The organism is Tabrizicola sp. (assembly GCF_041919135.1).
Taxonomy (GTDB): domain Bacteria; phylum Pseudomonadota; class Alphaproteobacteria; order Rhodobacterales; family Rhodobacteraceae; genus Tabrizicola.
Genome location: NZ_JAYRUJ010000013.1, coordinates 1 through 106867, shown reverse-complemented (window position 1 = coordinate 106867; position 106867 = coordinate 1). Strand labels below are relative to the sequence as shown.

109 protein-coding genes, 1 tRNA gene, 2 pseudogenes and 3 riboswitches are annotated in these 106867 nt (G+C 69.1%); of the genes and pseudogenes, 43 read left to right on the top strand and 69 right to left on the bottom strand.

Going from position 1 to position 106867, the window contains the following annotated elements; all coding sequences use genetic code 11:
- Positions 1–101, top strand: a pseudogene (locus tag ACE3UA_RS11740) (IS5/IS1182 family transposase); the annotation flags it as partial.
- 231 nt (positions 102–332) lie between these two features.
- Here ACE3UA_RS11740 and ACE3UA_RS11735 read toward each other — a convergent pair.
- Together ACE3UA_RS11735 and dnaE are read right to left on the bottom strand one after the other, a co-directional pair.
- The gene (locus ACE3UA_RS11735) at positions 333–1049 is read right to left on the bottom strand and encodes a ParB/RepB/Spo0J family partition protein (protein WP_374645299.1); all 717 of its coding nucleotides are present in this window, start codon (positions 1047–1049) and stop codon (positions 333–335) included.
- Between the two features lie 122 nt (positions 1050–1171).
- Positions 1172–4618: a DNA polymerase III subunit alpha gene (dnaE, locus tag ACE3UA_RS11730; protein WP_374645297.1), complete on the bottom strand. Its 3447-nt coding sequence runs from the start codon at positions 4616–4618 to the stop codon at positions 1172–1174.
- A 414-nt stretch (positions 4619–5032) separates the two neighbouring features.
- Here dnaE and xdhA point away from each other — a divergent pair, with 414 nt between their 5' ends.
- From xdhA to ACE3UA_RS11680, 10 genes are all read left to right on the top strand, one after another.
- Complete coding sequence (xdhA, locus tag ACE3UA_RS11725) at positions 5033–6409, top strand: xanthine dehydrogenase small subunit (RefSeq protein WP_374645295.1); 1377 nt, start codon at positions 5033–5035, stop codon at positions 6407–6409.
- A complete protein-coding gene (gene xdhB, locus ACE3UA_RS11720) occupies positions 6406–8826 on the top strand; it encodes a xanthine dehydrogenase molybdopterin binding subunit (RefSeq protein ID WP_374645293.1) in 2421 nt (806 codons plus the stop codon). Before xdhA ends, xdhB begins: the two co-directional genes overlap by 4 nt.
- Positions 8827–8883: 57 nt before the next feature.
- Positions 8884–9819: a xanthine dehydrogenase accessory protein XdhC gene (gene xdhC, locus ACE3UA_RS11715; RefSeq protein WP_374645291.1), complete on the top strand. Its 936-nt coding sequence runs from the start codon at positions 8884–8886 to the stop codon at positions 9817–9819.
- A complete protein-coding gene (locus tag ACE3UA_RS11710) occupies positions 9816–11357 on the top strand; it encodes an ABC transporter ATP-binding protein (protein WP_374645289.1) in 1542 nt (513 codons plus the stop codon). The genes xdhC and ACE3UA_RS11710 overlap by 4 nt, the downstream gene beginning before the upstream one ends.
- Positions 11358–11522: 165 nt before the next feature.
- Positions 11523–12602 carry an ABC transporter permease gene (locus tag ACE3UA_RS11705; protein WP_374645287.1) on the top strand — a complete coding sequence of 360 codons (1080 nt, stop codon included), beginning with the start codon at positions 11523–11525 and terminating at the stop codon, positions 12600–12602.
- On the top strand, positions 12602–13534 hold the full coding sequence (locus ACE3UA_RS11700) for an ABC transporter permease (protein ID WP_374645285.1): 933 nt from the start codon (positions 12602–12604) through the stop codon (positions 13532–13534). Before ACE3UA_RS11705 ends, ACE3UA_RS11700 begins: the two co-directional genes overlap by 1 nt.
- Before the next feature lie 48 nt (positions 13535–13582).
- On the top strand, positions 13583–14674 hold the full coding sequence (locus tag ACE3UA_RS11695) for a BMP family ABC transporter substrate-binding protein (RefSeq protein ID WP_374645283.1): 1092 nt from the start codon (positions 13583–13585) through the stop codon (positions 14672–14674).
- A 99-nt stretch (positions 14675–14773) separates the two neighbouring features.
- Positions 14774–15850, top strand: a complete 1077-nt coding sequence (locus ACE3UA_RS11690) for an NAD(P)/FAD-dependent oxidoreductase (RefSeq protein ID WP_374645281.1) — start codon at positions 14774–14776, stop codon at positions 15848–15850.
- A 59-nt stretch (positions 15851–15909) separates the two neighbouring features.
- Entirely contained in the window at positions 15910–16263 is a 354-nt protein-coding gene (locus ACE3UA_RS11685; protein WP_374645279.1) for a carboxymuconolactone decarboxylase family protein, read from the top strand.
- A gap of 66 nt (positions 16264–16329) precedes the next feature.
- Positions 16330–17106, top strand: coding sequence for a GH25 family lysozyme (locus tag ACE3UA_RS11680; RefSeq protein WP_374645277.1), 777 nt, complete (start codon positions 16330–16332; stop codon positions 17104–17106).
- Here the strand turns inward: ACE3UA_RS11680 and ACE3UA_RS11675 are convergent.
- Both ACE3UA_RS11675 and ACE3UA_RS11670 read right to left on the bottom strand, forming a co-directional pair.
- Positions 17103–17408 carry a hypothetical protein gene (locus tag ACE3UA_RS11675; RefSeq protein WP_374645275.1) on the bottom strand — a complete coding sequence of 102 codons (306 nt, stop codon included), beginning with the start codon at positions 17406–17408 and terminating at the stop codon, positions 17103–17105. The two genes, ACE3UA_RS11680 and ACE3UA_RS11675, sit on opposite strands and share 4 nt — an antisense overlap.
- A 144-nt stretch (positions 17409–17552) precedes the next feature.
- Entirely contained in the window at positions 17553–20051 is a 2499-nt protein-coding gene (locus ACE3UA_RS11670) for an FAD-dependent oxidoreductase (RefSeq protein WP_374645273.1), read from the bottom strand.
- 303 nt (positions 20052–20354) lie between these two features.
- Here ACE3UA_RS11670 and ACE3UA_RS11665 point away from each other — a divergent pair, with 303 nt between their 5' ends.
- Positions 20355–21023 carry a phosphoribosyltransferase gene (locus tag ACE3UA_RS11665; RefSeq protein ID WP_374645271.1) on the top strand — a complete coding sequence of 223 codons (669 nt, stop codon included), beginning with the start codon at positions 20355–20357 and terminating at the stop codon, positions 21021–21023.
- Entirely contained in the window at positions 21020–21994 is a 975-nt protein-coding gene (speB, locus tag ACE3UA_RS11660) for an agmatinase (protein ID WP_374645269.1), read from the top strand. The genes ACE3UA_RS11665 and speB overlap by 4 nt, the downstream gene beginning before the upstream one ends.
- A 29-nt stretch (positions 21995–22023) precedes the next feature.
- Here the strand turns inward: speB and ACE3UA_RS11655 are convergent, their stop codons facing one another.
- The 4 genes from ACE3UA_RS11655 to ACE3UA_RS11640 all read right to left on the bottom strand — a co-directional run bounded on the left by ACE3UA_RS11655 (position 22024) and on the right by ACE3UA_RS11640 (position 25005).
- Complete coding sequence (locus ACE3UA_RS11655; protein WP_374645267.1) at positions 22024–22854, bottom strand: hypothetical protein; 831 nt, start codon at positions 22852–22854, stop codon at positions 22024–22026.
- A gap of 114 nt (positions 22855–22968) precedes the next feature.
- Positions 22969–23751, bottom strand: coding sequence for a metal ABC transporter permease (locus tag ACE3UA_RS11650; RefSeq protein ID WP_374645311.1), 783 nt, complete (start codon positions 23749–23751; stop codon positions 22969–22971).
- The gene (locus tag ACE3UA_RS11645; protein ID WP_374645265.1) at positions 23744–24493 is read right to left on the bottom strand and encodes an ATP-binding cassette domain-containing protein; all 750 of its coding nucleotides are present in this window, start codon (positions 24491–24493) and stop codon (positions 23744–23746) included. Before ACE3UA_RS11645 ends, ACE3UA_RS11650 begins: the two co-directional genes overlap by 8 nt.
- Complete coding sequence (locus tag ACE3UA_RS11640) at positions 24490–25005, bottom strand: Fur family transcriptional regulator (protein ID WP_374645263.1); 516 nt, start codon at positions 25003–25005, stop codon at positions 24490–24492. The genes ACE3UA_RS11645 and ACE3UA_RS11640 overlap by 4 nt, the downstream gene beginning before the upstream one ends.
- A 65-nt stretch (positions 25006–25070) precedes the next feature.
- On the opposite strand from ACE3UA_RS11640, the gene ACE3UA_RS11635 reads away from it, so the two are divergent.
- Positions 25071–25964, top strand: coding sequence for a zinc ABC transporter substrate-binding protein (locus tag ACE3UA_RS11635; RefSeq protein ID WP_374645261.1), 894 nt, complete (start codon positions 25071–25073; stop codon positions 25962–25964).
- Between the two features lie 45 nt (positions 25965–26009).
- Here the strand turns inward: ACE3UA_RS11635 and ACE3UA_RS11630 are convergent, their stop codons facing one another.
- Together ACE3UA_RS11630 and nth are read right to left on the bottom strand one after the other, a co-directional pair.
- On the bottom strand, positions 26010–26993 hold the full coding sequence (locus tag ACE3UA_RS11630; protein WP_374645259.1) for an adenosine kinase: 984 nt from the start codon (positions 26991–26993) through the stop codon (positions 26010–26012).
- Positions 26990–27634 (bottom strand): endonuclease III, encoded by a 645-nt coding sequence (nth, locus tag ACE3UA_RS11625; RefSeq protein WP_374645257.1) that lies wholly within the window; start codon positions 27632–27634, stop codon positions 26990–26992. Before nth ends, ACE3UA_RS11630 begins: the two co-directional genes overlap by 4 nt.
- A gap of 177 nt (positions 27635–27811) precedes the next feature.
- Between nth and ACE3UA_RS11620 the strand changes: the two genes are divergently transcribed.
- The 3 genes from ACE3UA_RS11620 (at position 27812) to ACE3UA_RS11610 (ending at position 30283) form a co-directional block, all read left to right on the top strand.
- The gene (locus ACE3UA_RS11620) at positions 27812–28642 is read left to right on the top strand and encodes a methylated-DNA--[protein]-cysteine S-methyltransferase (RefSeq protein WP_374645255.1); all 831 of its coding nucleotides are present in this window, start codon (positions 27812–27814) and stop codon (positions 28640–28642) included.
- A gap of 114 nt (positions 28643–28756) precedes the next feature.
- Positions 28757–29413, top strand: coding sequence for an OmpA family protein (locus ACE3UA_RS11615; protein WP_374645253.1), 657 nt, complete (start codon positions 28757–28759; stop codon positions 29411–29413).
- 102 nt (positions 29414–29515) lie between these two features.
- Positions 29516–30283, top strand: coding sequence for a FadR/GntR family transcriptional regulator (locus ACE3UA_RS11610; protein ID WP_374645251.1), 768 nt, complete (start codon positions 29516–29518; stop codon positions 30281–30283).
- A gap of 116 nt (positions 30284–30399) precedes the next feature.
- On the opposite strand, the gene ACE3UA_RS11605 is transcribed toward ACE3UA_RS11610, so the two are convergent.
- The 5 genes from ACE3UA_RS11605 to ACE3UA_RS11585 form a co-directional block, all read right to left on the bottom strand.
- Positions 30400–30954, bottom strand: coding sequence for a F0F1 ATP synthase subunit B (locus ACE3UA_RS11605; protein WP_374645249.1), 555 nt, complete (start codon positions 30952–30954; stop codon positions 30400–30402).
- Positions 30955–30958: 4 nt separating this feature from the next.
- Positions 30959–31483, bottom strand: coding sequence for a F0F1 ATP synthase subunit B' (locus tag ACE3UA_RS11600; RefSeq protein WP_197642369.1), 525 nt, complete (start codon positions 31481–31483; stop codon positions 30959–30961).
- A gap of 68 nt (positions 31484–31551) precedes the next feature.
- Positions 31552–31788, bottom strand: coding sequence for a F0F1 ATP synthase subunit C (locus tag ACE3UA_RS11595; protein WP_197642370.1), 237 nt, complete (start codon positions 31786–31788; stop codon positions 31552–31554).
- A 46-nt stretch (positions 31789–31834) separates the two neighbouring features.
- Complete coding sequence (locus ACE3UA_RS11590; RefSeq protein WP_374645247.1) at positions 31835–32590, bottom strand: F0F1 ATP synthase subunit A; 756 nt, start codon at positions 32588–32590, stop codon at positions 31835–31837.
- A gap of 2 nt (positions 32591–32592) precedes the next feature.
- Positions 32593–32919, bottom strand: coding sequence for an AtpZ/AtpI family protein (locus ACE3UA_RS11585; RefSeq protein WP_374645244.1), 327 nt, complete (start codon positions 32917–32919; stop codon positions 32593–32595).
- Positions 32920–33099: 180 nt separating this feature from the next.
- Here ACE3UA_RS11585 and ACE3UA_RS11580 point away from each other — a divergent pair, with 180 nt between their 5' ends.
- On the top strand, positions 33100–33441 hold the full coding sequence (locus ACE3UA_RS11580; protein WP_374645242.1) for an ArsR/SmtB family transcription factor: 342 nt from the start codon (positions 33100–33102) through the stop codon (positions 33439–33441).
- A 119-nt stretch (positions 33442–33560) separates the two neighbouring features.
- On the top strand, positions 33561–33734 hold the full coding sequence (locus tag ACE3UA_RS11575) for a hypothetical protein (RefSeq protein WP_374645240.1): 174 nt from the start codon (positions 33561–33563) through the stop codon (positions 33732–33734).
- Here ACE3UA_RS11575 and ACE3UA_RS11570 read toward each other — a convergent pair.
- The 12 genes from ACE3UA_RS11570 to ffh all read right to left on the bottom strand — a co-directional run bounded on the left by ACE3UA_RS11570 (position 33703) and on the right by ffh (position 41626).
- The gene (locus ACE3UA_RS11570) at positions 33703–34485 is read right to left on the bottom strand and encodes a division plane positioning ATPase MipZ (protein ID WP_374645238.1); all 783 of its coding nucleotides are present in this window, start codon (positions 34483–34485) and stop codon (positions 33703–33705) included. The two genes, ACE3UA_RS11575 and ACE3UA_RS11570, sit on opposite strands and share 32 nt — an antisense overlap.
- A gap of 108 nt (positions 34486–34593) precedes the next feature.
- The gene (locus tag ACE3UA_RS11565) at positions 34594–34875 is read right to left on the bottom strand and encodes a hypothetical protein (RefSeq protein WP_374645236.1); all 282 of its coding nucleotides are present in this window, start codon (positions 34873–34875) and stop codon (positions 34594–34596) included.
- A gap of 146 nt (positions 34876–35021) precedes the next feature.
- Positions 35022–35243: a 50S ribosomal protein L31 gene (rpmE, locus tag ACE3UA_RS11560; RefSeq protein WP_197642375.1), complete on the bottom strand. Its 222-nt coding sequence runs from the start codon at positions 35241–35243 to the stop codon at positions 35022–35024.
- 11 nt (positions 35244–35254) lie between these two features.
- Positions 35255–35629, bottom strand: a complete 375-nt coding sequence (rplS, locus tag ACE3UA_RS11555; RefSeq protein ID WP_197642376.1) for a 50S ribosomal protein L19 — start codon at positions 35627–35629, stop codon at positions 35255–35257.
- Between the two features lie 258 nt (positions 35630–35887).
- Positions 35888–36688, bottom strand: a complete 801-nt coding sequence (gene trmD, locus ACE3UA_RS11550; protein WP_374645233.1) for a tRNA (guanosine(37)-N1)-methyltransferase TrmD — start codon at positions 36686–36688, stop codon at positions 35888–35890.
- A gap of 39 nt (positions 36689–36727) precedes the next feature.
- The gene (locus ACE3UA_RS11545) at positions 36728–37696 is read right to left on the bottom strand and encodes a hypothetical protein (protein WP_374645231.1); all 969 of its coding nucleotides are present in this window, start codon (positions 37694–37696) and stop codon (positions 36728–36730) included.
- A gap of 41 nt (positions 37697–37737) precedes the next feature.
- Positions 37738–38241, bottom strand: coding sequence for a ribosome maturation factor RimM (rimM, locus tag ACE3UA_RS11540; RefSeq protein WP_374645229.1), 504 nt, complete (start codon positions 38239–38241; stop codon positions 37738–37740).
- On the bottom strand, positions 38241–38825 hold the full coding sequence (gene bluB, locus ACE3UA_RS11535) for a 5,6-dimethylbenzimidazole synthase (protein ID WP_374645309.1): 585 nt from the start codon (positions 38823–38825) through the stop codon (positions 38241–38243). The genes rimM and bluB overlap by 1 nt, the downstream gene beginning before the upstream one ends.
- Positions 38826–38877: 52 nt before the next feature.
- Positions 38878–39231, bottom strand: a complete 354-nt coding sequence (gene rpsP / locus ACE3UA_RS11530) for a 30S ribosomal protein S16 (protein ID WP_374645227.1) — start codon at positions 39229–39231, stop codon at positions 38878–38880.
- A gap of 42 nt (positions 39232–39273) precedes the next feature.
- A complete protein-coding gene (locus tag ACE3UA_RS11525; protein ID WP_374645225.1) occupies positions 39274–39570 on the bottom strand; it encodes a chorismate mutase in 297 nt (98 codons plus the stop codon).
- Positions 39567–40118 carry a GNAT family N-acetyltransferase gene (locus ACE3UA_RS11520; protein ID WP_374645223.1) on the bottom strand — a complete coding sequence of 184 codons (552 nt, stop codon included), beginning with the start codon at positions 40116–40118 and terminating at the stop codon, positions 39567–39569. The genes ACE3UA_RS11525 and ACE3UA_RS11520 overlap by 4 nt, the downstream gene beginning before the upstream one ends.
- Positions 40118–41626, bottom strand: a complete 1509-nt coding sequence (gene ffh / locus ACE3UA_RS11515; RefSeq protein WP_374645221.1) for a signal recognition particle protein — start codon at positions 41624–41626, stop codon at positions 40118–40120. The genes ACE3UA_RS11520 and ffh overlap by 1 nt, the downstream gene beginning before the upstream one ends.
- Before the next feature lie 278 nt (positions 41627–41904).
- On the opposite strand from ffh, the gene ACE3UA_RS11510 reads away from it, so the two are divergent.
- Positions 41905–42789 carry a LysR family transcriptional regulator gene (locus tag ACE3UA_RS11510; RefSeq protein WP_374645219.1) on the top strand — a complete coding sequence of 295 codons (885 nt, stop codon included), beginning with the start codon at positions 41905–41907 and terminating at the stop codon, positions 42787–42789.
- 4 nt (positions 42790–42793) lie between these two features.
- Positions 42794–43675 carry a DMT family transporter gene (locus tag ACE3UA_RS11505; protein ID WP_374645217.1) on the top strand — a complete coding sequence of 294 codons (882 nt, stop codon included), beginning with the start codon at positions 42794–42796 and terminating at the stop codon, positions 43673–43675.
- A gap of 77 nt (positions 43676–43752) precedes the next feature.
- On the opposite strand, the gene ACE3UA_RS11500 is transcribed toward ACE3UA_RS11505, so the two are convergent.
- From ACE3UA_RS11500 to cbiE, 8 genes are all read right to left on the bottom strand, one after another.
- Complete coding sequence (locus ACE3UA_RS11500) at positions 43753–44697, bottom strand: phosphotransferase enzyme family protein (RefSeq protein ID WP_374645215.1); 945 nt, start codon at positions 44695–44697, stop codon at positions 43753–43755.
- Entirely contained in the window at positions 44690–45433 is a 744-nt protein-coding gene (cobF, locus tag ACE3UA_RS11495; RefSeq protein WP_374645213.1) for a precorrin-6A synthase (deacetylating), read from the bottom strand. Before cobF ends, ACE3UA_RS11500 begins: the two co-directional genes overlap by 8 nt.
- 54 nt (positions 45434–45487) lie before the next feature.
- Positions 45488–46156 (bottom strand): energy-coupling factor ABC transporter permease, encoded by a 669-nt coding sequence (locus ACE3UA_RS11490; RefSeq protein WP_374645211.1) that lies wholly within the window; start codon positions 46154–46156, stop codon positions 45488–45490.
- A gap of 29 nt (positions 46157–46185) precedes the next feature.
- Positions 46186–46385, bottom strand: a riboswitch (cobalamin riboswitch).
- A 63-nt stretch (positions 46386–46448) separates the two neighbouring features.
- Entirely contained in the window at positions 46449–47192 is a 744-nt protein-coding gene (gene cobA / locus ACE3UA_RS11485; protein ID WP_374645209.1) for a uroporphyrinogen-III C-methyltransferase, read from the bottom strand.
- Positions 47189–48508: a cobyrinate a,c-diamide synthase gene (locus tag ACE3UA_RS11480; RefSeq protein WP_374645207.1), complete on the bottom strand. Its 1320-nt coding sequence runs from the start codon at positions 48506–48508 to the stop codon at positions 47189–47191. Before ACE3UA_RS11480 ends, cobA begins: the two co-directional genes overlap by 4 nt.
- The gene (gene cobM / locus ACE3UA_RS11475; RefSeq protein ID WP_374645205.1) at positions 48505–49290 is read right to left on the bottom strand and encodes a precorrin-4 C(11)-methyltransferase; all 786 of its coding nucleotides are present in this window, start codon (positions 49288–49290) and stop codon (positions 48505–48507) included. Before cobM ends, ACE3UA_RS11480 begins: the two co-directional genes overlap by 4 nt.
- A gap of 199 nt (positions 49291–49489) precedes the next feature.
- Positions 49490–49852 carry a cobalamin biosynthesis protein gene (locus tag ACE3UA_RS11470; protein WP_374645203.1) on the bottom strand — a complete coding sequence of 121 codons (363 nt, stop codon included), beginning with the start codon at positions 49850–49852 and terminating at the stop codon, positions 49490–49492.
- A complete protein-coding gene (gene cbiE, locus ACE3UA_RS11465) occupies positions 49849–51024 on the bottom strand; it encodes a precorrin-6y C5,15-methyltransferase (decarboxylating) subunit CbiE (RefSeq protein ID WP_374645201.1) in 1176 nt (391 codons plus the stop codon). Before cbiE ends, ACE3UA_RS11470 begins: the two co-directional genes overlap by 4 nt.
- On the opposite strand from cbiE, the gene ACE3UA_RS11460 reads away from it, so the two are divergent.
- Positions 51023–51754 (top strand): cobalt-precorrin-6A reductase, encoded by a 732-nt coding sequence (locus ACE3UA_RS11460; protein WP_374645199.1) that lies wholly within the window; start codon positions 51023–51025, stop codon positions 51752–51754. The genes cbiE and ACE3UA_RS11460 overlap by 2 nt on opposite strands.
- An 83-nt stretch (positions 51755–51837) precedes the next feature.
- On the opposite strand, the gene cobJ is transcribed toward ACE3UA_RS11460, so the two are convergent.
- The 7 genes from cobJ to ACE3UA_RS11425 all read right to left on the bottom strand — a co-directional run bounded on the left by cobJ (position 51838) and on the right by ACE3UA_RS11425 (position 60078).
- Entirely contained in the window at positions 51838–52572 is a 735-nt protein-coding gene (gene cobJ, locus ACE3UA_RS11455; RefSeq protein ID WP_374645197.1) for a precorrin-3B C(17)-methyltransferase, read from the bottom strand.
- Positions 52569–53303, bottom strand: coding sequence for a precorrin-2 C(20)-methyltransferase (locus tag ACE3UA_RS11450; protein ID WP_374645195.1), 735 nt, complete (start codon positions 53301–53303; stop codon positions 52569–52571). Before ACE3UA_RS11450 ends, cobJ begins: the two co-directional genes overlap by 4 nt.
- A gap of 2 nt (positions 53304–53305) precedes the next feature.
- A complete protein-coding gene (locus ACE3UA_RS11445) occupies positions 53306–53935 on the bottom strand; it encodes a precorrin-8X methylmutase (RefSeq protein WP_374645193.1) in 630 nt (209 codons plus the stop codon).
- Positions 53919–55109: a precorrin-3B synthase gene (gene cobG / locus ACE3UA_RS11440; protein ID WP_374645191.1), complete on the bottom strand. Its 1191-nt coding sequence runs from the start codon at positions 55107–55109 to the stop codon at positions 53919–53921. The genes ACE3UA_RS11445 and cobG overlap by 17 nt, the downstream gene beginning before the upstream one ends.
- A 49-nt stretch (positions 55110–55158) precedes the next feature.
- Positions 55159–58581 carry a cobaltochelatase subunit CobN gene (gene cobN, locus ACE3UA_RS11435; protein ID WP_374645189.1) on the bottom strand — a complete coding sequence of 1141 codons (3423 nt, stop codon included), beginning with the start codon at positions 58579–58581 and terminating at the stop codon, positions 55159–55161.
- 106 nt (positions 58582–58687) lie between these two features.
- Positions 58688–59722: a cobalamin biosynthesis protein CobW gene (gene cobW / locus ACE3UA_RS11430; protein WP_374645187.1), complete on the bottom strand. Its 1035-nt coding sequence runs from the start codon at positions 59720–59722 to the stop codon at positions 58688–58690.
- Positions 59719–60078 (bottom strand): DUF1636 family protein, encoded by a 360-nt coding sequence (locus ACE3UA_RS11425; RefSeq protein ID WP_374645185.1) that lies wholly within the window; start codon positions 60076–60078, stop codon positions 59719–59721. The genes cobW and ACE3UA_RS11425 overlap by 4 nt, the downstream gene beginning before the upstream one ends.
- An 82-nt stretch (positions 60079–60160) precedes the next feature.
- Positions 60161–60363, bottom strand: a riboswitch (cobalamin riboswitch).
- 37 nt (positions 60364–60400) lie between these two features.
- Between ACE3UA_RS11425 and cobO the strand changes: the two genes are divergently transcribed.
- Positions 60401–61036, top strand: a complete 636-nt coding sequence (gene cobO / locus ACE3UA_RS11420; RefSeq protein ID WP_374645183.1) for a cob(I)yrinic acid a,c-diamide adenosyltransferase — start codon at positions 60401–60403, stop codon at positions 61034–61036.
- 97 nt (positions 61037–61133) lie between these two features.
- Positions 61134–61277, top strand: coding sequence for a hypothetical protein (locus ACE3UA_RS11415; RefSeq protein WP_374645181.1), 144 nt, complete (start codon positions 61134–61136; stop codon positions 61275–61277).
- 52 nt (positions 61278–61329) lie between these two features.
- Here ACE3UA_RS11415 and ACE3UA_RS11410 read toward each other — a convergent pair whose 3' ends face one another.
- From ACE3UA_RS11410 to leuC, 8 genes are all read right to left on the bottom strand, one after another.
- Positions 61330–62769, bottom strand: a complete 1440-nt coding sequence (locus tag ACE3UA_RS11410) for a cobyric acid synthase (RefSeq protein ID WP_374645179.1) — start codon at positions 62767–62769, stop codon at positions 61330–61332.
- The gene (locus ACE3UA_RS11405) at positions 62766–63821 is read right to left on the bottom strand and encodes a FecCD family ABC transporter permease (protein WP_374645177.1); all 1056 of its coding nucleotides are present in this window, start codon (positions 63819–63821) and stop codon (positions 62766–62768) included. The genes ACE3UA_RS11410 and ACE3UA_RS11405 overlap by 4 nt, the downstream gene beginning before the upstream one ends.
- Positions 63822–63914: 93 nt before the next feature.
- The gene (locus ACE3UA_RS11400) at positions 63915–64844 is read right to left on the bottom strand and encodes an ABC transporter substrate-binding protein (RefSeq protein ID WP_374645175.1); all 930 of its coding nucleotides are present in this window, start codon (positions 64842–64844) and stop codon (positions 63915–63917) included.
- Entirely contained in the window at positions 64845–65600 is a 756-nt protein-coding gene (locus ACE3UA_RS11395) for an ABC transporter ATP-binding protein (protein WP_374645307.1), read from the bottom strand.
- 16 nt (positions 65601–65616) lie between these two features.
- Entirely contained in the window at positions 65617–66060 is a 444-nt protein-coding gene (locus ACE3UA_RS11390) for a DUF1636 family protein (protein ID WP_374645173.1), read from the bottom strand.
- 32 nt (positions 66061–66092) lie between these two features.
- Positions 66093–66308, bottom strand: a riboswitch (cobalamin riboswitch).
- Positions 66309–66505: 197 nt separating this feature from the next.
- Positions 66506–67039 (bottom strand): gluconokinase, encoded by a 534-nt coding sequence (locus ACE3UA_RS11385; RefSeq protein WP_374645171.1) that lies wholly within the window; start codon positions 67037–67039, stop codon positions 66506–66508.
- A gap of 4 nt (positions 67040–67043) precedes the next feature.
- Positions 67044–67649, bottom strand: coding sequence for a 3-isopropylmalate dehydratase small subunit (gene leuD / locus ACE3UA_RS11380; RefSeq protein ID WP_374645169.1), 606 nt, complete (start codon positions 67647–67649; stop codon positions 67044–67046).
- A 2-nt stretch (positions 67650–67651) separates the two neighbouring features.
- Positions 67652–69070, bottom strand: a complete 1419-nt coding sequence (gene leuC, locus ACE3UA_RS11375; RefSeq protein ID WP_374645167.1) for a 3-isopropylmalate dehydratase large subunit — start codon at positions 69068–69070, stop codon at positions 67652–67654.
- Positions 69071–69445: 375 nt separating this feature from the next.
- Between leuC and rsfS the strand changes: the two genes are divergently transcribed.
- Both rsfS and rlmH read left to right on the top strand, forming a co-directional pair.
- Positions 69446–69934 (top strand): ribosome silencing factor, encoded by a 489-nt coding sequence (gene rsfS / locus ACE3UA_RS11370; RefSeq protein WP_374645165.1) that lies wholly within the window; start codon positions 69446–69448, stop codon positions 69932–69934.
- Positions 69934–70404 carry a 23S rRNA (pseudouridine(1915)-N(3))-methyltransferase RlmH gene (gene rlmH, locus ACE3UA_RS11365; RefSeq protein WP_374645305.1) on the top strand — a complete coding sequence of 157 codons (471 nt, stop codon included), beginning with the start codon at positions 69934–69936 and terminating at the stop codon, positions 70402–70404. Before rsfS ends, rlmH begins: the two co-directional genes overlap by 1 nt.
- A 40-nt stretch (positions 70405–70444) precedes the next feature.
- Here the strand turns inward: rlmH and ACE3UA_RS11360 are convergent, their stop codons facing one another.
- The 3 genes from ACE3UA_RS11360 to dapA all read right to left on the bottom strand — a co-directional run bounded on the left by ACE3UA_RS11360 (position 70445) and on the right by dapA (position 73312).
- A complete protein-coding gene (locus ACE3UA_RS11360; RefSeq protein ID WP_374645163.1) occupies positions 70445–71290 on the bottom strand; it encodes a DMT family transporter in 846 nt (281 codons plus the stop codon).
- Positions 71287–72315 (bottom strand): proline racemase family protein, encoded by a 1029-nt coding sequence (locus ACE3UA_RS11355; RefSeq protein ID WP_374645161.1) that lies wholly within the window; start codon positions 72313–72315, stop codon positions 71287–71289. Before ACE3UA_RS11355 ends, ACE3UA_RS11360 begins: the two co-directional genes overlap by 4 nt.
- Positions 72316–72439: 124 nt before the next feature.
- Positions 72440–73312: a 4-hydroxy-tetrahydrodipicolinate synthase gene (gene dapA / locus ACE3UA_RS11350; RefSeq protein WP_374645159.1), complete on the bottom strand. Its 873-nt coding sequence runs from the start codon at positions 73310–73312 to the stop codon at positions 72440–72442.
- Positions 73313–73448: 136 nt separating this feature from the next.
- On the opposite strand from dapA, the gene ACE3UA_RS11345 reads away from it, so the two are divergent.
- A complete protein-coding gene (locus ACE3UA_RS11345) occupies positions 73449–75374 on the top strand; it encodes a transglycosylase SLT domain-containing protein (RefSeq protein ID WP_374645157.1) in 1926 nt (641 codons plus the stop codon).
- Here ACE3UA_RS11345 and ACE3UA_RS11340 read toward each other — a convergent pair.
- Positions 75371–76447: a serine/threonine-protein kinase gene (locus ACE3UA_RS11340; protein ID WP_374645155.1), complete on the bottom strand. Its 1077-nt coding sequence runs from the start codon at positions 76445–76447 to the stop codon at positions 75371–75373. The two genes, ACE3UA_RS11345 and ACE3UA_RS11340, sit on opposite strands and share 4 nt — an antisense overlap.
- Positions 76448–76743: 296 nt before the next feature.
- Here ACE3UA_RS11340 and smpB point away from each other — a divergent pair, with 296 nt between their 5' ends.
- The 5 genes from smpB (at position 76744) to ACE3UA_RS11315 (ending at position 80678) form a co-directional block, all read left to right on the top strand.
- Positions 76744–77223: an SsrA-binding protein SmpB gene (gene smpB, locus ACE3UA_RS11335; protein WP_197642414.1), complete on the top strand. Its 480-nt coding sequence runs from the start codon at positions 76744–76746 to the stop codon at positions 77221–77223.
- A gap of 132 nt (positions 77224–77355) precedes the next feature.
- Positions 77356–77640, top strand: a complete 285-nt coding sequence (locus tag ACE3UA_RS11330) for a hypothetical protein (protein WP_374645153.1) — start codon at positions 77356–77358, stop codon at positions 77638–77640.
- Between the two features lie 106 nt (positions 77641–77746).
- Positions 77747–78610: a 3-mercaptopyruvate sulfurtransferase gene (gene sseA, locus ACE3UA_RS11325; protein ID WP_374645151.1), complete on the top strand. Its 864-nt coding sequence runs from the start codon at positions 77747–77749 to the stop codon at positions 78608–78610.
- Between the two features lie 15 nt (positions 78611–78625).
- On the top strand, positions 78626–79801 hold the full coding sequence (locus tag ACE3UA_RS11320) for an aromatic amino acid transaminase (RefSeq protein ID WP_374645149.1): 1176 nt from the start codon (positions 78626–78628) through the stop codon (positions 79799–79801).
- Between the two features lie 4 nt (positions 79802–79805).
- Positions 79806–80678, top strand: coding sequence for an EamA family transporter (locus tag ACE3UA_RS11315; RefSeq protein ID WP_374645147.1), 873 nt, complete (start codon positions 79806–79808; stop codon positions 80676–80678).
- Here the strand turns inward: ACE3UA_RS11315 and ACE3UA_RS11310 are convergent.
- Both ACE3UA_RS11310 and ACE3UA_RS11305 read right to left on the bottom strand, forming a co-directional pair.
- Entirely contained in the window at positions 80675–81538 is an 864-nt protein-coding gene (locus tag ACE3UA_RS11310; protein ID WP_374645145.1) for a DMT family transporter, read from the bottom strand. The two genes, ACE3UA_RS11315 and ACE3UA_RS11310, sit on opposite strands and share 4 nt — an antisense overlap.
- A gap of 129 nt (positions 81539–81667) precedes the next feature.
- Positions 81668–82939 carry an ammonium transporter gene (locus tag ACE3UA_RS11305; protein ID WP_374645303.1) on the bottom strand — a complete coding sequence of 424 codons (1272 nt, stop codon included), beginning with the start codon at positions 82937–82939 and terminating at the stop codon, positions 81668–81670.
- A gap of 297 nt (positions 82940–83236) precedes the next feature.
- Between ACE3UA_RS11305 and ACE3UA_RS11300 the strand changes: the two genes are divergently transcribed.
- Positions 83237–85588, top strand: coding sequence for a transglycosylase domain-containing protein (locus ACE3UA_RS11300; RefSeq protein ID WP_374645143.1), 2352 nt, complete (start codon positions 83237–83239; stop codon positions 85586–85588).
- A gap of 67 nt (positions 85589–85655) precedes the next feature.
- Here the strand turns inward: ACE3UA_RS11300 and ACE3UA_RS11295 are convergent, their stop codons facing one another.
- Positions 85656–86264, bottom strand: coding sequence for a phospholipid-binding protein MlaC (locus ACE3UA_RS11295; protein ID WP_374645141.1), 609 nt, complete (start codon positions 86262–86264; stop codon positions 85656–85658).
- Entirely contained in the window at positions 86254–87039 is a 786-nt protein-coding gene (locus ACE3UA_RS11290) for a VacJ family lipoprotein (protein ID WP_374645139.1), read from the bottom strand. The genes ACE3UA_RS11295 and ACE3UA_RS11290 overlap by 11 nt, the downstream gene beginning before the upstream one ends.
- A gap of 139 nt (positions 87040–87178) precedes the next feature.
- Between ACE3UA_RS11290 and ACE3UA_RS11285 the strand changes: the two genes are divergently transcribed.
- The 7 genes from ACE3UA_RS11285 to ACE3UA_RS11255 all read left to right on the top strand — a co-directional run bounded on the left by ACE3UA_RS11285 (position 87179) and on the right by ACE3UA_RS11255 (position 94604).
- Positions 87179–88918, top strand: coding sequence for a type I secretion system permease/ATPase (locus ACE3UA_RS11285; protein ID WP_374645137.1), 1740 nt, complete (start codon positions 87179–87181; stop codon positions 88916–88918).
- Positions 88915–90156, top strand: coding sequence for an HlyD family type I secretion periplasmic adaptor subunit (locus ACE3UA_RS11280; protein ID WP_374645135.1), 1242 nt, complete (start codon positions 88915–88917; stop codon positions 90154–90156). The genes ACE3UA_RS11285 and ACE3UA_RS11280 overlap by 4 nt, the downstream gene beginning before the upstream one ends.
- 106 nt (positions 90157–90262) lie before the next feature.
- Positions 90263–91189, top strand: coding sequence for a hypothetical protein (locus tag ACE3UA_RS11275; RefSeq protein WP_374645133.1), 927 nt, complete (start codon positions 90263–90265; stop codon positions 91187–91189).
- 26 nt (positions 91190–91215) lie between these two features.
- The gene (locus tag ACE3UA_RS11270) at positions 91216–92244 is read left to right on the top strand and encodes an endonuclease/exonuclease/phosphatase family protein (protein WP_374645301.1); all 1029 of its coding nucleotides are present in this window, start codon (positions 91216–91218) and stop codon (positions 92242–92244) included.
- Positions 92245–92303: 59 nt separating this feature from the next.
- Positions 92304–93410 (top strand): 3-isopropylmalate dehydrogenase, encoded by a 1107-nt coding sequence (gene leuB, locus ACE3UA_RS11265; RefSeq protein WP_374645131.1) that lies wholly within the window; start codon positions 92304–92306, stop codon positions 93408–93410.
- A gap of 110 nt (positions 93411–93520) precedes the next feature.
- Positions 93521–94480, top strand: coding sequence for a DMT family transporter (locus tag ACE3UA_RS11260; protein ID WP_374645129.1), 960 nt, complete (start codon positions 93521–93523; stop codon positions 94478–94480).
- A 47-nt stretch (positions 94481–94527) separates the two neighbouring features.
- Positions 94528–94604, top strand: a tRNA-Pro gene (locus tag ACE3UA_RS11255).
- Positions 94605–94660: 56 nt separating this feature from the next.
- Here the strand turns inward: ACE3UA_RS11255 and ACE3UA_RS11250 are convergent.
- The 11 genes from ACE3UA_RS11250 to ACE3UA_RS11200 form a co-directional block, all read right to left on the bottom strand.
- Positions 94661–96193 (bottom strand): DHA2 family efflux MFS transporter permease subunit, encoded by a 1533-nt coding sequence (locus ACE3UA_RS11250; RefSeq protein ID WP_374645127.1) that lies wholly within the window; start codon positions 96191–96193, stop codon positions 94661–94663.
- A gap of 7 nt (positions 96194–96200) precedes the next feature.
- Positions 96201–97307: an efflux RND transporter periplasmic adaptor subunit gene (locus ACE3UA_RS11245; RefSeq protein WP_374645125.1), complete on the bottom strand. Its 1107-nt coding sequence runs from the start codon at positions 97305–97307 to the stop codon at positions 96201–96203.
- Positions 97304–97783, bottom strand: coding sequence for a MarR family winged helix-turn-helix transcriptional regulator (locus tag ACE3UA_RS11240; RefSeq protein WP_374645123.1), 480 nt, complete (start codon positions 97781–97783; stop codon positions 97304–97306). The genes ACE3UA_RS11245 and ACE3UA_RS11240 overlap by 4 nt, the downstream gene beginning before the upstream one ends.
- Positions 97784–97942: 159 nt before the next feature.
- Positions 97943–98839, bottom strand: coding sequence for an ornithine cyclodeaminase family protein (locus ACE3UA_RS11235; protein ID WP_374645121.1), 897 nt, complete (start codon positions 98837–98839; stop codon positions 97943–97945).
- The gene (locus ACE3UA_RS11230) at positions 98836–99459 is read right to left on the bottom strand and encodes an HAD family hydrolase (protein WP_374645119.1); all 624 of its coding nucleotides are present in this window, start codon (positions 99457–99459) and stop codon (positions 98836–98838) included. Before ACE3UA_RS11230 ends, ACE3UA_RS11235 begins: the two co-directional genes overlap by 4 nt.
- On the bottom strand, positions 99449–100381 hold the full coding sequence (locus ACE3UA_RS11225) for a DMT family transporter (protein ID WP_374645117.1): 933 nt from the start codon (positions 100379–100381) through the stop codon (positions 99449–99451). The genes ACE3UA_RS11230 and ACE3UA_RS11225 overlap by 11 nt, the downstream gene beginning before the upstream one ends.
- Before the next feature lie 76 nt (positions 100382–100457).
- Positions 100458–100979, bottom strand: a complete 522-nt coding sequence (locus ACE3UA_RS11220) for a hypothetical protein (RefSeq protein WP_374645115.1) — start codon at positions 100977–100979, stop codon at positions 100458–100460.
- Positions 100980–101115: 136 nt separating this feature from the next.
- Positions 101116–101577, bottom strand: a complete 462-nt coding sequence (locus tag ACE3UA_RS11215) for a YaiI/YqxD family protein (protein ID WP_374645113.1) — start codon at positions 101575–101577, stop codon at positions 101116–101118.
- Positions 101574–102077 (bottom strand): CAP domain-containing protein, encoded by a 504-nt coding sequence (locus tag ACE3UA_RS11210; RefSeq protein ID WP_374645111.1) that lies wholly within the window; start codon positions 102075–102077, stop codon positions 101574–101576. Before ACE3UA_RS11210 ends, ACE3UA_RS11215 begins: the two co-directional genes overlap by 4 nt.
- Positions 102043–102873 (bottom strand): S-formylglutathione hydrolase, encoded by an 831-nt coding sequence (gene fghA / locus ACE3UA_RS11205; protein ID WP_287865329.1) that lies wholly within the window; start codon positions 102871–102873, stop codon positions 102043–102045. The genes ACE3UA_RS11210 and fghA overlap by 35 nt, the downstream gene beginning before the upstream one ends.
- 2 nt (positions 102874–102875) lie before the next feature.
- The gene (locus ACE3UA_RS11200; RefSeq protein ID WP_374645108.1) at positions 102876–103805 is read right to left on the bottom strand and encodes an AEC family transporter; all 930 of its coding nucleotides are present in this window, start codon (positions 103803–103805) and stop codon (positions 102876–102878) included.
- 190 nt (positions 103806–103995) lie between these two features.
- On the opposite strand from ACE3UA_RS11200, the gene ACE3UA_RS11195 reads away from it, so the two are divergent.
- The 3 genes and pseudogenes from ACE3UA_RS11195 to ACE3UA_RS11185 form a co-directional block, all read left to right on the top strand.
- Positions 103996–105762 (top strand): serine/threonine protein kinase, encoded by a 1767-nt coding sequence (locus tag ACE3UA_RS11195; RefSeq protein ID WP_374645106.1) that lies wholly within the window; start codon positions 103996–103998, stop codon positions 105760–105762.
- A 130-nt stretch (positions 105763–105892) separates the two neighbouring features.
- Positions 105893–106657, top strand: coding sequence for an FHA domain-containing protein (locus ACE3UA_RS11190; protein WP_374645104.1), 765 nt, complete (start codon positions 105893–105895; stop codon positions 106655–106657).
- Positions 106641–106867 (top strand): annotated as a pseudogene (locus ACE3UA_RS11185) (serine/threonine-protein phosphatase); the annotation flags it as partial. The gene ACE3UA_RS11190 and the pseudogene ACE3UA_RS11185, both read left to right, overlap by 17 nt.

Genomic DNA, 106867 nt, shown 5'->3' with positions numbered 1-106867 from the left:
GTCTGAAGGACTGGCGCAGGGTCGCGACCCGCTACGATAGATGCCCAAAAGTCTTCCTCTCCGCCGTCGCACTCGCCGCAACCGTCATGTTCTGGCTATGATCCGAGAACGAGTCCTGACCCTAAATAAATCCAGTCCCCAGTGAACGATACTTTCCAGAGTATTGCGTTATGCGGGTACGAATGCAACCGAAGATAGAACGCGGTTTCAGTCTGGATGGAACCCAAACCACTCCTCCACCTTGTCCAGCACATCGTCGATCAACCCTGACCGTGCCTGAGGCCCGCTGAACCGCAGAATCCAGCCGGAGGGCGTCGGCTCCCGCGTGATGGTCAGGCCCTCCGCAGCTTCAACAGCCTCCGGGGGCGGCGGGTGGTGGGGTTGGTGGGTTCGCGCAGCACATCCTGCAGGACGGGGCGGAGGGTGGACCATTGGGTCTCGGCCGACTGGCGGGCGACGGGCTGGAGGGTGGCGATGAGGAGATCCTCATGCCCGGACTGGAGCGCGGCGGCCAGGGTGTCGAGTTGGCGGGTGGTGAGGGTCGCGGGCTCGGCAAGGAGCAGGGCGAGGGATTCGGCGACGCCGACATGGTTGCGGATGCGGGTGCGGCTGGTGCGGGGAGAGCTCGGGAAAAGGGCGGCGATGGCGGTGTCGGGGGTGTCGAAGTGGCCCTCCTCGATGGCGTTGAGGATGAGGGTCGCCTTCTCCCAGGGGGTGACGGGTTCGCGGATCTCGTTTTCCGTGACCATGCTGGCGAGGGCCTGGGCGATGCTCTGGGGCGCGCGGAGGAAGGCGGGGATGGCCTTGAGGCCGAGAGCGCGGGCGGCGGTGAGGCGGCGGAGGCCGGAGATGAGGCCGTATCTGTAGGTCTCGCCGCCCTCGGAAGGGCGCGGGGTGGAGAGGGTCCAGACCTCGATCGGGGTGCGCAGGCCCTCGGTTGCGATGGAGTGCTGGAGTTGGTGCAGGGTGGCGGGGTCGAGGGCGCCGCGGTCGCGCAGGAGGGCGTGGGGGTCGATCTCGGTCAGGGGGAGGTGGTGGAGGGGGTCCATGGCGTGCTCCTTTGGCGGGAGGGAACGCGAAGGGGGTTAAGGCGGGGTGAGGGGGGCGTGCGGGGGAGAGGGGGAGTCGGGCTGAAGCCCGACCTGCGGGGGCGGGACCGCGGGGGGCGTTGTCAGATTTCCTCGACGGCGAGGACGCCGTGCATGGCCTTGATCGCGCCCTTGATCTGGGGGGTGACGGGGTATTCGCCGGGGAGGGTGATGTCGACCTCGCGGCCTTGCGGGTCGGTGACGCAGAGGGTGATGGCGGCGCGGGTGCGGGCGGAGGCGTTGGCGAGGAGGGTGGCGAGGGATTGGGCGGCCTCGGGACGGACGAGGTGGATGCGCAGGTCTTGCGCGCCGGCGGTGGCGGTGGCGGCGTCGACAGGGGTGATGGACTGGGCGAGGAGCTTGAGGGTTTCGCCTTCAAGCTCGGCCTTGACGGTGAGGACGACGTTGGAGCCGGCGTCGAGGTGGTCGCGGGAAGCCTCCAGCACGTCGGAGAAGCAGGTGACTTCGTAGAGGCCGGTGGGGTCGGAGAGCTGGACGAAGGCGAAGCGGTTGCCCTTGGCGGACTTGCGTTCCTGTCGTGAGGACACGCTACCTGCCAGTTTGGCGATGCAGGGGCCGCGTTCGGCTTTGGCGGTGACCTGGGCGAGGGTTTCGACGCCCTTCTTGCGCAGCGCCGACATGTAGTCGTCGAGCGGGTGGCCGGAGAGGTAGAAGCCGATGGCCTGGTGTTCCTGGGCGAGGCGCTCGGTCGGGAGCCAGTCGTCGCGGAAGGGGAGGCGGGGTTCGGGGATGTCGGCCCCGGCGCTGCCGAAGAGGGAGTTCTGGGCGGAGGCGGCGGCCTCGTGGATGGCGGCGGAATAGGCGGAAAGGGCGTCGAGCGCCTCGAACACGCGGGCGCGGTTGGGGTCGAGGGCGTCGAAGCAGCCGGCGCGGGCGAGCATTTCGAGCGGGCGCTTGCCGATGCGTTTCAGGTCCACGCGGCGGGCGAAGTCGAAGATCGTGGCGAAGGGTTTGTCGGCGCGGGCCTCGGTGATGAGGCGCATGGCCTCGACGCCGACGTTCTTCAGCGCGCCGAGGCCGTAGACGATGGCGCCGTCGCGGACGGTGAAGGTGGCGAGGGAGGCGTTGACGGACGGCGCGATGGTCTTGAGGCCGAGCTTGTCGACCTCGCGCTTGTAGACGGCGAGCTTGTCGGTGAGGTGGATATCGCAGTTCATCACCGCCGCCATGAATTCGGCGGGGTAGTTGGCTTTCAGGTAGGCGGTCTGGTAGCTGACCACGGCATAGGCGGCGGCGTGGGATTTGTTGAAGCCGTAGTTGGCGAATTTTTCCAGGAGGTCGAAGACCTCGCCCGCCTTCTTCGCGTCGATCCCGTGCGTCGCCTTGCAGCCTTCGATGAACTTCGGGCGTTCCTTGGCCATTTCCTCGGCGATCTTCTTGCCCATCGCGCGGCGGAGGAGGTCGGCGCCGCCGAGGGAGTAGCCGCCCATGACCTGGGCGATCTGCATCACCTGCTCCTGGTAGACGATGATGCCCTGCGTCTCCGCCAGAATGTGGTCGATGGTGGGGTGGATCGATTCCAGCTCGCGCAGGCCGTTTTTCACCTCGCAATAGGTCGGGATGTTCTCCATCGGGCCGGGGCGGTAGAGGGCCACCAGCGCCACGATATCCTCGATGCAGGTGGGCTTCATCCGCCGTAGCGCGTCCATCATTCCGGAGCTTTCGACCTGAAAGACGGCGACGGTTTTCGCGCTGGCGTAGAGGTCGTAGGACGGCTTGTCGTCGAGCGGGATGAGGTTGATGTCGAACTCGATGCCGCGCAGCTTCAGCAGGTCCATCGCGTTCTGGATCACGGTCAGGGTCTTCAGGCCGAGGAAGTCGAACTTCACCAGACCGGCGGCTTCGACCCATTTCATGTTGAACTGGGTCGCGGGCATGGTCGAGCGCGGGTCGCGGTAAAGGGGGACCAGCTGGTCGAGCGGGCGGTCACCGATCACCACCCCGGCGGCGTGGGTGGAGGCGTTGCGGTAGAGGCCCTCGATCTTGGCGGCGTAGTCGAGGAGGCGGCCGACGACCTCTTCTTTCGCGGCCTCGCGCAGGCGGGGTTCGTCGGCAAGGGCCTTGGTGATCGAAACCGGCTTCACGCCTTCGAGTGGGATCATCTTCGACAGCTTGTCGACGTGGCCGTAAGAGAGTTGCAGCACCCGGCCCACGTCGCGGACGGCGGCCTTGGACAGGAGCGCGCCGAAGGTGATGATCTGGGCGACCTTGTCGCTGCCGTATTTCTGCTGGACGTAGGTGATCACCTCCTCGCGCCGGTCCATGCAGAAGTCGATGTCGAAGTCGGGCATCGAGACCCGCTCGGGGTTCAGGAAGCGTTCGAACAGAAGCGCATAGCGCAGGGGGTCGAGGTCGGTGATCGTCAGGGCATAGGCGACGAGGCTGCCCGCGCCGGAGCCCCGGCCCGGACCGACCGGAATGTTGTGGTCCTTGGCCCATTTGATGAAGTCGGCCACGATCAGGAAATAGCCGGGGAAGCCCATCTTCTCGATGATCCCAAGCTCGAAATCCAGCCGTTCCTGGTATTCCTCGGGCGTGGCGGAATGGGGGATGACCTTGAGGCGGGCCTGTAGCCCTTCGTTGGCCTGGCGGCGGAGTTCCTGCACCTCGTCATCGGCGAATTTCGGCAGGATCGGCTTGCGCTTGGACGCCGCATAGGCGCAGCGTTTCGCGATCTCGACAGTGTTTTCCAGCGCCTCGGGCAGGTCGGCGAAGAGGGTCGCCATTTCCGCCTCGGACTTGAAATAGTGCTGCGGGGTCAGGCGGCGGCGGGGTTGCTGCTGGTCGACATAGGCGCCCTCGGCGATGCAGATCAGGGCATCGTGGGCCTCATACATCTCGGTCTTGGGGAAGTAGACGTCATTGGTCGCGACGATGGGCAGGCCCAGTTCATAGGCGAGGTCGATGGCGCCGCGCTCGGCCAGCGCCTCATGTTCCGGCAAGGCGCCGCCGGGGCCGGGGTGGCGTTGCAACTCGACATAAAGGCGGTTCGGGTAGATCGCGGCCAGGCGTTCGAGGATCGCGCGGGCCTTGGCCTGCTGGCCGGTGGCGTGGAAGCGACCAAGCGGGCCTTCGGGGCCGCCGGTCAGGCAGATCAGGCCCTCGGCGTTCTGCGCAAGTTCGTCCAGTGTCACCTGCGGCAGGTTGGCCGACCCGGTCATCGCGCCGTCGATGTAAAGCCGCGTGTTGAGCCGCATCAGGTTCATGTAGCCCTGTTCGGTCTGGGCCAGAAGGACGATGGGCGCAGGGGAGCGGGGCTTCTCGCCCGGCTGGGCGGGATCATGGGCGATGCTGATCTGGCAGCCGAGGATGGGCTGGACCCCTGCCCCCATGGCGGTGACGGAAAACTCCAGCGCCGCGAACATGTTGTTGGTGTCGGTCACGGCGACGGCGGGCATGTTCTGCGCGGTGCAGAGGCCGACAAGCTTTTTCACCGGCACCGCGCCTTCGAGCAGCGAATGTTCGGTATGGGTGCGGAGGTGGATGAATCGGGGATGTGCGCCGGGCATGGCCGAAGGGTTACCCGGCGCGGCCCCTGCTGTGAAGGGTGGTCGGGCCGGTCGGGAACAGGGAGGCCGGAAAAACCGCCGCCGACCCGGAGGCCGACGGCGTCTGTTCTGGGAAATATCCGAATGAAGGGTTTCCTGGGGAGAAACCGTCGCATCAATGGAGCGCATCCTATAGGGGTGGATGAATATCCGCGCGAGTAAGGTATGCCTTACCCCTGCGTCATCCGGCGCGATCACGCGGACTTTCGACAAAAGCGGATAGCAGCTTCGTCTTTTGGCAGATAGTTTGAGCTTGCCTTGACTCGGGCCGGGTTGCTTGATGGGGGCAAGAACAATGGGCGCGTGGCCTGCTTTACGCCGCATCGGGCGGCCACGCAGAATGCCCGGAACGGGGAGAAGGCGGCGGACAGACGGATGAGCGTAGCGTTTCTGTTGAACGGAACGCCGGTTCGTGTCGCGGGGGAAGCCCCGACGCGGACCCTGCTGGAGTTCCTGCGCGAGGACCGGGGCCTGAGCGGCACGAAGGAAGGCTGCAACGAGGGCGATTGCGGCGCCTGCACGGTGATGGTGACCGATGCAGAGGGGTCGCGGGCGCTGAACGCCTGCATCCTGTTCCTGCCGCAGCTGCACGGCAAGGCGGTGCGGACGGTCGAGGGGATTTCCGGGCCTGCGGGCCAGATGCATCCGGTGCAGGCGGCGATGGTGTCGCAGCATGGGTCGCAATGCGGATTCTGCACGCCGGGCTTTGTCGTGAGCATGGCGGTGGCGCATCTGAACGGCGACCGGGCGCATGACGATGCGCTGGCGGGGAACCTGTGCCGCTGCACCGGCTATGCGCCGATCGTGCGGGCGGCGGAAGTGGCGGCCGGAGAGCCGGTGCCCGAATGGATGCGGACGGACCGGGCGGCGGTGGCGGCTTTCGCGGCCGGGGAGGCGGGCGTGTTCCGGCCCGAGGGCTCGGACGAGCTGGCGGAATGGTATCTGGCGCATCCCGAGGCCGTGCTGGTGGCCGGGGCGACGGATGTGGGGCTTTGGGTGACCAAGCAGCTGCGCGAGCTGGCGCCGGTGGCGTTCCTGGGCGGCGTGAAGGACCTGCAGGCGATCGAGGTGCAGGGCGGGCAGCTGCATGTGGGGGCAGGCGTGACCATTGCCGCCCTGCGCGAGGCGGTGAAGGAGCGCATCCCCTCGTTCGGCGAGATGTTGCGGCGCTTTGCCTCGGCGCAGGTGCGCAACGCGGCGACGATCGGGGGGAACATCGCCAATGGCTCTCCGATCGGGGACGGGCCGCCGGCGCTGATCGCTTTGGGCGCGACGCTGCATCTGCGGCGGGGCGACGAGATGCGGTCGATCCCGCTGGAGGACTTCTTCCTGGAGTATCGCAAGCAGGACCGGCGGACGGGTGAGTTCGTGGCGGGGGTGTCCTTCCCGGAACAGGCCACTGCCCTGCGGTGTTACAAGGTGTCGAAGCGGTTCGACCAGGATATCTCGGCGGTCTGCGGCTGTTTCAACGTGACGGTCGAGGGGGGCGTGGTGACGGCGGCCCGGATCGCGTTCGGGGGCATGGCGGCGGTGCCGAAGCGGGCCCTTGCGGCCGAGGCGGCTTTGCTCGGCATGGCCTGGTCCGAGGCGACGGTCGAGGCGGCGGCGGCGGCGATGGCGGGGGATTTCACGCCCCTGTCGGACATGCGGGCGAGTGCGGGCTACCGGATGCTGACGGCGCAGAACCTGCTGCGGCGGTATTTCCATGAGTTGAACGGAGTGCCGGTCTCGGTGCTGGAGGTGACGCCATGAGCATCGGCAAAGCCCTGCCGCATGATGCGGCGCCGCTGCATGTGACCGGGCAGGCGCGGTATATCGACGATCTGTCCATGGCCGGGGCGCTGCATCTGGCCTTTGGCCTTTCGGCCGTGGCGCATGGCGAGATCACGGCGCTGGACCTGTCGGCGGTGCGGGCCGCGCCGGGCGTGGTGGCGGTGCTGTCGGCCGAGGACCTGCCGGAGATGCCCGATTGCTCGCCCTCGGCCGGGGATGAGCCTTTGCTGGCGGTGAAGAGGGTGCATTACGTCGGCCAGCCGGTGTTCCTGGTCATCGCCGACAGCCACCTCGCGGCGCGCAAGGCGGCGCGGCTGGGGAAGATCAGCTATCGCGAGTTGCCGGCGCTTTTGACAGTGGATCAGGCGCTGGCGGCGGACAGCCGGTTCGAGGGCGGGCCGGTGATCTGGCAGAAGGGCGATGCGGCGACGGCGATCGCCGGGGCTGCGCGCGTGGTCGAGGGGTCGTTCGAGGTCGGCGGGCAGGAGCATTTCTACCTGGAAGGCCAGGTCGCGGCGGCGATCCCGCAGGAGGGCGGCGACATGATCGTCCATTCCTCGACCCAGCATCCGACCGAGGTGCAACACAAGGTGGCCCATGCGCTGCACCTGCCGATGAGCGGAGTCCGGGTGGAAGTCCGGCGGATGGGCGGCGGCTTTGGCGGCAAGGAGTCCCAGGGGAACGCCTTGGCGATTGCCTGCGCGGTGGCGGCGCGCCTGACGGGGCGGCCCTGCCGGATGCGCTATGACCGGGACGACGACATGGTCATCACCGGCAAGCGGCATGACCTGCGGATCCTCTATCGTGCGGGCGTCGACGACGAGGGGCGCATCCTGGGGCTGGAGTTCACCCATCTGTTCCGCTGCGGCTGGTCACAGGACCTGTCGCTGCCGGTGGCGGACCGGGCGATGCTGCATGCCGACAACTGCTATCACCTGCCGCATATCCGCATCAAAAGCCACCGGCTGAAGACCAACACCTGCAGCGCCACGGCCTATCGCGGCTTCGGCGGGCCGCAGGGCATGATCGGGATCGAGCGGGTGCTGGATCACGTCGCCTTTGCCTTGGGCCGGGAGCCGGTGGAGGTGCGCAAGGCCAATTTCTATCGCGGGATGGAAAGTGCGGATGCCTCCGGCGGGGATATTTCGGCCAGTATGAAAGCGCAGGGCGGTTCCAAGGGCGGCGAGATCGACCTGACCTCGCGCGGGGCGGCGCGGCCGGTGGGGTCGCATGACCTGGCCCCGGACGGGGCGGTGCAGACGACGCCCTATCTGATGCCGGTGGAGGATTTCATCGGGCATGAGCTGGTGGCGGAGCTGGAGCGGACCAGCGATTACCGGGCGCGGAAGGCGGAGATTGCCCGCTGGAACGCAGGGTCGCCGGTCCTGAAACGGGGGATCGCGCTGACGCCGGTGAAGTTCGGGATTTCATTTACGCTGACCTGGCTGAACCAGGCCGGCGCGCTGGTGCATGTCTATCAGGACGGCTCCATCGCGCTGAACCATGGCGGGACCGAGATGGGACAGGGGCTGTTCCAGAAGGTCGCGCAGGTGACGGCCCATGTCTTCGGCCTTGACGTCGGCATGGTGAAGATCACGGCGACCGATACCGGAAAGGTGCCGAACACCAGTGCCACCGCGGCCTCGTCCGGGTCGGACCTGAACGGGATGGCGGCGAAGGCGGCGGCGGAGACCATTCGCGGACGGCTGGCCGAGTTCATCGCCGGGCGGCATCAGGCGAAGCCGGCGGCGGTGGAATTCGCGGAGGGCGAGGTGCGGGTCGCGGGCGCGGCCTATCCCTGGGCCGAGGTGGTGGCGCTGGCCTATCAGGCGCGGGTCGGCCTGTCGTCGACGGGCTATTACGCGACACCGAAGATTACCTGGGACCGGGTGAAGGGGGTCGGGCGACCGTTCTTCTATTTCGCCTATGGCGCGGCGGTGACCGAGGTGGTGATCGACCGGCTGACCGGCGAGAACCGGATCCTGCGGGCCGATCTGTTGCACGACACGGGAACCAGCCTGAACCCGGCGATCGACATCGGCCAGATCGAGGGCGCCTATGTGCAGGGCGTGGGTTGGCTGACGACCGAGGAGCTGGTCTGGGACGGCAAGGGGCGGCTTTCGACCCATGCGCCCAGCACCTACAAGATCCCGGCCTGTTCGGACCGGCCGCCGGTGTTCAACGTCGCCTTGTGGGGGCGCCCGAACCGCGAGGATGCGGTCGGCAAGTCGAAGGCGGTGGGGGAACCCCCGTTCATGCTGGGGATCTCGGCGTTGATGGCGCTGTCGGATGCGGTGGCGGCTTGTGGCGACGGATCGCTCTATCCCGCGCTGGACGCCCCGGCGACGGCGGAGCGGGTGCTGATGGCGGTGCGTCGTGTGGAGGGCCAGGCATGACGTGCTGCGCGACGGTGGGGGGCCAAAAATTTTCGACGAAAATTTTTGGAGATGCGGATGTTTGATCTGGCCGCTCTTGGAGCCGCGTTGGCCGCCCACGGCCGGGTTGCGCGGGTGGTGATCGCCGCGCATGACGGGTCGTCGCCGCGCGAGGTGGGCGCGTCGATGCTGGTCTGGGACGGCGGGCAGGCGGGGACCATCGGCGGCGGCGCGCTGGAATATGCGGCGGCGGCGAAGGCGCGGGAATGGCTTTCGGCCAGCGAGGGCGAGCGGCCGATGGCTCGCGTCGAGCGGGTCGCGCTGGGACCGAGCCTTGGCCAGTGCTGCGGCGGGGCGGTGGTGCTTTGGACCGAGGTGTTCGACTCGGTGCCGGAGGCCGTGGCGGGCGTCGTCGCGCGCGGGCCGGGGCAGATGCCGCTGGCCGTGAAGCGCATCCTGGTCGCGGCGCGGGGGCAAGGTTTGCGGCCAGAGCCGGGGCTGGTGCAGGGCTGGCTGGTCGAGCCGGTGACGGAGGCGGAGCGGCAGGTTTGGGTCTGGGGCGCGGGGCATGTGGGGCGGGCTTTGGTCAATGTGCTGGCGCCCCTGCCGGGGATTGCGGTGACCTGGGTCGATGTCTCGGCGGACAGGTTTCCGGATATGCTGCCGGAGGGGGTGACCGTGGTCCCGGCCGGTGATCCGGCGGTGGTGGCGGATCACGCGCCGCTGGACGCGGAGCATCTGGTGCTGACGTATTCCCATGCGCTGGATCTGGAGCTGTGCCATCGGTTGCTGAACCGGGGATTCCGGGGGCTGGGGCTGATCGGCTCGGCGACGAAATGGGCGCGGTTCCGGGCGCGGCTGAAGGCGCTGGGGCATGAGGCGCAGGCGGTGGGGCGGATCCGCTGTCCGATCGGCGATCCGTCGCTGGGCAAGCATCCGCAGGCGATTGCGATTGGCGTGGTGGCGGAGATGCTTCGCGCGCCCAAGGTGGCGGTGGGGGAGAAGCGGGCATGACGCGGGCAGAGCTGTTGCGGCCAGAATTGCTGAAAGTCACGGGGATCACCAAGGCCTATCCGGGGGTGGTGGCGAATTCGGATGTGTCGTTCTCGATCGGCGAGGGGGAAATCCATGCCCTCCTTGGCGAGAACGGGGCGGGCAAGTCGACCATGGTCAAGATGATCTATGGTCTGATCCGGCCGGATTCCGGGCAGATGGTGCTGCGGGGGGCGGGGTATGCCCCCGCGAAGCCGGCCGAGGCGCGGCGGCTGGGCGTGGCGATGGTGTTCCAGCACTTCAGCCTGTTCGAGGCGCTGAACGTGGCCGAGAACGTGGCGCTGGGGATGGAGAAGCCGCCGCCGATGCGCGAACTGGCGGCGCAGATCCGGGCGGTCAGCGAGGAATACGGGTTGCCGCTGGACCCGTCGCGGATGGTCGGCGACCTCAGCGCGGGGGAGCGGCAGCGGGTGGAGATCATCCGCTGCCTGTTGCAGGATCCGAAGCTTCTGATCATGGACGAGCCGACATCGGTGCTGACCCCGCAGGAGGTGGAGATCCTGTTCAAGACGCTGCGGCAGCTGTCCAGCGAGGGGACGGCGATCCTGTATATCAGCCACAAGCTGGAGGAGATCCGGTCCTTGTGCGACGAGGCGACGATCCTGCGGCGGGGGAAGGTGGTGGCGACCTGCACGCCTCGGGACCGGACGGCGCGCGAGATGGCGGAGCTGATGGTCGGCCAGGCGCTGAAGACGCCGGAGCGGCGGGTGGCGGAAAAGGGCGAGGTGGCGCTGGGGGTGAGCGACCTGTCGGTGGACTCTCCGATTGCCTTCGGGACCAGCCTGAAAGGGGTGTCCTTCACGGTGGCGAAGGGCGAGGTGCTGGGGATCGCGGGCGTTGCGGGCAACGGGCAGGACGAGCTATTGCTGGCGCTTTCGGGCGAGCTGAAGGCGGCAGCGGACAAGGTGCGGGTCGCGGGGCGGCCGGTGGGCGACCTGGGGCCGGTGGAGCGGCGGCGGGCGGGCCTCGTGGCGGCGCCGGAGGATCGCTATGGCCATGCGGCGGCGCCGGACATGTCCCTGGTGGAGAACGCATTCCTGACGGCGGGGGTGCGCAAGCGGTTGACGCGGAACGGCTTTGTCGACTGGGCCGCGACGCGGGCCTTTGCCGAGGAGATCATCGCGGGCTATGACGTGCGCACGCCGGGGCCGGATGTGGCGGCGCGGGCGCTGTCGGGGGGGAATCTGCAGAAGTTCCTGATGGGGCGCGAGCTGATGCAGGGCGCGGGCGTGATCGTGATCAACCAGCCGACCTGGGGGGTGGACGCGGCGGCGGCGGCGCAGATTCGGCAGTCGATCCTGGATCGGGCGGGAGAAGGCGCGGCGGTGGTGGTGATCAGCCAGGATCTGGATGAATTGCTGGAAGTGTCGGACAGCTTTGCGGTGCTGAACGAAGGGCGGCTGACGAAGCCCCGGCCGACCGAGGGGCTGACGATGGACGAGATCGGGCTGATGATGGGCGGGGCGCATGGCATGGAGGTCGCGCATCATGTGGGGTGAGCGGGATCAAAACTCTTCGAAGAGTTTTGCAAATTCCTTCGAAGGAATTTGGCGCGGGTTGGAAGGTCGCGTTGCCGCTGATGGGGTGTCCTTGGTGGAACAGTCGGATTGGGGGCCAGCCCCCACACCCCCGGGATATTTGCGCCAGTATGAAAGGGGCTTGTCGTGTTGAGGCTTGAGAAGCGCCCGACGCCGAGCCGGTTCTGGCTTTATGCGACGCCTCCGGTGGCGGTGATCCTGACCATGGTCGTGGGCGGCATCCTGTTCGCCGCGATGGGGAAGAACCCGTTCGAGGTGATCCGCACGATCTTCTGGGATCCGGTCTTCGGCGAGTTCGCCTTTTACCTGCGCGGGCAGTTGCTGGTGAAGGCGGGGCCGCTGATCCTGATTGCCATCGGGCTGGCGCTGGGGTTTCGGGCGGGAATCTGGAACATCGGGGCGGAAGGCCAGTACATCATGGGCGCGATCTTCGGCGCCTCGGTCGGGCTGGCGGTGTTCCCGACCGAGAGCCGCTGGATATTCCCGGCGATGGTGGTGGCCGGGGCCTTCGGCGGCTGGGTCTGGGCGATGATCCCGGCGATCCTGAAGACGCGGTTCAACACCAACGAAATCCTCGTCAGCCTGATGCTGGTCTATGTCGCCGAGACGATCCTGGCCAAGGCCTCGACCGGGTTCCTGAAGAACCCCGAGGGGATGGGATTTCCCGGCAGCCGCAACTTCTCCAGCTATCCGGCGGCGGCGAACCCGGAACTGATCGCCGGGTCGGGCCTGCACTGGGGCGGCGTCGCGGCGCTGGTGACGGGGGTTCTGGCCTATATCCTGCTGACGCGACACCAGGCCGGGTTCCAGATCCGGCTGGCGGGGCAGGCCCCGCGCGCGGCGCGGTTCCATGGCGTCAGCCCGGCGCGGCTGGTGGTCCTGTGCATGGGGATCTCGGGCGCGCTGGCGGGGCTGGCAGGGATGTTCGAGGTGACGGGGCCGGCGGGGCAGATCAGCATCGACTTCAACACCGGCTATGGCTTCACCGCGATCATCGTCGCTTTCCTGGGTCGGCTGAACCCGCTGGGGATCGTGCTGGCCGGATTCCTGATGGCCTTGACCTATGTGGGCGGCGAGATGGCGTCGACCAACCTTGGCCTGCCGGATGCGGCGATCCAGGTGTTCCAGGGGATGCTCCTGTTCTTCCTGCTGGCGGTGGATGTGTTGACGAACTATCGGTTCCGGCTGGCTGTGGGGGCGCTGTGATGGATCTTGGCGGCATCAATCCGGTCATCCTGGTCGCGACGCTGATGGCAAGCGCGGTGCCGATCCTGCTGGCGGCGCTGGGCGAGACGGTGGTGGAGCGCGCGGGCGTCCTGAACCTGGGCGTCGAGGGCATGATGATCATCGGCGCGCTGGGCGGCTTCGTCGTGGCGGTGCATACCGGAAGCCCGGTGCTGGGCTTTATCGGGGGCGCGGCGGCGGGCGCGGCGCTGAGCCTGATCTTCGCCGCGCTGACGCAGGTCTTCCTGGCGAACCAGGTGGCAACCGGGCTGGCGCTGACGCTGTTCGGGCTGGGCGTCTCCAGCCTGGGCGGGCAGGGCTATAACGGGATCAAGCCGCCGGCCACGGGGCAGTTGCTGCCGGATGCGCTGGCGGACCTGCCGGTCATCGGGCCGATCCTGTTCGGGCATGACTGGGTGGTCTATTTCAGCATCGCGATGACGGCGGTGCTGTGGTGGGTGCTGAAGGCGACCCGCGTGGGCCTGATCATCCGCGCGGTCGGCGAAAGCCACGAGGCGGCGCATGCGCTGGGCTACAAGGTCAACCGCATCCGGCTGATGTGCATCGCCTTTGGCGGGGCGATGGCGGGAATCGGCGGGGCCTATGTCTCTCTCGCCCGGGTGCCGCAATGGGTGGACGGGATCACCTCGGGGGCGGGCTGGATCGCATTGGCGATCGTGGTCTTCGCCAGCTGGCGGCCCTGGCGCGTGCTGCTGGGGGCCTGGCTTTTCGGCGGGATCACCGTGTTGCAGCTGAACCTGCAGGTGGCAGGCTCCGGCATCCCGGTCGAGTACTTGTCCATGGCCCCCTATCTGATAACCATCCTTGTGCTGGTCATCATGTCGGCGGGGCGGCGGGGCAAGGCCAATGGCGCGCCCGCCGCGCTGGGACAGAATTTTCACGCCTCGCGCTGAGGCAAATGACGCGGGGCCGGAGGGTTCCGCCACCAAGGGGAGAAGAAGATGAAACGGAGAACTCTGCTGGCAAGCGCGGCGATGGGGCTGATGCTGGCCTCGGGCGCCTTCGCGCAGGGCATGGACAAGGTGAAGGCCTGCTTCGTCTATGTCGGCCCGATCGGCGATGGCGGCTGGACCTACCAGCACCATCAGGGCGCGCTGGCGGTGCAGGAGAAGTTCGGCGACAAGGTCGAGATCCAGTATCAGGAGAACGTGCCCGAGGGCGCCGATGCCGAGCGGGTGCTGACCCAGATGGCGCTGGGCGGCTGCAACATCATCTTCACCACCTCGTTCGGCTACATGGATGCGACCAACGCCGTCGCCGCCAAGTTCCCCGACGTGAAGTTCGAGCATGCGACCGGCTTCAAGCGCGACCATGCCAACGTCTCGACCTACAACGCGCGCTTCTACGAGGGCCGCGCGGTGGAGGGCCTGATCGCGGGGCGGATGACCAAGTCGAACAAGATCGGCTATATCGGGTCCTTCCCGATCCCCGAGGTGATCATGGGGATCAACAGCTATTACCTGGCCGCCAAGAAGGTGAACCCGGAGGTCCAGCTGTCGGTGGTCTGGGCCTTCACCTGGTTCGACCCGGCCAAGGAGGCCGATTCCGCCAAGGCGCTGATCGACCAGGGCGTCGACGTGATCGCCAGCCACACCGATTCGACCGCGCCCCTGGCCGAGGCCGCCAAGACCGGCGGCAAGGTGATCGGCTTCGGCCAGGCCTCGGACATGGCGGTGCCGGAATACATGCCGACGCCGCGCGTCACCTCGATCATCGACAACTGGGCGCCCTATTACGTCGAGCGGGTCGGCGCGCTGCTGGACGGGACCTACGAGCAGAAGGACACCTGGGCCGGCATCGGCGGCGGCGAGGTTCAGATCGGCGAGATCACCGAGGCGATCCCGGCCGAGGTCAAGGCCGAGGCGGAAGCCCTGCGCGATGCGATCGGGGCGGGCACCTTCCACCCGTTCACCGGGCCGATCAACAAGCAGGACGGCTCGCCCTGGCTGGCCGAGGGCGCGACCGCGCCGGATGGCGACCTTCTGGGGATGGGGTTCTACGTCGAAGGCATCACCGGCGACATTCCTCAATGATCCGGGCGGGGGTTCCGGCCCCCGGCGGTTTTGAGTATTTGGACCAAGAGGAAGGGGCATGGGGGTTCTCATGCCCCTTTCCGTCAGGGGAGGACGGGAATGGACGCGGATTTTCTGATCATCGGGGGCGGGATCGCCGGGGTTTCGGCAGCGGCGCGGATGTCGGAGCTGGGCTCGGTCGTGGTGCTGGAGGCCGAGGAGGCGCTGGCGCATCATGCGAGCGGCCGGTCGGCGGCGCTGTTCGAGCCGCGCTATGGCGCGCCGGCGGTGGTGGGGCTGTCGATGGCCTCGGAGGCCTATTTCCGCTCGGTGCCGGGGGTGCTGTCGCCGCGTGGCCTGCTGCTGGTCGGCAAGGCCGAGGGCGCCGAGGCCTTCGAGCATGATCTGGAGGTGATGGCTTTCGACCGGATCAGCGTGGCGGAGGCGCGGGGGATCGTGCCGATCCTGAACCCGGATAAGGTGGCGATGGCGGGCTATGCCGCCCATGCCGAGGATGTGGATACCGACCTGCTGGTCCAGGGCTTTGCGCGCGAGGCGAAGGGGCGCGGGGCGAGGATCGTGACGAAGGCAAAGGTCACGGCGATCGCGAAGGACGGCGCGGGCTGGCGGGTGACGTCGACGGCGGGCGAGTTCATCGCGCGGATGCTGGTGAACGCGGCGGGGGCCTGGGTGGACCAGGTGGCCGCGCTGGCGGGGGTGCAGCCGCTTGGGTTCACTCCCTACCGCCGGTCGATGGCGCGGATTCCGGCGCCGGGCGGACATGACGTCAGCCGCTGGCCGATGATGTTCGGGCCGGGCGAGGACTGGTATGCCAAGCCCGACGCGGGGGCGCTGATCGTCAGCCCGGCCGAGGAAGACCTGATGGAGCCGCATGACGCCTGGGCCGACGACATGGTGCTGGCCGAGGGGCTGGCGCGCTATGAGGAGATGGTGACCGAGCCGGTGACACGGCTGATTTCCAACTGGGCGGGCCTGCGGACCTTTGCGCCGGACCGGGTGCTGGTGATCGGCCCGGATATGCGGGAGCCCACGTTCTTCTGGCTGGCGGGACAGGGCGGATACGGGTTCCAGACCAGCGCGGCGGCAAGCCGTCTGGCGGCGGACCTGATCGGCGGCCGCGCGCCCGAGCTGGAGGCGGGGCTGGTCGCGCAGCTGTCGCCGTCCCGCTTCGGTTGAGGCAGGTCAAGGCGGGCCTCTGCCCCCCGTGCCTATTGGGCGCGACAAAGGAGGCCGCGATGAGCGATGCGAGCTATCAGGAAAAGATCAGCGGGATGCGCAAGGAGTTGCGCGCCCTGAACGCACTGGTGCCCGAGACGGCGAAGGGCTTTGCTCAGCTCTCGAAGGCGGTCAAGGACAACGGGCCGCTGGGCGTGAAGGAGAAGGAATATGTGGCGCTTGGCATGTCGGTGGTGCTGCGCTGCGAGCCTTGCATCAACTTTCACGTCGAGGCGCTGATGAAGGCGGGGGCCACGCGCGAGGAACTGGGCGACGTGCTGGCGATGGCGGTGCAGATGGGCGGCGGGCCGGGGCTGATGTATGCCGGGCACGCGCTGGCCTGCTGGGACGAACTGGCGGCCAAGGCGGCGTGACGGGGTTTCCGCCGAGGGGTGAAAATCCCGCGTGACAGGCGACGCATGGCGCGGCAGCATCCGGCCATGCGCACCCTTCCCCTGCTTCTCGCCCTGTTTCTGGCCGCCTGCGGCGGCACCTCACGCCAGGCGCAGGAGGAGACGATCACCGTCACCTCCTCGAACTTCAGCGATGCCGATCCGACCGACTGGACGGGCCGCTCGCCTGACCGCTATCCGGTGCATGGCGTGGACTTGTCGCGGTTCCAGACCCAGGTGGACTGGACCACGGCGCGGGCCAACGGGGTGAACTTCGCCTTCATCAAGGCCACGGAAGGCGGGGACATGGTGGACCCGATGTTCGAATCGCACTGGCGCGCGGCCGGGCGGGCGGGGGTGAAGCGCGGGGCCTACCACTTCTTCTACCACTGCCGCCCGGCGGCCGAGCAGGCGCGCTGGTTCATCCGGCATGTGCCCAAGGTTCCGGGCGCCCTGCCCCCGGTCCTGGACATGGAATGGACGCCCACCAGCCCGACCTGCACCATCCGCCGCGACGGGGCCACGATCCGCGACGAGGCGCGGATCTTCATGGAGATCGTGGCGCGGCATTACGGCCAGCGGCCGATCATCTATACCACGGTGGATTTCTACGAGGATACCGAACTGTGGCGGCTGGGCGGGGCCGAGTTCTGGCTGCGCTCGGTCGCGGGACATCCGGGCGAGGTCTATGGCGGCAAGGACTGGAGCTTCTGGCAGTATACCTCGACCGGGGTGGTGCCGGGGATCGCGGGCAAGGTGGACATCAACGTCTTCGCCGGGTCCAAGGCGAACTGGGTGCGCTGGCTGGGCGCGCGCGCGCTTTAGCGGTTGCGCCAGCGGCGGAGGAGCGCCCTGCCCCGGCGGCGGCAGCGGATCATCAGGACCGAGATCGGGCCGCGCAGGATCGGCAGGTCCACGGCCAGAAGCAGAAGGCCGAGGGGCAGCATCCAGACGCCGAGCACGGGCATGAAGGCGAAGAAGCCGCCGGCGATGAGGATCAGCGCAAGGGGGAATCGGACCGGGAACCAGCTGTCGCGGCGCAATGTGGACATCGGGCCGCGCAGGGCGGGGACCATCCGTTCCAGCGCGTCGAACTGCCGTTGAAACCTGCGCTCGCGTGGCCCCATGTTACCCCCTCGTGGGGAAGATGGAGGCCCGGGCGGCGCGGTTCAAGGTGTGGCAGGTCCGACGGGGGTAAGCTCGTCGAGCACTTCGTGCACTCCTCGCGGGGGTCCGCCGACGAGTGCACGAAGTGCTCGAGGAGGTTTCACTCAGCCGTCCACGCGGATCCGCGCGTTCGACGGATCGAAGGGGCTGTCCTCGGTCACGACGGCATCCCATTCCTTGAGCTGGATCTTGACCTTCAGCTTCTGTCCCGGTTCCGCCAGTGCGGCGGGGACATAGCCCATGCCGATCTGCTTGCCGAAGGCGACCGAGTAACCGCCCGAGGTCAGGCGGCCAACCTTGATGCCGTCATGGATGATGGCCTCTTTCCCCCACGGGTCGGTATCGCTCGGCCCGTCGATCAGCAGGGTCACGCATTTGGCGCGGATTCCGGTGTCGAGCATCTTCTGCTTGCCGCGGAAGTCTTTCGAGAGGTCCACGAAGCGGTCGAGCGCGGCTTCCAAGGGCGTCGCGTCGCGGCCAAGCTCGTTGCCGAAGGCGCGGTAGGATTTCTCTTGCCGGAGCCAGTTCTGCGCCCGGGCGCCGACGCCTTTCAACCCGTGCTTCTCACCGACCGACCAGATCAGGTCCCAGAGGTAGCGGCCGAATTCGATCGGGTAGTGCAGTTCCCAGCCAAGCTCGCCCGTATAGGCCACGCGGACGGCGCGGACCGGGCACATGCCAAGCTCGATGTCGCGGTAGGAGAGCCAGGGGAAACGCTTGTTGCCCAGAACGGTGTCGGGGTCGGCGTCCTTGACGATGTCCTTCAGCAGCGCACGCGCGTTCGGACCGGCAAGGGCATAGACGCCCCATTGGGTCGTGACGTCGTGGATGTCGATGTGGCCCTTGCCTTCCGCCATCCAGTCGTCGGCGCATTTCTGCAGGAAGTCGTAGTCATAGGCCGTCCAGGCGCCCGCGGAGATCAGGTAGTATTCGTCCTGTTTCAGCCGGACGATGGTATATTCGGTCCGGGTGGTGCCGTGGTCGGTCAGGGCATAGGTCAGGTTGATCCGGCCGACGTTCGGCAGCTTGTTGCAGGTGAAATGGTCGAGGAAGGCGGTCGCGCCGGGGCCACGCAGCAGGTGCTTGGTGAAGGCCGAGGCGTCAATGATGCCGACGGTGTTACGGACGGCCTCGGCTTCGGCCTTGGCATAGGGCCACCAGGCGCCGCGACGGAAGCTGCGGGAGTTGTGGTCGAAATCGGCGGGCGCGTCCTTCGGGCCGTAGTAGTTCGGGCGTTCCCAGCCGTTCACCTGGCCGAACTGCGCGCCCATTTCCTTTTGCCGATCATAGGCGGGGGCGGTGCGCAGGGGGCGGCAGGCTTCGCGTTCCTCGTCCGGGTGGTGCAGGATGAAGACGTGGTCGTAGCATTCCTCGTTCTTGCGGGAGGCGTATTCGGTGGTCATCCAGCCGCCGAACCGCTTGGGGTCGAGTGAGGCCATGTCGATTTCCGCCTCGCCTTCGGTCATCAGCTGGGCAAGGTAATAGCCGGTGCCGCCCGCGGCGGTGATGCCGAAGGAGAAGCCTTCCGCCAGCCACATGTTGCGCAGGCCCGGCGCCGGGCCGACCAGCGGGTTGCCGTCGGGGGTATAGCAGATCGGGCCGTTGTAGTCGTCCTTGAGGCCCACGGTTTCCGAGGAGGGAATCCGGTGGATGAAGGACATGTACTCCTGCTCGATCCGTTCGAGGTCCAAGGGGAACAGGTCGGCGCGGAAGCTGTCGGGGACGCCGTACTGGAAGCGGGCCGGGGCGCCCTTTTCGTAAGGGCCGAGGATCCAGCCGCCGCGTTCCTCACGCACATACCACTTGGCGTCGGCGTCGCGCAGGACCGGGTGCTGCGGGTTGGTCTTGCGCCATTCCACGAGGGCGGGGTCGGGTTCGGTGACGATATACTGGTGTTCCACCACGACGGCGGGGGTCTTGATGCCGAGGAGCTTGGCGGTCCGCTGCGCGTGGTTGCCGGTGGCGGTGACGACATGTTCGGCGGTGATCTCGAACTTGTCGTCGGTGGCGACGAGCATGCCGCCGCGTTCTTCAAGCCGGGTGCAGGAGACGATCCATTCGCTGCCGGTCCAGCGATAGCCGTCGACCTGCACCTTGCGCTCGATGGTCGCGCCCAGTTGCCGCGCGCCCTTGGCCATGGCTTGCGTCACGTCGGCCGGGTTGATGTAGCCGTCCTGCGGATGGTAGAGCGCGCCGATCAGGTCTTCGGTCCGGACCAGCGGCCAGCGGTCCTTGATTTCCTTGGGGCTAAGGAATTCGTGGTAGACCCCGGCGGTTTCGGCGACCGACGAATACAGCATGTACTCGTCCATCCGCTGCTGGTGTTGCGCCATCCGCAGGTTGCCGACGATGTAGAAGCCGGGGTTCAGGCCGGTCTCCGCCTCCAGCCCCTTGTAGAAGTCGACCGAATATTTGTGGATATGGGTGGTCGCATAGCCCATGTTGAAAAGCGGCAGGAGACCGGCGGCGTGCCAGGTGGAGCCTGCGGTAAGCTCGTCCCGCTCGACCAGCATGGTGTCCCAGCCCGCCTTGGCCAGGTGATAGGCGATCCCGGTGCCGACCGCGCCGCCACCGACGACAAGGGCTTTCACGTGGGTTTTCATTCTGGGACTCCCCGCAATGGTTTGCCCCTATCTGACAGAGGCGCGGCAAACCGGGCAAGTCTGCCCGACATTTGGCGTCAGAAAACGACATGCCTTTCCGCGAAGGGCGGGCTTGGCCGACTTGAGAGGCCGGAGCGGGAGGGTAACCTGATTCCAGCGCAAGAGCCGTGCTGGCCGGCGTTGTCCTGATCGGGCTGGCAGCCGGCGGGCGCCGGGATACGCTCGTCGATGACTTCGTCACTCCTCGCTGGCGGCCGACGAGGAGACGAAGTCGAACGAGGAGGGGACCGGAAGGAGGAGGAGATGGAGCCATTTGCCGACCGCCGCGCCGCCGGGCGCGCGCTTGCCGGGCGTCTGGGTGCCTTCGGGGGGGCGGAGACGATCGTGCTGGGCCTGCCGCGTGGCGGGCTGCCGGTCGCCGACGAGGTGGCGCGGGCGCTGGAGGCGGAACTGGACATCGTGCTGGTGCGCAAGATCGGGATGCCGGGAAATCCTGAGCTGGCGCTGGGGGCCATCGCGGGGCCGGAGGGCGGGACCATGGTCCTGAACGAGGAGCTGGTCCGCCTCTGCGGCATCGACCGGGCCGGGATCGAGGCGCAGGCGGGGCCGCAGCGGGCGGAGTTGCGGCGCCGCCGCGCGCTCTGGGGGTCGCGCCTGCAACCGGGGGCGCTGCGGGCCAGGCAGGTGATCCTGGTGGACGACGGGATCGCCACCGGGGCCACGATGCGGGCGGCGATCGGGGCGGTGCGGGCCGAGGACCCGGCCGAGGTGATCGTGGCGGCTCCGGTCGCGGCCCCCGACGCGCTGGAGGCGCTGGAGCGGCTGGCGGATCGGGTGATCTGCCTGCGGGCGCCGGCGGGGTTCACGGCGGTCGGGCGGCATTACACCAGCTTTCCGCAGCTTGAGGATGCCGATGTGCAGGCTATCCTCGCCGCCGGGCCGCGGCCCGGATCGACAGGGGGAGAAACATGAGCCAGTTCAACCAGCCGCTTGGCGGCAACGAGATGCCGCGCTTTGGCGGGCCCGCGACGATGATGCGACTGCCCGCGGTCACCAGCGCCGAGGGGCTGGACGTGGCTTTCATCGGGATTCCGATGGACCATGGCACCAGCAACCGGCCGGGCACGCGGCTGGGGCCACGGCAGATCAGGGACGAGTCCCGGATGCTGCGGCCCTACAACATGGCGACCGGCGCGGCGCCCTTCGAGCATTTGCAGGTGGCGGATCTGGGCGATGTGGCGATCAATACCTTCGATCTGAAGAAATCGGTCGAGATCATCGCCGCGCATTACCGCGAGGTGCTGGCCCATGGCGCGATCCCGCTGACGCTGGGCGGCGACCATACGCTGACCTGGCCGATCCTGCGCGCGATGAAGGAACGGCACGGGCCGGTCGCGCTGATCCATGTCGATGCCCATGCCGATATCAACGAGACCATGTTCGGCGAGACGGCCGCGCATGGCTGCCCCTTCCGCCGCGCCTGGGAGGAGGGCTGCCTGATCAACGACAAGGTGTTCCAGATCGGGCTGCGCGGCACCGGCTATGCGGCGGATGACTTCGACTGGGCCAGGGGCCAGGGCTGGACGGTGGTGCAGGCCGAGGAATGCTGGTGGAAGTCGCTGACCCCGCTGATGGAGATCGTCCGGCAAAGGATCGGGGATGCGCCGGTCTATCTCAGCTATGACATCGACAGCCTGGATTCGGCCTTTGCGCCGGGCACGGGCACGGTGGAGCCGGGCGGGCTGACCACCTGGCAGGCGCTGGAGATCATCCGGGGCTGCGCCGGGCTGAACCTCGTCGGCGGCGATCTGGTCGAGGTCTCGCCGCCCTGGGATCCGTCGGGCAATACGGCGCTGATCGGGGCGAACCTCTTGTACGAGATGCTCTGCGTCCTGCCGGGCGTGCCGCAGGCGCCGTCGCGCTTTTCGGGGCTGCGTTTCTAGGGCGCGCCCGCGGGCGGGAGCTGCCGGGTCTACCTCGCGGCGGCCTCGGCCTTGTCCCAGCCGAAGATCGCGCCGAAGATGCTGCCGCCCCGGTCCTGCGGGACGGCGGCTGTCGCGGGCTCTGCCGTCGCGCTTGCGGCGGCGCGTGCGGCGACGTCGGCCTCGAAGGCGGCGCGGGCCTCCTTGCCGAGGGCGGAGGCGAGGACGATCATCGGCACCTGGCCCAGGCCCGGCTGCCGGTCGACGACACTGTCATTCAGCGCCGCCACATCGAGCGTCTGGAGGAAGGGAACCAGATCGCGGTCCTTCATCCGCGCGGAGGCCAGGACGCCAAGCCGGATCTGCCCTCCGACATCGGCCAGGAACAGCCGCGCGCGGGCGGATCTGGGCAAGGCGGCCTCGGCCAGGTCAAGGCCGCGGACGGTCATGGCGGGCGTCAGGGGGATGGCATCGGAAAGGGGCAACGGGGCGAGGGTCCGGTCGGGATGGCGGATGGCCTGGACGATCACCTGCCGCCCTCCCCGCTTGTAGGTGACGATCGCGGTCTGGGTGCCGCTGCCGGGACTCGGGGCGGCGAGGGACCCGAGAAGCGCCAGCATCCCGTCCGGCAAAGAGCTGCGGTCCTCGGGCAGGAAGGCGTCGAGGTCGGCCGGTTCGGTCGGGCGGGCGGTCCAGCCCTCGGGCGGCTTCGGCAGCATCGCCTGAAGGCCCTGCGGGCGGTCCGCCCCGCGCGGCACCGGATTCATGGCGCGCAGGTATTCGGCGAAGGTCAGCCCCTCGACCGCGCGGCCGGTCCAGCGGCCGGCCATGGAGTAGTCGAGGGCGAGAAAGCCGCTCGCCCCCAGGACAAGGAAAACCACGATACGGATCAGGCGCAACAAGGGCGGTACTTTCCTGGGCTGTCTTTCAAAGGCTTGGCGGCGAATTCTGGCAAGCTTCGGGCAGAGGGCGGGCAATTTGCCGCCCTGGCCGCCTTATCCCTTCTGGCGCAGCGCGGTCAGGGCGAAGATACCCGAGGCCACGACGATGATCGAGGGCCCGGCCGGCGTGTCCTGCCAGAGCGAGAGGCCGAGACCGCCCAGTCCGGCGAGCATGCCGATCCCCACCGCGCCAAGCGCCATCGCCTCGGGCGTGCGGGCAAGGCCGCGCGCGGCGGCGGCGGGAATGATCAGCATCGCCGCGATCAGCAGCGCACCGACGATCTTGAGCGCCAGCGCGACGACCAGTGCCAGCGCGATCACCAGCACCAGACGCTCGCGATCCGGGCGGATGCCGGCGGCATGGGCGAGATCCTCGCTCAGCGTCGCGGTGAGGAGCGCCTGCCAGCGCCAGGCCAGAAGGGCCAGGACCAGCAGCGCGCCGCCCCAGATCACGGCAAGATCGGTGCGGCTGACGGCGAGGATGTCGCCGAAAAGCCAGGCGGACAGGTCGGTGCGGACGCTGGGGAAGAAGCTGACCGCCACCAGGCCGAAGGCCAGCGCGGAATGGGCAAGGACGCCAAGCGTGGTGTCCATCGCCCAGCCCCGCGACGAAAGCCCGGCGACGGTGAGGGCCATGGCCAGCGCCACGACAAGGGTGCCAAGGCCGATGGGCAGGTCGGTGGCCAGCGCCAGCGCGACGCCCAGGATGGCGGCATGGGCGGTGGCATCGCCGAAATAGGCCATCCGCCGCCACACGACGAAGGAGCCGAGCGGCCCGGTCGCAAGGCTGAGGCCGGTCGCGGCGAGCGCGGCGCGGGTCAGGAAATCGTCAAGCATGATGGTGATCGTGGTGATGATGCGGCTGGTCGGCCGGGTGGTCGTGGTCATGCTCGTGCCGGTAGAGCGCCAGCGCGCCCTGGGTGCCGAGGCCGAAGAGCGCGCGGTATTCCGGCGCGGTCGAGACGACGCGGGGCGTGCCCTCGCAGCAGATATGGCGGTTCAGGCAGATCACCCGGTCCGATGCCGCCATGACGACGTGCAGGTCATGGCTGACCATCAGGATCGCGGCGCCGGTGTCGCGGCGGACCTCCTCGATCAGGCGGTAGAAGGCGGCCTCGCCGGGCTGGTCGAGGCCCTGGGTCGGTTCGTCCAGCATCAGGACCTGCGGCGCGCCCAGAAGGGCCCGGGCGAGAAGGACACGCTGAAGCTGGCCGCCGGACAGTTGCGTCATCTGGTCGGCCTCGCGCCCTGCCATGCCGACGCGGGCCAGCGCCTCGCTGGCTGCGGTGTCGGGGGTGCGGACGGGAAGCGAGAGGAAGCGGCGCACGGTGATCGGCATGGTCCGGTCGATCATCAGGCGCTGCGGCACATAGGCAAGCCGCAGCCCCGGCGCGCGGGTCACGCTGCCCTCGGCCACCGGGACGATGCCCAGAAGCGCGCGCAAAAGCGTGGACTTGCCAGAGCCGTTCGGGCCGAGGATGGTCACGATCTCGCCCCGGTCGAGGGTCAGGCTGACGTCGTGCAGCACCTCCTCGGCGCCGAAGCGGACGCAGATATGGCTGGCGGCGATCAGGCTCATGCGGCGGCCTTGCAGCCGGGGCAAAGGCCCAGGGCCTCGATCGTGGTGCGTTCGATGGCAAAGCCCATGCGCCCGGCCTCGCGGTCAAGGGCGGCGCGGGCGGGGGCGGCCTCGGCCTCGGCGACGGAGTGGCAGGCGCGGCAGATCAGGAAGGCGGGGGCATGGGCCTCGCCAGGATGGGCGCAGGCGGTAAAGGCGTTCAGGCGCTGGATGCGGTGGGCAAGCCCCTGATCGACAAGGAACTCCAGCGCGCGATAGGCGACGGGGGGCTGGTTGCCGAAGCCGTCGGCGGCAAGGCGGGCAAGCACGTCATAGGCCCCGAGCGCGCGGTGATCCTCCAGCAGGATCTCCAGCACGCGGCGGCGGACGGGGGTGAGGCGGCTGTTGTTCGCGGAAGTGACGGCCTCGGCCCGGGCCAGCGCATCGGCGGCGCAATGGGCATGGTCATGCGCCGCGAAGGCGAGGTCCGGCGCAGCGCAGCCGGGGCAGTCGGGGGGATGGGTCTGGGGCATCGGGGCTTGACCTGTTATGATATTACATACATAGACCTTCCCCGAACCAGATGGAAGGCGTTGTCATGCGTTATATCATAACCCTGCTCTTGACCAGCGTCCCGGCCCTGGCCGAGGTTCCCCGCGTGGTGACCGACATTCCGCCGGTGCATGCCCTGGTGGCGCAGGTGATGGGAGACCTGGGACAACCGGAACTCTTGCTGGCCAGGGGCGCGGACGAGCACGATTTCCAGCTGCGGCCCAGCCAGGCGGGGGCGGTGGCGGATGCGGATCTGGTGGTCTGGATCGGGCCGGAGCTGACGCCCTGGCTGGCCAGCGCGCTGGAGACACGGCCCGAAGGCGCGGCGGCGCTGGGGCTGCTGGACGCGACGGGGACGGTCCTGCGGGACTATGGTGCCAACGAGGCGCATGGGGGGGACCACGAAGGCCATGACCATGCCGGAGTGGACCCGCATGCCTGGCTGGATCCGGGGAACGGGCAGGTCTGGCTGGGGCTGATCGCGGCGGAACTGGCGCGGCTGGACCCGGAGAATGCCGGAGCCTATGCGGCCAATGCGGCGCAGGCGGCGGGGCGGCTGAAGGAGTTGGACGCCGGGATCGCGGCGCGGCTGGCAGCGGTCAAGGGCCAGCCGCTGGTGACCTTCCACGACGCCTATGGCTATTTCGCCGCGCATTACGGCCTGGATGTCGCGGGCAGCCTGGCGCTTGGCGATGCGGCCGCGCCCGGCGCGGCAAGGTTGCAGGACCTGCGGGCGGTGCTGGAGGCGGGCGAGATCCCCTGCATCTTCCCCGAGACGCAACACGATCCGGCGCTGATCGAGCGGATGGTCGAGGGGACGCGGGTCAGGATCGGCGGGGCGCTGGATCCGGTCGGCTCGTCGCTGGAGCCGGGACCGGGGGCCTATGCCGCGCTGCTGGAGGGGATGGCCGGGACTATCGCGTCCTGTCTTGGCCAGTAAGCTGGGCGGAACTGCAGGGTGGGCGCATCGCCCGCCCCCGGATCGTCAGATCAGCCCTTCCTTGCGGAACAGCGCCTTCAGGTCGGTCTCGGGCCTTGCGCCGAAATGGCTGATCACCTCGGCCGCCGCGACGCAGCCCATCCGGCCAGCCGTGGCCAGCGGCTGGCCGGTCGCCAGGCCATAGAGGAAGCCGGCCGCGAACTGGTCCCCTGCCCCGGTAGCATCCACCGGCACCACGCGGCGGACCGGAACCACCGCCTCTTCCGCACCGCGCACGACGATCACGTCATGGCCGGAGCGGGTGCAGACCACGAGGCCCGAGTCGCGCGCCGCCTGCTCCAGCGCGGCGGAAAGGTCGGTCTGGTAGAGCGAGGACCATTCGTGTTCGTTGCCGATGACATAGTCCAGCGACTTGACCAGGCGGCGGAAGTCGTCGCGGTGGCGGTCGACGCAGAACGGGTCGGAGAGCGCGATCCCGGCCTTGCCACCGGCGCGGTGGCACAGTTCGACCGCGCGTTCGAAGGCCTGTTTGCCCTTGGGCTTGTCGTAGAGGTAACCTTCGAGGAACAGGATCTCGGCCTTGCCCGCCACCGAATCCGACACGTCGTCGGGGCCAAGCTCGGACGAAATCCCGAGGTAGGTGTTCATCGACCGCTCGCCATCGGGTGCGACGAAGATCATGCTGCGCGAGGTGGGAAGCTCGCCTCCCGGAACCGGCGGGTTGACGAAATCGGTGCCTTCCTGCGCCATGGTCTGCGCGTAGAAGCGGCCGAGCGCGTCGTCGTGGACCCGGCCGATGAAGGCGGTGGTCAGGCCAAGGTTGCCAAGCCCCGCCAGCGTGTTCGCCACCGACCCGCCGGGCGCCTGCTGGCGGTTGGTCATCGCGCCATACAGAAGCTCGCCCCGCTCGCGCTCGACCAGCTGCATGATGCCTTTCTGGATGCCCATCAGGTCGAGGAAGCTGTCATCGGCCGAGCAGAACACGTCGACGATGGCATTGCCGATGCCGACGACCTGGTAGGATTTCATGCGGTCTTCTCCGGGTAAAGGCACCAGTCCCGGATCGGGCAGATGCCGCATTTGGGGTTGCGCGCGGTGCAGATATACCGGCCGTGCAGGATAAGCCAGTGATGCGCATGGCCCTGGTATTCGGCCGGGACATTGTCCTCGATCGCGCGTTCGACAGCGGCCTCGTCCTTGCCCGGCGCGATACCGGTGCGGTTGCCGACGCGGAAGATATGGGTATCGACCGCCTGGGCCGGGTGGTGGAACCACATGTTCAGCACGACGTTCGCGGTCTTGCGGCCTACCCCCGGCAGGGTGACCAGCGCGGCGCGGGAGCTTGGCACCTCGCCGTCGAAATTCTCGATCAGCAGGCGCGAGAGCCGGATCACGTTCTTCGCCTTGTTGCGGTAAAGGCCGATGGTGCGGATATGCTCGATCAGGCCTTCCTCGCCAAGCGCCAGCATCTTCTGCGGCGTGTCGGCGATCTGGAAGAGCTTGCGCGTGGCCTTGTTCACGCCGGCGTCGGTGGCCTGGGCCGAAAGCGCCACGGCGACCAGCAGGGTGAAGGCGTTGGTGTGCTCCAACTCGCCCTTCGGATGCGGCTCGGCCTCGGCGAAGCGGGCGAAGATCTGTTTCAGCGTGGCATAGGGGAGTTGCGGGGTCATGCGACCCTTGCAGCATGAAACGCGGCCCCGGACAAGCCGCAGGAAACGGGTCGCGGCTGAGAGGGCGAGGGACTAGATTGCAGAAGGCTCGTCGAGCACTTCGTGCACTCCTCGCAAGGCGTCGCGCGCGAGGAGGAGACGAAGTCGAACGAGGAGCAGCCCCAACCGGACAAAGCCATGAACGACCTTTCCCCCTCCTACCACTACCAGGTGATCGGCCGCGCCCTGCAGGTGATCGACGCCGAAGGGCCGTCGCTCGGCCTGGAGGACCTGGCCGCGAGAATGCAGATGAGTCCCGCGCATTTCCAGCGGCTGTTCAGCCAGTGGGTCGGGGTCAGCCCGAAGCGGTATCAGCAGTATCTGGTGCTGGGCCATGCCCGCCGCCTGCTGGCGGAGCGCCATACGACGCTGGGAACGGCGCTGGCGGCCGGGCTTTCCGGGCCGGGGCGGCTGCATGACCTGTTCCTGACCTGGGAGGCGATGTCGCCGGGCGATTACGCGCGGGGTGGCGCCGGGCTGGCGATCCGCCGGGGCTGGTTCGAGAGCCCCTTCGGCCCGGCCCTCGCCATGGCGACCGACCGGGGCATCTGCGGCCTGGGCTTTGCCGAGGCCATCGGCGATCCGGCCGCGCTGGAGGACATGCTGCGGCGCTGGCCCAAGGCGGAATTCGTGGAGGACCCCGACACAATCCGGCCGATGGTGGAGGCGGCCTTCCGGGGCGAGGCGACGCGGCTGCATCTTCTGGGCGGGCCGTTCCAGATCAAGGTCTGGGAGGCGCTGCTGGCGATCCCCTCGGGCCATGTGACGACCTATGCCGACATCGCGGGCGCGATCGGTCATCCGCAGGCGCACCGGGCGGTGGGGACTGCCGTGGGGCGAAACCCGATCAGCTTCCTGATTCCCTGCCACCGGGCGCTGCGCCGCGACGGAGGGCTTGGCGGCTATCACTGGGGCCTGCCGCGCAAGCGCGCCATGCTGGCCTGGGAGGCGGCGCGCACGGGTTTGTGATGCGCGGAACCCTGCCGAATCGCAGGGAACCGGCTTCGTCCGCCGGGCGTTCATGTAATATGGCGCGGGACCGGCGAAGCCGGCCCGACGACAAACATCGAGGCGAGAGCGAGAATGATGATGAAGACCCCCCTGATCCTGGCTGCGGCCGGAACCCTGTTCCTGACCGCCTGCGTCGATCCGAATGCCTATCCCGACGATCCGAACGCCCGCCAGCGCAGCGGTGCGGTCATCGGCGGGATCGTGGGTGCGGTCTCCGGGGCCGCGGTCTCGAGCGATGACGACAGGCTGAAGGGCGCGATCATCGGCGGGGCGCTTGGCGCGGGGACCGGGGCGCTGATCGGCGCGGACCTGGACCGCCAGGCGGCGGAACTGCGCGGCTCGCTCAACTCGAACATCGGGGTGATCAACCACGGGGATTATCTGGTCGTGCAGATGCCGCAGGACCTGCTGTTCGCGGTGGACAGCGCCTCGGTCCGGCCTGACCTGCGCTCGGACCTCTACACCGTGGCGTCGAGCCTGATGAAATATCCCAACAGCCGGATCGAGGTGATCGGCCATACCGACAATACCGGGTCGGCCGCCTATAACCAGGACCTGTCGCAACGCCGCGCCGTGTCGGTGGCGGCCGTGCTGCGCGAAAGCGGCGTGCCGGGCGCGCGGATCGCGGCCTATGGCCGGGGCGAAGACCAGCCGATCGCGTCGAACCTGACGCCGGACGGCCGCGCCAAGAACCGCCGGGTCGAGATCATCATCCGCCCGACCCGCTGATCGGCGGCTTTCACCGAAGGGGTCGACCGGCTGGTCGGCCCCTTTTTCGTTGTGCATCCGGCGCTTTGGTCATATTTTCAAACCAATCAGCCGGATTGCGCCATGCCCTTCGTAAAAGTGACCCCCGAGAAACTGTCGCAGACCGTCGTGCGGCAGATCGAGCAACTGATCCTGCGCGGCATATTGCGGCCGGGGGAGCGTCTGCCCTCGGAACGCGACCTGGCCGAGGAGTTGGGCGTCTCCCGCCCCTCGCTGCGCGATGCGCTGGCGGATCTGTCGGAGCGGGGGTTGCTGGTCAGCCGGGCAGGCTCGGGCGTGTTCGTCGCGGATGTGCTGGGCTCGGCCTTCTCGCCGGCGCTGATCCAGCTCTTCGCCTCTCATGACGAGGCGGTGTCGGATTACATCGCCTTCCGCCGCGATATCGAGGGGCTGGCGGCCGAGCGCGCGGCCCGGCTGGGATCGCAGACCGACCTGCGGGTGATCGACACGATCTTCCGCAAGATGGAGGCCGCGCACCAGAAGCGCGATCCTTCGGACGAGGCGCAGCTGGACGCCGAGTTCCACATGGCGATCATCGAGGCGAGCCACAATGTCATCATGCTGCACATGCTGCGGTCGATGTTCGACCTTCTGCGCCAGGGCGTGTTCTACAACCGGCAGATGCTGTTCCGCAACCGGATGACGCGCGACCAGCTTCTGGACCAGCACCGGGCGATGAACATCGCGCTGCAGGCGCGCGATCCGGAGGCGGCGCGGGCGGCGGTCGAGGCGCATCTTGCCTATGTCGAACAGGCCTTCGCCGAACAGCTGCGCGCCGAAAAACACGAGGCTATCGCACGGCAGCGGCTGGAGCATGAGGCGCGGCGCTAGGGCCGGAGCCAAAATCCTTCGAAGGATTTTGCAAATCTTTTCGAAAAGATTTGCCGCTCCAAATGAATACGGCGGCCCCGTGGGAGCCGCCGTTTCAAGGATGCTGTCTTCTGCCGTCAGTGCAGGCGGGCTTCGACCTGGGCGATGGCCGCGTCGATCGAGGCCGAGGCCGCATCGGCGGTCATCTGCTTGGCCAGCACATCCCCGGCCGCCGCGACGGCAACCGAAACTGCCTGTTCGCGGACCTGGCGGATGGCGCCGGCCTCGGCCGAGGCGATCTGTTCGGTCGCCGCGGCCAGTCGACGGGCGATCGAGGCCTTGAGGTCGGCCTTGGCCTGTTCGGCCGCGGTCAGCGCCTCGTCCCGGGCCTGGGCGACGATGCGCTCGGCCTGTTCCTGCACCTCTTTCTGGCGACGCTCATAGGTCGCGAGGATCGTCTTGGCCTCTTCCCGCAGGCTGCGTGCCTCGTCCAGCTCGGACTTGATCACCGCCGCGCGGGCGTCGAGCATTCCGGTCAGCCGCGAGGGGACCTTGACGTAGACCAGCAGCGCCACGAAGGCGATGAAGGCCACCAGAACCACGAAGTTCGAGTTCTGCAGCGAGAAGAACGGGCCCGAGGCCGCCAGCGCGGGGCTGGCGAGCAGGGCGAAGAGGATGGAAAGCCGTTTCATCGTCCTACCCTTTCAGCCGTTCGGTGACCGCCGCGCCAACGGCTGCCGCATCGGCCGAGCCGCCAAGCGCCGCCACCAGCTCCGCCGCCGTGTCGCGGGCCACTTCGGCGACCGCAGCAGCGGCGCCATCGCGGATCGCGGCGATGGATTTCTCGGACTCGGCGGCCTTGGCCGAAATCTCGGCATCCGCCTTCGCGGTTGCGGCGTCGAGGTCCTTCTGGATCTCGGCCTTGGCGGCCGCGATGATCTTGGCCGCTTCGGTGCGGGCATTGGCCAGCGCGTCGTTATAGGCCTTCTCGGCCGCGACCGCCTTCTGCTTCAGCTCTTCCGCCGCAGCAAGATCGTTGGTGATCGTGCTTTTCCGATCTGCCAGCACCGCGCCGATGCGCGGCAGGGCGACCTTGGACAGCACGAGGTAGATCACGACCAGCGTGACCAGAAGCCAGAAGATCTGGTTCGGCCAGGTCGAGAAATCCAGCTGGGGCATGCCCACTGCCTTTCCCGCCTCGGCAGTTGCTTCGGTTGCCATCTCGTCTCTCCTGAACCCTTGGAACCAGGGCCAGCCCGCGGACTGGCCCGGAAATCAGGCGGGAAAGATCAGACGGCGAACATCAGCAGCAGAGCGATCAGGAACGAGAAGATCCCGAGGGCTTCCGCGAAGGCGATGCCGACGAAGAGGGTCGCGGTCTGACCGGCAGCGGCCGAGGGGTTGCGCAGGGCGCCGGCCAGGAAGTTGCCGGCGACATGGCCCACGCCGATGCCGGCGCCGCCGAGACCGATGGTGGCCAGGCCGGCACCGATGTATTTGCCGAGGAGCGCGAGTTCGCCTTCCATGATGTATCTCCTATGGAATGGAATGTTGATGGTTGGGGTTCGGGCCTTAGTGGTGCGCGTCGCCGACGGCGTCACGCAGATACACGCAGGTCAGAATGGTGAAGACATAGGCCTGGACAGCCGCGACGAGGATTTCCAGCCCGTAGATCGCGGCGATCCCGGCGATCGGGACGACCGAGGCCACGCCCATCACGCCGGCGAAACCCGCGAAGACCTTGATCACGGCGTGACCGGCCATCAGGTTGCCGCCAAGACGGATGGAATGCGAGACCGGACGCACGAAGTAGGAGATCAGCTCGATCAGCGCGAGGACGGGACGCAGCGCCAGGGGCGCCGAGGAGACCCAGAACATCGCCAGGAAGCCGATGCCCTTGCGGTAGAAGCCGACCAGGGTGACGGTGAAGAACACCAGCAGCGCCAGCACCGCGGTCACCGCGATATGCGAGGTGGTGGTGAAGGACATCGGGATCAGGCCCAGCATGTTCGACAGGAAGACGAACATGAAGAGGGTCATGACATAGGGGAAGTACTTCAGCCCCTCATGGCCGGTGACGTCTTCCACCATCTTGTGGATGAAGCCGTAGAACAGTTCGGCCACCGACTGCCCGCGCGAGGGGATGATCGCGCGGCGACGGGTGGCGAGGACGAGGAGCGCGACCACGGCAAGGATGGCGATGCCCATCCAGAGGGTGACGTTGGTCGGGGTATACCACTCGACCGGGCCGTCACCGAACAGCGGCTTGACCACGAACTGATCCATCGGGTGGATCTGCAGCCCGCTGCCGTGTTCTTCCGTCGCCATCGTCAGTTCCCTTCGTCGTTCCCGGCCTTTTCGGCCTTTCGTCCCAGTTCCCTCGCCGTGCCCAGCATCGTCTTGATGCCCGCCGCGAAGCCGAAGAGCGTGAAGATGATCAGGAAGATGGGAAGCGTGCCCACAAGGGCGTCAATCCCGTAACCGATGGCGGCGCCCAGCATGATGCCTGTCGCCAGCTCGATCACCATCCTCCAGGCCACCTCGCCCTGCGAGAAACCCTTGCCCGTGGCGGACCTTTCCGCCCGGGGCTTTCCCTTCGCCTGTTCCAGCCGCGCCTCAAGCGCGCGCAGCCGGTCGGGATCGGGTTCGGACTCCATGGGCAGGCCCTTTACGGTCGCGGCGGAAACTAGGGGCCGGAGGGCGCAGAGTCAAGCAGGCAGATCGCGGGGCAAGCCATTGAAAAATATTTGCCTTTTCTGGCGGCAATCCGGCCGTTAGGCCCCGGCATATTCAACCGTGCGGTTGACGATCCGCTGCGGGTGGCGGATAGTCGCGTGATGAGCGACCGTCTGGATGCCGTCTTCTCTGCCCTGGCCGACCCGACCCGGCGGGCGATCCTGGCCATGCTGCTGGAGGACGACATGGCCGTCACCGACGTGGCCGAGCCGTTCCGGGTCAGCCTGGCCGCGATCTCGAAACACCTGGCGGTGCTGGCCGAAGCGGGGCTGATCAGCCGCGAGAAACGGGGCCGGGTGATCTGGTGCAAGCTGGAGCCGGACGCGCTGCGGGCGGCCTCGGTCTGGATGCGCGGCTTCGGCCAGTTCGAGCCGCTGGACCTGGACGCCTTCGAACGCTTCCTCGCGGTGGAGTTGCAGCCGGAGCCGGACGACGCGGGCTGAGCGCGGGGCGAAACAATCCGTTTCTCTCGACCGCAGACAAGTCCCAGAAGCATCCACGGCTTGCCACAGTCCTGCCCTGCTTGCACAGGATATGGGGGCAACGGCAAGAGGATGCGACGATGGAAAAGGCCCTGGCCCTGCTGCGGAAGATCGGACTGAAGAAGGACAAGCCCGAGGAGGAGCCGAGCATCTTCGACAAGCGCCTGAAGAAGGTGAGCCGGGCGCGGGTGGTGAACCAGGCGGGCCTTGGCGGCCCGGTGTTCAAAAGCCGCCAGTCGGAACCGGAAGCCTGAGCCCGGCCATCAGGTCGCGCAGCTCCTGCCGGGCGGCGATGTTCGACAGGCTGAGCTGGTCGACCCCCGTATCCTTCAGATCCAGCAGCGTCAGGCCGCGCGGGAACAGTTCGCGGAAGATCACGCGCTCGGAAAAGCCGGGCAGGACGCGAAAGCCGATGCGGCGGGAAAGTTCCTCGAGCGCGGCGCCGACCTTCTTCTTGTTGTGCATAGCCTGGGTGCCCAGACGGTTGCGGACCACGATCCAGTCGATCGGCTTCAGCCCCGCTTCGGCGCGCATCTGCCGCGCGCCCCAGACCATCTCGGCATAGATCGAGGGGCCCTTGACCCGGCCGGTGGTGGGATCGACGCGGGCGAGCAGATCGAAATCCACGAAACTGTCGTTCAGCGGCGTGATCAGCGTGTCGGCCATCGTATGCGCCAGCTGCGACAGCCGGGTATGGCTGCCGGGGCAGTCGATCACGATGAAATCGCAGCGCGCGTCCAGTTCCTCGACCGCCTGGGTCAGGCGGGCGTCCTGGACCTCGCCCTCGGGCAGGTCGCGGTATTCCGGGCTGGGCAGGTCGAGACCGGCCCGGTCCAGACAGGCGCGGCGGTTCTCGAGGTAGCGGGCGAAGGAACGCTGCCGCAGGTCAAGGTCGACCGCGCCGACGCGCTGCCCCAGCCGCGCCAGCGCAGTGGCGACATGCATGCAGGTGGTGGACTTGCCCGAACCGCCCTTCTCGTTCCCGACGACAATGATATGCGCCATTCCGCTTCCCCAGTTCCCGACAGTTGTCATAAGCGCAAGGGATGGTGGACGGAAGCGGGAAGCTGTGGATAGGTGGGGTCGAAGCCGCAGAAACGGACAAGCTGGGCGTCAGCTGGTCAGGCCCTCGCAGCGGTCGAAGCGGCTGCCTTCGTTGGGGCCTTCCTCATGATAGCTGAAGGACTTTCCATCGGGCGCCACGGTGATGCTGGACTTCACCCCGTCACGATCCCGGCGCAGCGTGAGAGTCAGCCCGTCGACCCTCAGGATGGTGAAGGTTACGCCGTCCGATTCCGTGCCATCCGAGTAGGTGACCGATCGCGGCCAGGAGAAGACCAGTTGCCCGGAGGCGGCCTTGTGGTCGATCCGCACCGGGTTTTCGGCACAGGTCATGTCGGGAAAAAGTTCCAGACCCCAAAGGCCCTGGACAGCCCGACGCCCGTCACCGGCCGTTTCCGCCTGGACCGGAGGAACGAGCGCGAAAAGCAAGAGGGCGCACGATGCCGCACGCCCCCATTTTCTTGCAAGAACCGGCAGGATCAGAACCCGAGGCCGGCGTATTTGTTCTTGAACTTCGACACGCGGCCGCCGGTGTCCATCAGCTTGGCCTGCTGGCCGGTCCAGGCCGGATGCGCCAGCGGGTCGATGTCGAGCGACATGGTGTCGCCGTCCTTGCCCCAGGTCGAACGGGTCTGGTAGGTCGAGCCGTCGGTCATCTTGACGGTGATCGTGTGGTAATCGGGGTGAATCTCGGCTTTCATCGTCCCGCTCCTTATTCGGCTTTGGCTTTGTAGGTCGCGTCTTCGGCGATCCGGGCGGATTTGCCGCGGCGCGAGCGCAGGTAATACAGCTTGGCGCGGCGGACCTTGCCGCGGCGGACCACCTCGATCGAGTCGATGTTGGTCGAGTAGAGCGGGAACACACGCTCCACGCCTTCACCGAAGGAGATCTTGCGGACGGTGAACGAGGCGGACAGGGTCGCGCCGCCCTTGCGGCCGATGCAGACGCCTTCATAGGCCTGCACGCGGCTGCGCGAGCCTTCGGTCACCTTGTAGCCGACGCGGACGGTGTCGCCGGCCTTGAAATCGGGGATGGTCTTGCCGAGGGCGGCGATCTGCTCCGCCTCGATCTGCGCGATGAGGTTCATGCGCTGTCTCTCCATTTGCCTGCGGTGTGCCGCAGAGGTGATGCCGCGCCAGAGCTTCCGGTCTTCGTCCGGGTCCCCCCTGAAGGCCAGGGAGCCCGCCGCAGGTGGCGCCTGCTTGGTATGGTCCGCGCCCCCTGCGACGACCCTGCGGAAGAAGGCAGGCAGGCAAGGGGAATCGGGTCCGACGGGCATTCCGCCCCGGACCGGCCGCGTATAGGAGGAAGGCGGGGTCCGGTCAAGGAGGCCGGAAGCTGCGCTTCAGCGCACCCTGCGCTTGTCCCACAGGTCCGGCCTGCGGGCCCGCGTCAGTTCCTCGGCCTGGGCACGGCGCCATTTCGCGATCTCGGCATGGTTGCCCGATTGCAGGACGGCGGGAATCTCCTGCCCTTCCCAGACCGCGGGGCGGGTGTATTGCGGATGTTCCAGAAGGCCGTCGGAAAAGCTTTCCTCCTCGGTCGAGGCGGCATTGCCGAGGACGCCGGGAAGAAGGCGGACGGTCGCGTCCAGGAGCGCCTGGGCCGCAATCTCGCCGCCGGTGAGGACGAAATCGCCGAGGCTGATCTCCTCGACCTGGTGATGGTCGAGAACGCGCTGGTCCACCCCCTCGAACCGGCCGCAGAGGAGGGTCACGCCGTCGCAGGCGGCAAGGCGGCGGGCGGTGGCCTGGTCGAACGGGCGGCCGCGCGGCGACAGGTAGACGACCGGCCAGCGGGCGCGGTCGCCGGGCGTGCCCTCGCGCGCGGCGCGGAAGGCCGCGTCCACCACATCGGCACGCAGCACCATGCCGGCGCCGCCGCCGGCGGGCGTGTCGTCCACGTTGCGGTGCCGGCCCTCGCCGAAGGGGCGCAGGTCGATCGTCTCCAGCCGCCAGCGGCCCATGTCCAGCGCCTTGCCGGTCAGCGACAGGCCCAGCGTGCCGGGGAAAGCCTCGGGGAACAGGGTGATGACCCTGGCGACCCAGGCACCTTTCACCAGCCGCGGTTCCTCCATCAGGTCGCGGGGTTGCAGGCTGGGGCGGATCTGTAGGCGGCCGTGGCTTTTGGGCGGATCGTCGGACATGGCCCGGCTTTAGCGCGAAACCTTGCGCCGGGAAAGGGATCAGGCGTGCCGGGCGGCGGAGGCGCGGACGGGTTCGGCGGCAGGGGTCTCGGGCGTTTCCTGAAGGGCGGCCTCGACCGCACGGGCCAGCGCGCGCAACCCGTCGCACAGGTCGTCGCGCAGATGCGCCGGAAGGTCGGCGTTCGGATCGGTGCTCATCCCGGCGGCGGCGGCCTGGCGCAGGCGGGCCGCGGTGGGGAAGCCCTGGGCGCGGAAGGGGAAGGCCGCGACCAGCGCCAGCGCACGCGGCACGAAGAGGCGCAGGAGGTCGGGATTGCCCTCGGCGATGGCGAAGGCGGAAGCGGCGGCATGGGGGACGCGGCCGGGGGCGATGATCTCGGGCTCGGTCGCCCACATCACCAGCGCGCGGCGCAAGGCCGCGTGGCTGCGGGCGGGATTGGACAGCGCGGCGGTCAGCGCCTTGAGCCGGACATCGCCGCCCGTCCCGCCCAGGATGCGCGCGACGGCCTCGGATACCCGGGAGTCCGGGGCATCGTCGGGCAGGTTCAGCAGCGGGGTGACGGCATTGCCGGCCTCGGCCGCGACGCGGGGAAGATGGGCGGCGGCGGCCTCGTCATCCAGGAAGATGCCCTGGTCGGCGGCCGCGCGCGCGTCCCAGAGCATGCGGCAGATCGGGATGGCGAGGAAGGAGACCGAGAGCGGCAGCACCGGGTTCACCACCGGCAGGACCCCGGCGACGGCGCCGATGCCCCGGCCGACGCCGAAAAGGACGGCGACCAGCGCCACCTGCGACAGCACCTGCGCCAGCGCGGCAAGCCAGGCGCGGCCCGTCAGCCATTCCTCGGGTGAGGCAGGCCATTGTTCGGGGCGCAGGATCATCAGCCAGACCACGAAGATCGCCGTAAAGGGCAGCACGAGGCCCCAGCCGAAGCCGCATATCCCCGCGAACAGCGGGCCGATATAGAGCAGCGCCGTTGCCCCTTTCAGAAGCCGCATGCGATTGGGCATCCTGGTCCCCCTTGCCCGCAATCTGGCCGTAGCGGGCCGCGCTATTCAACATCCTCGGGCAGATCGACGATCAATCGACCGGCCGAAAGATCGACATTAGGCACGATTGCCTTGGTAAAGGGCAAAAGCAGGGCCGATTTGTGACCGGGCGGGGATATTTCGACGATATCCCCCGCGCCGTGGTTATGCACCGCCGTGACCTTGCCCAGAAGCACCCCGCCGGTGTCGAAGGCGGAAAGGCCGATCAGGTCGGCATGATAGAACTCGTCATCCGGCAGGCCCGGCAGGCGGTCGCGGGTGACGTAAAGACTGGTGCCGCGCAGGGCCTCGGCCTCCTCGCGGGTGGCGATGCCCTGGATCCGGGCGCCGAAACCGCCCGCGACGGGGCGGGTCAGGGCGATCTGGAAGATGCGGCTGCCGTCCTCGGAGGTCAGCGGGCCATAGGTGGCGATGTCGGAAGGCTCGGCGCAGAAGCTTTTCAGCCGCACCTCGCCGCCGACGCCGAAGGCCCCGGCGATGGCACCGATGCAGATAAGGTCGGACATCAGCGCGTCTCCATATGCAGGGAGGGCGAGCGGCTTTCCCAGCCGGCGCGTTCCAGTTCGGGCACGATGTCGTCCTCCTCGGGCCAACCGATGCAGAGATAGCCGATGAAACGCCAGCCGTCGGGAACGTCAAGCTCCGCCGCCAGCCGGAGGGGATCGAGGATCGAGATCCAGCCAAGGCCAAGTCCCTCGGCCCTGAGCGCGAGCCAGAGGTGGATGATCGCCCCGACCACCGAATAGGCGCGGGTTTCCGGCATGGTCGCGGCGCCAAGGCCCGCGCCCTTGGTCGTGGTGTCGTCGCAGAAGACGGCAAGCTGGACCGGGGCCTCGGCCATGCCCGATAGCTTGAGGCGGCTGTAGGTCGCGGCGCGGTCACCGTCGAAGCCGTCCAGGGCCCGGGCGTTGCAGTCGCGGAAATTGGCAAGGCAGGCGGCGCGGCGGGCGGGGCTTTCGACCCGCAGGAGACGCCAGGGTTCGGAAAGGCCCACCGAGGGGGCCAGCGCGAAGGCCTGCAGCGCGCGCGCCAGGCTGTCCTCGGGCACGGGATCGGTGCGGAAGCGGCGCACGTCGCGCCGCCACCGCATGAGAGCGGCCAGCTCTTCCCGGAAGGCGGGGCTGAACTGGCCGGTCACCGGGTCACTCGGCAGCCGGTTCGGCAGCGCGGGCGGCCTTCTTGGCGGCGCGCTCGGCCATGGCCTTGCCGGGCTGGGCGGATTTCGGGTTGTTGCGAACGGATTTGGGGCGCGCGCCGGCGGCTTCCAGGAAGCGGGCGACGCGGTCGGTCGGCTGGGCGCCCTGGCTCAGCCAGTGCTGCACGCGCTCCATGTTCATGACGACGCGCTTTTCGTCGTCCTTGGCGAGCAGCGGGTTGTAGGTCCCCAGCTTCTCCAGGAAGCGGCCGTCGCGCGGCATGCGCGAGTCGGAGGCGACGATGGAATAGAACGGGCGCTTCTTGGAACCACCGCGCGCAAGACGGATCTTCATAGCCATGATGTTACTCCTTTGGATGGCTGGGTGCCGGGGGGATCCCGGTCATTTCTGAAAGGTTTCGTGGTGCCTGATGACTTCGGAGATGATGAAGTTCAGGAATTTCCGGGCAAATTCCGGGTCGAGGTCAGCTTCCTCGGACAGACGTTGCAGCCGGTCGATCTGCCGTGCCTCGCGCGCCGGGTCCGAGGGCGGCAGCGCGTGTTCGGCCTTGAGCCGCCCGACGGCCTGGGTGTGCTTGAAGCGTTCGGCCAGGGTAAAGACCAGGATCGCGTCCAGCCGGTCGATGGACTCGCGGTGGTCCTTCAAAAGCGCGGCGGCGCGGGCGGCGGCGTCGGTCATGCGGGGGTCTCGGCGGCTGGAGGGCATGGCGTCGGGTGGCGATAGACGTAGTGGCTGCCACGGTCGTCGTTGAGGGCGCGTTCCAGCACCGCGCCAAGGCGCAGCGCCAGCGCCTCGGACCGGGTGTTGGCCGGGTCGATATAGCTGATCGGCGGGCGCGGGCTGATCCGGGCGTGATAATCCGCGCGGGCGGCACGGGCGGCCTCGGCGGCATAGCCCTGGCCCTCGAACCCGTCGTAGAGGTGCCAGGCAAGCTCGGGCTCGTCCCAGCCGTCATGGAAGATCACGCCGACGCGGCCGATGAACTCGCCCTGAAGCGTATCCACCGAGAAGAAGCCATAGCCCCGCAGCACCCAGTGGCCGATATTGGCCAGAAGCCCGCGCCAGACCTGCTGGCGCTGCATCCCGCCGCCGATGAAGGAGGAGCGGGGACCGGAATTGAAGGCGAGCATGGCGGGAAGGTCGGCCTCGCGCGGTTCGCGCAGCACCAGGCGCTCGGTCTCGAGGACCGGGATCGCAAGGCTGATCTGGTGCGCGGGGCGGGGCATCACTTCTTCCGCATCAGGCCCGAGAGGCCCGCCGGCAGGGTGATGCCGCGCGGCAGGCCAAGGCCCGGCGGCAGCGCGCCGCCCATCCCGCCCGCGCCCTGCTGGACGCCCTTGGCAAGTTCGGAAAGCTGCTCGGGCGACATTTTCGACGGGTCGGGCATGCCGCCCTTGCCCATGAACTGGCGGATCATCTGCTTCATCATCCCGCCCTTGCCCATCTTCTTCATCATGTCCGCCATCTGCTTGTGCTGCTTCAGGAGGCGGTTGAGATCGGCCACGTCGAGGCCCGCACCGGCGGCGATGCGTTTCTTGCGGCTGGCGGCGAGGAGATCGGGGTTGGCGCGTTCCTTCTTGGTCATCGAGTTGATCAGCGCGATCTGGTGGTGCAGCATCTTGTCGTTCAGGCCCGCGGCCTCGGCCTGACCGGCCATCTTGCCCATGCCGGGCATCATGCCCATCAGGCCCTGCATGCCGCCCATCTTCAGCATCTGGTCAAGCTGCATCTTCAGGTCGTTCATGTTGAACAGGCCCTTGGCGAAACGCTTGGCCATGCGTTCGGCCTGTTCGGCCTCGAACGTCTCCTGCGCCTTTTCGACGAGGGCCACGATGTCGCCCATGCCAAGGATGCGGCCCGCGACACGTTCGGCGTCGAAGACCTCGATCGCGTCCATCTTCTCGCCGAGGCCGACGAAGCGGATCGGCTTGCCGGTGACGGCGCGCATCGACAGGGCGGCACCACCGCGACCGTCGCCGTCCATCCGGGTGAGAACGACGCCGGAGATGCCGACCTTGCCGTCGAATTCGGTGGCGACGTTGACCGCGTCCTGCCCGGTCAGGCCGTCGACGACCAGCAGGGTTTCACGCGGCTGGGCGATGTCGCGGACGGACTGGACCTCGTCCATCAGCACTTCGTCGATGTGGAGCCGCCCGGCGGTGTCGAGGAAGACGACGTCATAGCCGCCGAGGTTGGCCTGGGTCTTGGCCCGCTTGGCGATCTGGACGGCGGTTTCGCCCTTGACGATGGGGAGAGAGTCGACGCCGATCTGGGTGCCCAGGATCGCCAGCTGCTCCATCGCCGCCGGGCGGTTGGTGTCGAGCGAGGCGAGGAGGACCTTCTTGCCGTTCTTTTCCTTCAGCCGCTTGGCCAGCTTCGCGGTGGTGGTGGTCTTGCCCGAGCCCTGCAGGCCGACCATCAGGATCGTCGCGGGCGGGTTGTCGATCTTCAGCGCCTCGGCCGGGCCTTCGCCCGACAGGACGCGGATCAGTTCGTCATGGACGATCTTCACGACCATCTGGCCGGGGGTGATCGACTTGGTCACCGCCGCGCCGGTCGCCTTTTCCGTCACGCGCCTGATGAAGTCGCGGGCGACCGGCAGCGAGACGTCGGCTTCCAAGAGGGCGGTGCGAACCTCGCGCAGGGCGGTGACGACATCGGCCTCGGTCAGGGCGCCGGCCTTGGTGAGACGGTCGAACACGCCGCCAAGGCGTTCTGACAGGCTTTCGAACATCGCGTCACCCTTTCGTTGGTCTGCCCCGATATGGGGCGGCCGGAGTCTTGCGGCAATCCGGCCCCGGCGACAAAGCGGAATGGCACCCGTGGGCGCAAACGCGCTGACGGATGGCGATCCCGGGCAATGCCCAAGGGACCGGAAGCATTGCGGCCTCCGGGAATTCCCGTCGCGGATACGCCTTCGGCGCGGCAGAGTCAACAAGCGCCGTGAGGGCTTGCACCCGGCGGCGGCTTGGCGTTCCCTGTGCATGGATGCACAACGGATGTGGCCGAGAGATGGAAGACTGGGACGAGATCCGCACCGCCTATCAGGTGGCCCGGCTGGGCACCGTCTCGGGCGCGGCCGAGGTGCTGGGGGTGCATCATGCCACGGTGATCCGCCATATCGACGCGCTGGAAAAGCGGCTGGGGGTCAAGCTCTTCCAGCGTCATGCCCGGGGCTACACGCCGACGGAATCGGGGCGCGACCTTCTCGCGGTGGCGCAGACCACCGAAGAGCAGTTCGCCCATCTCGCCAGCCGGATCAAGGGCCAGGGCGAAACCGTCTCGGGCGAGCTGGTGGTGACCTCGATCGCGGGGATGGCGGACCTGCTGACCCCGGTGATGGTCTCGTTCCAGCAGCTCTGGCCCGAGGTGAGGGTGCGCTTCCTGACCGACATGCGGGTGTTCCGGCTGGACTACGGCGAGGCCCATGTCGCGATCCGCGCCGGGGCCGCGCCCGAGGAGCCGGACAATGTGGTGCAGCCGCTGGTGCGGATGATGACCGGGCTTTACGCGTCGCATGCCTATATCGCGCGCTTCGGCCAGCCCGAAAGCGAGGCGGATTTCGGCGCGCACCGCTTTGTCTGTTCGGACAGCGAGACCACCCGGGCGCCGTTCCACAAATGGCTGCGCACCACGGTTCGGCCCCACCAGATCGTCTATACCGCCACCGAACCCGCCGCACTGGAGCAGGCCGTGCGCGAGGGTGCGGGGCTGGGCTTCGTCTCCTCCTTCCGGGCGGCGGGCGACCCCGATCTGGTCGAGATCCTGCCCTCGCGCCCCGAATGGGAGGCACCGCTGCGGATCGTGACGCATGTGGACCTGCACCGCACGCGGAAGGTGCAGGCCTTCCTTGCGCATCTGAAAGAGGCCGCGAAGGGCTGGAAATGCTGCGGGTGACGGCGTGGCGCTAAGTCAGGGCCAGCGCGGCCATCTGGCGATGCTGGCCTTTTCGGCGCTGGTTGCGGGGTCCTTCTCGCTCGGGGCGCTGGCCGCGCCGCATGTCGATCCGGCGGCGCTGACGGTGCTGCGCTTCCTTCTGGCCGGGGCGCTGGTCGGTGTGGCGGCTCTGGCGACGACGGGCATCCCGCGCAGCGCCTGGCGGGCGCCCTGGCGCTATCTGGTGCTGGGCGCGCTGATGGCGGCCTATTTCGTCCTGATGTTCGAGGGGCTGCGCACCGCCGCCCCGGTCCCGACCGCCGCGGTCTTCACCCTGACGCCGGTGATGGCGGCGGGCTTCGGCTGGCTGTTCCTGCGCCAGCACCTCGGCATTCGCATGGCCGTCGCGCTGGCGATCGGGGCGGCGGGGGCGCTGTGGGTGATCTTCCGGGGAAACCTTGCCGCGCTGATGACGCTGGAGATCGGGCGCGGCGAGGCGATCTACTTCGCGGGCTGCGTCGCCCATGCCGCCTATACCCCGCTGGTGCGCAAGCTGAACCGGGGCGAGCCGGCGGTGGTCTTCAGCTTCGGGATGATGCTGGCCGGGACGGGGTTGCTGCTGCTGTACGCCTGGCCTGCGGTCATGGCGACGGACTGGGCCGCCCTGCCCCGGATCGTCTGGGTCGCGCTGGTCTATGTCGCGGTGGCGGCCAGCGCGATGACCTTCGTCCTGCTGCAATATGCGACGCTGCGGCTGCCCTCGGCGAAGGTGATGGCCTATACCTATCTGGTGCCCAGCTGGGTGATCCTGTGGGAAATCGCGCTGCATGGCGCGGTGCCGCCGGGACTGGTGCTGGCCGGGGTGGCCCTGACCGCGCTGGCGCTGGGGATGCTCCTGAAGGAGTGACGGGGGACGCTCGTCGGTGACTTCGTCCCTCCTCGCCACAGCTCTCCGACGAGGAGACGAAGTCGAACGAGGAGGGGTCAGGGGCGGAACCGCGCCAGCCCGTCGAGAAGGAAGCCCTCGGCGAGGTCCAGTGTGCCCCCGGTATAGCCCGCCCCGCCCAGCGCCTGCGCGGTGTCGCTGTCGGCACGGGTCGCCAGCCAGGCGGTCAGCAGCACCCGGCGCAGGAAGATCAGCGCCGGGGTCATCGCCCGGTCTTCGGCGCGCAGGGGGGCGATCCGCGCATAGCCGTCGCACCAGCGGGCGATAAGGTCGGGGAGCCTGGGGTCCGTCTCGATGAAGGACAGCGCCGCGGCCAGGTCATAGGCCCACCAGCCGAAGCCGCAATCGTCGAAGTCGATGGCGGTCAGGCTCTCGCCATCGGTCATCAGGTTCGCCAGCCGCAGGTCGGCATGGATCAGGCCGAAGCTCTCGGGCCCGGTGCCATGGCTGGACAGCTTCGTCGCCAGCGCGTCGGTGGCGCGGGCCAGCAGGGCCTCGCCGTCGCGGTCCAGCCCCTGCGCCTGCCGCCAGTGGCCCCAGTGTGGCGCGGGGCCGAGGATCGTCTCCACATCCCACCGCTTGCGGGTGAACCCCGGCGGCGGCGTCCATTGCCGGGAATGCAGGTGCAGGCGGGCGGTGATCTCGCCCAGGGGCGCGAACCAGCGGGCAAGATCGTCGCCGGGCTGCAACTCCTGCCCGGGGATCGGGGCGAAGGCGACGATGAAGCGGCCGTCGCGCTCTGTCACCAGGCCCTCGGCGCCTGGGATCGGGCGGACGGCGTTCAGGCCGGGGAGGTCTTGCAAGGCGGTCAGCCAGGCGAGTTCCGAGGCAATCTCCTCACGCCGGTGATAGCCCTGGCGATGCAGGCGCAGGACCAGCGGCCCGGCGCGCCAGGTCTCGTTCTCGGATCGGTTGAGGAGGGTGAGCGGCGTTTCCTCGGGCAGGCCGTAAACCGGAAGCGCGCGGCGCAAAAGGTCAGACATCGCCCCCGCGCCGCAACAGGTAGATGTCCATGATCCAGCCATGTTCCTTGCGCAGCCGGGCGCGGGTGGCAAGGATCTGGTCGGAAACTTCGGCGAGCGGGCCGTGGATCAGGCATTCCTCGGGCATCCCGACATAGGCGCCCCACCAGATTTCCGTTCCCTCGGGGTCGATGCTGGTGAAGGCCCCGCCCTTGTCCAGCATGACGGCCAGCGTCGTGGCACCCTCGGGCCAGCCATGGTCGCGCAGGTTGCGGCCGGTGGTGACGGTCACGGGTGCGGCGAGCGTGTTGAGCGGGATGGCATGGGCTGCGGTCAACGCTTGCAGGCTGGTGATGCCGGGCACGACCTTGACGGTGAGACCGGGAAGACGCGCCGCGATGCGAAGCGTGCTGTCGTAAAGCGAGGGGTCGCCCCAGACCATCAGCGCGACGTTCCGCGCGCCGGGTCGGGCGGCGATGGTTTCGGCCCAGGTCCGCGCGATGGCGTCGTGCCAGTCGTTCACCGCGCCGAGGTAGTCGTCCTGGTCGGCGCGCTGCGGCACGTCGTAATCGGCCACCGGGACGGGGGAGGTCAGGACCGCAGAGAGGATCTGGCGACGCAGATCGGCAAGGTCGGACTTCGCCTCGCCCTTGCGGGGGATCAGGATCAGGTCGGCCGCGTTCAGCGCCCGGATGGCCTGGCCGGTCACATGGTCGGGGTTGCCGGTGCCGATGCCGATGAGGGAAAGCGTGGTCATGCCTTGGGCTTTAGGGCAGAGGCGCGGCCCTGTGCAAGGCCGCGCCCCTTGGGTTCAGGCGTAAAGCCGCGGGGTGACGAGGGCCGAGCCCTGCCCCTTCAGCGATTTGGCGAGGCCGAGGATGGCAAGATCGGCCAGCGGCTCGAACAGGACGACGGCCATGTAGGCCAGGCCGAAAGTGCCGATCGAGACCAGGTTCGCCGCGCCGAAGCCCGCGCCGTACATGGCCCAGAAGGCGACCCAGGCGACGATCCCGCCCTGATAGACGGTGGAAAGCGCCAGCACCTGCTTGTACTGCAGATCGACATAGGCCGTGCCCGGCGCGATGATGCGCCGCGCCACCTCATGCAGCGCGAAGAGCGGCACGAGGAGCGTCGTCAGGTTCATCCCGTATTGCGGCAGGTCGAAGGGCGCGAAGAACATCCCCTGGATCAGAAGGCCCAGCGCCAGCCCGATGGCGGCCGGGCCTGCGCCCAGGATCAGGAACAGCGTCGAGCCGAGGATGAAGTGAACCTCCGACACGCCGGCCGGGAAATGCGGCAGGATCTCGAAGAAGGTGAAGACGCCCGCCGTCGCGATCAGCGAGCGGAGCGCGACCGAGGCGATGCCGCTTTGCCGGCCGGCCTGGGCGATGTGGTAAAGCGCGGTGCCGCCCGCGGCGGTGACCGTGGCGTAGCTGAGCGCGATCTTGGCCCCGTCGACGAGGCCCGGTTCGATATGCATGTTGTCCTCCTGTCCGTCACACCCGACGGCGGTTCATGTTCATGCAGGGCCGGTCTCCTGGCTGGCGGATCGCGGCGGGCCCCTGCCTTCCCGCCCTTCCGGGCAGTGGCGTTCGGGGGCCCGCTCACCGCTGACAGTCGCGGGGGCGGCTGATGTCACGGGCTCCCGTTCGGGTAAGCCCGCTCCTCATTCCCGTTTCAGTCCCGACGCTTTGCGTCTTGGTGGGACACCTTGCCCGCCCTGTCTGCGCCTTCAGCGCCCCCCGGTCAACGCGGAAGACGACGCGGGGCGATCAATCCGCGACGCCCTCGGCCAGACGGCCGACCAGGATCAGGCCCGGCAGGGGCGAGCGATCTTCGGCCAGGGTCCGGGCAAGTTCGGCCACGGTGGAGCGGTGCAGCATCTGCTCGGGCGTGCTGACGCCCTCGGCAAGAAGGGCCGGGGTATCCGGCGGCAGGCCATGGGCGACCAGCGCGGCGGCCAGCGCCGGGAAGGTGCGCTTGCCCATGTAGATCACCGTGGTCACGCCGGGATCGGCCAGCGCCGCCATGTTCAGGCCGGGCGGCAATTCTCCGGTCACGTCGGCGGCGGTGATGAACTGGACGCGCTGCGCGTGGCTCCGGCGGGTCAGCGGGATCCCGGCGGCGGCGGCGGCGGCCGAGGCGGCGGTGACGCCGGGGATGATCTCGCAGGCGATCCCGGCGGCGCGGATGGCGGTCAGCTCCTCCTCCAGCCGGCCGAAGATGCCGGAATCGCCGGATTTCAGGCGGACGACATGGGCGCCGGTGAGGGCATAGTCGACCAGCAGGCGGCTGACGTGGTCCTGCTTCGGCGAGGCGCGACCGGCGCGCTTGCCGACGCCCACCATGTCCGCCCCCGGCCGCGCCAGCGCCAGGATCGGGCCGGAGGAGAGGTCGTCGAACAGGACGGCATCGGCGGCGGCAAGGGCCTTCACCGCCTTGACGGTCAAGAGGTCCGGGTCGCCGGGCCCGGCGGAAACGAAGGTGACGAAGCCCGTCTTGGTGGTGCCGGTCATGACGCGCCTGCGATCAGGTGAAAGAAGGTGCCGGTCGATAGCCCGCCGCCGGGCTGGAGTCGATAGCTGCCGGTCTCGGGGACGGTGGCCCCGGTCGCGTCGATGACCTCGGCCAGGGGCGCGTCGGGCTGGTCGAGGATGGTGGAATAGTGGAACTCATGCCCGCGCGGCGCGCTGCCTGCGGCATGACCGGGGATCGCCTGCTTCAGCCGCGCAAGGCGGTAGCCCAGGTGCATCCTGCGCTTTTCGAAACTGGTCACCAGGCCCAGGAGGCCCGCCATCGGGTGCCGCTCGCCCTGCTTGTCCACGATCGCGGTGCCCATCGCCATGTAGCCCCCGCACTCGCCGTGAACGGGCCGGGTCTCGCCGAAGGACCGCAGTCCGGCGCGGAAACGGTCGGCCCGCGCCAGCGCCGCGCCGTGCAGCTCGGGGTAGCCGCCCGGCAGCCAGCAGACATCGGCGGTCGGATCGGGGGCCTCGTCCGCCAGCGGCGAGAAGGGCAGCACCTCGGCCCCCGCCGCGCGCCAGCCGTGCAGCTGGTGCGGATAGACGAAGCTGAACGCCGCGTCGCGGGCCAGCGCGATCCGCTGGCCGGGGGGCCTGGTCCCTTGCGCAGACGCAGGCCGGGCGTGCGAGGCGGCGGCGGCGACCAGCGCGTCAAGGTCGACACCCTCGCGCATCAGGGCCGCCGCCTCGGCGATCAAGGTCTGGAGCGCGGGTTGTTCCTCGGCCTGCACCAGCCCGAGATGCCGCTCGGGCATCGCGATGGCCGCGCGTTTCGGCAGGATTCCCAGCACCGGCAGGCCCGCCTCCGCCATCCCGGCGCGGACCAGCGCCTCGTGCCGGGGGCTGGCGATGCGGTTCACGATCATCCCCGCGACCCGCACACCCGGCCGGAACCGCGCCAGCCCCTGCGCCACGGCCGCCGCCGTCTGCGCCTGGCCGGAAGCGTCGATCACCAGCACCACCGGCCAGCCCATCCGCTGCGCCAGGTCAGCCGCTGCCCCGTTGCCCGTGGCCCCCGGCGCCGACACCCCGTCGAACAGGCCCATCGAGCCTTCCGCCAGCACCAGATCGGTGCCCTCGGCTGCGGCCAGCATCCCGTCGAGCATCGCCCCCGGCATGGCCCAGGTATCCAGATTGAAGGACTCCCGCCCCGAGGCGGCGCGATGGAAGGCCGGGTCGATGTAGTCCGGCCCGTTCTTGAAGGGCTGCACCCGCAGTCCCTTCTCGCGCAGCGCGGCGAGGAGCCCCAGCATGACCGTCGTCTTGCCGGTGCCAGAGGCCGGAGCCGCGATGATCAGGCCGGGAGTCACCTGCCCGTCCCCGGAAAGCGGGGATGGGTCCCGACGGGCCGGTAGCGGCGGTCGTAGTCCCCGGCGTAGAGGCGGCTGTCCTCGAAGCCCTCCTGCGCCAGCGCGGGGCCGACGAGGATGAGGGCGGTGCGCTCCACCTCCTCCGGGACGGCCTCCTTGAGGGTGGCGAGGGTCGCCCGGATGATCCGCTGATCGGGCCAGCTTGCCCGCCAGACGACGGCGACGGGGCAGTCGGGGCCGTAGTGGGGGATGAGGTCTGCGGTCAGCTTGTCGATCAGGTGGATCGAGAGGTGCAGGGCCAGCGTCGCGCCGGTGGCGGCGAAGGCGGCCAGGGTCTCGCGTTCCGGCATCTGGGTCGCGCGGCCTTCGGTGCGGGTCAGGACGACGGACTGGGCGAGGCCGGGCAGGGTCAGCTCCACCCCCAACGCGGCGGCGGCGGCGGCGAAGGAGGGGACGCCGGGGGTCACGTCGTAGGGGATGGAACGGTCACGCAGGCGGCGGAGCTGTTCGCCCATCGCCGACCAGACCGAGAGGTCGCCGGAATGGAGGCGGGCGATGTCGTGTCCGGCTGCGTGGGCGGTCTGGATTTCGGCGATGATCTCGTCCAGCGAGAGGGGGGCGGTGTTCACGATCCGGCAGCCGGGGGGGCAGTGGGAGAGGACGCCCTCGGGGACCAGGGAGCCGGCATAGAGGCAGACCGGGGAGGCAGCGATCAGGTCGCGGCCGCGCAGGGTCAGGAGGTCGGGCGCGCCGGGGCCGGCGCCGATGAAATGGACGGTCATGCGGGGATGTCCTTGGCGATGGGAAGGGTGTCCACGGTGGACAGATTCTGATTACCACATGAAATCAGTCTGTTGGACGTGGGCGTATACGGATTGTTAACCTCTGGGAGTGGGGCTTTGCACGGGCGCCCCCCTCCCCCAACCCCTCCCCACGCGGGGGAGGGGAGGCGCCGGATTTCACAGGTCAGGTCGGTGGCGGTCATGGGCTGGTGCTTTCGGCAATCGCGGCGGTTGCGGTTCCATCGGACGACACGGCACGCGGGCCGCGCAGCCGTGACCCCGGCCCGGCGGCGGCGAGGGCGGCGGCTTCGGCGACAGAGCCGGTGCCGTGCAGGGCCTGAACCCGGGCGGATCGGGTGAGGGTCGGTTGATCCCGCAGCTGATCGGGCGGCAGGGCGAGGGTGGGCAGGCCGAGCGCGCGTCCCAGCGGCTCAAGTCCCGGCGCCTTTGCGGCGAGGCTGGCCAGATGGGTCACGCCTTCCGGCCCCCCAGCCTTCGCCAGCGCATCCTGAAGCGCGGCCAGCGTCGCCCCCAACCGGAAGCCGAAGCCCGCGACGATCATCGGGTGGTGCTCCATTGCAGGATCGGAAGTGCCGTTTTCCAGCCGCGCTTGCTGCCGATGGGAGCGGTTTCCGAGAGGTCGATCTTGAGGAGATGGCCGCCGTGGCGGGCGGACCAGTCGAGGACCAGCGCCTCGGTCTCCAGCGTGACGGCGTTCATCACGAGGCGGGTGCCGGGGGGGATCAGGTCCCAGAGGCAGGTGAGGAGCGCATCGGAGGCGCCGCCGCCGATGAAGACGGCATCGGGAACGGGGAGGGTGGACAGGCCCGCGGGCGCGCGGGCTTCGGTCAGGCGGTGGCGGTGGCTGAGGCCGAAGCTTTCGACGTTGCCACGGGCGCGGGCGGCGCGGGTGGGGTCGGCTTCCAGCGCTTCCACCCGGGCACCCCCGGCCAGCAGCCATTCGATGCCGATGGAGCCGGAGCCGGCGCCGATGTCCCAGAGCGTCTCGCCGGGGCGGGGGGCGAGGGCGGAGAGCGTGAGGGCACGGACCGGGCGCTTGGTCAGCTGGCCGTCGTGCCGGAACAGGTCGTCCGGCAGGCCGGAGGCTTGCGGCAGGCCGGGGTCGTGCGCCTCGATGGCGACGGCGACGGGGGCGGCGATGTCCTGCGGGGGTTCGCCGGCGATCGGGCGGATGCGTTCCTGCGGACCGCCGAGGCGTTCAAGGGCGGTGAGGCGGGCGTTGGGGTGGCCGTTGTCGCTCAGCCAGCGGGCTAGCTCGCCGACGGCGGCCCCGTCGCGAACAGTGCAGATCGCGCGGGTGCCCTTGCCAAGGACAGGGCGGAGGCGCGCGAAGGGGGCGGCGTGGAGGCCGAGGGTCAGCGTGTCTTCCAGGCGCCAGCCGAGCCGGTTCGCGGCAAGCTGGAACGTCGAGGGCGCGGGGTGCGAGGTCCATTCGCCGGGGGCAAGATGGGCCATGAGGCTGCCGCCCGCGCCGAACCAGAACGGATCGCCGGAGGCGAGGACGACGGTGGGCTGGCCGCGGTGGGCGAGGACGGGCGTGGGGTCGAAGGGGATGGGCCAGGGCTGGCCCTTTTCTCCGGCGCCGGTCAGGGTCAGGTGACGAGGGCCGCCGAAGATGCTGCGCGCGGCGGCGAGTGCTTCGCGGCTTGCGAGGGACAGGGCCTCCGGTCCATCTTCGCCCAGACCGATGATCGTCAGCCAGGGATCAGCCATGACCCGCGTCCTGCTTCTGGGCGGAACCACCGAGGCCGCCCGCATGGCCCGCACCCTCGCCGAGGCGGGGGTGGATGCGGTCTATTCCTATGCGGGCCGGACCGATGCGCCGGTGGCTCCGCCCCTGCCCGTCCGCGTCGGCGGGTTCGGCGGGGTGGCGGGACTGGCGGCCTATCTGAAGGCCGAGGGCATCAGTCATGTGATCGACGCCACCCACCCTTTCGCCGCACAGATGCGCCGCAACGCGGTGGACGCCTGCGCCGATGCGGGCGTGCCCCTGATCGCGCTGGAGCGAGAGCCGTGGCAGGCTGGCGCGGGCGACCGCTGGACCCATGTGCCCGACCTTGCCGCAGCGGTGACGGCCCTGGGCGAGGCCCCGCGCCGGGTTTTCCTTGCCATCGGACGCCAGAACCTTGGCGCTTTCGCAGGCGCGCCGCAGCATCACTACCTTCTGCGCCTCGTCGATCCGCCGACCGACCCGCTGCCCCTGCCCCGCGCCGAAGCCGTTATCGCACGCGGGCCCTTCGACGTGGCGGGCGATCTGGCGTTGCTCAAGGACCACCGGATCGAGGTGATCGTCGCCAAGAACGCCGGTGGCGCGGGGGCCGAGGCGAAGCTCATTGCCGCGCGGGAACTGAAGCTGCCGGTGGTGCTGATCGACCGGCCGCAGGCGCCGATGCGCCGGGTGGCGAGGACCGTGGCCGAGGTCATGGCATGGCTGGTTCCATAGACGAAAGCTCGTCGAGCACTTCGTGCACTCCTCGCGCGGCGCCTCCGAGGAGGACACGAAGTGAACGACGAGGGGTCGCAGGCTCATTTCGCGCTCCGGGGGGAGTAGACCCAGGGGCCGACGCGACGGGTGGCGGAGTTGCCGACGATGACGACAGTGCGCATGTCCGCCATCTCGGGCGTGGCTTCGCCGAGGGAGACGGTGCTCAGGCGCTGGTCCGGCGTCGAAACCGCGCGGGCGAAGGTGATCAGGCGCTCCGGCCCGCATTCCTGCAGCAGCACGGCCAACGCCTTGGCGAACCCTTCCGGGCGGCTGGCCGAGCGGGGGTTGTAGAAGGCCATCGCGAAATCGGCGCGGGCGGCGTGGCGCAGGCGGGTCTCGATCACCTCCCAGGGCTTCAGGTTGTCGCTCAGGTTGATGCAGCAGAAGTCATGGCCCAGGGGCGCCCCGGCAGCGGCGGCGGCAGCGAGCATCGCGGTGATGCCGGGCAGGACGCGGATGTCCAGCGCCTGCCAGTCCGGGCGGGTCTCCAGCGCCTCGAACACGGCCGAGGCCATCGCGAAGACGCCGGGATCGCCGGAGGAGACGACGACGACGCGCTTGCCCTCGGCGGCCATCTGCAACGCGGCCCGCGCGCGGTCCAGTTCGACACGGTTGTCGGAAGGGTGCAGCACCAGCCCCTCGCGCGGGGCGACGCGGGCGACATAGGGGATGTAGCCGACCACGTCGGTCGCCTGCGCGAGCGCCGCCGAAACCTCGGGCGTCACCAGCCGGTCGTCGCCCGGCCCGAGGCCCGCGATGGCAAGCCAGCCGCTCATTCCGCGATCTCCGGGCGGCGGCCGTGGCCGTGGACCAGGACGATGGCGAAATAGGGCACGTCATGCGGCTCGACCTCGACCAGGCGGGCGACGCGCTGGTTCGGCATGGTGCCGCGTTCCACCAGCCAGGCGCTTTGCAGCCGACCAGCCCGCTCCAGCGCGCGGCGGACGCGGGGCAGGTTGCGCCCGGTCTTCATCACGACCAGCGCATCCGACTGCTGCATGTGGCGGACCAGGTCCTCCTCGGGGAGGGTGCCCATCAGGACGGTCAGCACATCGTCGCCCCAGGTGATCGGCGTATCGGTCGCGGTCCAGCAGCCGGTCATGCCGGTGATGCCGGGGATCACCTCGACCGGGACGCGGCCCTGCAGGCGCGAGTGCAGGTGCATGAAGCTGCCGTAGAAGAAGGGGTCGCCCTCGCAGAGGACCAGCACCTCTTCAGTCGCGGCCAAGGTCGCCAGCCGGTCGGCCCAGTCGTCGTAGAAGCGGGCGAGGGCGTCGGTGTATTCCGGGCTGTCGAAGGGGAGTTCCGTCGTGACCGGATATTCCATCGGATATTCGACGGCCGAGGGCGAAAGCATTCCCTCGACGATCCGCCGTGCCTGGCCGGCGCGGCCCGCCTTGCGGAAATAGGCGACATGGTGCGCGCCGGATATGGCGCGGGCGGCGCGCAAACTCATCAGGTCGGGGTCGCCGGGGCCAAGGCCCGCACAGATCACCTTTCCGGTCATGGTCATTCCTTCCGGCTGGCGAGGGCGTTGACGGCGGCGACGGTGATCGCGCTGCCGCCGAGGCGGCCCTTGACGATCAGGCTGGGCACGGGCGGAGCCTCCATCAGCGCGTCCTTCGACTCGGCCGCGCCGACGAAGCCGACCGGGCAGCCGATGATCGCGGCGGGGCGGGGGCAGGCGGGGTCTTCCAGCATGTTGAGGAGGTGGAACAGCGCGGTGGGCGCGTTGCCGATGGCGACGATGGCCCCGGCGAGATGCGGGCGCCAAAGCTCCAGCGCGGCGGCGGAGCGGGTGTTGGCCATCTCTTTCGCCAGAGCGGGAACCTGCGGGTCATGCAGGGTGCAGATGACGGCGTTGTCCTTCGGCAGGCGGGCGCGGGTGATGCCCTCGCTGACCATGCGGGCGTCGCAGAGGATGGGCGCGCCATCTTCCAGCGCGGCCCGGGCGGCGATGGCCATGCCGGGGGTGAAGCGGATATGCGGCGCAAGCTCGACCATCCCGGCGGCGTGGATCATCCGGACGGCGACGATCTCTTCCTCGGGGGTGAAGCGGGTGAGGTCGGCCTCGGCCCGGATCATGGCGAAGCTTTGCAGATAGATCGCGGCGCCGTCGGTTTCATAGCTGTGGGGCATCGGGGGCTTTCAGGTGGTCAAGGATCGCCTGCGGGGTCAGGCCCGTCAGGCTGGGAGCATCATGGGCGGTGCCATTGCGGATCAGGTCATGGCCCTGGCCGGTGGCGGTGAGGGTAAGGTCCGCCGGGCCGGGATGGGCGCAGCCTTTGGCGCAGCCGGAAAGGTGGAGGGTCCGGCCTGCGGGCAGGTGCGGGGCGAGTTGCCGGGCGAGGTTGCGCGTGTCGCCCAGCGCCTGCGGACAACCCGGCGCGCCGGTGCAGGCGGTGATGCGCAGGATCGGGTCGGTCGGGTCGGTGATCAGGCCGGGGATGGCGGGCATTTCCGTGGCACCGACGATCAGCAGCATCCGCCAGGGGGTCGGGCGGATCTCGTGGCCCAGCGCGGCAAGGGCATGCAGGGTTTCGGCGCGCATCTGGCCGAAGGCGAGGGCGACGAGCGCGCCGTCGGGGTGGAGGCCGGGGGCTGGCGTCGGCAGGGGAGCGGCGGGGGCGGTGGTGCAGCCCGGCGGGATGATGCCCCTGGCGATGAGGGCGGCCATGCGTCCCCTGCCATTGGTGACGCCGCCATTGGCGACGAACCAGCTGGCCATGGCGATGGCGTCGCGGCCGAGGTCGGTCAGGAGTTGGCCGAGCGGGTGGCCTTCGGGACGCAGGATGAGGGTGCCATCGGCGGCGCGTTCAACGCGGATGTCGGCGGAGGCTTGCGTCAGGACCGGGCGCGGGCCGGTGTCGAGCGCGAAGCCGAACTTGCCGGGCAGGCGGGGCATCCGGGAAAGCGCGGCGGTGAGGGCGGCGGCGAGGGTGTCGGTGTCGGCCAAAATTTTTCGTCCGAAAAATTTTCGCTCCCCGGCCTCGGTTTCGCCGTCCCGGAAGGGCGTGACGATCAGGTTGCGCAGCGACTCGGTTGCGATGTCGGGATCGATCAGGCCCTGGGCGTGGAGGTCGTCGATCAGCGGGCCGTGGCTGGCCTCGGTCACGCCGCGCAGTTGCAGGTTGGCGCGGGCGGAGAGGTCGATGATGCCGTTGCCGTGGCTCTGGGCGGCTTGCGCGATGGCCCCGGCCTGCGCGGGGGTGAGGCGCCCCATTGGCGGGCGGATGCGGGTGACGAGGCCATCGCCCGACAGCATCGGGCGCAGGGCGCCGGGGCACCAGCCCTTGATGTCCCAGGCAGTCATGCGACGGTTCCCCGAAGATGAGTATTTGGGCCAAGAGGAAGGTGCAGGGTCATGCCACACCGTCCAGCGTCGCGGCGATGGAATTGCGGCGGGTAAGCCAGAGGCCCGCGTCGCGGAGGCGGCGGAACAGGTCTTCCATCGCGGCGAGGGCGGCGGGGTTCTCGCGGGCGAGGAAATCGCGGACTTCCTCGCGGCCCAAGGTAGCCTCGTGGTAAAGGTCGAAGAGGTGCGGCGGCACCACCTGGGCGAGATGGGCGAAGGCGGCCATGTGGTCGAGGGTGGCGGCGATCTCCGCCCCTCCGCGGAAGCCGTGGTTCATCATGCCCGTGGCCCAGTCGGGGTTGGCGGCGCGGGCGCGGGTGACGCGGGCGATTTCCTCGGTCAGGGTGCGGGCATGGGGGCTGTCGGGGCGGGTGGCGTCGAGGTGGTAGAGCGTGGGTTTCGTGCCGCCGAGTTTCGCCACGGCGGCGGCAAAGCCTGCCTCGTGCGCAGCATAGTCGGCGGCGATGAGGACGTCGGTTTCGGGCAGATCCTGGGCATGGACGAAGGCTTCGGCGGCGAGGACGCGGCTTTCCAGTTCTGCCCGGGCTTCGTTCGATTGGCCATCCGCGCCGATCGCCCAGCTTGAGGCGTTCAGCCAGGCCTCCCCTGCGGCGGCGCGGGCCTCGTCGGTGAAAGTATCGGCGGCGGTGCCCATGCCAAGGCCGTAGAGGCCGGGCCTGGGGCCGAAGACCCGTGCGGCCCTGGTCGTGTAGGGGTTGTCCTCGGGGCTTTCCTCGCGGCTGGCAAGCGCCTCGGCCCCGGCTTCGAAAAGTTGCGCAAGACCGGGGAACACGTCGCGGAAAAGGCCGGAGACGCGGAGGGTGACGTCGATCCTGGGCCGTCCAAGGAGGGCGAGGGGCAGGATCTCGAAACCGGAGACGCGGGCGGAGCCGTCGTCCCATTTCGGCGAAAGGCCCGCGAGGTGGAGGGCCATTGCGAATTCCTCGCCTGCCGTGCGCATGGTGGCGCTGCCCCAGAGGTCGACCACCAGCCCGCGGGGATAGTCGCCGTGGTCCTGCAGATGGCGGCGGATCAGCTCCTCGGCCAGTTTCACGCCCTGGGCATGGGCGTTGCGCGAGGGGACGGCACGGGGATCGACGGAGAAGAGGTTCCGGCCGGTGGGAAGCACGTCGCTGCGGCCCCGGTTGGGCGAGCCTGCGGGGCCGGGGGCGACCTTCAGGCCGTTCAGGGCGATGAGGAGGCCGTCACGTTCCCCTGCCCCGTTGCCGAAGATGTGCAGGCCTTGGCCGAACTGGCTTTCCTTCAGGTCGCAGACGAAGCGGTCGATCCGCGTGATCGCTTCGGCGGGGGTGGCATTGGCCGAAAGCCCGAGGTCGGCCGCGACGCCGGAGGCAGAGGCCTCGTCGCGGATGCTGGAGATGAGACGGGCGCGGCGGGCGGGGTCGAGGCCGTCGGCGGTGGAATATTCGTCGAGCAGGCGTTCGAGGCGGAGAAGCTCGGGCGGCACGGCGCTGGCCTGCATCGGCGGGGGCAAATGGCCCAGGGTGACCGCGCCGATGCGGCGCTTGGCCTGGGCGGCCTCGCCGGGGTCGTTGACGATGAAGGGGTAGATGACCGGCAGGGGGCCGATCAGCGCCTCGGGCCAGCAGGTTTCCGACAGGGCGACGGATTTGCCGGGCAGCCATTCCAGCGTGCCGTGCGCGCCCATGTGGATCAGGGCGTGGAGGCCTTGGGCGCGGAGCCAGAGATAAAAGGCGACATAGGCATGGCGCGGGGTGCGGGAGAGGTCGTGGTAGTCGCTGTCGCGGGTCTGGACCTCGCCGCGTTCGGGTTGCAGGGCGACCAGCACGTTGCCGCGCCGGGTGGCCGGCAAGTGGAAGGCGCCGTCCTTCACCGAAGGGTCGGAGGCGGGGCTGCCCCAGGCTTGGGCAAGGTCGTCGCGAAGGGCTTCGGGCAGGCTTGCGAGGGCGGCCTGATAGGCGGCAAGTGGCCAGGTGAGGGTTTCGGTCAGCGCCTGCGGCAGGGGCGTGCCTTCAGTGGTGCCATAGCCCTCGGCGGCAAGGGTGCTGAGCAGCGCCTCGGTCGAGGCCAGCGCGTCGAGGCCGACGGCATGGGCCATCTGGTGCGCCCGGCCAGGATAGGTGGAGAGGATGACGGCCAACTGCCGCTCGGCCGCCGGGGTGGCGGCGAGGCGGTGCCAGTGCTTCACGCGATCGACCACGGCCTTGACGCGGCCCGGATCGGCGCGGTGAGCGAAACGGGAAAACTGCAGTTCGGGGTGGCGCCTGCCCGGGGACTTGTGGCTGATCAGGCCGGCGAGGATGCGGCCGTCGACCTCGGGCAGGACGACATGCATGGCAAGATCGGCGGGCGAAAGGCCCCGGTCGGAGGCCAGCCAGTCGCGGCGGCGGGCGGTGGAGAGGGCGACCTGGAACACCGGGCAGGCGGCGGCGTCGAAGGGGGTGGAGCCGTCGTCGGCGCGGGCCGAGAAGGCGGTGGCGTTGATGATGGCCACCGGCGGATTCTGCACCAGCTGGGCCGAGAGCCAATCGGCGACGCCGGGGGCCTTGAGGCTGGGGGCGAAGGCGCCATGGGCCGCGAAACCCTCGGCGCGCAGGGCGTGGATCAGCGCGTCGACCGGGTCGGTGTCGCCCGAGGTGAGGTAGCTGCGGTAGAAGGTGACGAGGACCGGGCCCTTGGGCTGCGTCCCCCCCTTCCCATCCCTTCCCCACGTTGGGGGTAGGGAGGCACGGGTGGAGGTGTCGGAATGATTCTCAGGCGCCGCCGTGGAGAAACCCCGTCCCGGACTTGATCCGGGACCTCCATATGCGAGGGGTGCGCCGGTGGCTGGCAGAGGTCCCGGATCAAGTCCGGGACGGGTAGTCTCTGGGGCCGGGATCACGCCAAGCTCGGGGTCGTAGAATCCCATCTGCGGCACGGTCTTGTCGCCGGTGACGGGCGCCACGTAGATGCCGGCCGCCAGCGCCAGTTGCGCCAGTGCGGCATGGGCGGCGACCGCGCCCCCCTCGTCGCACAGCGCCTGCAAGCGGCGCAGGGTGGAAACAGGCAGCGTGGAAAGCTGGTCGAGGCGTGGATCGGGGCGGCCGTCGGCGGGTAGGATCGCCAGCGCAGTGCCCTGGCGGCGGGCGAGGTCCTGCAACGTGGCGAGACCGTAGGGCCAGTAGGCCTCGCCCCCGATCAGGCGGACGAGGATGGCCTTCGCGCCGGAGAGGGTGCGTTCGACATAGGTGTCGATAGAGATCGGGTGCTTCAGCGCGACGATATTGGCAAGACGCAAGGCAGGATGGGCGATACCACCCGCCTTGCGCAGGCGCTCATATCCCGCCGCAAAGGCGCCGAGGTCGCTGTCGGACAGGGAAAGCACCACCAGATCGGCCGGGTCCTGGGCCAGGTCGAACGGGGTTTCGGTTTCCTCGAGCCCGTGGCTCTCGCGGAAGACGACGTGCATGGGTCACATCCTCCGGAAGAAGGCATCCCCCCACCCCCGCCCTCCCCCACGGCGGGGGGAGGGTGGCGCCAGGCGGCCAGGGGTGGGGAAAAGGCGGATCACGGCGTCAGGCCCCCAGGACCTTGCGGATCGCGGAATCGTCGATGTCGTCATGCTCGGCGATCACCACCAGTTGCGATCGGCGCGGCGCGGTGCCCCAGGGCTTGTCGAACTGCATCCGCACCCGGTCGCCGACCGCCTGGACCAGCAGGCGCAGGGGCTTGCCCGCGACCGCGACATGGCCCTTGACGCGCAGGACCCGCTGCTCGCGCGCAAGGCGCTGGATGGCGGCGGCCAGGGTCTCGGGGTCGGCGATCTCGGGCAGGTCGATGACCACGCTGTCGAAATCGTCATGCTCGTGATCGTCGGCCCCGTCATGATGCGAGGGGCGCGCGGCAAGGTCGTCCTCGGCGGCGGCGGCAAGGCCCAGGACGACGCGGGGGTCGATGACGCCTTCGGTCATCGGCAGCATCGGGACCGGCCGGTTCAGCTCGGCCGCGATGACTTCCCTGGCGGCGGCGAGGCCCGCGTCCCCGGCGAGGTCGGCTTTCGACAGCAGGATCAGGTCGGCGCAGAGGATCTGGTCCTCGAAGACCTCGGATAGCGGGGTTTCGTGGTCCAGGCTGGGGTCGGCGGCGCGTTGGGCCTCGACCGCCTCGACATCGGGGGCGAAGCGGCCCGCCGCCACCGCCTCGGCATCGGCCAAAGCGATCACGCCGTCCACGGTGATGCGCGACCGGATCGCGGGCCAGTCGAAGGCTTTCAGCAGGGGCTTCGGCAGGGCCAGGCCCGAGGTCTCGATCAGGATATGGTCCGGGCGCTGCGGCATGGCCATCAGGCTTTCGATCGTCGGGATGAAGTCATCGGCGACGGTGCAGCAGATGCAGCCGTTGGCAAGTTCGACGATGTTCTCGACCGGGCAATTCTCGTCGGCGCAGGACTTCAGGATGTCGCCGTCGACGCCCACGGTGCCGAACTCGTTCACCAGGATCGCCAGGCGCTTGCCCTGCGGGTTCTGCATCAGGTGGCGGATCAGCGTGGTCTTGCCCGATCCGAGGAAGCCGGTGATCACGGTCACGGGGATTTTGGTCAGGTCGGTCATGGGGCCTCCAGGGGCGGGATGCGCGCGATGCTTTGCTTGCGGAAGACAGTCGGACGATCGCGCCAGGGGACGATTCCGTCCGGGCTGGCCGCGTATTTCCCTGCGCCATCCAGGATCGCGGAGACGTCGTCAAGGGTGAGGCGGCCGTAGACATAGGCCCAGGCGCCGGGCTTGGACAGCGAGACGGCGCAGCCGGTGTTGCAGGCGGACAGGCACTCGACCCCGACGATGCGGACGCCCTCGGGCAGCGCGGCGGCCGTCAGCGCGGCATGCAGCCTCGCGCCGGGGGGCACATCGCCCTCGGGCACCGGCTCGCCGGCCTTGCAGGTGGTGCAGACATGTAGGGTCGCGCCCATTGCAGCCTTCCAGTGGCGTCGGGGGGCATGGGCCAGCAAAGGCGTCGGTCGCCTTTACCCGGTCGCGGTCCACCCCGTCCGCCGGTTCATCCTTTGCGCTGGCAGGTCTCCCGGCTTGCGGATACGGGGCTTGCCCCACGGCCCCCGCCTTCCCGACCCCGGCGGGTCAGTGGCCATGGAACCTCTCCGGTCACGGTCGCGGGGGCGGCTGCTTGGGGTCGTTTCCGACCTGTCACATTCCCTCTTCGCCTGTCATAAACAGGAACCAGCGCAAGGTTCACCTGAGCCATGCACCCCCCTCTTGTCAAGGACGCGACCGACCATGACCGAAGCTGATGCGACACAGGACACCGAAGCCGAGCTGGCCCGGCATGCGCAGAAGATGGCCAAGAAGAAGGCCGCGCGGGACAAGATCATGGCCGGGAAGGAAGGCGAGAAGGGGCTGATCATCGTCCATACCGGCGCGGGAAAGGGCAAATCCTCGTCCGGATTCGGGATGATCCTGCGCTGCATCGCGCATGAGATGCCCTGCGCGGTGGTGCAGTTCATCAAGGGGGCCTGGGATACGGGCGAGCGGCGGCTGATCACCACCCATTTCAGCGATCTTTGCGAGTTCCACGCGATGGGCGAGGGCTTCACCTGGGAGACGCAGGACAAGACCCGCGACATCGCCGCCGCAAGGGCGGGATGGGAGAAGGCGAAGGAACTGATCCGGAACCCGGAGATCAGGATGGTGTTGTTGGACGAGATCAACATCGCCCTGCGGTATGACTACCTGGATATCGGCGAGGTGCTGGACTTCCTGAAGACCGAGAAGCCGCCCCTGACCCATGTGGTCCTGACCGGGCGGAATGCGAAGGAGGAACTGATCGAGGCGGCGGATCTGGTGACCGAGATGACGCTGGTCAAACATCCGTTCCGCTCGGGGGTCAAGGGGCAACCGGGGGTGGAGTTCTGAGGCTGTCCAGTGTGGACAGAAATTCAGCCTTAGCGAAATCAATGGGTTGGGCGCGGGCATTAACCTTTTGGCAAGATCTGGTCGAGGAGGGATCGCAATGCGGAAGACGGGTCTGGGGGTGGTCATGGCGCTGGTGACGCTGGCGACGGCGGCCTGTGCGCCGCTGGTCGTGGGCGGGGCGGCCGCAGTGGTCGCGGATGAGGCGATCGAGCAGGAAAAGGGCGGCGACGGGCTGTTCTGAGCATTGGAGCAGGGTGGGCGATATTGCCCACCCTACGCCTGCGCCGGGCGATCTAGGCCAGGGCCAGCAGGCGCCGGCTGTCGACATGACCTGCCAGGTGGTCGGCCAGGGCGTCCAGCGTTTCCTCGACCGTCCGGTCGTAGCTCTCGGTCCCCGGCCGGGCACCAAGACCGGCGAGGAAGGCGCGGCGGAAGGCGTCCTCGGTGAACATGCCGTGCAGGTAGCTGCCCATCACCCGGCCATCGGCGCGGATCGCGCCTTCGGGCTGGCCCGCGACGGTGAACATCGGGAGGGCGCGATCGGGGCCGGAGGTCGCGCCGAGGTGGATCTCGTAGCCGCGGACGCGGGTGCCTGAGGCAGGGTGCAGCGCCTCGGTCTCGGTCACGCGCTTGTCGGGGGTCATGGTGGTGGCGAGGTCGAGAAGGCCAAGACCGGGGACGGAGCCCGGCTTGCCCTCGATTCCCAGGGGGTCGGCGATCTCGCGCCCCAGCATCTGGTAGCCGCCGCAGAGGCCGAGAACCCGCGCGCCCCGGCGCAGGGCGGCGGCAAGGTCGATGTCCCAGCCTTCCGCGCGGAAATGCGCGAGGTCGGCGATGGTGGCCTTGGACCCCGGCAGGATGATCAGGTCGGCCTCGACCGGCAGGGGCTGGCCGGGCTTGACGATCCGCAGCGTCACACCGGGTTCCTGCGCCAGGGGATCGAGGTCGTCGAAATTGGCGATGCGGTTCAGGTGCGGGACGGCGATCAGGAACTCCCCTGTCCCGCGCGTGCCGCCCAGATCGGCGGCATCCTCGGCGGGCAGGCGGTGGGCGTGGGGGAACCAGGGGACGGTGCCGAGGCCGGGCCAGCCGGTGCGGTCCTCGATCAGGCGATAGCCGTCGTCGAAGAGGCGCGGATCGCCACGGAACTTGTTGATCAGGAAACCGCGGATCATGGCCGCATCGGCGGGGTCAAGGACGGCCTGGGTGCCGACAAGCTGCGCGATCACCCCGCCGCGGTCGATGTCCCCCGTCAGGATCACCGGCACGTCGGCGGCGCGGGCGAAACCCATGTTGGCGATGTCGCCCTGGCGCAGGTTGACCTCGGCCGGGCTGCCGGCGCCCTCGACGATGACGAGGTCGGCCTGCGTTTGCAGCCGGCGGAAGCTGTCGAGGACCGGGGCCATCAGTTGCGGCTTCAGCGCGGCATAGTCGCGGGCCTTGACGGTGGTCAGGCGCTGGCCCTGCACGATGACCTGCGCCCCGGTTTCGGATTCGGGCTTGAGCAGCACGGGGTTCATGTCGACATGCGGCGCGACCCCGCAGGCGCGGGCCTGCAGGGCCTGGGCGCGGCCGATCTCGCCCCCGGTGGCGACGGCGGCGTTGTTCGACATGTTCTGCGGCTTGAAGGGCCGGACCGTCAGGCCCTGACGGGTGTAGAGGCGGCAGAGGCCGGCCACCAGCATCGACTTGCCGACATTCGAGCCGGCCCCCTGGATCATGATGCGTTTCACGGCTTGCGCGCCATCAGCACGAGGAAGAACACCCCGCCGACAAGGCCGGTGACGACGCCGATCGGCATGTCCTCGGGCGCCATGACGATGCGGGCGACGGTATCGGCGGCGACGAGGAAGATCGCCCCGGTCAGGGCCGCGAGCGGCAGGACGCGGGTGTTGTCGCCGCCCACGGCGAAGCGGACGAGATGCGGCATCATCAGCCCGACAAAGCCGATGAGGCCGGAGAAGGCGACCATGACGCCGGTGATCAGCGCGCCCACGACGAAGACCGACAGGCGGAAGCGGGCGACGGGAATGCCGAGCGAGGCGGCGGTCTCGTCGCCGAGGCTCATGGCGTTGAGGGCGGGGCCCTGGCTCCAGAGCCAGAGGCCGGCGGGGAGAAGGACGGCGAGGGGGTAGACGAGATGCGACCACTGGGCCAGGCCGAGGCCGCCGAGCATCCAGAAGACGACGGTATGGGTGGCCTTGGGATCGCCGAGGAAGATCAGGATGTTGGCCCCGGCCATGATGATGAAGCTGACCGCGACGCCCGCCAGGACCAGGCGGTCGGCCGAGGTGGCCCCGGTGACGCGGGCGACCATCAGGACGAGGACCGTCGCGGCCAGGGCTCCGCCGAAGGCCATGAGCGGGACGGTGAGAAGGCCGAGGAACAGGCCGGTGTGCAGGAGTGCGGCGATGGCGCCGAAGGCCCCGCCGGAGGAGATGCCGAGCAGATGCGGGTCGGCCAGCGGGTTGCGGGTGACGGATTGCAGCGCGGCCCCGGTGATGCCGAGGCCCGCGCCGACCAGCGCCGCGAGAAGGGCGCGGGGAAAGCGGATGTCCCAGACGATGGCCTCGCGCCCCTGCGCCCAGTCGGGGGTGACGAGACCGGGGCTGAGGTGGTTGGCCAGCACGCCCCAGACGGTCGCAAGGGGGATGGGCACCGCGCCGACCGTGACGGCAAGAAGGATGGCAAGCAGAAGGATCCCGCCGCCGCCCAGCACGATACCGGCGCCGCGCGTGAGGCGCAGGGCGGAACGGGCGGGGGTGGCGAGCGGGGTTTCGGTCATGTCAATGCTCGTCGATGCACTTCGTGCACTCCTCGCGGGCGTCCCTGCGCCAGCGAGGAGCGGCGAAGCCATGCGATGGGCTTTGCTGCGGCATCATTTCCCCCGGAAGCCCGCCACCAGCTTTTTCACCGCGCGGATGTTGCGCGGGCCGGGCGTGGCCTCGACATATTCCAGCACCACATAGCGGTCATTCTTCACCGCGTCGACAGCGGCGAAGGCGGGGTTGCCCTCCAGGAAGGCGATCTTCTGCTCGGCCGTCACGTCGCCGTAGTTGACGATGACGATGACCTCGGGGTTCCTCTCCACCACGGCCTCCCAGGTGACGGTGGCCCAGCTTTTCTGCAGGTCGTCCATGACGTTCACGCCGCCCGCCGCCTCGATCAGGGCGGTCGGCATGGCATAGGCGCCGGCGGTGAAGGGGCTTTCCTCGCCCGAGTCATAGACGAAGACCCGCGGGGGCGTGGCCCGGTCGATGCCTGCGGTGGCTTCGGCCAGCTCGGCCTCGTAGGCGGCGACCAGCGCCTTGGCCTGCTCCTCGACGCCGAAGATCGCGCCGAGGTTCAGAAGGTCGGCATACATGTCCTGCATCGAGCTGCGCGGCTTGTCGCCGACATGGATGCAGCTTTCGGTCAGCTCGTAGGTCTTGATGCCCAGGGGTTCCAGCGTCTCGGGCGTGACCTCGCCGCCGACCTTCATGCCATAGTTCCAGCCGGCGAAGAAGAAATCGGGCTCGGCCCCCAGCAGCACCTCGCGGGTGGGATATTGCGCCGAAAGCTCCGGCAGTTCCTCGATCCCGGCGCGAAGCTCCTCGTCCAGGGTCTTCCAGCCCGAGACGCCGGTATAGCCGACCATCCGGTCGCGCAGGCCGAGCGCCAGCATCATCTCGACCAGGTTCACGTCATTGGCGATGGCGCGGGCCGGGGGGGCGTCGAAGGTCACCTCGCGGTTGCAGCTTTGCACCGTGACCGGGAAGGCCAGGGCGGGCCCGGCGGAGAGCAGGAGAGCGAGAAGGGCGAGTTTCATTTACAGATCCAGTTGGAAGGAAAAACGCGGGCTGCCGCCCGAGCGGTCGATTCGGGTGGCGACGCGGAAGGCCTGGGCGATGGTGGCCTCGGTCAGGGCCTCCTCGGGGGGCGCGTCGGCGATCACGCGGCCCTGGTCCAGGATCAGCACCCGGTCGGCGAAGTCCGCCGCCAGGGTCAGGTCGTGCAAGGTGCAGACCACGGCCAGGCCGAGACCGCGAAGGAGGCGCAGGAGTTCCAGCTGATGCCGGATGTCCAGGTGGTTCGTCGGCTCGTCCAGCACCAGGATGCGGGGTTCCTGCGCCAGGGCGCGGGCGACCATGACGCGCTGGCGCTCGCCGCCCGAAAGCGTGCCGAAGCGGCGGTCGGCCAGGTGGCCAAGGTCCATCCGGACCAGCGCGGCGTCGGTGACCGCCTTGTCGCGCGCGCCCGGCCCCATGCCCTGGCGGTGCGGCAGGCGGCCCAGCGCCACGATCTCGCGGCAGGTCAGGGCGAAATCGGTCGGCTGTTCCTGCAACACGGCGGCGACGATCCGGGCCGCCTCGCGCGCGGGGCGGAGCCAGAGGTCGCGGCCCTCGACGATCACCGACCCCGAGAGGGGCGCCTGATGGCGGTAAAGCAGCCGGAGAAGCGAGGATTTCCCCGCGCCGTTCGCACCGCAGACGGCCAGGACCTCGCCTTCGGAAAGGGTGAAGGAAATGTCGTGCAGGATCGCGGGCGCCCGCTTCGGCCCCCAGCTTACCCCCCGCACCTCCATCACATGGGTCACTGGATCACCCCTCGCGGGTCACGATCATCGCGGCGGGAATGCGGGCCAGCGTGGCGTCGCAGAGATGCCGGGGCAGCGCCTTGCCGGACATCCAGCCATCCTCGCGCGCGGCGTAGAGCCGGGCGAATTCGATCAGCTCATCCAGCGGCTGGTCGGGGTCGATGTCGCCGAACAGCCAGGTCGCCTTGCCGGTCGCGCGCCAGCCCACCACGCAGGGTTCGCCATGCGCGGGCACGCAGCCCGCAAGGCAGGCGGTGCCCGAGACCTCGAACGCATCGCCGAGACCCGCCGAGGCGATCGCTGCCCGCAACTTCTTCAGCAGGGCGAAACCCGGCTTGCAGTCCTGGCCCTTGTGCTTGCAGGCCTTGCAGACCAGGATCTGATGCGGCGCGGTCTGCGCCACGGAATAGGGGGGTGAGGCCAGGGGCCCCGTCGACTTGCCGTCCATCGAAATCTCCATCCCGGGACACCCCGCCCGGCTGCGGTCACCTCTTCGATGGCAGGTCTCCTGACTTCGCGGGTCGCCGCTTCCCCCACCTTCCCGGCCGGTCGGCCAGTGGCATGAGGGGGGTCGCTCGCCGCTTACAGTTGCGGGGGCAGTCGGGGATTTGGCGGCTGTTGCCTACACCTCACCCCATTCCCTTTTCACCCGGCCGCACTTCTGACTGGCCGGGAACCATCCGGGACAGGAGTGCGCCCAATCGCCCGCCGGTTCAAGACCGAAAGCGACGCCCTGACTACAAGAGACGGCAGGGGGTTCGTCCTGGCGGAATACTCTCGGGGTATGCCAGCGGTTTCGCCATCGGTCCGAGGAACCGCTGGCATGGGGGACGAAAGCGCGACAGGAAAGGCCGCGCGCAGCACCCGTTCCGGCAGTCGTCCCGACCCGGACGTCAGGACAGGCGGGACAGGATGGTTTCGACCAGCTCCGGCAGGCCGAGGGCGATATCCACCGTGATCGCCTCTTCCGGCCCCGGCGGCTCCAGCGCCGCGAACTGGCTTTCGAGAAGCGCAAGCGGCATGTAATGCCCGGACCGCGCCGCCATCCGCGCGGCGATCAGCGCCCGGCTGCCCGAAAGATGGACAAAGGTCACCGGCCCCCCTGCCCCGGCCCGGATCCGGTCGCGGTAGGCCCGTTTCAGCGCCGAGCAGCCGAGGATCACCGGAGCCCGGTCGCGCAGCACCTGCGCCACCCGGTCCAGCCAGGGCCAGCGGTCGTCGTCCGTCAGCGGCACGCCGGCGCGCATCTTCGCCACCGCTTGTCGGGAATGCAGCGCGTCGCCCTCGACATAGGGGATGCCCAGCCGGGCCGACAGGGCCGCCCCGACCGAGGACTTGCCGCAGCCGGAAACGCCCATGACGACCAGCCGCCTCGTCCCGCCGCCCGCCGTGGCGGAAGGGTCGGGCAGAGGCGGCGGCGCCGTCACCGGGTCAGGCCCAGGGATGCAGGCTCGCGTTCTTCGCCTCGAAGGCGTCGATGGCGGCGGCCTTTTCCAGCGTCAGGCCGATGTCGTCCAGCCCGTTCAGCAGGCAGTGCTTCTTGAAGGCATCGACCTCGAAGGCGAAGACCTTGCCGTCGGAGGCGGCGACGGTCTGCGCTTCCAGATCCACGGTAATCCGCGCGTTGGCGCCCTTCCTTGCGTCATCCATCAGATGCGCCACGGCCTCGGGCGGCAACACCACCGGCAGGATGCCGTTCTTGAAGCAGTTGTTGTAGAAGATGTCCGCGAAGCTGGTCGAGATCACGCAGCGGATCCCGAAATCCAACAGCGCCCAGGGCGCGTGCTCGCGGCTTGAGCCGCAGCCGAAGTTGTCGCCGGCGACGATGATCTGCGACTGCCGGTAGGCGGGCTGGTTAAGGACGAAATCGGGGATCTCCTGGCCACCTTCGGTGTAACGCATCTCGTCGAACAGGTTCTTGCCCAAGCCCGACCGCTGGATGGTCTTCAGGAACTGCTTGGGGATGATCATGTCGGTGTCGATGTTGACCAGCGGCATCGGGGCCGCGATTCCGGTCAGGGTGGTGAACTTGTCCATGCTCAGGCCTCCACGCCCATCATTTCGCGCACATCGGTCAGATGCCCGGTGATCGCCGCCGCCGCCGCCATCGCGGGGGACATCAGGTGCGTGCGGCCGCCGCGGCCCTGACGGCCTTCGAAGTTGCGGTTCGAGGTCGCGGCGCAGCGTTCGCCGGGGGCGAGTTGGTCGGGGTTCATCGCAAGGCACATCGAGCAGCCGGCGAGCCGCCATTCAAAGCCCGCGTCGATGAAGATCTGCGCCAGGCCCTCTTCCTCGGCCTGCGCCCGGACAAGGCCGGAGCCGGGGACGACCATCGCGCGCTTCACCTTGATCTTCCTGCCCTTCAGGATCTCGGCCGCGGCGCGCAGGTCCTCGATCCGGCCGTTGGTGCAAGAGCCGATGAAGACCGTGTCGATGGCGATGTCGGTAAGCTTCTGCCCCGCCGTCAGGCCCATGTAGTCGATGGAGCGCCGCGCCGCGTCGACCTTGCCGCCGGAGAACGACTCCGGCGCGGGGACGGCGCCGGTGATCGGCAGCACGTCCTCGGGCGAGGTGCCCCAGGTGACGACCGGGGCGATGTCCTCGCCCTTGATGGTGATGACCTTGTCGAAATGCGCGCCCTCGTCGGTGAAGAGGGTTTTCCAGTAGGCCAGCGCCGCCTCCCACTTCGCGCCCTTCGGTGCGTGCGGGCGGCCCATGACATAGGCGAAGGTCTTTTCGTCCGGCGCGATCAGGCCGGCGCGGGCGCCGCCCTCGATCGCCATGTTGCAGACGGTCATGCGGCCTTCCATCGACAGCTCGCGGATCGCCTGGCCGCAGTATTCGATGACATAGCCGGTGCCGCCCGCCGTGCCGGTGGCGCCGATCACCGACAGGGTGATGTCCTTGGCCGTGACGCCGGGGCGGAGCGACCCGGTGATCTCGACCTTCATGTTCTTCGACTTCTTCTGGATCAGCGTCTGGGTGGCCAGTACATGCTCCACCTCCGAGGTGCCGATACCATGCGCCAGCGAACCGAAGGCCCCGTGGGTCGCGGTATGGCTGTCACCGCAGACCACGGTCATGCCCGGCAGGGTCCAGCCCTGCTCGGGGCCGACGATGTGGACGATGCCCTGGCGGATGTCGGTCACGGGATAGTAGTTGATCCCGAAGTCGCGCGCGTTCTTGTCCAGCGCCGCCACCTGGATGCGGCTTTCCTCGGGCATCTGGTCGGGGTTCTCGCGGCCCTGGGTCGTCGGCACGTTGTGGTCCGGCACGGCGATGGTCTTTTCCGGCGCGCGCACCTTGCGGCCGGTCATCCGCAGGCCTTCGAACGCCTGCGGGCTGGTCACTTCGTGCACCAGATGGCGGTCGATGTAGAGGAGGCAGGTGCCGTCCTCGGCCTGGTGGACGACGTGGTCGTCCCAGATCTTGTCATAAAGCGTGCGCGGAGCGGTCATGGCTCTCACCTTCAGGTTCGGGATGGCTTGGGAAGGACGAAGGGGCGGCGATCCGCGTCAGGCGCGGGCGAGGATCGTGCGGGTCATGCCGAAGAACCGGGCCGGAAGCCGCGCATGATCGGTGATGTCGAAATAGATGAACCCGGACATGCCGCCGATATAATCCCGAAACGCCCGCCAGGCAAGCTGGCAACACCGCTTGCGGACCCGCCCCTCCTGGCCCGCCGCGAATGCGCCCGCTCTTGCTCTTTTCGACAAATACTCCCGCCGGAGGCTCCGCCGCGCGCCACCCCCGCCCCCCTCGGGGCAAGGGCGCTTGCCTTGGCGCGGAATAAGGCGTACCCGCCCGCCCTTGGTTGAGATCGGCCCTTTCCGGTGCTAATCTTGATCCATGGCCCGGCGCGGGGGCCCGTTGCCGCGCTTTTCCAGGAGGACCAGGTCCTGTCGCATTCCGATCCCGCCACCGGCCTGCCGGTCGGCCCGCGCCCGACGCCCGCCGCCCCCGTCAGCGAAGGGCACAGTTCCCAGGACGTGCTGGCGCTGGTGCTGAAATCCGTCGATGACGACAAGGCCGAGGACATCGTGCAGATCGACCTGCGCGGCCGCTCGGACGTGGCGGATTACATGGTCATCTGCTCGGGCCGGTCGTCGCGCCAGGTCGCCTCGATCTCCGAGAAACTGGCGGACCGGCTGAAGCAGGAGTTGCGGATTTCCGTCCGGATGGAGGGGAAAGAGACCGGCGACTGGGTGCTGATCGATGCGGGCGACGTGATCGTCCACGTCTTCCGCCCCGAGGTGCGCGAGTTCTACCAGCTGGAGAAGATGTGGCTGCCGGCGGGATCGACCCGCTCTGCCCAGGGCTGATGCGGCTGCACCTCTGCGCCGTGGGCCGGTTGCGCGCCGGGCCCGAGCGCGCGCTGGTCGACGAATACCTTGCCCGGCTGGAGCGGACCGGGCGGCCCCTTGGCCTTGGCCCGGCGACCGAGCATGAGGTCGAGGACAGGAAGGGCGGCGGCATGGCGGCGGAGGCGGCGCTCTTGTCCCGCGCGATCCCCGAGGGCGCGGCGCTCTGCGTGCTGGACGAAAGGGGAAAGACGCTCTCCAGCCCGGAATTCGCGCAGGCGCTGGCGCAATGGCGCGATGCCGGGCGGCAGGATGCGGCGCTGGTGATCGGCGGGGCCGACGGGGTGGACCCCGGCCTGCGGGCAAGGGCGGATCTGGTGCTCAGCTTCGGGCGGATGGTCTGGCCGCACATGCTGGTCCGGGTGATGGCGGCCGAGCAGCTGTATCGCGCGGCGACGATCCTTGCGGGCGGGCCCTATCACCGGCTGTGACGCCCGGTAAGATTGGTGCTTCGCCCATCCAAAGACTGCGCTATGCCCGCCGCAGCGCGACCACGCCCGAGCCCACGACCATCGCGGCGCCGATCCAGGTGGCAAGGTCCGGCCGTTCGCCGAACAGCGCCATCGCCAGCACCATGGCGAAGACCAGCCGCGTATAGCGGAAGGGCGTGACCGCCGAGACCTCCCCGGTCCGCATGGCGAAGGTCAGGCCGTGGTAGCCCAGCACGGCGAACAGCGTCCCCCCGGCCAGAAGCGCCAGGCCATGGATGCCCGGCACCACCGCCCTGGCCTCGACCGCCATCAGGATCGCCCCGGCAAGCGCCAGCATGGCGAAGCCCAATGCGCCAAGCTGGCGGTTCGACAGGCCCTTCGGGGCCGCCCGCGTCGCCAGGTCGCGCCCGGCAAAGCCGAGGAAGCCGACCACCGCCAGAAGCGACAGGGGCGAGAAATCCGCCCCCGGCCGCAGGATCACCAGCACCCCGGCAAAACCCAGAAGCACCGCAAGCCAGCGCGCCGGGCCGACCTTCTCGCCAAAGATCAGCGCCGCCCCGGCCACCACCACCAGCGGCGTCGCCTGCAACAGCGCCGAGGTGGTGGAAAGCGCGGTCAGCGTGATCGCGAGGCCATAGAAAAGCCGCCCCGTCACCTCGAAGGCGGACCGGACCAGCATGGCGCGCGACAGGAAGGCGGCGGGGAAAAGCGCCTCGCCCCTGCGGGCCGCCATCGCGGCAAAGACCAGCATTCCCGCCAGCCCGATCACCAGCAGGACCTGGGCCAGCGGCATCTCGCGCGCGGCGGCCTTCACCAGCACGTCCTCGACCGCGAATCCCGCCATCGAGGCCGACATGAACAGCGCGCCGCGCTGGTTCTGACTCACCGAGCGCCCCAGGTGTCGGACAGACGATAGCCCTCGGGCCAGGGGTCGGCGGGGTCGAGCATGTGCTGATGCGTGCCGGTGATCCAGGCCCGGCCGGAGATTTCCGGCAGGATCGCGTCCAGCCCGCCGACCTTGGCCGCACCGACGATCCGTCCCTCGAACTGGCCACCGATCAGCGAGCGGGCGCGCAGCACCTCGCCCGGGCCGATCTGGCCACGCGCCGCAAGGATCGCCAGGCGGGCGGATACGGCGGTGCCGGTGGGCGAGCGGTCGACCTTGCCGGGGCGGATCGAGACGGCGTGGCTGGTCTCCCAGCCGTCGGGCACCTTCTGCAGCGGCCCGGCGAAAAGGCAGAAGGAGAAATGCCGCCAGTCCGGGTTTTCGGGATGGCTGAACCCCAGCTGTTCATCCGCCGCCGTGGTGATCTGCACGCCCAGTTTCGCCATCCGGTGCGCATCCTCGGGCATGTGGGTGAAGCCAAGGGCGCGGGCATCCACCACGACGAAACTGTCGGCGCCATAGGCGGTGTCCACGGTCAGCCGGCCAAGCCCCGGCACGTCCAGCGGCACGCCCAGCCGGTCGGCGAAGGAGGGCAGGTTGCGGACATGGATGCGCTCGGCCTTGCCGCCCCGGCAATCGGCGCGGACGGTGACAAGGCCGCCGGGGGCCTCGAGAGTCAGTTCGGTGACCGGCTCGGTCATCGGGATGATGCCGCTGTCCAGCAGCACGGTCGCGACGCAGATCGAGTTCGAGCCGGACATCGGCGGGTTGTCCTCGGGCTCCATGATGATGAAGCCCATCTGCGCCCGGGGGTCCTTGGGCGGGACCAGCAGGTTGACATGGCGAAAGACACCGCCGCGCGGCTCGTTCAGGACGAAATTGCGCAGGGTCTGGTTGCGCCAGAGCCAGTCGCGCATCTCCCACAGGGTTTCGCCGGGCGGCGGAGCAACGCCACCGACGATGACATCGCCGACTTCGCCCTCGGCATGGGCCGAGATGACATGGATGGTTTTCGAGCTGCGCATTGGGGGGCCTCCGGAGCGCAAGTTGCGCGGGCGGGACGGAAATGGCAAGCGTCCCGCCGATGCAGCAGACCCAAATCCTTTAAGTAAAGGATTTGCCAAAATTCTTACTTAAGAATTTTGTGCCTCAGATCAGCCCGGCGTGCTTCATCGCCGCCTTGATCTTGCCCTTCGTGCCATCGGTCAGCCCGACCAGCGGCAGGCGCACCTCCTCGGAACACAGGCCCAGGACCGAAAGCGCATATTTCGCGCCGACGAGACCCGGCTCGATGAAGATCGCCTCGTGCAGCGGCATCAGCCTGTCCTGATACTCCAGCGCCTTGGCATAGTCGCCGCGCAGCGTCGCCTCCTGGAACTCGGCGCAGAGGCGCGGCGCGACGTTCGCGGTGACGGAAATGCAGCCCACGCCACCATGCGCGTTGAAGCCAAGCGCGGTCGCATCCTCGCCCGAGAGCTGGATGAAGTCCGTCCCGCAGGCGGCACGCTGCATCGAGACGCGCTCGATCTTGCCGGTGGCGTCCTTGACGCCGATGATCCGGGGCAGCTTGGCCAGCGTCCCCATCGTCTCGGGCGTCATGTCGACGACGCTGCGGCCGGGGATGTTGTAGATCACGATCGGCAGCTGGCAGCAGTCGTGCAGCGCGGTGAAATGCGCGACCATCCCGGCCTGCGTCGGCTTGTTGTAATAGGGCGTCACGACCAGTGCGGCGGTGGCGCCGACCTTTTCGGCATGGCGCATCAGGCTGATGCCCTCGACCGTGTTGTTCGAGCCCGCGCCCGCGATCACCGGCACCCGGCCCGCGACGGCCGCGACGACTTCCTCGATCACCTTCTGGTGCTCGGCATGGCTGAGCGTCGGGCTTTCGCCGGTGGTCCCGACCGGGACGAGGCCATGCGATCCCTCGGCGATGTGCCAGTCCACGAGTTTCTTCAGCGTCACCAGATCCAGCTCGCCGTTCTTGAACGGCGTCACCAGGGCTGGAAGGGACCCTCTGATCATGACGCTTCTCCTCGTGATGGGGCGGAATTGCCCTAGAAAGCGCGTTTCTCATAGCGGCTGGACCCTGCAATGCCAAGACTTGCCGCTAACGCAGTCGTGGGTTGTGGCGCGCCGCCCGCTTTGGCAGATTCACCCCATGAGGGACAGGACATTTCTTCGCGCGCTGCTTGTGGCGACCGCGCTTCTGGCCGGGCCGGTCCGGGCGGATACCGCCCAGGCGTTGCGCACGGCGCTGGAGCTGGCTTCGGGCAAGGACTGGGATGGCGCGCTGGCGGTGGCGCCGGCGGGCGTGGGCCGCGACCTGGTGGAATGGCAGCGCCTGCGGGACGGCGAGGGGCGGCTGGGCGAGTACGAGGATTTCCTTGCCCGCAGGCCGGACTGGCCCGGCCTGCCGCTGTTGCGCGAGAAGGGCGAGGAGGCGGTGGCGCGCTCGACCGATCCGGCGCGGGTCATCGCCTGGTTCGCGGGCGGCCTGCCCGTGACCGGCAAGGGGGCGCTGGCCTATGTCCGCGCCCTGCAGGCCGCCGGGCGCATGGCCGATGCCGAGACCGAGGCGATGCGCGCCTGGGCCGAACTGTCCTTCACTCCCGAGGAGGAGGATGCGCTCCTCGCGCTTGCGCCCGATGCGGTGGGCTTCGTCCATGAACTGCGGCTGGACAACCTGCTCTGGTCCGGCAGGCCCGGGCAGGCCAACCGGATGCTCGCCCGCGTGCCCGAGGATCTGCGCGCCCTGGCCCGGGCGCGAATCGCGTTGCAGAATGACGAAAAGGGCGTGACCGCGCTGATCGGCGCCGTCCCGAAGGCGCGGGCCGGGGATGCGGGTCTGGCGCTGGACCGCTTCATCTGGCGCATGAGGCGGGACCTTTACGACGAGGCACTGCCGCTGATCCTGGAACGCTCGGCCAGCGCCGACCTCCTGGGCCGGCCCGAGGCCTGGGCCGAGCGGCGCACGACCCTGACCCGCTGGCTGATGCGCCAGGGCCGTCCGGCCGAGGCCTACCGGGTCGCGGCCAGCCACCATCTGGAGGCTGGCCCGGCCTATGCCGACCTGGAGTTCCTGGCCGGCTTCGTCGCGCTGCGGCGGCTGGACGATCCGGGGACGGCGCTGAAGCATTTCCAGCACCTTCTGGCCGGGGTCTCGACCCCGATCAGCCTGGCGCGGGCGCATTACTGGATCGGTCGCGCGCAAGAGGCAGCCGGGCAGGATGGCAGCGCCAGCTACCAGGCGGCGGCGGCACACCAGACGGCGTATTACGGTCTTCTCGCGGCCGAGCGGCTGGGGATGACGCTGGATGCGGGCCTGCTGACCGGCACCGCGGCCCCCGACTGGAAGGGCGCGGCCTTCCGCCAGTCCTCGGTGATGGAGGCGGCGGAGCTTTTGCGGCAGGCGGGCGACCGGACGCTGGCGAAGCGGTTCCTGCTGCATCTGGCAGAGACCCAGGACGCGACGGGGCTGGCGCAGATGGCGGCGATGGTCACCGACTGGAACGAGCCGCACCTTGCCGTCCTGATCGGCAAGGCCGCGGCCGAGCGCGGGCTGATCCTGCCCGCGGCCTATTACCCGGTCCCGGATTTCGTGCCCGATGGCCTCAAGGTCAGCCGGGCGCTGGCGCTGGCGATCTCGCGCCGGGAAAGCGAGTTCGATCCGGGGGCGCGATCCTCGGCCGATGCGCGCGGGCTGATGCAGGTCCTGCCGGGGACGGCCAAGCTGATGGCGGGCAAGCTGGGCGTCCCGCACGAGGTGGGAAAGCTCCTGTCGGACCCGGCCTATAACGTGAAGATGGGCTCGGCCTATCTGGCCGAGATGGTGGCGGAGTTCGGCCCCTCGATCGCGCTGGTCGCCTCGGGCTACAACGCCGGGCCCGGCCGTCCGCGTGGCTGGCTGGCCGAGTTCGGCGATCCCCGGCGGCCGGATGTGGACGTGATCGACTGGGTCGAGGCGATCCCCTTCGCAGAGACCCGCACCTATGTGATGCGCGTGGCCGAGGGCGTGGTGATCTACCGTGCGAAACTGAAGGGCGCGGTCGGGCCGGTCAGGATCACCGAGGAACTGAAGGGCTAGACGGTCGAGATGATCACCGCGCCCAGCGCCAGCACTGCGGCCATCCCGGCCGCCGCGCGGGCCAGCGCCATCAGTCGCGGCTCGGGGCCGGAGGCGATGGGCCTTGGCGCAGGCTGCACCGGCACCGGCACCGGCGGCTGCGGCTGCGGCTGCGGCGCCATCTCTCCGGTGATCCGTGCCGTCCAGTCGCGGGCGGACTGGATCCTGCCGCGCGCAAGGACCGAAAGCGCCTTGTCGATCGCCGCGAGGAAGGCGGGCGGATAGGTGTCGAGCCGGCCGGCGAGCGGCCGGTAGGGATCGGGCGCGCCGGTGGCCAGCGCCGCCAGCCGCAACTGGCTGTTCGGCGGCGCCTCGCCCGTGATCAGGTGGTGGAAGGTGGCCGCCAGCGCGTAGAGGTCGCTCCACGGCCCCTGCTCGGCGCCCTGGACATAAAGCTCTTGCGGGGAATAGCCGTCCTTCACCACATGCAGGGTCGAGACCGGGCGCTTGTCCCCCGGCAGGGTGTCGCGCGCCGCCCCGAAGTCGATCAGCACCGGCCGGCGCTGTGTGTCCAGCATGATGTTGTCCGGCGAGATGTCGCGGTGCAGAAGCCCGCTGTCGTGGATCACCGCCACCGCGTCCAGAAGCTGCAACAGCGCCGCGCGGATTTCCTGCGGGGCCAGCGGGGCCTCGGCGATCTCGTCGCCCAGTTCGCGACCCTCGATGAAGTCGAGCACCATGTAGGCGGTGTCGTTGTCCTCGAACACCTGGTGGACACGGACCACGTTGGGATGGCGGATCCGCGCCAGGGCCTGCGCCTCGCCGATGAACTTCTGGATCAGGGTCGACACCCCCGCGCCATAGGTGCGTGAGCGCGCCCGCACCGCGCGGCTGGGGCGCATGCACAGGTCCTGGGGGAAGCATTCCTTGATGACCACGCGTCGCTGCAGGCTGTCGCGCGCCAGATAGGTGATGCCGAATCCGCCGGACCGCAGGTGCCGCTCGATCACATACTGGCCATGGAACAACTCGGTTCCCGGCGCCAGCTCGTCACCCCAATCCTCGGGCTCCAGCTCGGTACTCACGGTACTCATCCTTGCGACTTCCTTCCGGCGGACCTGGGAGGTGCCGGGCTGATGCGCACCAGAACGAACTGATTTGTTTAAAGTCCAGCCAAATTGGAGCCATTTCGGGAAGAATTCTGGCAGCACGGTGAAAATCCGACGATAGGGTTATCTGTCGTGGGGCGACACCACCTTGGCGGGTAAAATTTGACCATTTCCAGACCCATGCCTGAACAAGGGGGCCGGCAGGCCGGCGCAGGGCGACGCCGGTCCGGTCGGTGAAGCGTCTGGACTAAGGCCCGGCCAGACCTTATCTCACGGCGATCATGGTTGCGAAATCCGATCCCAATTCCAGACTGATCGCCGAGAACCGGCGGGCGCGGTTCGACTATCACATCGAAAGCGATCTCGAGGCCGGGATCGTGCTCTACGGCTCCGAGGTGAAGTCGCTGCGGCAGGGCGGCGCGAACATCGCGGAGAGCTATGCCAGCGTCGAGGGCGGCGAGCTGTGGCTGATCAACGGCTACATCGCGCCCTACCTGCAGGCCAAGACCTTCGGGCATGAGGAGCGGCGTCGGCGCAAGCTGCTGGTTTCCCGCAAGGAACTCGGGCGGCTCTGGTCGGCGGTCGGGCGCGAGGGCATGACCATCGTCCCGATGAAGATGTACTTCAACGACCGCGGCATCGTGAAGCTGAAGCTGGGCATCGCCAAGGGCAAGAAGCTGGCCGACAAGCGCGAGACCAGCGCGAAACGCGACTGGGATCGGCAGAAGGCGCGGCTGCTGAAACAGAACAGCCGCGATTGACAGGTCGCATTTCTGCAATTCCTTGCCGGATTCGCACTTTTCTGGCATGATTCCGCCTACCGGGCAGCAAGTCCGGGGCAAAGCCGGGCCATTCCGGAGACCGGGACCCGGCAAAAGGGAAAGGTTGTGGGCATGGGCATGGAGTTGATCATCCAGATCATCGCGGGCCTCGTCGGCGGCAATCTCGCCGGCATGGGTCTGAAGAATGCGACCCTAGGGACGGCGGGCAATTCCGCCGTCGGTGCCGCGGGGGGCGCGCTTGGCGGCATTCTCATGGGGATGCTGGGCGGCGATGCCGGGGCTGCGGCGGCGGGCCTCGACCTGAACGCGATCATCCAGTCGGTCGCGGGCGGGGGTGTCGGCGGGGCGGTGCTGACCGCGATCGTCGGCCTTCTGAAAAAGACGCTCGCCAAGTGATTTCGACGGCGCGGGGGCGGCTTTTGGCCCCCGCGCCGCCTGATGCCCGCTTGCGCCGCCCCTTCAGGCGCGGGTATATCCCGGTGACGCCTCCGGGAGACGCCAGATGACCCCTTCGCCGCAGGATGACCCCAAGACGCTGGTCTCGACCGACTGGCTGGCAAAGCACCTGCGCGATCCCGACCTGCGGGTGCTGGACGCAAGCTGGTACCTGCCCGCCCAGAACCGCGACGCGAAGGCGGAATATGCCGCCGCCCATATCCCCGGCGCGCGTTTCTTCGACATCGACGAGATTTCCGACCAGCGGTCCGACCTGCCGCACATGGCGCCCCCGTCCGAAAAGTTCATCTCGCGACTGCGCGCCATGGGCGTGGGCGACGGGCATCAGGTGGTGGTCTACGACGGCTCCGGGCTGTTCAGCGCGGCGCGGGTCTGGTGGACCTTCCGGCTGATGGGCAAGACCGACGTGGCGGTGCTGGACGGCGGTTTTCCGAAATGGCAGGCCGAGGGCCGCGAGATCGAGGACATGCCCCCGGTCATCCGCGACCGCCACATCACCGTGTCGCGCCAGAACCATCTGGTGAAGGACGTCACCCAGGTCGCCCATGCCGCCAAGCTGGCCGAGGCCGAGATCCTGGACGCCCGCCCCGCCGCCCGCTTCCGGGGCGAGGCGCCGGAACCCCGGCCCGGCCTGCGCGGCGGCCATATCCCCGGCTCGCGCAATATCCCCGCGGCGGAGGTGCTGAACCCGGACGGCACGATGAAATCCCCGGCCGGGCTGAAGGCCCTGTTCGAGGCGGCAGGCGTGGACCTGAAGAAGCCCGCGATCACCACCTGCGGCTCGGGCGTGACGGCGGCGATCCTGAGCCTTGCGCTGGAACGGATCGGCCACCGCAACCATGCGCTCTATGACGGCTCCTGGGCCGAATGGGGCATGTACGACGACCTGCGGGTCGCAACCGGGCCGTGACGCCCAGAGGACGAGATGCTCGAGACCCTGAACCCCCAGCCGCAGGACAAGATCCTGGCCCTCATCGCCATGTTCCGCGAGGATCCGCGGACCACGAAGATCGACCTTGGCGTCGGCGTCTACAAGGACGCGACCGGCCTGACCCCGGTGATGCGCGCCGTGAAGGCGGCCGAGAAGAAGCTGTGGGAAGTCGAGACGACCAAGACCTATACCGGCCTGGCCGGCGAGCCCGCCTATAACGCCGCCCTGGTCGGCATGATCCTGGGCGCAGGCTACGCCGACCGCGCGGCCTCGGTCGCCACGCCGGGCGGGACGGGCGCGATCCGGCAGGCGCTGGAGCTGATCCGCATGGCCAACCCGAAGGCCCGGGTCTGGATGTCGGCGCCGACCTGGCCGAACCATCCCTCGATCGTGAAATACCTCGGCATGACCGGGGTGGAATACCGCTACTTCGACGTCGCCACCTCGGGCATCGACTTCGCCGGGTTGATGGCCGACCTCGAGGGTGTGGCGGCCGGGGATGCGGTCCTTCTGCATGGCTGCTGCCACAACCCGACCGGGGCCAACCTGTCGCCCGACCAGTGGGACCAGGTGATCGCGCTTCTCCAGCGCAAGCAGGCGGTGCCCTTCGTCGACCTCGCCTACCAGGGCTTCGGCGACGGGCTGGAGGAAGATGCCGCCGCCACCCGCAAGATCGCCGCCGCCTTCCCGGAAGTGCTGATCGCCGCCTCCTGCAGCAAGAACTTCGGCATCTACCGCGAGCGGACCGGGATCCTGGTCGCACTGACCTCGCCCGAGCGCAAGGCGGTGGTGCAGGGCAACCTGAACTTCCTCAACCGGCAGAACTACAGCTTCCCGCCCGACCATGGCGCGCGGCTGGTGACGATGATCCTCGAGGACGCCACGCTTACCGCCGACTGGAAGGCCGAGCTGGAGGAAGTCCGGCAGAACATGCTGTCCTTGCGCAAGCAGCTGGCCGACGAGCTGCGCCGCGCGACGAACTCCGACCGCTTCGACTTTGTCGCCCACCATCGCGGCATGTTCAGCCGCCTTGGCCTGACCGAGGCGCAGGTGATCCGCCTGCGCGAGGAGCATGGCATCTACATGGTCGGCGACAGCCGGATCAACATCGCCGGGTTGAATGCGAAGACCGTCCCGGTCCTCGCCGCCGCCATCGCGCAGGTGATCTGACACCTTGCTGGCCGTCGTCCTGTCCCTCGCGGCGGCGGCCTGTTTCGCGCTCGGCTCGCTCTACGTCGACGGCGTGTCCTCTCGCGTCGGCGCGCTGCAACTGGTGCGCTGGCAGATGATCTTCGCCTGCCTGTTGACCGCGGCCGCCGCGCTGGTCCTTGGCGGCTGGAGGACGGTGACCGCCGACGGCTTTCTCTGGCTTGCCGCTTCCTCGGCGACCGGGGTGATGGTCGGCGGCCTGGCCTACATCGCCGCGATCAAGACCCTGGGCCCGCGGCTTTTCGCGCTGTTCTTCACCCTCTCGGCCCCCTTCGCGCTGGCGCTCGGCTTCCTGTTCCGGGACGAGACGATCTCGCCGGCGCAGGGGCTTGGCGTGGTCCTGATCCTTGCCGGGATCGTGCTGGCGATCCTTGGTCCGCGCGGGGCGGAGGGGACCGGCAGGATGCGCGCCCTCGGGCTGGGCACTGCGCTGGGGCTGGTCACCGCGTTGATGCAGGCGCTTGGCAACCTGACCGCCCGCCCCGCGATGCTGGCCGGAACCGAGCCTTTCACCGCCATCGCGATCCGCACCTGCCTTGCGGTCCTGTTCTTCGCGCTGCTCCTCTCGGTGCCCCGCCTGCGGCCTGCCGCGCCGCTGGCCCCGTCCGATGCGCGCCGGATCGGGCTTTCCGCGCTGACCGGCATGTTCATCGGCATGTCGCTGCTGATGGCGGCGCTGGCGCGGGGGGATGTGGGGATCGTGACCACCCTGTCCTCGACGACGCCGATCCTGATCCTGCCGATGGTCTGGGCCGTCAGCGGCCGCCCGCCGGGCCCCGCCGCCTGGGCCGGGGCGGCGCTGGCGGTGGCCGGGACCGCGCTGATCTCGCTGGCCTAGCGGCTGGCCCGCCAGGCCGCCAGCAATCCCGCCGAGGCGATCAGGGCCATGCCGGCGAAACCGGGCGCATCCGGGATCTGCGCGAAGGCGGCCCAGCCCAGCACCGTGGCGAAAGCGATGTGCAGGTAGTTGACCGGCGCCAGGAGCGAGGCCGGGGCCTCGCGATAGGCCGAAGTCAGGAGGAGATGACCCAGCGTCGACAGCGCCGCGAGGGCCAGGATCAGGCCCAGGTCCAGCACGCCGGGCAGCGGGCCGGGGCCCAGCGCCACAACCGCGGCGAGAAACAGGACCGTTCCCACCAGCGCGGTATGGAACATCAGCGCCATCGTCGTCTCGGTCCGGCTGAGGACGCGGGTCAGGACGTGATAGACCGTCCCGAGAAGCGCGTTGACCAGCATCAGCCCGACGCCCCAGGGATCCAGCCCGCTGCCCGGCCGCGCGATCAGAAGGACGCCGGAAAAGCCCAGGATCGCCCCGAGCCAGCCGAGCGGGCTGATCCGCTCGCCCAGGAAGCGGGCCGAGGCCAGCATGACGAGGACCGGCGTGATGTACATGATCGCCACCGTCTCGGCCACCGGCATGACCCGCAGCGCCAGCAGCATGGTGACCGAGGCCAGCGCAAGGCTGAGGCCTCGCACCAACACCAGCCCGGTGCGCCGCGTCCGCCAGATGGCGCCGCGATGGCGGGGGGCCATGGTCGCGGCGACGAAGGCGAGGTTCAGCGCGTAGCGCGCGGCAAGGATCAGCGGGGTGGCGTAAAGCAGGGCCAGGTGCTTGCCCATCGTGTCGCCGGCGGCGAAGAGCAGCGTCGCCACCGCCACCATCGCCACGCCCTTCAACGCATCGCCTTCGGTCTGCATCGCCGCTCCTTGCCGGGCGGACCCTAGAGCAGGCAGCCGGCAGGCGAAAGGGCGGCTCGTCGATGACGTCGTACTCCTCGCCAGGGGCCGACGAGGAGACGAAGTCGAACGAGGAGGGATCCCCGCGGCTCAGCTGTGATAGGCCTGCTCGCCATGGCTGGTAAGGTCCAGGCCCTGCCGCTCGGTCTCGCGGTCCACGCGCAGGCCGATGGTCAGGTCGACCAGCTTGAACGCGGCGTAAGAGACGACCGCCGACCAGACCACGGTCAGCAGCACGCCCTCGAGCTGGACCCAGAGCTGCGGCAGGATCGCGTAGTCCCCGCCCTTCACCCCGCCGAAAGCCGTGGCCGAGAAGACCCCGGTCAGGATGGCCCCGACAATGCCGCCGATGCCGTGGATGCCGAAGACATCCAGGCTGTCGTCATAGCCCAGGCGGATCTTCACCACCGTCACGAAGACATAGCAGGCCAGCGTCGCCAGCACCCCCAGCGCGATCGCGCCCATCGGGCCGACGGTGCCGCAGGCCGGGGTGACGGCGACGAGACCGGCCACCATGCCCGAAACCGCGCCAAGGAGGCTGGCCTTGCCGCGCTGCGCCGCCTCCAGCAGGCACCAGACCAGCGTTGCCGCGGCCGGGGCGATGAAGGTGTTCAGCATCGCCAGCGCCGCCCCGCCATTCGCCTCGAGGTTCGAGCCGACGTTGAAGCCGAACCAGCCGAACCAGAGCATCGCGGCGCCGATCATCGTCATCACCATGGAATGCGGCGCCATGTTGTCGCGGCCATAGCCGAGGCGCGGCCCGATCACCAGCGCGCCCACCAGCGCCGCGATCCCGGCGTTGACATGCACCACCGTTCCCCCGGCAAAGTCGATCGCCCCCCGGCCGTAGAGATAGCCGTTCGCGTCCCAGACCATATGCGCGATCGGAAAGTACGAGAACGTGGCCCAGAGGACCGAAAAGACCAGGACCGCGCCGAACTTCACCCGCTCGGCAAAGCCGCCGATGATCAGCGCCGGAGTGATCGCGGCGAAGGTCATCTGGAAGGCGACGAACAGGTATTCCGGGATGACGCGGTCCGGGCTGAAGGTCGCGGCCATGCTGTCCGGGGTCACTCCGGCAAGGAACAGCTTGCCCGTGCCGCCCCAGAGCGGGCTGGTCGACCCGCCGAAGGCCAGGGAATAGCCGTAGACCACCCAGACCAGCATCATCACGCAGGCGATGGCGGTCGTCTGCATCAGGATCGAAAGCATGTTCTTCGACCGCACCAGCCCGCCGTAGAACAGCGCGAGACCCGGCAGGGTCATGAGCAGGACCAGCACGGTCGCGACCATCATCCAGCTGACATCGCCCCTGTCCATCACCGGGGCGACCGTCTCGGCCCGGGCGGGCAGTCCGGCCATGAGGGCCAGGGTCGGGATTGCTGCAAGGCTCGGCTTCACGGTCGGTTCCTTTCTTCCACGCCAGTCGCCCCGATGAGGCGCGGCAAGCCGGCGTCGGGACAAGGATTCCGCACCCGCGACCGGGTCCGGGCAGGCGCCTTAGGCAAAATTCCGGCACTTCCGCGCCGCGATGCCCGGTTTTTGAGCGGCGGGTTAAGGCGAATCGGATCCACCGACCTTCGCTTTCCCGACAAAGCCCGCTATGTTGCGCCCAATCGGGCCGGGAACCGGCCTTCGTTCCAGTGGCGGACATCGGGCATGGCAGCAGGTAGCGGGGGCAAGCGTCCCCTGGTCGCGGACAAGCGGTATTCGGCGCGCACGGGCGGCAATGGCGGCTCGGGCGGCAATGGCGGTGCGCGCAAGCCCGCCGCGCCGAAACCGCCCCGTGCGCGCAAGGCGCGGCGCGCCCGTCCGCCCCGGCGGCAGCACGGGCTGGTCCTCGGCTTCTTCCTGATGGTCTGGCGCGTCCTCTGGGGCATCGCCTGGCGCGCCACCGCGATCGGCGCGCTGATCCTGGCCGGCATCGTCTGGTATTTCTACGCCCAGCTTCCCCCGGTGGCCGAGCTGATCGACGGCCGCGCCCGCGGCTCGGTCACGATGCTGGACCGCGAGGGCGAGGTCTTCGCCTGGCGGGGCGAGACCTTCGGCGGCATGATCACCTCCGAAAGCGTCTCGCCCTTCCTGCATGACGCGGTGATCGCGACCGAGGACAAGCGGTTCTACTGGCATTACGGCGTCAGCCCGCGCGGCATCGCCAGCGCCATCCGCATCAACCTGTCCGAGGGACGCGGGGCGTTCGAGGGCAACGGCGGCTCGACCATCACCCAGCAGACGGCCAAGCTTCTTTGCCTTGGCGTGCAATGGGATCCCAAGCAGTGGAAGTCCGAGACCGATTACGAGCGGGACTGCCGCCAGGGCGGCATGTGGCGCAAGATCAAGGAAGTCCCCTTCTCCATCGCGATGGAGACCAAGTATTCCAAGGAGGAGATCCTGACGATCTACCTCAACCGCGCCTATCTCGGCGCGGGCACCCGGGGGTTCGAGGCCGCCGCGCAACGCTATTTCGGCAAGTCGGCCAAGGACGTGACCGCGGCCGAGGCGGCGATGCTGGCGGGGCTTCTGAAGGCCCCCTCGACCTATGCCCCGACCTCTAGCATGGAGCGGGCGCGGAACCGCGCCGCCGTGGTGATCGGGCTGATGGAGGAGCAGGGCTTCCTGACCAAGGCCCAGGCCGACGAGGCGCGGGCCAATCCCGCCGTGCTGTCCAAGGCGGCCAAGCAGAAGTCCGGCGGCTATTTCGCCGACTGGGTGATGGAGACGACGCCCGACTACCTTGCCCGCGACACCACCGAGGATGTGGTGATCGAGACGACGCTGGACCAGACCATGCAGCGGCAGGCCGAGGAGGCGCTGGCCTGGGTGTTCGAAAACAAGGTCAAGGCCGGGTCGAAAGCCCAGGCCGCCATCGTGGTGATGAGCGCGGACGGCGCGGTGCGGGCCATGGTCGGCGGCCGCAACACGCCGAACGCGGGCGATTTCAACCGCGCGACCCAGGCGCTGCGGCAGACCGGGTCGACCTTCAAGCCCTTCGTCTATGCCGTGGCGATGGACCTTGGCTACAGCCCGATGGACCTGGTCGAGGATACGCCGCTCTGCATCTACACCGCCGGGTCGGGGGACTGGTGCCCGCAGAACTATGACAAGACGTTCAAGGGCCGGATCACCCTGACCCAGGCCCTGGCCGAAAGCCGCAACATCCCGGCCGTCCGGGTGTCCGAGGCGGTAGGCCGCGACCTGGTCAAGCAGGTCGCCACCGACTTCGGCCTGGCGCAGAACTTCGCCGACGGCCCGGCGCTGGCGCTCGGCGTGTCGGAATCCACCCTGATCGACATGACCGGCGCCTTCGCCGGCATCCTGAACGGCGGCTCGGCCGTCACGCCCTATGGCCTGCAGGCGCTGAAGCTGAAGGGGATGGACGAGGAATTGTTCGGCGCGGGCGGCGGCATCGGCGAGCGCGTGATCTCGGAGAAGGCGGCGCGGGCGCTGACCTACATGATGCGCGAGGTGCTGGACTCCGGCACCGGCGGCCGCGCCCGGCTGGACGACCGGCCGGCGGCGGGCAAGACCGGCACCACGCAAAGCGCGCGGGACGCCTGGTTCGTGGGCTTCACCGCCGATTATGTGGTGGGCGTCTGGATGGGCTACGACGACAACAGCCCGCTTTCCGGCGTCACCGGCGGCGGCCTTCCGGCCGAGATCTGGCACGAGGTCATGGTGCGGATCAACGAGGGCGTCCCGGCCAGGCCGCTGCTGACCGAGGTGCCGGATTCCACCTATGCGCCGATCGACCCCAGCACCACAGAAGGCGCCGTCACCGCCGAGGAAGTGCCCTATTTCGACGATCCGGACGCCCCGGTCTTCGACGGCCAGGGCTATGAGGCCCCCCTGCCCGAGGCCTATACCGCGCCCCTGCCCGGGGATGTGCCCTATATCGAGGGCCCGCTCCCCGAGGGCGCGGTGAAGGAAGGCCCGGTCGAAGGCGGCGGCCTTGGCGCGGACGACCTGGCCGAGCAGATCCTGGACGAGATCCTGGGCGCGCCGCGGAACTGAGGCAGCGGACGAGGAAAGGCCCCCTGATCAGGCGATCAAGGGGCCCCGTCTTTCGCCTTCCGCGCCGTCAGAGCCGGGCGAGATCCTTGATCAGCCGGTCAAGATCGCCGCCGCGCTGGTCCAGCAGCGCGCCCATCTCGGTGCGCTCGGACGCGAGCATGTTCACGCCCTCGATGATGATATTGAAGAACAGGCTCTTGCCGGACTTGTCCGACACATGCCAGCGCACCTCGAACGGGGCCTCGCCCTTCAGATGCGCGGTCGAGATCACCTCGTAGAAGCTTTTCACCTTCCGCGCATCGGCCACCTCGATCCGCCCGCCGATGAACTCGCGGAAGCGGCGGCCGTACTTGCGGCTGATGTAGCCCTGGAAGGCCTTGGTATAGGCCGAGAGCTGCGCCTTGGACGCCTGCCGCGCCGCCGGCCCCAGGACCGAGCGCGCGATCGCCGGCACATCGGCATAGCGCGCGAAAAGCCGTTCGAAATCGCCAAGCATCGCGCCTTCGGACTTGCCCGAGTTGATGATCGAGTTGATGTCCGTCACCGTCTTGTCGACGAGCGAACGCGCCTGATCGGCCGTCAGCGCCTGCGCCGGCAGGGGCAGCGCCAGCGCGGCGGCCGTCACGGCCAGTCCAGCCGCGAAGGCGCGGCGCGTCAGGATGATCTCATTCGGCATAGGGGTCCTCGTAGGGGTCGATGAAGCCTTCGTCGCCAGCGCCCTCGGCCGCGCCCGTCTCCTGCCCCAGCTCGAACCGGCGGTTCTGCAGGTAGAGAAGCCGCCCCTGGGCATAGCTGTCCGCGCTTTCATATAGGATGGAATCGATCGTATCCGAGTAACGATTGCGATCACCAAGCCGTGAGAAGAGCTTCAGCACCGTCGCCGCCGTCGCTTCCTTGTCCGGCAGGGCCAGCCGCACCGGGTTCAGCACCACATCCACCGCCATCCCCGCCGCGTCCCGCGCGGTCGAGGGCCCGGCGAAGGGAAGTTCCACATAGACCCCCTCGCCCACGCCCCAGACATGCAGCGTCTCGCCGAAATCGGTCGGTTTGCCCGGAAGCCCGATGGCGGTCGAGAAGTCGAACAGGCCGCCGATCCCGAAGATCAGGTTCATCGTCAGCCGCAGCGAATTCTGGCCCGCATCGGCGATGCGCAGCTGCAGCAGGTTATTCGCGATGTCGCCCGGCAGGTCCAGCGTATCGGCGACGTTGCCCACGACGCGCTGCACCGGCGCGGGCACGACGCTGCCGTAACCCTCGGCCGCCGGGCCGACCAGCGCCCGGTCCACGCCAAGGTTGAAGGCATGCACCTTGCGATTGGTCGCCTCATAGGGATCGTTGATCCCGTCCGGCCCCGGTGCGCCGGCGCAGCCCGCCAGCCCCGCCTGCATCGCCAGGACGGCAAGCAGGCCGACCCTGGGGCGCCCGGACGTAAATGAATTCTTCAGATCCATCGACCTACAGTTCCGCAACCCGCCCCTTCCTGTCACGACCGGACGGGCGGTTGGCAAGGCATAAGACCGTGACCTGCCGAAGACAACGCCGAACCGTGGCCGGATCGCCGCGCCGGCAGGATGATGCCAAGGAACCGCGATGGCCGCCCCGACCGTCCCCGCCCCCGTCCCGCCCCCCGACCTCCACCCCGGACTTGAGGAGCTTTCGGTTGCCCGCGCCGGGCTGAACCGGGCCATCGGGCTGGCCTTCGCCTTCTCGGTCGCGGTCAATCTTCTGATGCTGACCCCGCCGCTCTACATGCTGCAGGTCTACGACCGGGTTCTGGTCTCGCGCTCGGCCGAGACGCTTTTGTCGCTGACGCTGATCGCGGCCTTCCTGATGCTGGCCCTTGGACTCCTGGACCATGCCCGCGCCCGGATCCTCGCCCGGGTCGGGGCACGGTTCCAGGCCGGGATTGATGCAAGGGTGATGCAGGCCGCGCTGCACCGGCTGGCGCTGGCCCCGGCCGATCCCGCGGCATTGGCCGCCCAGCGCGACCTCGACGCTCTGGCGCGGCTCTGGGCCTCGCCGCTGCTGCCGGCGCTGTTCGACGCGCCCTGGACCCCGGTCTTCGCGGTGCTGGTGGTCCTGTTCCACCCCTGGCTTGGCGCGCTGGCGCTTGGCGGCGGGGCGGTGCTGGTGGCGCTGGCCTGGGCCAGCCAGCGGCTGGGCGAAGGCCGGGGCCAGGCGGCAACGCTGGCCGCGATGACCGCCGACCGCCTCGCCGACAGCCTCCGCGCCGGGGGAGAGCCGCATTCCGGCACCGGCTTCGCGCGCTGGGCCGCCAGCCGCGAGCGCGCGCTTCTCGCCGGAATCGCCGCCTCGGACACGGCCGGACGCTTCGCCGTCACGGGCCGCACCTTCCGGCTGTTCCTGCAATCGGCCATGCTGGGCCTTGCCGCCTGGCTGGTCCTGCGGCAGGAACTGTCGCCCGGCGCGATGATCGCCACCTCGATCCTGGTCGGCCGCGCGCTGCAGCCGGTCGAGCAGGCGCTGGCGCATTGGCCCGTGGCCTCGGCCGCGCTGCAGGCCCGGCGGCGGCTGGCCGGGCTTCTCTCGGCCGTGCCCCCGCCCCCGCCGCGACTGCCCCTGCCCCCGCCCCGCGCCCTTCTTGCTGTGGCGGGTCTGTCGATCCGGCCCCCGGGCGGCGCGCCCCCGATCCTGCGCGGCGTCAGCTTCACCCTTGCCCCCGGTCAGGCGCTGGGGGTGATCGGCGCCTCCGGCGCGGGGAAAAGCGCGCTGGCGCGGGTTCTGGCCGGGGTCTGGCCCGTCGCGGCGGGAGAGGTCAGGCTGGACGGGGCGACGCTTGCGCAATACGGGCCCGACCGCCTCGGCCGGCTGATCGGCTGCCTGCCGCAACGGGTGGCGCTGTTCGACGGCACCGTGGCCGAGAACATCGCCCGTCTCGACCCCGTCCCCGTGGCGGAAAAGGTGATCGCCGCCGCCGCCGCCGCCGGCGCGCACCGGCTGATCCTGGCTCTGACCGATGGCTACGACACCCGGCTCTCCCCCTCGGGAAGCCCGCTCTCCGGCGGCCAGTTGCAGCGGCTGGCCCTGGCGCGGGCGCTTTACGACGATCCGGTGCTTCTGATCCTGGACGAGCCCAACGCCAACCTCGACCACGACGGGACCGAGGCGCTCAACCAGGCGGTCGGCGCCGCCAAGGCGCGGGGCGCGGCGGTGCTGGTCATGGCGCACCGCCCCGCCGCGCTGCAGGAATGCGATCTCCTCATGGTGCTGCAGGACGGAAGGATGGCGGCCTTCGGACCCAGGGAGGAGGTGCTGCGCCAGACGGTCCGCAACGCCGCCGCGCTTGCCCGGCCGGGCGCTGCCGCATGACCCCGCTCTCCTTCCGCCCGGCCGCGCTTCTCGGCCTTGTGGCCCTGGCCGTGGTGGTGCCGGGCTTCGGTCTCTGGGCCGCGCTGACGCCGCTTGCCGGGGCCATCGTCGCGCAAGGCAGGGTCGAGGTCGAGGATGACCGCCAGGTCGTCCAGCACCCCGACGGCGGCGTGGTCGCAGCGATCCTGGTGGCCGAGGGCGATCCGGTCCGCGCGGGCCAGGTCCTGATCCGGCTCGACGGCGCGGCGCTGGCCTCCGAACTGGCGATCGTCGAGGGCCGCCTGCAGGACCTTGCCGCGCAACGCGCCCGCCTTCTGGCCGAGCGCGACGGCCTGACCACCCCCGGCTTTCCCCCCGGCCCCGCCGCCGAGGCCGAGCGCCGCCTGTTCCAGGCCCGTCTCGCCACGCTGCGCGAGAATTGCGCGCAACTGGACCGGCGGATCGACCAGGCCCGCGCCCAGGGCGAGGGGATCGCCGCCCAGCGCGCCGCCGTCGCGCTTCAGGCCGGCCTGATCGACCGCGAACTCGCCATCCAGCGCGAGCTTCAGGCCCGGGGCCTTGCCGCCTCCGCCACCATCCTGGCGCTGGAGCGTGAGGCAGCCCGGCTTGACGGCCAGCTGGGCGAGCTTGCGGCCGCGCTGGCCCGCGCCAAAGGCCAGGCGGTCGAGGTCGAGATCCAGCGTTCCACCCTCGAAACCCTCCGCCGCGAGGAGGCGGCGGCCGGGCTGCGCGCGATCGGCCCCGAGGTCATGGAACTGGCCGAGCGCCGCCGCGCCCTGCGACAGCGGATCGACCGGCTGGAACTGCGCGCCCCCGCCTCGGGCATCATCCTTGACCTGCAGCTCACCACGCCCGGCGCGGTCCTCCGCCCGGCCGAGCCGGTCCTGCACATCGTCCCGCAGGACCGCCCGCTGGTCGTCACCGCCCGCATCCCGCCCATTCATGTCGACGAGGTCCACCCCGGCCAGCCCGCCGATCTGGTGCCGACCGCGCTTGCGGGGCGCGACCGGCCCCGGCTTTCCGGGCGGGTGGTGCTGGTTTCGGCCGACGCGCTGAGCGATCCGCAGACCGGCGCGGCCTATTACCTGGCCGAGGTGGTCCCCGATCCCGGCCCCGCGCCGCCCCTGCGCCCCGGCATGCCGGTCGAGGTCTACCTGCAGACCGGCAGCCGCACGCCGCTGGCCTATCTCCTTGCGCCATTTGCCGCCTATTTCCATCGCGCCTTCCGGGAAAGCTGAGGATTGACCCTGAAATGGCCACAAATACGGGTTCAGATGGCTGGCAGTTGAACGAGTCAGGCGAAGCAGGGCAGAATTGGGCAAAATTGCGGCAATCAGGACCAGCATGGGCGGGCTGACAAGCGACGGCCTGCGCGTCAGGATCCTGGCCTCGCTGGAGCATGCTAGCCGGACCTGGCTGAACCGTGCCTTCACCTCGGCGGTCCGCGCCTTCCTGGTGATGATCCTTGTCGTCCTGCCCTCGGTCATCCTGCCGGGTATCGGGCCCGACACCAAGCAGATCGTGGCGCTGGTCGCGCTTTTCGCCGGCGCGCTGGTCTTCTTCGAATACAACGCGATCTATCCCAGCCTGGTCGAGTTCCGTGACGGCGCGCCCTACAACCGCATCCGCTACCTCATGCTCCTGGCGATCGTCCTCCTCCTGTCGCTGATCGTCGCGGACGGCGAGGAGCCGACCACCATCTCGCGCCTGGTCCGCGCGTTGGGAGAGGTCGTGGGCAGCGCGCTGGACTTCCCCTATTCGCCGGTCCGCCTGGCGACGCTCATGCTGGCCGAAAACGCGACCGCCGCGCAGGTCCTGGACATGCGCACCACCGCCGGAACGGCCTATATGGTCTCGCTGATGTCGCTGGCGATCTTCGTCATCGTGCTGAAGCTGGCGGGCTGGCCGTCCACCAAAAGCGCCTTCAACGTCTGGGTCAACCTGCCCACCTTCGAGCCGACCGCGCATGGCGATGTCGTCGACCGGCTGGAGCGTGATTCGCGCGTCAACCTGGCCGTGGGCTTCCTGTTGCCCTTCGTCGTCCCGGCGCTGATCGTGGGCCTGACGGCGGGACTGCCGCCGGGCACGCTGACCTCGCCGCAGACGCTGATCTGGACCATGGCCGCCTGGGCCTATCTGCCCGCCAGCCTGCTGATGCGCGGCGTCGCCATGGCCCGGATCGCCGACATGATCCGCACCAAGCGCGACCTGAAACTTGCGGAAGAGGCTGCCCTCGCCCTCCCCGCCGAGGAGGAGGACGAGGCGTTCTGATCCTCCGCGCAGCCCTTCTTCCGGCGCTGCTTCCGACGGCCCTCGCGGCCGAGACGCTGCGCCTTGCCACCTGGAACGTCGCGCTCGACCGCGAGGGGCCGGGCCTGCTGGTCGAGGATCTGGCCGATGGCGACTCGCCGCAGATCGCCGCCATCGCCCGGGTGGCCGTGGCGCTGGATGCCGATGTCCTCCTGCTGACCGCCGTCGACTATGACCGGGGCGGGGTGGCGCTGCGGCTTCTGGCCGGGCGGCTGGCAGAGGCCGGATCCCCCTATCCCCACCGCTTCGCCTTCCGCCCCAATACCGGGACGCAGACCGGGTTTGACGTCGATGGCAACGGCCGGATCGGCGATCCGCGCGATGCGCAGGGCTATGGGCTCTACTCGGGTCAGGGCGGCATGGCGATCCTGTCGCGCCTGCCGCTGGACGCGGGCGCGGCGCGCGACCATTCCGGCTTTCTCTGGCGCGACCTGCCCGGCGCGCTGCTGCCCGAGGGCGACCCCGCGCTGGCCGGGGTGCAGCGCCTTGCCACCACCGGCTTCTGGGACGTGCCCCTGGTCACCGGCTCCGGCCCGCTGCACCTTCTGGCCTGGCACGCCACGCCCCCGGTCTTCGACGGGCCCGAGGATCGCAACGGCCGCCGCAACCACGACGAGGCCGCCTTCTGGCGCCACTACCTCGACGGCGCGCTGCCGATGCCGCCGCCGGAGGCCCCCTTCGTCCTGATGGGCGACGGCAACCTCGACCCCGCCGACGGCGACGGCCGGCGCGAGGGGATCGCGGCGCTGCTGGCCCATCCCGCGCTGCACGATCCGCTGCCGAAGGGCAGCCACGGAAGGGCCGAGCCCGCGCATCAGGGCGACCCGGCGCTGGATACTGTGCTTTACGGCGACCTCGGCGGGCTGCGGCTGGATTATGTTCTGCCCTCCTCCCGCCTGCGCGTCACGGGCGCGGGCGTCCTCTGGCCCGCCGCCGACGACCCGCTGGCCGCCGACCTTGCCGCCGCCTCGCGGCATTTCCCGGTCTGGGTGGACATCGACCTTGTGAATCCTTGACCCTGCACCGGCCTTTGGCTAGGCCAGCCGCGACCCAGAACCCTTGCGGAGCTTGCGACATGGCCAATCCCTCGATCCTCATCCTTGCCGGCGACGGCATCGGCCCGGAAGTCATGGCCGAGGTGAAGAAGATCATCGGCTGGATGGGCGACAAGCGCGGCATCCGCTTCGACGTCTCCGAGGACCTGGTCGGCGGCTGCGCCTATGACGCCCACGGCACGCCGCTGACCGATGCGACCATGGCCAGGGCCCAGGCCGCCGACGCCGTGCTGCTGGGCGCGGTCGGCGGGCCGAAATACGACAAGCTGGACTTTTCGGTGAAACCCGAGCGTGGCCTGCTGCGCCTGCGCAAGGAAATGGACCTCTACTCCAACCTGCGCCCCGCCCAGTGCTTCGACGCGCTGGCCGATTTCTCCAGCCTGAAGCGCGAGGTCGTCGCGGGCCTGGACATCGTCATCGTCCGCGAACTGACCTCTGGCGTCTACTTCGGCGAGCCGCGCGGCATCTTCAAGGAAGGCAACGAGCGGGTGGGGATCAACACCCAGCGTTATACCGAGAGCGAGATCGCCCGCGTCGCGCGCTCGGCCTTCGAGCTGGCGCGCAAGCGCAACAACAAGGTCTGCTCGATGGAGAAGGCCAACGTCATGGAATCCGGCATCCTCTGGCGCGAGGTGGTGACCGAGGTGCATGACCGCGAATACCCGGATGTGGAACTGTCGCACATGTATGCCGATGCCGGCGCGATGCAGCTTTGCCGCTGGCCCAAGCAGTTCGACGTGATCGTGACCGACAACCTGTTCGGCGACCTCTTGTCCGACGCCGCCGCGATGCTGACCGGCAGCCTGGGCATGCTGCCCTCGGCCAGCCTCGGCGCGCCGATGGCGAACGGCCGCCCCAAGGCGCTGTATGAGCCCGTTCACGGCTCTGCCCCCGACATCGCGGGCCAGGGCAAGGCCAACCCGATCGCCTGCATCCTCAGCTTCGCCATGGCGCTGCGCTACAGCTTCGACCTGGGCGACGAGGCGACGCGGGTCGAGAAGGCGGTCGAGAAGGTGCTGGCCGACGGCGTGCGCACCGCCGACCTGATGGGGCCCGAGGGCGGCAGCCCGGTCTCGACCGGCCAGATGGGCGACGCGATCATCGCGGCGCTCGACGCCAGCCTCTAAGCGGAAACCCCGCAGAATCCAGCGGCCCCGCCTTGTGGACGGGGCCGTTTTTCGTGATGATGATACCGCTACCAGCGCGGCCCCGGCCGTCGCATTCGCGGACCTGTCACATGCATTCCAACCTGCGCGGCGCGCTTCTGTCGCTGGCCGCTTTCGGAGCCTATGCGACCCACGATGTCGTGGTAAAGCTTCTGGGCGAGAGCTATACCTCGTTCCAGATCATGTTCTTTTCCGGCCTGATGGGCTTTCCGCTGGTCACCATGATGCTGATGGGCGACCGCAGGGGCGGAACTCTGATCCCGCGCCATCCCTGGTGGTCGATCCTGCGCTCGGTCTCGGCGGTGACGACCGGGGCGCTGGGGTTCTACGCCTTCTCGCAACTGCCCTTGGCACAATGCTATGCGATCTTCTTCGCCATGCCGCTTCTGATCACCCTCCTCGCCATCCCCATGCTGGGCGAGAGGGTGGGCCTGCGCCGGGGCATCGCCGTGGTCATGGGCCTGCTCGGCGTCCTTATCGTGCTGCGCCCCGGCGCGGGGCAGGAGTTTTCCCTCGGCCACCTCGCCGCCATCGGCGCGGCGGCGGCCGGGGCGCTGAGCGCCGTCATCGTGCGCAAGATCGGCGGGGCGGAACGCTCGGTCGTGCTGATGCTTTACCCGATGGTCCTGACCTTCTTCGCCATGGGCGCGACGATGCCCTTCGTCTATGCGCCGATGCCGGTCGGGCATCTGGGCCTGACCGCCGTCATGGCGATCCTCGGCAACCTTGGCGCGCTGGGAACCATCGCCGCCTATCGCGCCGCGCCCGCCGTGATCGTCGCGCCGATGCAATATTCCCAGATTCTCTGGGCGGCACTTTACGGCTGGATCTTCTTCGGTGAATCGGTCGACCTCTATACCGCGCTCGGCTCGGCGGTGATCATCGGCTCGGGCATCTACATCGTGCTGCGCGAGGGCACGCCCTCGGTCAGCCAGAATCGCCCGGTGCTGGAAACCCGCTCGCGGATGGAGACCGGCACCCAGCCCCGGATTTCCAGCTGGCTGCGGCGTCGCGGCGGAGATCAGGCGTAAGTCCTCTTGCCAAAGTCCGCGCAACCGTTTAACCCCCCGCGCAAGGTCGGAGCGTAGCGCAGTCTGGTAGCGCACCTGCTTCGGGAGCAGGGGGTCGGAGGTTCGAATCCTCTCGCTCCGACCAATTTCCCGATCCATTCAGTATCTGCCGCAGGCGCCGGTCTCACGCCGGTTCGCACATCAGCCGCGCGCCGGGCGGCGCAGGATCAGCGCCAGCGGCATGGCGCAAAGCGTGACCCACATCATCAGTTGGAAGTCGTCGATATAGGCGATCATCGCCGCCTGCACGTTCACCAGCCCGTCCAGCATCTGCAGCGCGGCCGGATCTGCGGTGATCGCCGCCGGGTTCACCTGCGCCAGCACCGGATTGTAGGGATGGATGAAGGCGCCAAGCTCGGCATGGTTGATCTGGACGTTACGGGCCATCGCCGCCGTCACGACGGAAATCCCGATGGAGGAGCCGATGTTGCGCACCAGGCTGAACAGGCTGGTCGCATCGGCGCGAAAGCGCGGCTCCAGCGTGGCGAAGGCGATGGTGGACAGGGGCACGAAGACCAGCCCCAGCCCCAGGCCCTGGACGATGCCGCTGCGGATGATCGGCCAGCTGTCCATCTGCGGGGTAAAGCCCGTCATCTCGTACAGCGACAGCGCGGTCAGCGTCAGCCCCGCCAGCACCAGCGCGCGCGGGTCGACGATGCGCACCAGGCGACCGACGATCAGCATCGAGATCATCGTCCCCACCCCGCGCGGGGCCATCACCAGACCCGTCGTGATCACCGGATAGCCCAGGATCCGCGCCAGCATCGGCGGCAAGAGCGCGAGGCTGGCCAGCAGGATGATGCCGACGACGAAGATGAACACCAGCCCGATGCGGAAGTTGCGGTCGCGGAACATCTGCGGATCAAGGAACGGATGCTCGCGCGTCAGGATATGGACCACGAACATCCAGAAGCCCGAGACCGAGACGATCAGGTAGAGCCAGGTCTCCGCGGCGGCGAACCAGTCGACCTCGCCGCCTCGGTCCAGCATCAGTTGCAGCGACCCGATGGCCAGCGACAGCAGCGCAAAGCCCGCCATGTCGAAGCTGCGCCTTTTGCGCGGCATCCTGGGCAGGTAGGCGAGGCAGCCCAGCAGCGCCAGCGCGCCCACCGGCAGGTTGATCAGGAAGACCCAGCGCCAGTTGTAGCTTTCGGTCAGCCAGCCACCCAGCGTGGGGCCGATGATCGGGCCGACCATGATCCCGGCGCCCCACATCGCCATCGCCTGCCCGGCCTTCTCGCGCGGGTTGATGTCGAGGAGGAAGGTCTGCGACAGGGGCACGATGGCCGCGCCGAACACGCCCTGCATCAGGCGGAAGGCCACCATCGACGGCAGGCTCCAGGCCAGGCCGCAGGCGATCGAGGTGACGACGAAGCCGACGATGGAGATCAGGAACAGCTCGCGCTTGCCCAGGCGGTCGGCCAGCCAGCCGGTGACCGGCGTCATGATCGCCGAGGCGACGATATAGCTGGTCAGCACCCAGTTGATCGTGTCCTGCGAGGCGCCGAGGTCGCCGGTCATCGACGGCAGCGCCACGTTGGCGATGGTGGTGTCCAGCACCTGCATGATCGTCGCCGCCATGATCGACAGCGTGATCAGCCCGCGATGCCCGACCTCGATCGTGGGCCCCGAACCGGCAGGGCCGGCGGGCGCGGCTTCGGGCAGGTCCGACATCGCGGCCTCAGTTCACCGCCGCCAGCCGGGCGTCGCCCGGCCCGGAGGTGTCGACCGTGACTTCGGCGCTCAGGCCCGAGGCAAGCACCGCCGCCCCGGCCGCATCGTCCAGACGGATCCGCACCGGCACGCGCTGCGTCACCTTCACCCAGTTGCCGGTGGCATTCTGCGCCGGCAGCAGCGAGAACTCCGCCCCCGTGCCCGCGCCGATGGCCTCGACCGTGCCGCTGAAGGTCCGGCCGGGGGCGGCGTCGAAGACCACTTCGGCGGCCTGCCCCTTGGTGATCCCGGCCAGCTGGGTTTCCTTGAAATTCGCCTCGACCCAGGCATCGCCGGTCTCGACCAGGGCAAAGACCGGCTGGCCCGCCGCCAGCATCACGCCCGGATGGAACGAGGCCGCCTGATAGACCAGCCCGTCCGCCGGCGCGGTGACGCGGGTCACCGAAAGATTGTAGCGGGCGCGCTCCAGCTCGGCCAGGGCGGCGCGGACCGCCGGATGGTCGTCGGTCGCGGCCGTGGCATCGCCGCCCAGCGCCGCACGGGCGGCCTCGGCGGTCAGCCGCGCCACCTCGGCCCTTTCGCGGGCCTGGCGGCCGACATGGCGGGTCTCGTCCAGCGCGCTGCCCGAGGTCACCCCCTTGCCCGCAAGCGCCTCCTGCCGGGCAAGCTCGTCCGCCTGATAGCGCGCATCGTCCTCGGCCAGCGCGGCCTGCGCCTCGGCCTGGGCCAATGCCGCCCGCAGCTGCCCGACCTGCAACCGCGCCGCGCTTACGGCGGCCTCGGCCTGGGCGACGGCCAGCGCGTAGGGCTGCGGATCGACCTGGAACAGCAGGTCCCCCGCCTTGACCGGCTGCAACTCGCGCACGTTCACCGCCACCACGCGGCCGCCGACCGTCGGCGCGACCGAGATCCGGGCCTGGTGCAGATAGGCGTTCTCGGTGCTTTCCCGGTCGGCGCCGGACAGCCACCAGCCCCCCACGCCCGCCACCAGCACAAGGGGAAGCGACAGCATCAGCAGCGCCTTGCGCAGCGGCCGGGCGGGCTTTGCGGCGGGGGCGGATGCGGCGGCCGGAACGGCGACAGCGGGTTCGGCGGCAGTGGCGCGGGCGTTCATGTCTGGGTCTCGAGCGTTGCGGAAGCCGCCCCGGACGCCTTGCCGGGGTCGGTGGCCTTCAGGTTTTCGATGATCTGCAGCAGCGCCGCCTGCAGGACGCGCCGGTCCTGGTCGGTCAGTCCGGCCAGCGCCTCGTCATACAGCGCGGCGACGATTTCCTTCGCCTCGGGCGCGACCGCACGGGCCTTGTCCGTGGCCACCACGATCCGGGCCCGGCGGTCCTCGGGATGCGCCTCGCGCCGCAGCCAGCCGCCCTGTTCCATCCGGTCGATCAGCCGCGAGACGCTGATCGGCTCGATCTCCAGCAGCGCGGCCAGCGCCGTCTGCGTCAGGGGGCCTTCGCGCAGCAGATGGCCCAGAAGCCGCCATTGCGCCGCCGACAGGCCATGCGCGGCGGTCCGCTGCTCGAACCTCGTCCAGATCCTTCGGGCGGCGTCCTGCAGCAGCGAGCCGAGCTTTTCGATGCGATGATTCATTAAGCGTGCTTACTATAAGCGCAGTTACGACACAAGCGCCGCCGCGCAAGGCAGGCTTGCAGCCGCCGCATGGCATGCCGCCGCATGGCCCGATGCCAAGGGCGCGCCCCGGCATCTATTCGGAGGAAGCACCAGCCTGCGCCGGAACGGAACGTCCGACTACCGCGCCAGCCAGCGGTCGGCGATGAAACGGGCGGTCATCAGGTCCAGATGCGCCCCGCCGCCGTTCTTGGCGATGGTGATCTCCTCCTCCGACCGCCGCGTGTAAAGCGCCGGATCGTCGTAGAAATCCGCCAGGATATCCGCCTCGCGGATCGCGCCCGAGGCCAGCGGGTCCATGATCTCGCCGATATGGCCGACCGTGGTGTCCCGGCTGTCCACGAACAGCCGCGCGCGCTGCAGGGCGCGGTCGTCGACCTCGCGCATGCCGGCCTTGTAGGCGCCGATCAGGTCCAGGTGCTGGCCCGGCTGCAACCACTCGCCCAGCACGACCGGGGCCGTGGCCATCGTCGCCGTGCAGATGATGTCCGCCGCCTTCACCGCCGCTTCCAGGTCATCGGCCACCGGCAGGCCCATGTCCTCGGCGCTGGCGCGGCTGCGGCTCCAGACGGTAAAGCGGGCCTCCGGGAACAGGCTGGAATAGGCCCCGACCATCGAGCGCGCCACCGTCCCCGCACCGACCAGCAGGATGTTCCGGCTGTCCTTCCGCGCCAGCCGGCTGGCCGACAGCAGCGAATCCCCCGCCGTCTTCCACTTGGTCACCAGGTGGAAATCCACGATCGCCGACAGCACGCCGGTCACATCGTCGAACAGCGTCACCGCGCCGTTGATCGTCGGCAGCCCGCGCGCCGCATTGCCCGGATGCACCGTCGCCACCTTGACCAGAGAGCCCAGCCCGTCGATCCAGGCCGCCCGGTCCAGGATCGTGTCTTCCCCGCGATGCAGGAACAGGTCCTTGATCCCGGCGCGCGGCAGGCGGTGCCCGGACTCCAGCGCCGCCAGATGCCCCGGCCAGTCCAGAAGCGCCTCGGCCTCCTTCGGTACGATCTCGGTCACAGTCCCGCTTCCCCTTCCGTCAGCAATCCCTCGGCCACCAGCCGCCGCGCCCAGCCTTCCCAGCTTTCGAACTGATGCGTCCGCCAGCCCCGCCGCGCCGCCGCCGTCACATTGTCGGCCCGGTCGTCCGCGAACAGCAGCCGATCCGGCGCGATCCCGCAATCGGCCTCGACCATGGCGTATATCCTCGGATCGGGCTTTGTCACCCCCATCCGGCCGGAAACATATTCGCGGTCGAACTCGGCCAGGAAATCCAGCTTGTCCCGCGCCTCCTCCCAGGAGTACCGGCCGAAGTTCGACAGCGCGAAGACCGGCACGCCCTTGGCTCTCAGCGCCCGCAAGAGCGCGATCGAGCCCTCGATCCGCGGGCTCGCCAGTTCGATCCAGCGGTCATACCACATGCGGATTTCGTCGCCCCACTCCGGATGGCGCCCGGCCCAGTCATGGATCGTCTCGCGGAACAGGCCCCCCGCATCGACGATCTCGTTCATCCCGTGCAGGTCCACCGCGCCGAACAGCGCCCGGCGCCGGTCCTCGCCGATCACCCGGTCGTAGAAGGCCTCGGGTTGCCAGCGGGTCAGCACATTGCCGATGTCGAAGATCACCGCTTCAGGCTGCATCCTCTTGCCTCCGCACCGCCTCGCGCCAGATGACATAAAGGCCGGAGCCGCAGATCAGCGCAATCCCCACCCAGGCCGTCGCATCGGGGAACGAGCCGAAGACCACCACCCCCCAGAGGATCGCCATCGGCATGCCCACATATTCAAAGGGCGCGATCAGCCCGGCCTCGGTGGTGCGATAGGCCTGCGTCACCATCAGGCCGCCGAACCCGACCGCAAGCCCGGTGGCCAGGAAGATCGGCCAGTCGGCCAGGGGCGGCCAGTTCCAGGGCCGGAACAGGAAGCCCAGGAGAGGATCCTCCGTCGCCAGATGCCCGTCGCCGACCCAAAGGCCCATCGAAAGGCTCACCACGATGAATCCGGCCTGCACATAGAAGGACAGCGTCATCGCGCTTTCCGTCCCGCCCATGTGCCGCGCCAGAAGGTTGCCGCTGGCGTAAAGCACCGCCGAGAACAGCACCAGCACCGCCGCCGGCTGGATCACCCCCGCGCCGGGGCGCAGCATGATGATCACCCCCAGCATCCCCACCCCGATCGCCGCCCAGCGCCGGGGACCGACCTTCTCGTGCAGGACGACGATCGACAGCAGCGTCACCACGATCGGGCTGACATAGGCCACCGCCACCGCATCGGCCATGGGCATCGCCGCCAGGCCGGTGAAATAGCTCACGTTCGACAGCATCACGATCAGCACCCGCAAGAGATGCGCGCCCGGGCGGCTGGTGGCGATCTGCGACCAGCCGCGCTCCGAGGCATGGATCAGCGCCAGGATGAAGGCCATGGCGACGATGGCGCGGATCAGGATCACCTGGTGCAGCGCATAGCCGCCCGACAGGAACTTGATCGCCACGTCGTTGACCGAGAAGATGAGCGTGCCGCCCGCAGCGAACAGCACGCCCGTAAGGGCTTGATTTCGGGCCATGCCGGCAGATGAGCCGGGCGGGCGCGGCCTGTCTGTCCTGCCCGCGACATGGCTGTGGCGCGGGCAGGCTTCCGGCTCAGGGGGTCGGGACGGGTTCCGCCGCAGGCTCGGCGGCGGGTTCGGCGGCAGCGGCCGGGACCGCCTCGTCAGGGGCTGCCGCGGCCGCGGCCGCCTGCGCCGCTTCGGCCTCGGCGGCGGCTGCTTCGGTCGCTGCCGCTTCGGCGGCCACCCGTGCGGCTTCCGCCTGGGCCGCCGCTGCTGCCGCCAGTTCGGCCCGCGCCGCCTCGGCTTCGCCCCGGGCCGCCTCGGCCTCGGTCCGCGCCGCTTCGGCTTCGGTCCGCGCCGTCTCCAGTTCCGTCCTTGCGGCTTCCAGATCGGCCGCCAGGGCCTCGGCCGTGCCGCCGGTTTCCTGAAGCCTGCGGTGCAGTCCGGTCAGTTCGGCCTCGATCGCGGCCTTCTCGCCCTCGACCCCGGTCAGGGCGGATTCCCGCGCGGCGAGTTCCGTCTGCAACTCGCCGACCTTTCGGCTGCTCTGGTACGAGTAGAACCCCAGGATCGCGGTCGAGGCCGCCAGGATCGCCAGCACGAGGTTCTTCATCGAAGGCTCCGTTCGCAGGGTTTCGCGCGGCAGCACATCACAAGGCCGGGCACCAGACAAGCCATTACGGCATGTGGCCCCGCGCATTGGTTTACAGATGGTGAATGCCCAAGGGCAAACCCTTGATATTGCGGGGTCAGCCCCGATTGTCCACTGTGGACACCCGGCGCAGCACCCGGTCCAGCACGTCGCGGAAACGGCTGCGGTCGGCCTTGCCGAAGCTCTTGCCGCCGCCCTGCCGGAACGGATCCGCCGCCCGCAGGTCCGCCATCAGATCCCGCGTCGCCAGCGCCATCCCCACGTTCGCCGCCGTCAGTTCCTCGCCGGTCGGCTTCACCACCCTGGCCCCGGCCGCGACGCAGCGGGCCGCCAGCGGGATGTCCGAGGTGACCACCACATCCCCCGCCCCGCAGGCCGCCGCGATCCACTTATCGGCCTCGTCCGGCCCCTCCGACACGAAGACACTCTCCACCAGCGGGTTCTGCGAGGGCCGGATCCCCCCGTTCGAGACCAGCACCATCCGCACCCCGAGGCGGCTGGCGACCGCCTCGGCCTCGGCCTTCACCGGGCAGGCATCGGCATCGATATACAGCGTCATCTCGGGGTCGCGAAGACCTGGACCCAGTAATAGCGCAGCGGCTGGCCCTGCCCCCGGATCGGCTTGTCGTCGGCCTGGTAGACCACGGCGATCCCGGTCTCCTGCAGGCGGCAGTTCAGGATGTTCCGCCGGTGGCCCGCGCTTTTCAGCCAGCCCCCCACCACCTGCGAGGCCGATTTCTGCCCCGCCGCGATGTTCTCGGCCGCGGCGCGATAGCTGTAGCCCTGCCGCTTGATCCGGTTCGAGAACCGGCTGCCGTCCTTGCCGGCGTGACTGAAGAAGTTCTGCTCGGCCATCGCCCTGGCATGCGATTTCGCCGCCGCGGTCAGCTTCGGGTTCATCCGCAAGGGCCCGCAGCCCGCCCTGGCCCGCGCGTCGTTCACGCCGGCCAGGACCGACTCCTCCACCCCCGCCGCCACCGGCGCGGGCAAGGCCCAGGCCAGGGAAAGCGAGAGCAGCAGCGCCCTAGCCCAGAAGGGCATCCGCATGGAAATGAACATGGTCCTCCATGAAGCTCGACACGAAGAAATAGCTGTGATCATAGCCCTTCTGCATCCGGAACGTGCCCCCCTGCCGGGCGGCGGCCATTGCTTCGGCCAGGGCCTCGGGCTTCAGCTTGTCCAGGAACTGGTCCGCAGTCCCCTGGTCCACCAATATCGGCCCGTCGAATCCCCGCTTCCGCATCAGCAGACTCGCATCATGCGCCGCCCAGGACGACTCGTCAGGTCCGAGATAGGCAGAAAATTGCGGACGGCCCCAATCGCTCGCCGTCGGGTTGCAGATCGGCGCGAAGGCCGAGACGCTGGCGAAGCGGCCCGGAAAGCTCATCGCGATGGTCAGCGCGCCGTGGCCGCCCATCGAGTGCCCGGTGATCGCCTGCGCCTCCTCGGCCAGCGGGAAGGCGTTGAACAGGAGGCGCGGCAGTTCGTCCGTCACATAGTCCCACATGCGGAAATGCGGGGCCCAGGGCGCCTGGGTCGCGTTGACGTAGAAGCCCGCGCCCTGGCCCAGCGCGAAATCGGCGTCGTTCGCCACCCCCTCGCCGCGCGGCGAGGTGTCGGGAAAGCAGAGCGCGATCCCCGCCTCGGCCGCCCAACGCTGCGCGCCGGCCTTGATCATCGCGTTCTCATGCGTGCAGGTCAGGCCGGAGAGGAACCACAGGAGAGGCACCGGCCCGTCCTCGGCCTGGGCCGGCAGGAACAGACCGAAGGTCATGTCGCCCCCGGTCGATTGCGAGGCATGGGTATAGACCCCCTGCACGCCGCCGAAGGCGCGGTTTTCCGATACGGTTTTCATGGTCAACTCCCCTTGCCGATCAGGGCGATCACCGCCGTCACCGTCACGACCGAGGCCGCGGTGGACAGCAGGATCGCAGTGGATACCCGTTGCGGCGCAACGCGATAATGCTGCGCCAGAATGAACACGTTGCCCGCGACAGGCAAGGCGGCCGCGGCGATCATCACGCCCGCGGCATAGCCGACCTGGCCGAAGGCCCAGCAGGCCGCCGCCACCGCCGCGGGGTGCAGCACCAGCTTGGCGGCGGAAAGCCAGGCCGCGACCTGCATCCGCTCGGCCGAGCGGCCGGCCAGCGAGCCGCCGATCGCAAAGAGGGCGCAGGGCGTGGCGGCCGCGCCGAGAAGCGACATGAACTCGTTCACCGGGCCGGGCAGGGCCAGGCCGGTCGCCCCCCAGCCGATGCCGAGCACGGTCGAGACGATCATCGGGTTCTGCAACAGCCCCATGCCGAGGATGCCGAAGGTCCGGGCGCTGATCCTGCCTGCGCGCAGGCCGGTGATCGCCATGGTAAGGATCGAGGAGAACACCATCAGGTCCACCGCCAGCACCAGCAGCACGGGCCCCACCGCCTTTGGCCCCAAGAGCAGGATCAGCATCGGAATGCCCAGGAAACCGACGTTGCCGATGACGCCAGTATGGGCCTCGAACACCGCCTCCTCGCGGCTGCTTCCGCGCCAGAGCGCAACCGAGGCCACCAGGAGCCAGACGAGCGAGGTGCCGAGGAGATAGGCAAGGACCAGCGGCCAGGACAGGATCGCCGCCACGTCCAGATTCGCCGAAAACCCGAACAGCATGGCCGAAAGCGCGAAGTAGAACACGAAGCGCGTCAGGTAGACCGTAGCCTCCTCGCTGAAGAACCCGCGCCGCACGGCCAGGTAGCCAAGCCCGATCACGGCGAAGAACGGAAGGATTTTAAGAAAGATCTCGACCATGCCTTCTGGTGTCACGCAAGGGCATGAAGGGCAAGGCCGTGCGGCCGCAGGCCGTCGCCGGATCTGTCCGATTTTCTGAAATGTGGCAACAAACGAACGAATTGGCTTCACGATTTGGCCCAACTCGGCCGGTATCACTCAGGCATGGCGGTCTGTCCTGGCGGGCCGACAGGTATTGTGGATGGTATGAATGACATCGGTTGCTGCAAGAATTGACGACACCGAAGAGGAACTCTTCGCCGACGAGCTGAGGCCGGGGACCCGTCTTCTCTACGGCCAGTTCACGGTCGAATCGTTCCTGAACAGCGGGGGGTTCGGGATCACCTATCTTGCACGGGATTCGCTGTCGCGCCTGGTGGTGGTCAAGGAATGTTTCCCGGCCAGCTTCTGCCGCCGCGTCGACAATGTGGTCGGCCCGCGCACCCGCCAGCGGCAAGAGGAATTCCGTTCCATCGTGAACCAGTTCCAGCAGGAAGCGCAGAACCTCGCGCGGCTGGACCACCCCTATATCGTCAAGGTCCACCAGGTTTTCGAGGACAACGAGACCGCCTATATGGCGATGGACTATATCCAGGGGCCGGACCTGCTGGAAACGGTGGAAGGCAAGGTTCCCCGGCTGACCCCGCAGGAGATCACCACGATCCTGGCCAAGGTGCTCGAGGCGGTGGGCTATGTCCACGACCAGGGGCTGCTGCACCGCGACATCTCGCCCGACAACATCCTGCTGGACCGGGAAAGCGGCAATCCGGTGCTGATCGACTTCGGCGCCTCGCGCAAGGAGATGACGCGGAAGAGCCGGGCCCTGTCGGGGCTGCGGGTGGTCAAGGACGGCTACTCGCCGCAGGAGTTCTACATCGCCGGCAGCAAGCAGGCCCCGTGCAGCGACCTATACGCGCTGGCGGCCAGCTTCTACCATCTCATCACGGGCGAGACGCCGCGCTCGTCGCAGGAACGGCTGTCGGCCATCGCCAACCGCGAGGCCGATCCGCACCAGCCGCTCTCGGGCCGGGTCGCGGGCTATCCCGCCGGATTCCTGGCGGCGATCGACAAGGCAATGTCGATCTTCCCGCGCGACCGGATCCAGAGCGCGGCGGAATGGCAGGCGATGCTGCGCGAGGCGGCGGTCGCCCCGCTGCCGTTCCGCACCCCCGCCACCCCGGCGCCCCTGGCCGAGACGCCGGGCGAGGCCCCTGCGGCAGCCCCCGACGTGACCGTGGCGGCAGCCCCCGTCGCGGCTTCGCCCGCGGCCCGCCGGTCGCAGAGCAGTCTCTTGCTGGTTGCCGGCGTGGCGCTGCTGGTTCTGGCCGTCGCGCTGTCGCAGCTGCTGGGCCGGGCCTCGCCGCCCCAGCCCACCGCGGAACAAACGGCGGCGCTGCCCGTCGTCGCGGCGGATGCCCCCTATGCACTGGCGCGCGTGGTGCGGCTGCCGTTCCTCGCCGATCCGGCCGACCCGAGCCTTGTGGCCGGGGTCCTGCCTGCCTCGCCGCTCTGGATGCAGCCGGGCCAGCGCATCGTCGAGGTGAACGGCCAGCCGGTCCAGGACGGCGCCGACCTGCCCGCGATGCTGGCGCAGGGCGTGGACCTGGCGACGGTCGGCGGGCTGAAGGCGATCATCGGCTATGAGGCGACGCCCGGTGCCGATATCGTGCGCAAGATGGAAGCCCTGCCGGTGGTCGTCGAGATGCGGCTGGCCAATGGCCTGGCCTTCCAGATGGTCGAGACCCCGACCGGCACCCAGACCTTGGTCTCCGCCGTGCCGGCGGGCACGGCGACCGACCTGGAGGTTGGCGATGTCCTCCTGCTGTATCGCGCGACGGGCGAGACGATGGGGACGACCGGCGCTCTGGCCAGCGTACTTCAACGAGAACTGACTGGCGGTGTTGCAACTTTTGGCTTCACGGTCCAGCGTAGGGGCGGCACGGTGGACGCATCATTCCAGCTGATGGGTGACGGATGAGGGAATACGGCACCTGGCGGCACGTCCAGAACCAGGGGAGAGCACCTTGAAGTTCCTGCGTTCCTTTTTCAGAAGGGCGGAAGAACCCGCCAAACCCGCCCCGGTGGCCGAGTCCGGCCCGGATCCTGTCATGGCCGCCCTTGCCGAGCTTGAGCTGAAGCGCCTGCGCGAGCAGCTGGCTGCGGTCGCCCCCCCGCCCCCCGCGCCGCCGCCCCCTGCCGAGGCCGACTTTCCGTCGGCGCGCCCCAGCCGCGTGGTGAAGCAGAAAGTTCCGCTGCCCGATGGCGCGCAGGCCTCGTCCGTCAATATCTGGGACCTGGAGGAAGGCGATCTCCAACCCGAAAAGCCCGCCGCCCCGCCGCCCCCGGCCGAGCCCGCGCGCCGGCGCTCGACCCGGACCAAGACCCGCATCCTGGGCTTCGACACCCAGGCGGCCGGGGTCGTGCCGCTGTTCGAGGAAGCGGACGCGCCCGCGGCAGAGGTTGCGCCAGCCGCGCCGGGGCAAGGGGTGGTGATGTTCCCGACCGGCTGGCTGGTGGTGAAGCAGGGGCCCGGCAAGGGGGTGGCCTTTGCGCTGTCGCAGGGGACGAACCAGATCGGCCGCGGCTCGGACCAGACGGTTGCGCTGGACTTCGGCGACATGGCGATCTCGCGGCAGAACCATGCGGCGATCGTCTACGATCCGGCGACGCATCGATTCCATCTTGCCCATGGCGGCAAGTCGAACCTGGTGCGGCTGAACGGCAGGCCGCTGCTCGCGACCGAAACCCTGGGCGACGGGGACGAGCTTCAGATCGGCGAGACCTCGCTGCTGCTCAAGGTGCTGTGCACGCCTGACTTCAACTGGACGGCCTCCGGGGCCGGAGGAGACGGGCATGATATGGCGATCGCGTGAGCCGCGCTATGACGTCGCCTCGGGGATAAGCCAGGGCGCGCGCGACTATCAGGAGGATGCGATCACCGCCGATTTCCCGGTGGGGGCCGAGGCCGGTTTCGTGGTGCTGGCCGACGGGATGGGCGGCCATGCGGCGGGGGACGTGGCCAGCAAGATCGTGCTGACCGAGGTCTATTCCGAGCTGAAGTTCCATTTCGCCGATGTCGAGGC

Bases quoted from the DNA above. Each gene is read 5' to 3' on its own strand.
- ACE3UA_RS11735 (WP_374645299.1), bottom strand. From the start codon at position 1,049: ATGGACCCCCTCCACCACCTCCCCCTGACCGAGATCGACCCCCACGCC.
- dnaE (WP_374645297.1), bottom strand. From the start codon at position 4,618: ATGCCCGGCGCACATCCCCGATTCATCCACCTCCGCACCCATACCGAA.
- xdhA (WP_374645295.1), top strand. From the start codon at position 5,033: ATGAGCGTAGCGTTTCTGTTGAACGGAACGCCGGTTCGTGTCGCGGGG.
- xdhB (WP_374645293.1), top strand. From the start codon at position 6,406: ATGAGCATCGGCAAAGCCCTGCCGCATGATGCGGCGCCGCTGCATGTG.
- xdhC (WP_374645291.1), top strand. From the start codon at position 8,884: ATGTTTGATCTGGCCGCTCTTGGAGCCGCGTTGGCCGCCCACGGCCGG.
- ACE3UA_RS11710 (WP_374645289.1), top strand. From the start codon at position 9,816: ATGACGCGGGCAGAGCTGTTGCGGCCAGAATTGCTGAAAGTCACGGGG.
- ACE3UA_RS11700 (WP_374645285.1), top strand. From the start codon at position 12,602: ATGGATCTTGGCGGCATCAATCCGGTCATCCTGGTCGCGACGCTGATG.
- ACE3UA_RS11695 (WP_374645283.1), top strand. From the start codon at position 13,583: ATGAAACGGAGAACTCTGCTGGCAAGCGCGGCGATGGGGCTGATGCTG.
- ACE3UA_RS11690 (WP_374645281.1), top strand. From the start codon at position 14,774: ATGGACGCGGATTTTCTGATCATCGGGGGCGGGATCGCCGGGGTTTCG.
- ACE3UA_RS11685 (WP_374645279.1), top strand. From the start codon at position 15,910: ATGAGCGATGCGAGCTATCAGGAAAAGATCAGCGGGATGCGCAAGGAG.
- ACE3UA_RS11680 (WP_374645277.1), top strand. From the start codon at position 16,330: ATGCGCACCCTTCCCCTGCTTCTCGCCCTGTTTCTGGCCGCCTGCGGC.
- ACE3UA_RS11675 (WP_374645275.1), bottom strand. From the start codon at position 17,408: ATGGGGCCACGCGAGCGCAGGTTTCAACGGCAGTTCGACGCGCTGGAA.
- ACE3UA_RS11670 (WP_374645273.1), bottom strand. From the start codon at position 20,051: ATGAAAACCCACGTGAAAGCCCTTGTCGTCGGTGGCGGCGCGGTCGGC.
- ACE3UA_RS11665 (WP_374645271.1), top strand. From the start codon at position 20,355: ATGGAGCCATTTGCCGACCGCCGCGCCGCCGGGCGCGCGCTTGCCGGG.
- speB (WP_374645269.1), top strand. From the start codon at position 21,020: ATGAGCCAGTTCAACCAGCCGCTTGGCGGCAACGAGATGCCGCGCTTT.
- ACE3UA_RS11650 (WP_374645311.1), bottom strand. From the start codon at position 23,751: ATGCTTGACGATTTCCTGACCCGCGCCGCGCTCGCCGCGACCGGCCTC.
- ACE3UA_RS11645 (WP_374645265.1), bottom strand. From the start codon at position 24,493: ATGAGCCTGATCGCCGCCAGCCATATCTGCGTCCGCTTCGGCGCCGAG.
- ACE3UA_RS11640 (WP_374645263.1), bottom strand. From the start codon at position 25,005: ATGCCCCAGACCCATCCCCCCGACTGCCCCGGCTGCGCTGCGCCGGAC.
- ACE3UA_RS11635 (WP_374645261.1), top strand. From the start codon at position 25,071: ATGCGTTATATCATAACCCTGCTCTTGACCAGCGTCCCGGCCCTGGCC.
- ACE3UA_RS11630 (WP_374645259.1), bottom strand. From the start codon at position 26,993: ATGAAATCCTACCAGGTCGTCGGCATCGGCAATGCCATCGTCGACGTG.
- nth (WP_374645257.1), bottom strand. From the start codon at position 27,634: ATGACCCCGCAACTCCCCTATGCCACGCTGAAACAGATCTTCGCCCGC.
- ACE3UA_RS11620 (WP_374645255.1), top strand. From the start codon at position 27,812: ATGAACGACCTTTCCCCCTCCTACCACTACCAGGTGATCGGCCGCGCC.
- ACE3UA_RS11615 (WP_374645253.1), top strand. From the start codon at position 28,757: ATGATGATGAAGACCCCCCTGATCCTGGCTGCGGCCGGAACCCTGTTC.
- ACE3UA_RS11610 (WP_374645251.1), top strand. From the start codon at position 29,516: ATGCCCTTCGTAAAAGTGACCCCCGAGAAACTGTCGCAGACCGTCGTG.
- ACE3UA_RS11605 (WP_374645249.1), bottom strand. From the start codon at position 30,954: ATGAAACGGCTTTCCATCCTCTTCGCCCTGCTCGCCAGCCCCGCGCTG.
- ACE3UA_RS11600 (WP_197642369.1), bottom strand. From the start codon at position 31,483: ATGGCAACCGAAGCAACTGCCGAGGCGGGAAAGGCAGTGGGCATGCCC.
- ACE3UA_RS11595 (WP_197642370.1), bottom strand. From the start codon at position 31,788: ATGGAAGGCGAACTCGCGCTCCTCGGCAAATACATCGGTGCCGGCCTG.
- ACE3UA_RS11590 (WP_374645247.1), bottom strand. From the start codon at position 32,590: ATGGCGACGGAAGAACACGGCAGCGGGCTGCAGATCCACCCGATGGAT.
- ACE3UA_RS11585 (WP_374645244.1), bottom strand. From the start codon at position 32,919: ATGGAGTCCGAACCCGATCCCGACCGGCTGCGCGCGCTTGAGGCGCGG.
- ACE3UA_RS11580 (WP_374645242.1), top strand. From the start codon at position 33,100: ATGAGCGACCGTCTGGATGCCGTCTTCTCTGCCCTGGCCGACCCGACC.
- ACE3UA_RS11575 (WP_374645240.1), top strand. From the start codon at position 33,561: ATGGAAAAGGCCCTGGCCCTGCTGCGGAAGATCGGACTGAAGAAGGAC.
- ACE3UA_RS11570 (WP_374645238.1), bottom strand. From the start codon at position 34,485: ATGGCGCATATCATTGTCGTCGGGAACGAGAAGGGCGGTTCGGGCAAG.
- ACE3UA_RS11565 (WP_374645236.1), bottom strand. From the start codon at position 34,875: ATGACCTGTGCCGAAAACCCGGTGCGGATCGACCACAAGGCCGCCTCC.
- rpmE (WP_197642375.1), bottom strand. From the start codon at position 35,243: ATGAAAGCCGAGATTCACCCCGATTACCACACGATCACCGTCAAGATG.
- rplS (WP_197642376.1), bottom strand. From the start codon at position 35,629: ATGAACCTCATCGCGCAGATCGAGGCGGAGCAGATCGCCGCCCTCGGC.
- trmD (WP_374645233.1), bottom strand. From the start codon at position 36,688: ATGTCCGACGATCCGCCCAAAAGCCACGGCCGCCTACAGATCCGCCCC.
- ACE3UA_RS11545 (WP_374645231.1), bottom strand. From the start codon at position 37,696: ATGCCCAATCGCATGCGGCTTCTGAAAGGGGCAACGGCGCTGCTCTAT.
- rimM (WP_374645229.1), bottom strand. From the start codon at position 38,241: ATGTCCGACCTTATCTGCATCGGTGCCATCGCCGGGGCCTTCGGCGTC.
- bluB (WP_374645309.1), bottom strand. From the start codon at position 38,825: ATGCGGTGGCGGCGCGACGTGCGCCGCTTCCGCACCGATCCCGTGCCC.
- rpsP (WP_374645227.1), bottom strand. From the start codon at position 39,231: ATGGCTATGAAGATCCGTCTTGCGCGCGGTGGTTCCAAGAAGCGCCCG.
- ACE3UA_RS11525 (WP_374645225.1), bottom strand. From the start codon at position 39,570: ATGACCGACGCCGCCGCCCGCGCCGCCGCGCTTTTGAAGGACCACCGC.
- ACE3UA_RS11520 (WP_374645223.1), bottom strand. From the start codon at position 40,118: ATGCCCCGCCCCGCGCACCAGATCAGCCTTGCGATCCCGGTCCTCGAG.
- ffh (WP_374645221.1), bottom strand. From the start codon at position 41,626: ATGTTCGAAAGCCTGTCAGAACGCCTTGGCGGCGTGTTCGACCGTCTC.
- ACE3UA_RS11510 (WP_374645219.1), top strand. From the start codon at position 41,905: ATGGAAGACTGGGACGAGATCCGCACCGCCTATCAGGTGGCCCGGCTG.
- ACE3UA_RS11500 (WP_374645215.1), bottom strand. From the start codon at position 44,697: ATGTCTGACCTTTTGCGCCGCGCGCTTCCGGTTTACGGCCTGCCCGAG.
- cobF (WP_374645213.1), bottom strand. From the start codon at position 45,433: ATGACCACGCTTTCCCTCATCGGCATCGGCACCGGCAACCCCGACCAT.
- ACE3UA_RS11490 (WP_374645211.1), bottom strand. From the start codon at position 46,156: ATGCATATCGAACCGGGCCTCGTCGACGGGGCCAAGATCGCGCTCAGC.
- cobA (WP_374645209.1), bottom strand. From the start codon at position 47,192: ATGACCGGCACCACCAAGACGGGCTTCGTCACCTTCGTTTCCGCCGGG.
- cobM (WP_374645205.1), bottom strand. From the start codon at position 49,290: ATGACCGTCCATTTCATCGGCGCCGGCCCCGGCGCGCCCGACCTCCTG.
- ACE3UA_RS11470 (WP_374645203.1), bottom strand. From the start codon at position 49,852: ATGATCGTCGCGGGCTTCGGCTTCCGGTTGGGGGCGACGCTGGCCGCG.
- ACE3UA_RS11460 (WP_374645199.1), top strand. From the start codon at position 51,023: ATGACCCGCGTCCTGCTTCTGGGCGGAACCACCGAGGCCGCCCGCATG.
- cbiE (WP_374645201.1), bottom strand. From the start codon at position 51,024: ATGGCTGATCCCTGGCTGACGATCATCGGTCTGGGCGAAGATGGACCG.
- cobJ (WP_374645197.1), bottom strand. From the start codon at position 52,572: ATGAGCGGCTGGCTTGCCATCGCGGGCCTCGGGCCGGGCGACGACCGG.
- ACE3UA_RS11450 (WP_374645195.1), bottom strand. From the start codon at position 53,303: ATGACCGGAAAGGTGATCTGTGCGGGCCTTGGCCCCGGCGACCCCGAC.
- ACE3UA_RS11445 (WP_374645193.1), bottom strand. From the start codon at position 53,935: ATGCCCCACAGCTATGAAACCGACGGCGCCGCGATCTATCTGCAAAGC.
- cobG (WP_374645191.1), bottom strand. From the start codon at position 55,109: ATGACTGCCTGGGACATCAAGGGCTGGTGCCCCGGCGCCCTGCGCCCG.
- cobN (WP_374645189.1), bottom strand. From the start codon at position 58,581: ATGCACGTCGTCTTCCGCGAGAGCCACGGGCTCGAGGAAACCGAAACC.
- cobW (WP_374645187.1), bottom strand. From the start codon at position 59,722: ATGACCGACCTGACCAAAATCCCCGTGACCGTGATCACCGGCTTCCTC.
- ACE3UA_RS11425 (WP_374645185.1), bottom strand. From the start codon at position 60,078: ATGGGCGCGACCCTACATGTCTGCACCACCTGCAAGGCCGGCGAGCCG.
- cobO (WP_374645183.1), top strand. From the start codon at position 60,401: ATGACCGAAGCTGATGCGACACAGGACACCGAAGCCGAGCTGGCCCGG.
- ACE3UA_RS11415 (WP_374645181.1), top strand. From the start codon at position 61,134: ATGCGGAAGACGGGTCTGGGGGTGGTCATGGCGCTGGTGACGCTGGCG.
- ACE3UA_RS11405 (WP_374645177.1), bottom strand. From the start codon at position 63,821: ATGACCGAAACCCCGCTCGCCACCCCCGCCCGTTCCGCCCTGCGCCTC.
- ACE3UA_RS11400 (WP_374645175.1), bottom strand. From the start codon at position 64,844: ATGAAACTCGCCCTTCTCGCTCTCCTGCTCTCCGCCGGGCCCGCCCTG.
- ACE3UA_RS11395 (WP_374645307.1), bottom strand. From the start codon at position 65,600: ATGGAGGTGCGGGGGGTAAGCTGGGGGCCGAAGCGGGCGCCCGCGATC.
- ACE3UA_RS11390 (WP_374645173.1), bottom strand. From the start codon at position 66,060: ATGGACGGCAAGTCGACGGGGCCCCTGGCCTCACCCCCCTATTCCGTG.
- leuD (WP_374645169.1), bottom strand. From the start codon at position 67,649: ATGGACAAGTTCACCACCCTGACCGGAATCGCGGCCCCGATGCCGCTG.
- leuC (WP_374645167.1), bottom strand. From the start codon at position 69,070: ATGACCGCTCCGCGCACGCTTTATGACAAGATCTGGGACGACCACGTC.
- rlmH (WP_374645305.1), top strand. From the start codon at position 69,934: ATGCGGCTGCACCTCTGCGCCGTGGGCCGGTTGCGCGCCGGGCCCGAG.
- ACE3UA_RS11355 (WP_374645161.1), bottom strand. From the start codon at position 72,315: ATGCGCAGCTCGAAAACCATCCATGTCATCTCGGCCCATGCCGAGGGC.
- dapA (WP_374645159.1), bottom strand. From the start codon at position 73,312: ATGATCAGAGGGTCCCTTCCAGCCCTGGTGACGCCGTTCAAGAACGGC.
- ACE3UA_RS11345 (WP_374645157.1), top strand. From the start codon at position 73,449: ATGAGGGACAGGACATTTCTTCGCGCGCTGCTTGTGGCGACCGCGCTT.
- ACE3UA_RS11340 (WP_374645155.1), bottom strand. From the start codon at position 76,447: ATGAGTACCGTGAGTACCGAGCTGGAGCCCGAGGATTGGGGTGACGAG.
- smpB (WP_197642414.1), top strand. From the start codon at position 76,744: ATGGTTGCGAAATCCGATCCCAATTCCAGACTGATCGCCGAGAACCGG.
- ACE3UA_RS11330 (WP_374645153.1), top strand. From the start codon at position 77,356: ATGGGCATGGAGTTGATCATCCAGATCATCGCGGGCCTCGTCGGCGGC.
- sseA (WP_374645151.1), top strand. From the start codon at position 77,747: ATGACCCCTTCGCCGCAGGATGACCCCAAGACGCTGGTCTCGACCGAC.
- ACE3UA_RS11320 (WP_374645149.1), top strand. From the start codon at position 78,626: ATGCTCGAGACCCTGAACCCCCAGCCGCAGGACAAGATCCTGGCCCTC.
- ACE3UA_RS11310 (WP_374645145.1), bottom strand. From the start codon at position 81,538: ATGCAGACCGAAGGCGATGCGTTGAAGGGCGTGGCGATGGTGGCGGTG.
- ACE3UA_RS11305 (WP_374645303.1), bottom strand. From the start codon at position 82,939: ATGGCCGGACTGCCCGCCCGGGCCGAGACGGTCGCCCCGGTGATGGAC.
- ACE3UA_RS11300 (WP_374645143.1), top strand. From the start codon at position 83,237: ATGGCAGCAGGTAGCGGGGGCAAGCGTCCCCTGGTCGCGGACAAGCGG.
- ACE3UA_RS11295 (WP_374645141.1), bottom strand. From the start codon at position 86,264: ATGCCGAATGAGATCATCCTGACGCGCCGCGCCTTCGCGGCTGGACTG.
- ACE3UA_RS11290 (WP_374645139.1), bottom strand. From the start codon at position 87,039: ATGGATCTGAAGAATTCATTTACGTCCGGGCGCCCCAGGGTCGGCCTG.
- ACE3UA_RS11285 (WP_374645137.1), top strand. From the start codon at position 87,179: ATGGCCGCCCCGACCGTCCCCGCCCCCGTCCCGCCCCCCGACCTCCAC.
- ACE3UA_RS11280 (WP_374645135.1), top strand. From the start codon at position 88,915: ATGACCCCGCTCTCCTTCCGCCCGGCCGCGCTTCTCGGCCTTGTGGCC.
- ACE3UA_RS11275 (WP_374645133.1), top strand. From the start codon at position 90,263: ATGGGCGGGCTGACAAGCGACGGCCTGCGCGTCAGGATCCTGGCCTCG.
- leuB (WP_374645131.1), top strand. From the start codon at position 92,304: ATGGCCAATCCCTCGATCCTCATCCTTGCCGGCGACGGCATCGGCCCG.
- ACE3UA_RS11260 (WP_374645129.1), top strand. From the start codon at position 93,521: ATGCATTCCAACCTGCGCGGCGCGCTTCTGTCGCTGGCCGCTTTCGGA.
- ACE3UA_RS11250 (WP_374645127.1), bottom strand. From the start codon at position 96,193: ATGTCGGACCTGCCCGAAGCCGCGCCCGCCGGCCCTGCCGGTTCGGGG.
- ACE3UA_RS11245 (WP_374645125.1), bottom strand. From the start codon at position 97,307: ATGAACGCCCGCGCCACTGCCGCCGAACCCGCTGTCGCCGTTCCGGCC.
- ACE3UA_RS11240 (WP_374645123.1), bottom strand. From the start codon at position 97,783: ATGAATCATCGCATCGAAAAGCTCGGCTCGCTGCTGCAGGACGCCGCC.
- ACE3UA_RS11230 (WP_374645119.1), bottom strand. From the start codon at position 99,459: ATGCAGCCTGAAGCGGTGATCTTCGACATCGGCAATGTGCTGACCCGC.
- ACE3UA_RS11225 (WP_374645117.1), bottom strand. From the start codon at position 100,381: ATGGCCCGAAATCAAGCCCTTACGGGCGTGCTGTTCGCTGCGGGCGGC.
- ACE3UA_RS11220 (WP_374645115.1), bottom strand. From the start codon at position 100,979: ATGAAGAACCTCGTGCTGGCGATCCTGGCGGCCTCGACCGCGATCCTG.
- ACE3UA_RS11215 (WP_374645113.1), bottom strand. From the start codon at position 101,577: ATGACGCTGTATATCGATGCCGATGCCTGCCCGGTGAAGGCCGAGGCC.
- ACE3UA_RS11210 (WP_374645111.1), bottom strand. From the start codon at position 102,077: ATGTTCATTTCCATGCGGATGCCCTTCTGGGCTAGGGCGCTGCTGCTC.
- fghA (WP_287865329.1), bottom strand. From the start codon at position 102,873: ATGAAAACCGTATCGGAAAACCGCGCCTTCGGCGGCGTGCAGGGGGTC.
- ACE3UA_RS11200 (WP_374645108.1), bottom strand. From the start codon at position 103,805: ATGGTCGAGATCTTTCTTAAAATCCTTCCGTTCTTCGCCGTGATCGGG.
- ACE3UA_RS11195 (WP_374645106.1), top strand. From the start codon at position 103,996: ATGACATCGGTTGCTGCAAGAATTGACGACACCGAAGAGGAACTCTTC.
- ACE3UA_RS11190 (WP_374645104.1), top strand. From the start codon at position 105,893: ATGGCCGCCCTTGCCGAGCTTGAGCTGAAGCGCCTGCGCGAGCAGCTG.